This is a genomic window from Novosphingobium aeonii (assembly GCF_052279045.1).
In the GTDB taxonomy this organism is placed as follows: Bacteria; Pseudomonadota; Alphaproteobacteria; order Sphingomonadales; family Sphingomonadaceae; genus Novosphingobium.
The window spans coordinates 54235-166201 of sequence record NZ_CP176832.1; the positions used below are offsets into that span (position 1 = coordinate 54235).

The following is a 111967-nucleotide window of genomic DNA, read 5'->3' on the forward strand; positions in this document are numbered from 1 at the left end:
GGGGTCGAGGTCGCGCAGGCCGGGCAGCGTGTCCATCTCGACACCGGTAACGGCGGCGCCCATGTCCTCCAGTTCGCGGATCACCAGCATCGGCTCGCCGCCATTGGCCAGCGCGCCGCGCGACGGGCCGAAGCGAACCGTCCATCCGGCGGGTTCGGCGGGCTCGGCCGGGGCGAAGTCCTCAAGGTCGACCGCCACCGGCTCGAAGCCGAAGGGATCGAAGTCCTCGATCACCGCGGCAACCGGAGTGAAGCCGAAATCATCCGCCTCCGCGGCGGGAACGGGTGCCGCGACCGGCTCTGCCGCCGCGACCGCACCCTTGCTTTCCAGCACCGCGTCGAGCTGCTCGAGCATCGCGGCGTCCGCCGGCGGCTCGGTGCCGCTCTGCGCGGCGGTAACGTGGTCCGACAGGATATCGAAAGCGCCCAGCATGATCTGGGTCACTTCGGCGCTGGCCGGAATGCGCCCACCGCGCACTTCGTCGAGCACGTTTTCGAACCGGTGCGAGAAGGCGAGCAGCGCGGCATGGCCGAAGGCGCCCGAACCGCCCTTGATGGAGTGGACCGCGCGGAACACGCCGGCGATCGTCTCAGACGAGACATCGCCCTCGGCCATGGCCGAAAGACCCTGCTCGGCCACGGCGAGACCTTCGACACACTCCTCGAAGAAGATGCCCTGGATTTCGTCGAGTTCGTCGCTCACGGGCAGACGCGGCGCACCGCCGCCCCCAGTTTGGCCGCTTCGAACGGCTTGGTGATCCAGCCGGTGGCCCCTGCTTCGCGCGCACGGGTCTTCTTCTCGTCCGAGAATTCGGTGGACAGCACCAGGATCGGGGTGCCCCGGAATTCCGGCACCGCGCGCACCGCCTCGATCAGTTCGAAGCCGTCCATCCTGGGCATGTTGATATCGGTGATGAGCAGGTCCGGCTTCACTTCATGCATGCGCTCGAGGCCGTGCTCGCCGTCATCGGCGACTTCGACCTGGAAGCCCTGCGCAGCCAGCGAGGCCTTTAGAAGCATCCGCATCGAGGCGGAGTCATCGACGGTCAGGATGAGTTTGCTCACGACGGAAATTCCTCTTCAGAAAGGCCGACGGCTTCTGCCAGTCCGCAGGCCTGCACGCGCTCGACGAAGGCCGTGCTGGGATTGACGATCTCGAATTCATGGCCGGCCTCGCGCGCTTCGGCGCGGGCGGCGACAAGCAGTTGAAGCACCGCCTGTCCCACGGTCTCGACCTGGCTCGCATCGATGTGCATCGCGCCATCGAAGTCGCAGGCAAGGACCATGCGGACCCGCAGGTCCTCCGCGGTCACGGTGGACCCATGGACAGGCAGTTGCAGCGAGCGATCCTCGCTGGCCAGCCCGGCTTCGGGGCTGACGGTTTCAGGCAGGCTTGGCATTGAGCTGATCCTTCACTTCGTCGAGCGCGGTCTCGAGCTGCGTGAACGAGGGCGCGTAAGGCGAAGGGGTCATGCGGCGCGCCAGTTCGATGGCGACTTCCGTAGGCTGGCCCTGCGCGTGCCCGACGATGGCGGTCTTGACGATGAGATATGGCTTGAAATCGGAATCGATGATCTGCTGCAGCTTCTGCGCGATCGGGCCGACGAGACAGTAGGCCAGAAGAACGCCCAGGAAGGTGCCGACCAGGGCGCCGCCGATCATCGCGCCGAGGATCTCGGTGGGCTGGTCGATCGAGCTCATGGTCTTGATGACGCCGAGAACGGCGGCCACGATGCCCAGCGCGGGCAGGCCGTCGGCCATCATCTGGAGCGCGTGCTGCGGCGCCATTTCCTCGGCGTGGTGACGTTCGATATCGCCTTCCATCGCTTCGGCAAGCTGGTGCGGGTCCTCGAAGTTGACCGTCATCATGCGCAGGTAGTCGCATGTGAATTCAATGAGGCCCCGGTCGTCCAGCAGACGGGGATAGCGCATGAAGATCGGGCTTTCCTCCGGCGCGTCGAGATGCTTCTCGATCGAGTTCGCGCCTTCCTTGCGGAAGGTGGCAAGCAGCGCGAACAGCAGCGCCAGCAGGTCGCGGAAGTCCACTTCGGTCCAGCGACCGCCCTGGAACACGCGCTTCACGCCGGCCCAGGTCTTCTTCACCGTGGTCATCGAATTGCCCAGGATGAAGGCGCCGACCGCCGCGCCGGCGATCGCCAGCATTTCGTGCGGCAAGGCATGGAAGATGACCATGATATTGCCGCCCGACATCAGGAAGCTGCCGAATACGCACAGCAGGATGACGACGAGGCCGATGGCGTTGAGCATGAAAAAGGTCCGCGAATGGTGGCCGCAAAAGGTTAGGAGGCTCTCGCCTTGCGTTAGTTATAGGATGCTTGCGCCGGGGCCGGTGCCACACCACCGGATTTTCCCGAGGCCATGCGGCTCACCGCAAACCCGCGACCGTTTTGCCCCGCTTCGTCCTATATGGAGAAGGCAGTCGTCCTCGCGGGAGCCAACATGTCACTCAATGCCTATCAGCGCGTGCAGCAGATCGCGGCCACGCCACGCCGGAACGAATACCGGCTGATGAGCCAGATCACCGGCGAGATGATCGCCGCGCGCGATGCCGGCCTTCGCGGCGCGGCGCTCGCGCCGTCCCTGCACCGCAACCGTCAGGCGTGGACCACGTTTTCGACGATGTGTGCAACCGAAGGCAATCAACTTCCCGATGACTTGCGCGCCCGGATCATTTCTATCGGAATGTGGGTAGAGAAGTACACATCGCAGGTCATTACCGGCCGCGATACCATCGACGATCTCATTGTCGTTAATCGCGCGATTATCGAAGGACTTGCAAACGAGAACGGGACCGGCAACTAAGGAATCATACTTATCCGCGGTTAGTAATTTTTTCGAAAAGATTATCAATCGCTTACTGCCTGCCCCGGGGAGATTGGCCGAGGACCGTCTACCCCGTCTATTTACAAACACGTCCAAACCCTTAATGGCCCGAACGTCCTGATACTGGAAAGTCAGGGCGCAATAAGCGGGTCGGAATGCAGGAATTGAATCCTCCGCCACAGCGCATGGGCGGGTCGCTTCCTGTAAGGATGGTTCCGGCCGTTCCCGTCTTCGTCGCCGTGGCGCACCTTGTTTGCGTGATCGTCCTGTCCGGCTGGTATCTCGGGAAACCGGGCCTTGCCGGATTGGGCGGAAGCGACTTCCTGATGCAGCCGCAGACGGCGGTTTCCTGCCTTGTCATCGGCATATCCGTTATTCTCGCCGGCCTGGGCAGGCGCGACGCCAGCCGCTGGGTTCTGGTGCTTCCCCTGCTTATAGGATCGGCGGCCCTCGTACAGGAATTGTCAGGGTACTCCTTCGGGACCGACCCCTTGCTCTTCCCGGAGAGCATCCGCCACCAGCTGCGCCCCTTCCCCGGCCGCCCCGGCATGCTGCCCGCCATCACGATCGTGCTGGTCTGCCTGGCCGCCATGGCAGTGGCCTCCCGCAGCGGCATGTTCCGCCGGATGACCGTCACGTTCGCCTGCGTGGCGATCGCCATCGCCGCTATCGCCGGAAGCCTGGTCCCGCTGGGCATCAGCAACCTCGCGCCCGCCACCCGCCATGCGCTCATGTCGATCCCGACTGCTCTTGCCCTCAGCATGCTGGCCATCGGCATCATCGCGCTGCGGCGCCAGTACGCCTGGCCCCGCAACCCCGCCTGCGGGTTCGGTTCGGGCACGCTCCAGTGGTGCCTGATCCTGTGCGTCTCGGTGCCGGTAATTTCCGCGCTGCTCCGCTTCTTGGGGGAACGCTCGGGCCAGATCGGGCCGGAGCTTGCCCAGATCGTCCAGGTCGTGGCGCAAGTCACGCTGTCCTGCGCGCTGATCGCCTGGGCCTGGATGCGGATCGCGCGCGAAAGCGGAGCGCGCTGGGCCGTCAATCTCGCGCTGGACGAAGCCCCGATCGCGATCACCGATCCTGACGGCAAGATCCTGCGCTGGTCGCGCGGCTGCGAGCGTCTCTACGGCTGGTCGTCCGAACAGGCGCTCGGCCGTTTCGAACACGAGCTGACCGGCGCGCCCCCGCTTTCGCCCGGGGAAGAGGAGAGCCTGCTCGGCGGCCAGCGGCAGGAGTGCGAAATCAACGCCTTCCACGCGGACGGCACATCCCTGCGCATCCTGCTGGGGCGTCAGGCCGTGCAGCCCCGCTCGGACCTGCCGGCAATGGTGGTCCTGTCGATGACCGACATCACCGCCCGCCAGCAGGCCGAGGATGCCATGCTGGCCAGCGATGCCCGCCTTTCTCTGGCGGTGGACCTGCATGAGCTGGGCATCTTCGAATGGTCCAGCAAATCCGATTCCTTCGTCTTCCACGGCCATGCGGAGCGCCTGTTCGGAGTGGAGCCCGGCGCCTTCCAGGGCGGCATGTCGGACTGGATCGGCCACCTCGCCACCACGTTCGACACGACATTCCTGCCGCCCGCCACGCCCGAGCACTGGCAACCGGGACGCCACGCCTTCCGCTTCCGCTCGATCCGGCCGGACATGCCCGACATCGTGGAGGGCACTGTCCACATCCACCGGGGCGAAGCGGCATGGGACGTTTCGATGATCGGCATCGTGATGGATGCCAGCGAGCGAGAGCGGCATGCGGAAATGCTCCGCTCCCGCGAATCCGAGCTGCGCTCGATCCTGGAGACCGTGCCGGAAGCGATGATCACCATCGACGGGAACGGGCAGATCCGCTCCTTCTCGGCCACGGCGGAAACACTTTTCGGCTATGCCGCGCATGAGGTGCTGGGCAAGGATGTGCGGATGCTGCTGCCGCAATATGTCCGTCCTTCGCCCGAACCGGCGCTGCGCAGCCTCACGCCCCCGACGCCGCCCCGGATCACCGCGGGGCTGGACCGCGAAGGCAACGAACTTCCGATCGAGATTGCGGTCGGCGCCGCGAACATCGGCAACGAGCGCATCGCCATCGCCTTCATCCGCAACCTGCGTGAGCAGCTGGCGACACAGGCGCGCCTGAACGAACTGCGCGAACAGTTCCTCCACGCCTCGCGGGTCAGTGCGATGGGCGAGATGGGGGCCGGCCTTGCGCATGAGCTCAACCAGCCGCTGACCGCGACGTCTAACCTGCTGGGCGCCGTGGACCTCCTGATGGAGCGTGACGGCGATCCCCGGCAGCTTCGCTACATGCTCGACCTCGCACGGCAGGAGGTGCTGCGCGCCGGCGCGATCATCCGCCGCATGCGCGCCTTCGTCACGCGGGGAGAACTGGATATCCGCGCCGAACCGCTGGAGGACGTGATAGCCGAGACGCTCCAGCTCGCCCGGGCCCGTAGCCGTGCGCCGGGCGTTCGCCTGCACTACCTTCCTCTCGGCGCGGCACCTTGCATCCTTGCCGATCGCATCCAGATTCAGCAGGTTCTGGTCAACGTCATCAACAATGCCTTCGACGCCCTCGAAGGCCATAACAACGAGTCGCCCGAAATCACCATATCCACCCGCCAACTGCATGATGGCCACATCATGGTCAGTGTAGCCGACAACGGCCCCGGAATGCCCGAGGCCATCATCAGCCGCCCCTTCGAAGCCTTTGCCTCCACCAAGGCCAACGGCATGGGACTGGGGCTTTCGATCTGCCGACGTATCGTGGAAGCGCATGGCGGGCGCTTTTCGGTGCGCAATGTCGCGGGCGGCGGCGCGGCGGTCGACTTCACCCTGCCCACTTATTCAGAGCTGGAGCTGAAGACCGGATGACGTCGCGACGCATCTACATCGTCGACGACGATCTCGCCGTAAGGACCTCGCTCGAATACCTGCTGTCGATGATCGGCAACAGCCGGATCACCAGCTTCGATTCCGGCGACGCCTTTCTGGAGGCGGCGGCCACGCTCGAACCGGGGTGCCTGCTGCTGGACCTGCACATGCCGGGCACCACCGGCATCCAGGTCCTGAGCACCGTGGGCGGGCGCCCCACGCGCTTCGTGCCGATCGTGCTCACCGGGGAAGGCGACGTCTCGGTGGCGGTCCAGGCCATGAAGCTGGGTGCGGTCGACTTCATCGAGAAGCCCTGTGACCATCTCAAGTTGATGGGGGCGGTGGAATCGGCATTCTCCCAGCAGGCGGCCTCCACTGTGGAGGAGCGCCGCAAGGAAAAGGCGATCTCCCTGCTGGAGCAGCTTTCACCGCGCGAACTGGACGTGCTCAAGGGGTTGATCGACGGTCAGTCGAACAAGGTCATCGCCCACGATCTCGACATCAGTCCGCGCACGGTGGAAATCTACCGCGCCAAGCTGATGGAAAAGCTCCAGGTGCGCAGCCTGTCCGAAGTGCTCCGTATCGCTTTCGCGGCCGGGCTCGTACCGATGGACTGAGGCGGCAGCGCCGGCTCAAGAGGAACCGCGGAAGCGCCTGCTCCGCCCGGCTCAGGAGAGTGACGGGCGGAGCAATGCTCGGGGTACGGTTCTATTATAGGTCAAAAATCGAAGTAGAGATCGACGTAGCCATATTTCGTGTCGCCGCTCTTCGGTGCATTGGGCGCCTCCTTCAGGAAACGCCCCTTGGCGAGATAGGCCACACCGGTATCCACACGCAGCACATCGGGGATCAGGGTGCGGCGATAGCGCGCCTCGATCTGATGCCCGCCGAAGCGACCGCTCTCTCCCGCCGCGTCACGCACGCCTGTCGAGGAAAAGCTGTCCGTCTTCGAATCCAGCCAGAGCGCACGATACATGACCATGATATCGGAAACCTTGTCCGGCTTCACTTCGCCGCGCACGCCGCCCGACATCAGGTTGAAGCGGCCGATCGCGCCATAGAGGCTGGTGGGGCCGAAATCGAAGCGACGCGCGCCGAACAGGGTGTCGAAGCGGTTGTAGCTTTTCGATCCCGCCTTGTCGCCGCTGCCCAGGTCAAAGTCCGCCGAAAGGCGCGGCTGCCAGCCGCCGCCGAAGGTGCGCCCGAACTCGGCATGGATCAGGTAGGCGGAAACGTCGAGGTCGGTCACGTCGGCGCCGGAGGTCGTCAGGCGGGTGGAGCCGAACTGGTAGGCGCCTTCCAGGTCGTAGTCGAACTTGCCGGCGGTCGGCTTGCGCCATGCCCGCAGACCGGGCGTGTAGAGATGGCGGTTGCGGGTCGGCCGGTCGGCTCCGTCGCGCTCGTCGAGGCCATAGGCGTAGACTTCAAGAGTACCGCCCAGAACCCCGCCCTTGGTGAAGCTGGCGCCGTAGAACTGGAGGCCGGTGGTCTCCTTGTCCCACTTGACCGAATTTTCGTGGATGCCTTCGCGATCATCGGGCAGGCGCAGTTGCGGCATCGCCCAGAATGCAGTGAACTGATCGCCGCCGTGGCCCTTCCACTGGAAGTTCGCCCCGGTGAAAGCATTTGTGGTGTTGCGGAAGGCCTGCCGCGCAACCAGCCGGCGCGAACCCACGTTCATGGTGAAGCGCCCGGCAGTCAACTGTCCCTTGGTGCCGCCCGCCATATCGAAGTCCAGCCCGACATAGGCCTGAACCAGTTCCATCGCATCGACTTCGTTGGTGCCCGCCGAAGAGTTCGACTTTTCGCCATAGGCGCGCGCATCCCACAGTTCCCCGCCAACACGCCATGGGCCGCCGTCATATTCCACCTGGAGCGTGGTCTTGAGCGCGAGCAGCGCATCGTCCTGCGCCGCGTTGGGGCGGAACTGCCCGTCGATCCCTTCGACGCGGGCGCGCACTTCGCCCTTGACCGTCAGCCCTTCGGGCGCACCGAGCGCCGTTTCCAGCCACCCCTGCGCCAGCGCGGCACCGGCGTTCCCGGCCAGCAGCACACCGCCGCCGACCACCGCCAGCGCAGTGCGGCCGGCCCCGGACAGCAGAAAGGAAACCCGGCCCTTGCGGACCGGGTCGGGGAAACCGAAAATCATGAAAAACCTCCCGATACTTGCGGTCCATTATAGAGAATGGACGATCATCTACCGGGCTGGAAAGCGCAATTTTGTCCCGATCCATGGAAGGTCTGAGTATAGAACCGAAATTCCGGCCTGATCCCAGTTACTTGCATGGAACCAATAGTTTGCAGGCGGCGTAAGCGCCCCGTACAAGGCCGCACTTCTGCGCGGCGGCGAGATCCGGCCTTGCCGGATCTCGCGGGAAATCCATCAGTGCGCGGAAGCCGGTGCCACCATGGACTGGCGGTATTCCGCCATCATCAGGAAGCGCGGATCAGCGCCGGCAAGGTCGCTCATGGTCTTGGCCGCGCGCTTGGCGATCTGGCGGACACGCTCCTTGGCAACGCCGGTCTCGTCCTCGATCATGTCCAGCGTGGCGATGTCGAACAGGCGCCCTTCCACGACCTTGCGGTTGTGCTCCAGACGTTCCTCGAGTTCGGCCAGTTCCACCGGATCGATCGCCGCCTTGCCCGTGCGCCAGACCGAACGCCGGGTGCCAGCTTCTGCCCGCACCGCCTTCTTCGGCTGGGCGCGGCGCTGGATGCGCTCGATGCCGATATTGCGCAGATGCTCGACGTAGCTTTCCGTCAGCGAGGCCATGGCCGAGCGCGCGAGATAGTCCGACGCACCGGCTTCGGTGCGGTTCAGCGCGTCCTCATCCTCGATCGAGGCGACGATCGACTGGCCTTCGCCGTCCTCGCCCACGCTGATCGCGTCGAGAGAAACCGTGGTCGCCTCCACCTTCCGAGCCGAAGGGCGCTGGTCGGTCATCAGGCGGAAGCGCAGGCTCTGGAGTTCGCCCCGGATCTGCCAGTTCACGAAAGTGGTGAATTGCGCCTTTTCCGGTTCATAGGCCTGGATCGCGCGGTGAACGGCGATCGCACAGACCTGTTCGGCATCGTCCCAGTGAGCGACGAGGCCGTACTGGCGGATGAAGTGGCGGATGCGCGGTGCGATCAGCTTGATGATCCGCCCGAAGGCGCGATCGACGACGACCCGCTGGCGCGGTGACTGCGCCTCGCCCTCGGCCGGCATATTGTCCCGGACGGTCGCAACCGCGGCTTCCAGAGCAACAGTGATCTTCGACATGGTGAACCCCCGGTCAGTCGGGAAGCGCCGGGCGCCCATCGCCGCCGCTGCCCCTTCAACGAGACCGTTGTCTCGTGAATTTCTGAACGAGAGGTTAATCCTATATCAGTTTTCCTATATTTCCTATATTTTCTGCCGCAACCGGAGCACGGCGCAGCCGGGAAAGGCGTCAACCGGCAAACTTTTCCGGCCTGATGTTGCGCCCTACATAATCCATTAACCACGAGCGGTGCGCGGCAACCGCGCTTCCGGCCATCTCGATTCGGTGAGTCGCGCTGGTCGTGCCGACCTGGGCATTGAGCAGCTTGCGCGCACGCTCGGGATCGAGGCCGCCCTTGAGGAAACGAACCGCGTCGCCCAGCCCCAGGTGGTGGCCGAGATAGGCCGACTGTGCGAGTTCCACGACGCTGCCGCCGATGCGCACGCCCGAGCCGCGCAGGGCATCCAGGTTGGCCCGCGCATAGTCCGCCGTCGTCTCGATCGCGGCCTGCGGATCGTAACGCAGCGCCAGCAGCGCGCCGCGACTTTCGCCGCGCACATGGCCCCGCTCGTTGAGCCAGCCGTTCTGCTGCGCCATGGCGTGGAGCCAGGTCCCTTCGCGTTCGGCCTGCCCCTCCCAGGTACCATTCAGGAATTGCCCGAGACCGGCCGCGCTGGAGCGGGGATTGCGGGAATAGGGCAACCAGCGCCCGTCCGCGCCCTTGGCCGCTTCGGCGTTGACGATCGTGGCGAGCGCCGCCGCCGGTATGCCGGTGCGCGATGCCGCCGCCCCGAGAATACCGGAATATCGGGCGTTCGGTCCGCCCTGCATCGCCAGCGGGCCGCCGCCGTCGGAACCCGCATCCGCGCCGTCCCCGCCGCCATCGCGGCGCGGGCCGCGCTCCCCGTCCTGCCAGTCTTCGGAAGCGCCGGAACAGGAAGGCTGCCGCTCCGCAGCAGGCACGGCCACAGGCTGCGTCGCCGCTTTCGTGCGTTCGTCCAGCAGGGCCAGAAGCCCGTCGAGACCCAATGGATCGGAGCGCTTGTCGACCAGGCCGGCGGCCTTCTCGTCGTCGCCGCCGCCCAGCGCCGCACGCCAGAGCCGGCCGGACAGTTCGCTGCGGGCCTGGGTATAGATCACTTGCGCCTTCTGCGCGGGCGTAAGCCCCTGAAGCGCCGCGCCCTGAAGCGCCATACCTTCGATCATGCCGGACGCCCGCGCCGCCGGGCCTTGATGAACGAAATCGCGGAGAAATCGTCGATCCCGGCCTGTTCGGCATTGGCGATCACGCGCTCGGCATCCTGACGATAGCCGTCCGCCGCCGTCTCGATGGCGCGGAACGTGCCATAGGCATCCACCGCCATGTCGCGCAATTGTTCGAGCCGGGCCTTCAGTTCGGCCTGCCTGACGGAAAGCTGCCGCCGCTCGCCGCGCATGCGCTGGAGATAGGCGTGCGAACAGACGCCAAGGTCACCCGCCGCCAGATCGGCCTCGCGCCGCATCGACACCGAGACCCGCTCGCGCGCCTGTTCGACTTCGCCGAGCGCGCCGGCCTGGGTGCTGATCGCCCTGCTCATCTCGTCGATCTCGCGCTGCTGCACGCGCAGCGCGGCGTCGTAAGGGGTCTTCATGCGATTTCTTCCTCGGGCGCGTCTTCGGAGGCTTCACCGGGCGGGACCATGAGCGATGCCAGCATCTCGAAGCTCTCCTGCGCGAAGCCCCGCTCTCCCTTGCCCTGCTTGAGCAGTTCCTCGATCATCGGGGCAACCGCGACGGCGCGGTCCACCTCGGCGCTCGATCCGGCGCGGTAAGCGCCCAGCCGGACCATTTCCTCCATGTCGTTGTACGTCGCCATTTCGCGCCGCGCGGCAAGGCGGATGCGATTTTCCTCATCGCCCAGCGCGTGCGGCAAGGTGCGCGAGACCGACTTGAGCACGTCGATCGCCGGATAGCGACCGCGCTCCGCGATCTTGCGGGTAATGACGATATGCCCGTCGAGAATGCCGCGAACGGCATCGGCGACCGGCTCGTTATGATCGTCGCCGTCTACCAGCACAGTGAACAGGCCGGTGATCGCGCCCTGCCCCGGCAGTCCGGGCCCGGCGCGCTCCAGCAGGCGCGGCAGTTCGGCGAAGACGGTAGGCGTATAGCCCTTGGTGGCGGGCGGCTCGCCGCTGGCCAGGCCGATCTCGCGCTGCGCCATGGCGAAGCGGGTGACCGAGTCCATCAGGCACAGCACGTTGAGCCCCTGATCGCGGAAATGCTCGGCCACGGTCAGCGTGGTCCACGCAGCCTGGCGGCGCATCAGCGCAGGCTCGTCCGAAGTGGCGACGACGACGACGCTGCGGGCAAGGCCTTCCTCGCCGAGATCGTCCTGCACGAATTCCTGGACCTCGCGGCCGCGCTCGCCGATCAGGCCGATCACCGCGACATCGCATTCCGTCCAGCGCGCCAGCATCGAGAGCAGCACCGACTTGCCGACGCCGGAACCGGCGAAAAGTCCGAGGCGCTGGCCCCGGCACAGCGGCGCGAACAGATCGAGCGCGCGAACGCCGGTGGAAAGGCGCGAGCCCACGCGCGCGCGCGCGGAGGCGGGGGGCGGCGAGGCCTTGATCTTGCGCAGCATCGCCCCTTGTTCCAGCGGCCCCTTGCCGTCGATCGGCCGGCCGAGCCCGTCCACCATGCGGCCGAGCCACTGGCTGGAGGGACGCAGGGCGAACTGGCTGGCGGAAAGGTCCGCGCGGGAACCGGACGCGATGCCCTGCGGCTCGCTGAAAGGCATGCAATGGGCGATCCCGCGGTCGAGCCCGGTCACTTCCGCCTCGACCGTGCCGGTGGGCGAATTCAGAGTGACGCGCGAACCGATCTGGGCGGCGCCGGAAAGCCCCTCCACCTCGATCAGCGCCCCGCGCACGGCAACCACGCGGCCATAGCGCTGGTCAGGCGTGAGCAGGCGCAAACCGGCGGCGGCGGCGGCAAGACTGGCCATGGGGCGGATCCTGCGCCGGTCAGGCGGCGGAAACGGAAACGGGCTCGGCGGCGGCCTGCGCCGTCGATTCGAGCCGCGCCAGGGCGTCGGTCTCGTAGCCGATCAGCCAACGGCAGTCGGCCAGCGCCGCATAGAACTGCCCGGTCGCCACTTTCTGCGCGAAACGGATGCACACCGCTTTCGCCTCGTGCGACTGCAAGGCGTCCATCAGCGTCTCCAGCCGCTCCAGCAGCGCCTGCTGGTGGCGCGGCAGGTCGGCCTGGTCGATATAGGCCATCATGCAGGCGAAGTAGAGCTGGCGCGCCGGGGTGTCTGCCTCCTCGGGCTTCATCACGTCGCGCCCGCGCAGGATCGTCGCCCCGTTCTCGACCATGAGATCGGTACGGCCAACCGCGCGCAGAACCGCACCGTTGACGATAACCGGCTCGCCATTGCGAAGCGAAATGCGAAGAGTCATGCCGAAAGCCCCCGTGACATCTTTCTCCGTTATAGGATGACCTGCGACAGTACGGCGGCAGTCGGCACAATTTTTCACGCCATCACGCACGGTTGCCCCTCCATTTCTTCCTACAATGGCACTGTTCGGTGGCCGGTCCAATGCGTTGACCTCCCGGCCGACACGCACAGGAGAATGACATGAGCCTTTATTCCGCTCTCTATGCAGGCGTATCGGGCCTCGGCGCGCAGGCGAGCGCGATGGCGACCGTTGCGGACAATATCACCAACGTGAACACCATCGGCTACAAGGGCGTCTCGGCACAGTTCCAGACCCTCGTCACCGACGGCAACATCAAGAGCAGCTATTCGGCGGGCGGCGTCACCGCGGCCCCCAAGGCTCTCATTTCCAAGCAGGGCCTGCTCCAGGCTTCGAGCAGCCTCACCGACATCGGCATCGACGGCGCCGGCTTCTTCGTCGTGCGTTCGAGCGCCGACGCCAGCGGCGCCATCGCCTATACCCGCGCCGGTTCGTTCACGCCGGACTCGGACGGCTACCTGCGCAACACCGCAGGCTACTACCTGATGGGCTGGCCGCTCGATTCCGACGGCAACTACGTCAACAACGGCGGCACCGGCGCGATGGAGGCAATCCGTCCCGGCGCGCTGACCGGCGCGGCGCAGGCCACCACCAAGATCCAGCTGCGCGCCAACCTGCAGTCGACCGCGGAACCGATCACCGGCACCTATGTCGCCGGTTCGATGACCTCGGGCGCGCTTTCGCCGCAGTTCTCGCGCTCGGTCGAAGTCTTCGACGCGCAGGGCACCTCGCACACCCTGACGTTCAACTTCGTCAAGACCGCCGCCAACGAATGGGCCGCCGAAATCTCGGGCGATCCGTCCGAGATCTCCACCATCGGCGGCGCCGCCGTCACTGACGGCCTGCTGGCCAGCGGCACGGTGAAGTTCAACGCCGACGGCAGCCTCGACCTTGCCGGTTCGGACGCCTCGCTGTTCTCCAACCTCGATATCGGCTGGACCAACGGCGCGGGTTCGAGCCCGATCCGCCTCAACCTCGGCTCGGATGACGGGCTTGACGGCCTGACCCAGTTCGGCAGCGATTCCGCCCTGCTCTCGTCCAGCGTGGACGGCGGCATGCTGGGCACGGTGGCCTCGGTGAACATCTCGGACACCGGCATCGTCAGCGCCGTCTTCGATGACGGCACCACGCGCGCGATCTACCAGCTTCCGATCGCCACCTTCCAGAACCCGGACGGCCTGACCCGCGTCAGCGGCAATGCCTACGTCGCCTCGCAGCAGTCGGGCAACGTGGCCATCAACGAGCCCGGCGCATTCGGCGGCGGCAACATCTCCTCGGGCGTGCTCGAAGCTTCCAACGTCGACCTGGCGCAGGAATTCTCGAACATGATCCTGTTCCAGCGCGCCTACAGCGCCTCGTCGAAGATCATCACCACGGTCGACGACATGCTCCAGGAAGTCAGCAACCTGAAGCGCTGACCGGGCGCGCCGGGTTCCGGCGCCCCATAATCCCAGAACGACGACTTGATAGGAAACCGAGCCAGTGTCCCTGAATGAAATCCTCAATTCCGCCATGTCCGGTCTTGCGGCCTCTCAGGCGGGGATGCGCTCGGTTTCGAACAACGTCGCCAACGTCGGCACGGCCGGTTATGCCCGCGAGGCGGTTTCGCTCAGCACCGGCGTGGCCGGCGGCCGTGTCAGCGGCGTCATCATCGGCGAGCCTTCGCGCGTGGCGGACAAGTTCCTGGAGAACGCGGTCTACCAGCGCGCGGGCAATGCCGGTCGCACCGAAGCGGTGTCCGGCTATCTCGACCGCCTGCAGGCGCTGCTCGGCTCCTCCGATTCCTCGTCCGGACTTTCCGCCCGCCTCAGCGCCATCACGTCCTCGGTGAACGAGATCGCCGGCCTCCAGGGCTCGGCGCAATCGGTCGCGCTGTTCACCGGCAATGTCGCCGACACGATCGACACCCTCAACCAGTTGCAGGACGATGTCTCGAACCTGCGCGGCGATGTCGAGACCGAAGTCGGCTACACCGTCGACCGCGTGAACGTGCTGCTCCAGAGCATTCACGACCTCAACAACGAAGTCGCCAGCCTTCAGGGCCTGGGGCGCAGCACCGCGGGTCCGGCGGACCAGCGCATGTCGGCGCTGGAAGAACTCAGCGGGCTGATGAACGTCACCGTGCGCGAGCAGTCGGACGGACGCGTCACCATCGATACCGCATCCGGCCAGGTGCTGCTCGACAAGCGGCTGCGCCAGCTCAGCTATCCGTCCGGCGCAGGCGCGTCGCAGGCGACTTACCCCGCGATCGACATCCGCTTCGCCTCCGACAACGGCACCATGGGCGCCTCCACCGGCGAAAAGATCGATTCCACCGCGATCGGCGGCAAGCTGGGCGGCCTCATCGACATGCGCGACCGCGCGCTTCCCAATTTCTCCGAACAGCTCGGACAGCTGTTCTCCGGCCTCGCCGAAACGCTGAACAAGGCCTCGAACGAAGGCACGACGATGCCGCCGCCGCAGACGCTGACCGGCGAGAAAAACGGCCTGATCGGCAGCGACCGGCTCGGCTTCACCGGCAAGGCGACCTTCGCGGTTGTCGCCAAGGACGGCACGCTCGTTTCCAAGACGACGATCGATTTCGACGCGCTCGGCCCCACTGCCACCGTCGATGACGCGGTTGCCGCCATCAACGCCCAGCTTTCGCCCGATGCCACCGCCAGCTTCGTGAACGGCGTCCTTTCGTTCAGCGCCGCATCGAGCGCCAACGGCGTGGCGGTGGCGCAGGATGCCGACACCCCCAGCGACCGTGCGGGCGTGGGATTCTCCCAGTTCTTCGGGCTCAACAACCTGGTCCGCTCGGACAGCAGCGCACTGGCGCCTTCGGGCTTCACCGAAAGCGATCCCCACGGCTTCGGCACCGGCGAAACCGCGCAGATCGTGCTGCGCGACCCGACCGGCAAGATCCTCGCCAACTATACCATGACCGGATCGGTCGGCTCGACGTTCGGCGACCTCGTCACCGAACTCAATGCCAGCCCGCTCGCGGCATTCGGCAGCTTCGCGCTCGACGACAAGGGCCGCATGGCCTTCACGCCGACCGCCAGCGCTTCGGGCTCGACGATCTCGATCCCCTCGGATTCGACCAACCGCAACGGCACCGGCCTGTCCTTCTCGGCGCTGTCCGGGCTGACCGGCGCGGCCAGCGGCCTCAACAAGGCCGAAGTCAGCCCCGGCGTCCTGTCCGACACCACCAAGCTGCCGCTGGCGCGCCTGCAACTCGATGCGGCCGTTGGCGAAAAGGCGATCGGTTCGGGCGATATCCGCGGCGCCACCGCGTTCGTCGACGCGCTTTCCGGCCTTGTCGATTTCGGCAAGAACGGCACTGCGACGATCGACACTTTCGCCAATCGCCTGCTGGGCAGCGCGGGCTCCGAAGCCTCGCTGGCCAAGACCGCCGCAACCGATGCCTCCGCGCGCCTGAGCGACGCGCTCGACCGCCGCGACAGCTACTCCGGCGTCAACGTCGATGAGGAACTGGCGCAGATGGTCATCCTCCAGAACAGCTATTCTGCTGCGGCGCGCGTGATGACCACCGCCTCGGAAATGTACGATACCCTGATCGGTATGCTGAGATAAGGACCTCCAGATGACCCGCGTTGCGACCATCCCCCTGCAGAGAACGCTTTCGGGCGCGATCCAGCGCTCGCAGGCGAGCCTTGCAAACAGCCAGCTCCAGCTCGCATCGACCAAGAAGGCCACCGACTACGCCGGCCTCGGCCTCGACGCGGTGCGCACGCTCTCGGCGCGCTCGATGCTGGCGCAGCAACAGTCCTACAAGAACATCTCCAGCCGCGTGACCACCACGCTGCAGATGTACGATGCCAACCTCAACCAGATCGACAGCTCGCTTTCCGACCTTCAGGAACAGCTGATGACGGCGATCGGCACCGGCGATTCCCCCGGCATCCAGTCGATGATCGAAGGCGCCTTCAACGACGTGCGCACCGCGCTCAACGCCAAGGAGGCAGGCGTGCCCCTGTTCGCCGGGTCGCAGACCTCGGACGAGCCCTTCGCGCCCAAGACGCTGAACGACACCATCGGCCTCGACGCGGCCGACGCCTTCACCAACGACCAGGTCCGCCAGTCCAGCCGGATGGGTGACGGCGTGGACGTGGAATACGGCATCGTCGCCAGCGACGTAGGCACCGGCCTGATCCCCGCCTTCCGCACGCTCGCCGAAGCAGGGCCTTATGGCGACAAGCTCACCGATGCGCAGAAAGTGGCGATCCAGCAGGCGATCGACCAGCTCGACACCGGGCTTGTCAGCGTGCGCGCGGTGAATGCCGAGAACGGCCGCAAGCAGAACCAGGTGGAAACCCTCAACGACCGCGCCGTCGACCGCGCCAACCTCCTGACCGAAGTGATCGGCTCGGTGGAAGACGCCGACCTCGGCCAGGTGGCGATCGACATCACCCAGCGCCAGACGATCCTGGAAGCGAGCTACTCGGTCTTCGCGCAGCTCTCCAGCATGTCCCTGGCGAAATTCCTGACCTGATCGGGCAGGAACGCGGACAGCAAAAAGGGCGCCGGGATTTCGATCCCGGCGCCCTTTTTCGTTTGCCCGTCCTGCGCGATCAACGTCACGCGGAAAGACCGGCGCGCCCTATCCCTTGGTCGCGCTTCCCGGCGCGCGTTCGAGCAGGTCGGCGAACTCGCCTGCCGGACTGGCCGAAGGCATGGCGGCCATGGCCCGCGCGAGGTTCGGCCCGGTTGCCTCCTCCGGGCGCCCTGTCAGCATCTCGAAGACCGGCGCGGCGGGCAGGCCCCGGAACGCCGCCGCATAGCGTGCATGAAGCCCGGCAAGCCCTTCCTCGCGGCCGAGCATGGCCAGCGAGATCGCATGACGCAGCACCACCGCCTGGCCCACTGTGTCCAGCGCCCGGCCGCTTGGCAGGGAGCCCGCCGAAGCCTCGGCATAACGGGCCCAGTCCCGCTGCTTCCAGAGGATCTCGGCACGCAGGGTATCGGCGGAAGGCACGTCCTGAAGCACCGCCATGGCCTCGTCGATGCGGCCGATCTGGCTGAGCGCCGCAGCCTCCACGCGCTTGCGGGCGGCGATCATGGCATCCGGCAGCGAAGGATCCTCGGACTTGCGCAGGGTATCGAGCGCACGGTCGGGCCGTCCGGCAAGGATGAACAGCGTCGCCACGCGGGCCGAGAGCGGGCCGCGCGCCAGATCGCCGGCACGGACGAAGAGCTGGTAGGACAGCAGGTCCGCCGCGCGCTCGTAAAGCCCTGCCTGCTGGAGCCGCTCGGCCAGGTGGCTGGCCATGAGGTCGCCCTCGGCCCCGCCCGGCGCGATGTCGCGATAGTCCCAGTAAAGCCCGGCCGCCTTGTCGAGCGGGAGCTTGCGCGCAGGGTCCAGCGCGGTCGCCAGCTTGGCGCGCAGGCCGGGAAGGAAGTCCGCGCCCTGCTGCCCTGCATCATGATAGCGGAACAGGGCCGAACCCGCCGCCAGCGCCCCGGTAAGGTCTCCGCGCGCATCGTAGAGCTTGTAGGTGAGCCGCAGCGCCCGCTCCTCGATGGCATCGCCGCGCCAGGCGTAGCGGATCGCATCGAGCCGCTTGAGCGCCGCCTCGGGGCCGACGGTGTGGTGCGCCACTTCGGCTTCCACCTCGCTCAGCCGCGCATCCATGCGCTGCTCCATCGTGCCCGATTTCTCGACACGGGCGAAGCGCAGCCGCGCCTCGTCGGCATGGCCCTGCGCCAGTTCGGCACGGCCACGGTAGAGGTTCGCCGCCGGATCGCGATCCGGCAGCGGGGCGAGCCACTGCATCGCCTTGGCCGGTGCCCCGCCCTCGACAGCGGCACGGGCGGCGGCAAGCACGAAAGCCTTGGGCCGGGGCGTGGTCAGCGCGCCCCGCGCGCAGTCGAGCTGCCCCAGCGCCTGATCGGCCAGCGCGCTCTGCGCCAGCGCCCTCAGGCGCCAGGCGCAGGCTTCGGGATTGGTGCCGAGCCCCGCCGCGCCGAGCGAGGCGAGCGCATCGGGATAACGGCCGAGCAGGGTCAGCGCCGCCCCTTGCGCCAGCCGGTAGGTATCGACCATCTCCAGGTCGGGATCGTCCTGCCGCATGACTTCCAGCACGCCGAACGCCTCTGCCCCGCGCTCCTGCCCGATCAGGCTTCGGGCATAGTTCCAGCGCGCCTGCTGCCGCTCGGGCTGCGGCGCGCGGGAGAGGCGCATCCACGCATCGTCTTGCGAAATCCTGCCCCAGGCGGCGGGACCGACGATGGCGGGCTGCTGCGCGAGGTCGGCGGCGAAGCCCGGCAGACGCGGCGGGCGCGGCAGTGCCGGCCGCGCGGGCTCGGGCACGCGCATGGGTGCGGCCGTGGCGCTGGTAACGGGCGCGTTCACGGTGGGCGCGGCCACGAGCGCCGCGCCCGGGATGAGCGCGGCAGACGCCAGCAGGCGAGTAAGAATCACATCAAGGCTCCGGGAAACATGACCGACATCGTGAACAGGGCCCCGCCCAGCAGGCAGCCGAGCAGGAACAGCAGGGCCGCGCCGGCCGCCCAGAGCAGCCCGCCGCCCTCGCGCGGCCTGGCCGCCGTGCCGCTGTCTACTCCGGCAAGCTGGACATTGTCCGTCCGACGGCGCGCAGGCGAGGCGCCCGGCGCGTTCGCAGCCGCAGGATTGCGCTCCGGAACGCCGGAAGAGAACACCCTGACCTTGGCCGGACGCTGATCGCTGCTCATCTGGACCTGACTCCTGAGGTTTCATCCTATTATAGAAGGACAAACCGCAAGGCGGTCCGCGCGCGCCGGACCCGATCTGGAGTTGCCGAATGCCCCGTCCCGCCTCCTGCCGCAGTGCAACGACCCTCGCGGCACTGCTTGCGGTGACGCTCGGCCTTGCCGCCTCCGCTCATGCAGAGGACAAGAAGGCCGATCCTCTCCCCCCACCGGACCCCTCGTTTCTTCCGATGGACGACATCGACGCCCCGATCATCGACAGCGGCCGCATCGACGGCGTGCTGCACGTCTCGATCGTGGTGAAGACCAAATCGGCGGAAAGCGCCGCCGAACTGGCGAAGCGAATGCCGGAACTGCGTGCGGCCTCGCTGGCGGCGGCGATCGAATTCGCGCGGCTCCATGCCTCGCCGTTCACGCCCGTCAACGTCGCGCGGCTCTCGGCGATGATGTCCCCCCCGATCAAGCGGCTCGACGCGGGGATCGAGAAGGTCCTGATCGTGAAGGTTTCAGCCACCGAATCCTGAAGCCCGCCCCCGGCCGCACCGCCTGACCCACAAACGAAAGCCCCCGCCCGGTCAGACCGGACGGGGGCTTTCGTGTTTCGGAGCGGCTTTCGAAAAAGGGAGGAGCCGTCCTACTGTGCGGCTGGTCCCGCCCCTTGCGGCTTCCCGCCCGAAGCAAGCGCCTGCGGACGCGGCTTTCCGCGCATCGGCGCGGCGGCGGCGGCCGGTGCCTTGATGACCTTGCGCCCCGCCATCGCCATGGAAAGCTCCACGGCCGCGCTGGGGGTCATGTAAGCCATGATCTGCGCGGTGGCGCGTTCGCGCATGCGCTTTGCCACCTGCGTCTGGACCTCGATGTCCAGCTTCTCGAGGATCGGCGCGGCGCGCTGGGGCTTCATCGTCTGGTAGATGCGCGCCAGATTGTCGTAAGGCACATCGGGCTCGGCCGCGCCGTTACGCCCGGCGGGTTGCTGCCCGGCCTGCGCGGCCTGGTTCTGCTGCATCTGGCCGGCAAGGCGCGTCTCGCCCGCCTTGACCGCCTGCTCCCGCATTTCGAGCTTGCGGCGTTCGGCCGCCAGCACGCGGTCGCGCTGCGAGGTCGCGTCCTGAAGCGAGGCGCCGAGACGCCCGGAATCGCCCTTCCCCGCATCGGCCGGCGGCGCGGCAAGGGCGATGGCATTGGCCACCGCCGCCGCCCCGGCGACCGCGAAGATCAGCCGCGATGGCTGGGTGAGCGAGCGAAGAGGCGACAGCGCGCCTCCAAGCCGGGCGGAAAGCGTCATGCAACCGCGCTTTCACGCGAAGCGCGCGCCGTGGCGATGTCGCGGACCACGCCGGTGGTGTCGCCGCGAACCGCATCGTTGGCGGCCGCTGCGACCTTGCGGCGCGAACGCGTGCGGGCCGGAGCGGGCGCCGCGATCTTCTCGGCCTCGAGGATGCCGGCAACGACCTTCTCGGCATCGGTCTTGACGGTGCGACCGGCGGCCTTGGCGCGGCTGGCCGGCTTGGCGGCGGTCTTGGCGGCCGTGCGCGGCTTGGCGGGCGCACGCTTCTTCGGCGCCTTTTCCTCGACCCTGGGGGTCTGCGCGGCGGCATCCATGATACGGTCGGCCACGGCATTGCCGATACCCACCATCAGCGAGAGTTCGTCGCGAATTTCCTCGGCGGCGGCGATGGCGCTGGCCTGGGCCTTGCCGTCGGTCGCCAGCACGCGCTTGAGATCGCCCAGCACGATGCGGGCCTGGTTGGTCGCACGGTCGATCTGGGTCACGCTGTCGGCAAGCTGGGTATCGCGCATGATCCGCAGGCGGCGGCTCATGCGGGCGCTCTGCACCAGCACGGAGACGCAGAGCAGGATCAGCGCGACGTTGATCACGGTGGTGAAGGTCATTTCGGATACCCCTTGGAAATGTCGGTGGCCATGCGGATGGCGATATTGCTCGAACGCTGGCCGATGTGAGCGCGGCCCAGCGGCACGCCGCCGCAATGGACCTGGAGCGCGTCGTTCGGGCTGTGGCTGAGGGCGATCGTCTGCCCCACCTTGAGGTTCATCACGTCGCGCAGGCTCATCAGCTTTTCGCCCAGCACGACATCGACGGTGACTTCGGTATTATAGAGCTCGCTGGCCATATGCGTGGCCCACATGCGATCGCGGCCGAGTTTTTCGCCCATGAAGCGCTGGAGCAGCTTGTTGCGGACCGGCTCGATCGTGGCATAGGGCAGCAGGACCGAGAACTTGCCCCCGCGCCCTTCCATGTCGACACGGAAAGTGGCGACAGCGGCAATGTTGCTGGGTCCGGCGATGGCGGCGAAGCGCGGGCTCGATTCCATGCGCTCGACCACCATGTTCACCTGCTCGATCGCCTCGAACGCCTGCGACAGGTCGTCAAGCGCGAGCTGCACCATCTTCGAGACCAGCATGGTCTCGATGGTGGTGAAGGCGCGGCCTTCCACCCGCATCGGGCGCGTACCCTTGCGCCCGCCCAGCAGGGCATCGACGACCGCGTAGATCAGGCCGGAATCGACCGTGACGACGCCGTAGTTCTCCCACTCCGTCACCTGGAACACGCCGAACATGGCGGGCAGCGGCACGTGGTTCATGAACTCGCCGAAGCGGGTGGAGGTGATTTCCTCCAGGCTGACGTCGATCGCATCCGAGGTGAGGTTGCGCATGCTGGTGGCGAAAGCGCGCACCATGCGTTCGCAGACCACTTCCAGCATCGGCAGCCGTTCATGGCTGATGACGTTGGATTCGATCACCGCCTTCAGCCCGCTCTTGGGCTGGACCGGCGCGTCACCGTCGAACCCGAACAGGGCGTCGATGCCGGCCTGATCGAAAGTATCGTCGTTGATCGCGCCCATCTTGGGCGGATCGGGCAGGATGAAGTCGTCGAAATCGTCCATCATTGCTGAACGAGGTCCTGGATCAGCACGTCCTTGACCATGCCGGCGCCAAGCGCCTGGGTCGAACGCGTCATCATCTCTTCCTTGATGCGGAACACCGCGGCGGAACCGTTGAGATCGTCAGGCCGCAGTTCGCGCAGGAACGGTTGCAGCGCATCGAGCACGACCGGCAGCTTTTCCTTGACCTTGTCGGCCTTGCCCTCGGCGGCGACGATGATGAAGCGCAGCTTGAGGAAGCGCGCCTGGCTGTCTCCGCCGCGCAGGTTCACGATCATCGGCGGCACTTCGATATAGGATGAAGCACCGCCTTCACCCGCCGGCGCCTCTGCGGCGGCCTCATGTTCGGCGCCGTCGTCGCCGCCGCGCATGAACCACCAGGCCCCGCCGCCACCGGCCAGCAGGGCCAGGACCGCGGCTCCGCCGATCACCAGCATTTTCCGCCCGGGCTTCCTGGGCTCCGGCACATCGACCGGCGTCACGTCGATCACGTCGTCGCTGGACACTTTCATCCCCTTGGCTGTCGGGATGCGCCCCCTCACCGAAATGGTGTCCGCGCATCCGCTTTCGCGATTTCGCCTCTATTATAGGAAAGCCGCGCGGCAAAATCTGCCTAGCGCCGAATATCGAGAACTTTTTCGCAAGGTGCTGGAATGGACGTATCCTCCTTCGTTCTGCTGAGCCACGAGCAGGCCTTGCGCCGGCAGCTCGACATCACCGCCAACAACATGGCGAACACCAATACCGTGGGCTACAAGCGTGAGCAGGCGCTGTTCCACGAATATGTCGAGACCGTGAAGGATGCGCCCGTCCAGGATGCGCGCAAGACTTCTTTCGTGCTCGACTTCGGCGCCGTGCACGACACCGCGCAAGGCGCGTTCCAGTCTACCGGCAACCCGCTCGACGTGATGATCGACGGGCCGGGCTACCTCAACGTGGAAACGCCCGAAGGCGGCGTCGCCTATACGCGGGCAGGCTTCGTGAAGATCCTGAGCACCGGTGAACTGGCCAGTTCCGGCGGCCAGCGCCTGCTGGACCAGAACGGCCAGCCGATCACCATCCCGGCCGACCAGATGAACCAGGTGTCGATCACCGAGGACGGTTCGGTCATGGCCGCGGGCGCCCAGGTCGGCCGTCTCGCCGTCACCAGCTTCGCCGACGAGAACATGCTGGAACCGCGCGGCGACGGGATGCTTACCGGCACCGGCGGCCGCTTCCTCGCCGCCGCGCAGACCAAGCTCAAGACCGGCGGGGTCGAGGCATCCAACGTCGAGCCGATCAAGGAGACCACCAACATGGTTGAGATCCTCCGCTCGTACCAGACCAGCCAGCGCCTCTCCGCCGACCTCAACGACATGCGCAAGCGCGCGATCGACCGGCTCAGCCGCGTAAGCTGACCCCCGCACAGTCCCACCTCATTTTCACGAAGGAGCCATCATGCGTTCGCTCTCCATCGCTTCGACCGGCATGCTCGCGCAGCAGACCAACGTCGATGTCATCTCGAACAACATCGCCAACATGAACACCACCGCGTTCAAGCGCCAGCGCGCGGAATTCCAGGACCTGCTCTACCAGCAGGTCTCGCGCCCCGGCGCGGCGACCAGCGCCGACGGCACGCGGGTTCCCTCGGGCATCCAGATCGGCGCCGGCGTGAAGACCGGCGGCGTGTACCGCATCACCGAGCAGGGTGCCCTCACCAACACCGGCAACAGCTACGACCTGGCGATCGACGGCCCGGGCTACTTCCAGGTCATGATGCCCTCGGGCGACCTGTCCTATACCCGCGCCGGCTCGTTCCAGCTTTCGGACCAGGGCGAACTCGTCACCACCGACGGCTACCGCGTCCAGCCCGATATCACGATCCCGCAGGGTGCGCTGGGCGTCACCGTCTCCAAGTCGGGCGAAGTGCAGGTGAAGATCGCCGGGCAGACCGAACTGCAGACCGTGGGCCAGCTCGAACTGGCGACCTTCATCAACGAGGCCGGCCTCGAAGCCATCGGCTCCAACCTCTACCTCGAAACCAGCGCTTCTGGCCAGCCGACCGTCTCGACGCCGGGCCAGCCCGCTTTCGGTACCCTGAGCCAGGGCTTCGTCGAAGCCTCGAACGTCAACCCGGTCTCGGAAATCACCTCGCTGATCACCGCGCAGCGCGCCTACGAGATGAACAGCCGCGTGCTCAAGACCGCCGACGAGATGCTCCAGACCTCCACGCAGATAAGCTGAGACCATGCTCACCGCTCTCCTCCTCGCCCCCGCGCTGGCCAGTGCCCCGGCGCTTCCGGCCGGCGAACCCGCGCCGGTTCTCGCCCGCACCGTAGAGCGCGGCGAAGTGCTCTCGAAGGCGGACTTCGTCACCGCGCCGGTACTGCCGGCGGTGGCCCGCAACGCGCTGAGCCCGGCCGAAGCGGCGGGGCAGGAAGCGGTGCGCCGTCTCAACGCCGGTGCGCCCGTGCGCGCCACCGATCTCACCGCCCCGCACCTCGTGCGGCGCGGCGAGGCGGTGACGATCTCGCTCATTTCCGGCGGCCTCAAGATCACCTCGGCGGGCCGCGCGCTCAGCGACGGCGCCAAGGGCGAACAGGTGCGCGTGCTCAACCTCGCCACCAACCGCACGCTGGATGCCGTGGCCGAAGGCAGCGGCGATGTCCGCATGTCGGTCCAATAAGCGGCGCAGCGGCACCCAACCCCGCGCCCAAGGAGGCAAGCTCATGAAATCGCGTTTCACGCCGTTCGTTTCCGCGCTGCTCGCCGCCAGCCTGCTGTCAGGCTGCGGTTCGATCGGACGGCTCAAGAACGTCGGCAAGGCGCCGAAGATGTCGGAAGCGGAAAGCCCGGTCGCCCCGCGCCTCCAGCCCTCGCTCGGCAATCACTCCGTCGATGACCGGGCGCTGGCGGGCGGCGATGCCCCGCAGGCGGACGCGGCGCGCGGCGCCTCGTTGTTCCGCACCGGTGGCGGCGCCTTCTTCCGCGACCAGCGCGCCTCCCGCGTGGGTGACATCGTGACGATCCGCATCAACATCGCGGACAACGCCCAGGTCGCCAATTCGACCACCCGCACCCGCAACGGCAGCGAGACCGGCGGGATTGCCGCGCTGCTGGGGCTCGAAAGCCAGATTCCCAAGATCCTGCCCGGCAGCCCCGATCCGGGGAACCTCGTCAGCACGGACTCGAAGTCCAGCGCCACCGGCATCGGCAACACCACCCGGAGCGAACAGATCAACATGACGGTCGCCGCCACCGTCGTCGGCGTGCTGCCCAACGGCAATCTCCAGATTCGCGGCAAGCAGGAAGTGCGCGTCAATTACGAACTGCGCGAACTCGTCGTCACCGGCGTGATCCGGCCCGAGGACATCGCGCGCGACAATTCGATCAAGCACTCCCAGATCGCCGAGGCCCGCATCAGCTACGGCGGACGCGGCCAGCTTACCGATGCACAGCAGGCACGCTGGGGCCAACAGATCTACGACGCGCTCTTCCCGTTCTGAGCGCAGTCCATTGCGAAAATACATGGCCTCTCCGGCGTTGGCCGGAGGGGTTTTCGCACATCTGCAATAACGCTTTCAAACCGACCCTATATTCACTGTAAACTCCGAAAATATTTTCGGCACATCGTCCGCAGTTGTTTTCGAACTTCCTAGAATGAAATCGCAGCCGGAAGATTTCCTGCTGCACGCATGGCAGCGTGATCTGCCGTCTGGCCGCAGAACCGGCCTGTAATTCTAGAAGGAAATGATACAATGGCGTTTTCGGTTAACACCAATGCTGGCGCAATGGCGGCTCTGCAGAGCCTCAACTCGACCAACCGCGGCATGGAAACCACGCAGAGCCGCATCAACACCGGCCTGAACGTTGCTTCGACCAAGGATGACTCGGCGAAGTACACCGTGGCCCAGACCCTTCGCGGCGACCTCGGCAAGCTGAGCGCGGTTACCTCCTCGCTCAACAACGCCAAGAGCGTCACGGACGTTGCGGTTGCCGGTGCAGAGCAGATCTCCGACCTGCTCAACGAGATGAAGTCGAAGACCCTCGAGGCTTCGGACACTGGTCTCGACGTCGAAAGCCGTACCGCGATCTCGAAGGACCTGGTTTCGCTGAAGAACCAGATCGGCACGATCATCGACGGTTCGGACTTCAACGGCACCAACCTGCTGAAGGGCACTGCCGCAGCCACCGACGGCAACGTCAGCGCTCTCCAGTCGATCGCTTCGGGTGCAGCTACCCTGACGGTTGCGAACCAGGGCTTCACCACCAAGGCCGACACGGCCTTCGGTGCGTCCGGTACCGACACCGACATCACTGCCCTGAACGATGCCGACTCGGCAACCGGCGCTGCCGCAGCCACCGCCCTTTCGACCAAGCTCGACACTTTCTTCGACGAAGTTAAGGACAGCCTGAGCGATCTGGGTGCAGCTTCGCGCCAGCTCGAAGGTCAGCAGACCTTCAACAGCAAGCTGACCGACGTGGTCACGACCGGCGTGGGCAACCTCGTCGACGCCGACCTCGCCAAGGAATCGGCGACCCTTCAGGCCCTTCAGGTCCAGCAGCAGCTGGGCGTGCAGGCTCTGTCGATCGCCAACCAGGCGCCGCAGACGATCCTGTCGCTCTTCCGTTAATCGGAGGATCGATGGTCTCCCGGTTCGCCGGGAGGCCAATCGTCAGGAAGGCCGGGATGGTTCACCATCCCGGCCTTCTGTCGTTTCGGGGAGCATGAACCGGGGTGAGGTCGAAAGCGCAGGAGCCAGAATTCCTGAGATCGGCAAACACCATGGACAGGCAGCCAGGCGGACCCTGGAGATAGCCCGGAACCCGCAGTTTTCCGGGAATCCGGGACCAGCGATTCACCCGCCGAACTATAATGATAATGGCGCGCCCATGGCGGGACCGACCCCCCAAGCAGGAACTGGAATACAAATGCTTGATTTTCTGAACAATTGGCGGTTGCCCAAGAAGTTGTGGGCGGCCTTTTCGATCATCAACATCATCATTGCCGTGGTCGGCATCAACGGGTTCTTCGCAACCCGTGAACTCAATTCCATCGCGCAGCAGCATGTCGAGCGCGGTCTTGCAGGCATGTCCCGCCTCGCCGATCTCATCAGCGACGTGAAGGAACTGCGGATCGTCGTCTACAGCTACTACAACGCCAATTCCGCCGAGGACGCCGCCAAGCTGCGCGACCGCCTCAAGGAAGGCGAGGACAAGCTGATCGGCTCGGTGAACGCTTATGCCGAAGTGGCCGGAGACGATTTCAAGGCCGACGTCGACCAGATGCGCGAACGCGCCGTGGCGCTCAACAAGATCAACGACCATATCTTCGAAACGCGCACCAAGGGTGATTTCGACGGTGCGATGGGCCTCATCAAGAACGAGGGCAAAGTCGCCTCGCACGACATGATCGCCCAGACCGAAGGCCTGATCGAGAAGTCGCGCCAGCGGTCCAAGATTGCCGCCGAGGCAGGCGCGCACACCGCGGACGTGGCGATCTACCTTTCGGCCACTCTTGCCATTGTCGGCATGGGCCTGATCGTGTTCATCTGGCTGCTCATCAACCGCACCGTCGCCGCGCCGATGAGCCGTATCGCGGATGTCACCACGACGCTGGCGGAAGGCGGGCGCGCCGATGTTCCCTATCGCGAGCGCCATGACGAGATCGGCGAGATCGCCGGCGCCGTCGAGCAGTTCCGCGCCGCCGCCGAGGCCCGCGCCGAGATCGACGCCAAGGCCGCCCGCGAACAGGAAGTCGTCACCTCCACCCTGCGCGGCAGCCTCCAGGCGATCAGCGAGGGCGACCTCACCCAGACCATCTCCGCCGAGTTCCCCCCCGCTTACGGCGAACTCAAGAGCAACTTCAACTCCGCCCTCGGTGCCCTGCGCGACCTCATCGGCGCCGTCGCCGAAAGCGCCGTCGCCATCCGCACCGGCTCGAGCGAGATCGCCCAGGCATCCGAAGATCTCGCCCGCCGCACCGAGAGCAACGCCGCCAGCCTCGAAGAGACTTCGGCCGCGATCACCCAGATGGACGAGCGCCTGCGCGCCACCGCCGCCGCCGCCGGACGCACCGTGCAGCGCGCCGACGGGGCGATGACCGTGGTCGGTTCCGGCCGCGACATCGCCGACGAGGCGGTGCAGGCCATGGGCCGCGTCAGCGAAAGCGCCAAGGGCATCGATTCGGTAATCGAGGGGCTCGACAAGATCGCCTTCCAGACCCGCGTCCTTGCCATGAACGCCGCTGTAGAAGCGGGCCGCGCAGGCGATGCCGGTCGCGGTTTCGCGGTCGTGGCCGATCTCGTCTCGGCGCTCGCCATGCGCTCGGAAGAGGAAGCCAAGCGCGCCCGCGAACAGCTCACCGCGACCCAGACCGACATCGGCACCGCCGTGGAAGCGGTCCAGCGCGTGGACGGTGCCCTGCAGAACATCTCGGGCGATGTCACCGAAGTGCACTCGCTGCTGAGCAACATCGCCAGCGACAACCAGGCCCAGTCCTCGACGATCACCCAGATCAGCGCCACGATCGGCACGATGGACCAGGCCACCCAGCAGAACGCCGCGATGGTCGAGGAGACCTCCGCGGCGGCGCGCAACCTCAACAGCGAGGTCACCTCGCTGTCGGACCGCGCCGCGATGTTCCGCATCGGCAACGAACCGCAGGGCCTGCGCCCGGCGCTCCGCCCCGTGCCTGTCAGCAGCTCGGCCAACATCCCGGCCAGCGCGCCGATCCAGACGATGGCCTCGCGAAAGCCGCTGAAAGCGCTCGCCACCGCCGATGACTGGATGGACTTCTAAAAAGCCTGCCTGAAAACCGGAAAGCCGCCCCCGAAAGGGGCGGCTTTTTCCTTGCCGGCTACTTCAGCACCAGCGGCAGCCCCGCCGCGACCAGGACGGCATGATCCACGGTTGCCGCGACCTGCTGGTTGAGCCGCCCCGCCTCGTCACGAAAACGCCGGCCCAGCGAGGTCTCGGGGACGATCCCCATCCCGACCTCGTTCGCCACCAGCACCAGCGGCTTGGGACAGTCGGCGATAGCCCGGCACAGCGCATCGAACCGCGGCTGCAATGCCGCTTCCGCCAGCATGAGGTTCGACAACCAGAGCGTCAGGCAATCGACCAGCACGGCGTCGGCTTCCCCTGCCGCCTTCCCGATCGCCTCGACAAGTTCCATCGGCGCCTCCAGCGTCGACCAGCGCGGACCGCGATCCTCGCGGTGCCGGGCGATCCGCGCCTCCATCTCGTCATCGAGCGCCTGCCCGGTGGCGATGTAGACCAGGCGGCCGGGAACCCCCTCGACCAGGGCCTGCCCGTGCCGGCTCTTGCCCGACCGCGCGCCCCCGAGAACGAATGTACTGGTCATGCGCGATACTCCGTAAGGGCCAGCAGGCCGTCGATATCGAGATGGCGCTCCATCCCGGCTGCCAGTTCGTCGAGCGCGGCATCGACACCGGCTCCATGATCGCGCCGGTCGCTTTTCGCGCCGAGGCGCGCAAGCAGTTCGGCGCGCAGATCGGTGGAGGCGAGCAGGCCGTGGCAGTACGTTCCCATCACCATTCCGCTTGCATCGACAGCGCCGTCGGCCCGGTTGCCGCCCAGCATGGCGAAAGGTTCGGCCCGGTGTCGTTCAGTCACCCCCAGGTGCATTTCAAACCCGGTCAGCGGCTTGCCCAGCGCGGTGCCGGAAACCTCGCGCAGGGCCTTGCGATCCCCGAGCACGGTCGTCACGTCGAGCAGGCCCAGACCGGCGATCTCGCCCGCCGCGCCCTCGATACCGAGCGGATCGGCGATGCTGCGCCCCAACATCTGGTAGCCCCCGCAGATCCCCAGGACCATGCCCCCGCGCCGGTGATGGGCAAGCACGTCGATGTCCCAGCCCTCGGCCCGCAGGAATGCCATGTCCGCCATCGTCGCCTTGGAGCCCGGAATCACGATGAGCGCCGCTTCGGCCGGAATCGGCGTGCCGGGCGGGATCATCGCCACGTCCACGCCGGACTCCTGCCGAAGCGGGTCGAGGTCATCGAAATTGGCGATACGCGGCAGGATCGGGCAGGCGACGAGCAGCTTGCCCCCAGCGCCGCCGAGCCCGCGTTCGAGCACTACGGCGTCCTCGCTCGGCAACCGGCCGACCGCGCCGGCCCAGGGCATGACTCCGTAGCCGCGCCAGCCGGAAAGACGCTCGATAGCGGCGTAACCATCTGCGAACAGCGCCGGATCGCCGCGAAACTTGTTGATGAGGAAGCCCCGGATCTGTGCGGCATCGTCAGGCTCGATCACCGCCCGCGTGCCTGCCACGGCCGCGATCACCCCGCCCCGGTCGATATCGCCGACCAGCACCACCGGCACCCCGGCCTCACGCGCGAAGCCCATGTTGGCGATGTCCCCGGCGCGCAGGTTGATCTCCGCCGGAGAGCCCGCGCCTTCCACCACCACGAGATCGCAGCGCGCCTCAAGCCGGCGATAGCTTGCCATGACTTCGGGCAGCAGGGTCCGCCGCGCCTCCCGGAAATTGGCGCTGCCAAGCGTGCCGCGCACCTCGCCGTGGACGACCAGCTGCGAGGTTCGGTCCGCCTGCGGCTTCAGCAGGACCGGGTTCATGTCGACATGGAGCGGCGCCCGCGCGGCCAGGGCCTGAAGCGCCTGCGCCCGCCCGATCTCCCCGCCTTCCGGCGTGACGGCGGCATTGTTGGACATGTTCTGCGGCTTGAACGGCAGGACCCTGAGCCCGCGGTTGGCCAGCGCCCGGCACAGCCCCGCCACCATGACCGACTTGCCCACGTCCGAGCCGGTTCCCTGCAACATCAAGCCAGCCATGCCACTCCCAACGCGATAATTCCCAGCAAGGCGCAGGCCCTGCGATAAATGCCCAGCGCCCGGCGCAGATCGCGCGCGCCCGCTTCCCGGCCCTCCTCCCCGATCCAGGGCTTGGCCGCAAGCACACCGTCGTAGATGATCGGCCCGGCGAGCCGCACACCCAGCACGCCCGCCATCGCCGCCTCCGGCCACCCGGCATTGGGCGAGGCATGGCGTCCGTGATCGCGCGCCATGCCTCGCCACCCGCCGCCACCGGCGAGACAGATCAGCACCCCCGCCAGCCGCGCCGGAATCAGGTTCGCCGCATCGTCGATCCGGGCCGCCGCCCAGCCATAGGCACGCAGCGGCGGCTCGGGATGGCCGATCAGGCTGTCCGCCGTGTTGATCGCCTTGTAAGCCCAGCCCCCCGGCACACCGCCCAGCAGCAGCCAGAACAGCGGCGCGGCCACACCGTCGCAGAAACTCTCGGCAAGGCTCTCGATCGCGGCGCGAACCACGCCCGCCTCGTCGAGCCCTGCGGTATCACGGCCGACGATCATGCCGACCGCATGGCGGGCCTCGGCCAGATCCCCTGCCTCCAGCGCGGAGAGAACCGGGCGAACGTGATCGTCGAGACTGCGCGCCGCGAGTGCCGGCCATGCGAGGATAGCCAGCAGCAGCCAGGCCCAGTCCCCCGCCATGCCGCGCACGATCCAGACGATGAACGCGGTGCCCGCCCATACCATGCCGATCAGGCCGAGCATCGCCGCAAGCCCTGCGATCCGGCGCGCCATGTCGGACCAGTCCGCCCGGTTCAGCTTCCGCTCGCAGCCGGTGATGACCCTTGCGAAAAGGCCCACGGGATGGCCGATCAGGCCGTAGAGCCGCCCCGGCCAGCCCAGCCCGCCTTCCAGCACCATGGCCGCAAAGCCCACCGGCTCGATCACGCCAGCGCCTCCCCGAGCCGGTCAAGCGCGGCGGGATCGGCGGGCACGCCCAGCCGCACCCAGTCGGGATGTTCCGCGAAAGGCCGCACGAGAATGCGCGCACGGGCAAGCCGCTCGAACAGCGCCTTGCCCTCGCATCCCGTCACCAGCCGGAATAGCGGGCAGTCACCCTCGGGCGAAAGGCCGTGACGGCGCAGCACCGTATCGAGCGCCGCGGCGCGGACCGGAAGCTGGCGCCGCGTCTCGGCGATCCACGCACTGTCGCCATAGGCCGCCTCGCCCAGCGCCAGCGCGGCCGAATGCACCGGCCAGCTACCCAGCATCTGGCGCAGCAGCATCATGAGCGCGGGCGGGCCGAGCACGAAGCCGAGCCGCAATCCCGCAAGCCCGAAGAACTTCCCGAACGAGCGCAGCACGATCATCCTGAAGCCGGGTGCCACCGCGCCGGCTACGCTGGCCTCGGGCTGACAATCCGCGAAAGCCTCGTCCACGATCAGGAATCCGCCCGCCTCGTGGATGTGCCTCGCCCATTCGATGACCGCTTCGGGCGCGCGCAGCACGCCGTCAGGGTTGTTCGGATTGGCCATGACGAAGACCTCCTGCCCCCGTGGCACTTCGCCGAAGTGTGCCGGACGCGACGGGAAGAACGCCTCCTTGTGCGTGCGATAGGCCGGAACGAGCGCCCGGCCCGGCAGCGCCAGCGCCTTTCCGAGCAGGCGCAGCGCGGTTTCGCTGCCCGGCACCGCACAGCACAGGCCGGGCTCCACGCCGAAATGGCGGGCGGCGGCAGCTTCGAGGCGGGCCAGCGCATCGGGATCGGGCAAGGCGGTCCAGTCTACCGGCGCCTGCGCGGGCCAGGGCGATGGATTGAGGCCCGTGGAAAGGTCCAGCCAGTCCTCCGGCGCGCCGCCGTAGAGTCTGGCGGCCTCGCTCACCCGGCCGCCGTGGAACATGAAGGCGCCGCTCATCGCACCACCACCAGTGCGAGGAGCAAGGCGGTTTCCACCACTTCGATCCCGGCCCCGTGCCCGTCCCCGGAAATGCCGCCGATCCGGCGTTTCAGCCACCAGCCCCACGCCGGAACCGCAAGGAACACCGCCAGCAGTGCGGGCGCGACCAGCAGCCCGGCGGCCAATGCCGCCACGCTCCAGCCGATGACATGGCCCCAGCCGACGGCGCTGCGAAACCGGCTGCCGAGCCCTTCGTGCAGCGGCGGCAGCGTGAGCGTCCACACCAGCGGTGCGATACGCGCAAGCGGCGGGACAAGCACCAGCGCCCACACCGCTCCGCCCACCTGCCCCGTCATCTGCCCCGCCATGTGCCCTGCCGCCAGCGCGTGAAGCAGGACCAGCTTGGCAAGCAGCTGGAGCACCACCGCGACCACCGCGAAGCTGCCGACATGAGGGTCCGCCATCACGGCGGAAATGCGCGCCCGGTCCTTGTGCGCTGCGCCCGCGCCGTCGGCAACGTCACCAAGGCCGTCGAGATGGAGCGCGCCGGTTATCGCGGCCCAGCCGGCCAGGCCGAACAGCGCCGCCAGCCAGGTGTCGCCGGTGTACATGCCCAGCCGCCACGCCGCCGCCACCGCCGCGCCGACCGCCAGCCCCGCCACCGGGAACCAGCGCATGGACCGCGCGAAATCACCGGCATCGGCCTGGACCGCCGGAAGCGGCAGCCGGGTCAGGAACTGGAGCGCGAGGACCAGCCCCCTCATGCCGGCTTGCCGCTGTCGAGCGTGATGATCTGCGCGGCGGGCAGGTTCTCCCCCGGCCAGATGCGCAGGCTGACGAGCGCGCCATAGGGCAGTTCGAATGCCCAGACCTGCCGATGGTCGAACCCGAAAAGCACCGAAAGAGCCGCCCGCATGGCGCCGCCATGCGTGAGGATCAGGCTGGCGCCGTCGATCCCGGTCAGCGCCTCGCCGACGCGGGCACAAAGCTGCGACCAGCGCTCGCCGCCGGGCGGGGCATGGGCTTCCGGATCGTCCCAGAACCGTGCCTGCACCGCCGGATCGAGCTGCTGGGGGGCAAGGCCGTCCCATTCACCGAAATCGATCTCGCGCCAGCGCGGATCGCGTTCGTGCGGCAGGCGGCGGCTGACCGCGATCTGCGCGGCAGGAATGCTGGACCGGCGCAAGTCCGAAGAGATCACCCGATCGAACGCCAGCCCGCCCGAACGCGTGACGCAGCGCGCCACGCCCGCCGGGGTCGGCGCATCGTCGCGGTGGCCGAGCAGCAGGCCCGGCTCCTGCGGCGCCCCATGCCGCATCAGGTGGACGAGGATCCCGCTCACGCCTGCGCCGTTTCCGCGTCCCTGCCCGCATTTTTGCCCGCAACCGCCGCTTCGGCGAAAGTTGCCATGCCATTGTGCGCGGCGAGCGCCGAACGCACGATCTGCGCCGCCACCGCCGCGCCCGAGCCTTCGCCCAGCCTCATGCCCAGTTGAAGCAAAGGATCGAGGCCGAAACGATCGAGCAGGCGGGCATGGCCCGCTTCGGCCGAACAGTGCGCGGCAAGGCAGTGCGCCAGAAACGCGTCATTGTCGGCGAGCAGCGGCGCCATCGCCGCGCAAGTGATGAACCCGTCGAGCAGGACCGGCACCCGCAAGTGCCGCGCCGCCAGCACCGCGCCCGCCATGGCGGCGATCTCCCGTCCGCCGAGACGGCGCAAGGTCTCGAAGGCGGTGCCGCAATGCCGGCCGTGCAGCGAAAGCGCGGCCGCCACCGCCGCGGCCTTGCGCGCCAGCCCGTCATCGTCGAGCCCGGTGCCTCGCCCGATCCAGTCCGCCGCCTCGCCCCCGAAGACCTGCGCGGCGAGCGCGGCGGCAGGCGTGGTGTTGCCGATGCCCATCTCTCCCACGAACAGCAGTTCGGTATCCGCCGCTACCGCAGCCGCACCGGCGTTGAGCGCGGCCAGGCAATCCGCCTCGCTCATGGCGGGCAGGCAGGTGATGTCGCCGGTCGGTCGGTCAAGATCGAGCGGAACCACAGCAAGTTCGGCCCCGCAGGCCGCGGTCAGCGCATTGATCGCCGCGCCTCCGGCTCGGAAGTTGGCGACCATCTGCACCGTCACTTCGGGCGGATAGGCGCTCACCCCGCGTGCGGCGACGCCGTGGTTGCCTGCGAAGATCACGGCGCGGATCAGATCGGCGCGCGGACGTTCGCGGCCCTGCCAGCCGGCCATGAACACCGCGATCTCCTCCAGCCGGCCGAGCGAGCCCAGCGGCTTGGTCAGTTCCGACTGGCGCGCGCGGGCGGCCTCGGTAGCCGCCGCATCGGGCGCGGGAAGCCGGGCGAGTGACGCCGCGAAGGCGGCAGGATCGGCGAAACGGATCATGAGCAGATGAAACCTTCAGGCGGAGTGCGGGTGATGAAGTGGCCCTTCACGCCCTGCGGCCACTCCCGATAAGGCACCTGGCCTTCCTCGCTGGCGGCATGGCGTACGGCATATTCGAGGATCGCACGGGCAGCCTGCTCGTCCGGCGCGAAGTCACCCAGCACATAGCCGAGCTTGCCCGGCGCCCGGATCGCCACGGTGCAATGGCGCTGGCAGGCGAAGAGGCAGGGCATCTCGTGGACGGCAACGCCCTGCAGGTCGGGCTCCGCCGCCTGCACGTCGCGCATGGCCTCGGCCAGCAGCGCACCGCCGCGCTGGCCGTTTTCGTCATCGCGTGTCTCGGCGGAGTGGCGGCATGTGCTGCACACCAGCACGGCGGGACCGGGTTCGACGGGGCGCAGCATCAGAACCGGCTCCTCAGCCCGAGGTACAAGGTGCGGCCGAGCGTGCCGTAGCCGCTCACGGTCTCATAATTCTCGTTGCCCACGTTTTCGATACGTCCTTGAAGAATCAGGCCTTCCCTGACCTGCCACTGCGCGCGCAGGTCCACCAGCCAGTAGTCGCCGAGCATGGCGGTGCCGGTGGCGGCGTTGTAGCTCTCGCCCGAATAGCGCGCGGCCACGCTGGCGCGCAGGCCCTGCGGCAGGTCCACGCCGGCCTCGGCATTGGCGAGGTGCCGGGGCACGCGCTGGAGCTGGCGGCCGTAAGTGCTGCTGCCCGCTGTACGGTCCTCCGCCTCTATCAAGCTGTAGTTGCCCTGGGCGAAGAGGATTCCCCATCTGGCCGAAGCCGCCAGTTCCAGCCCGCGCGCGTGGCTCGCCTTGACGTTGGCGTAATAGCCGAAGCGCGATGTCGTGGTGCCGGGAACGTAGCACACGTCCGGCAGGGCGCCGCTGGTCGGGCAATAGGCGAAATCGATCAGGTTGTCGGTGTCCCGCTCGAACCAAGTCGCGGAAAGGCGCAGCACTTCGCCGAAACCCTGTTCCGCGCCCACTTCCCAGCCCCTGGCCTTCTCGGGCCTGAGATCCGCCGCGCCATAGAGGCTGAACAGCTGATAGAGCGAGGGCGCCTTGAAACCCTCGTCATAGCTGGCGCGCAGCACCGTGGCGCCGGCGTTGGGCGTATAGACCGCGCCCGCGCTGAACACCGTGCTGCCGCCGAAGCGCGACTGGTGATCGTAGCGCGCGCCCCCGTTGAGCGTCAGCCCGGCCAGCGGTGTCAGGCGCAGTTCGCCGTAGACGCTGTCCGTATCCGCCGTGGTGGGGGTGAGAACATAGGCCGCCGTGCTGTTGGAGGGCGAGGCGGTGGTCATCCGCTGCTCCTCGCGCTCGGCGCCGAACACGACCTGCACCTCGTCCGCGAACGCGTAAGTGCCCTGGTACTCGAAGCGGCGCACGCGGCCATGGGCGTCGAAGGTGATGGGGCGGATCGTCCGCGCGGGGTCGTAGTTCTCGCGGTCGGTCTCGGTCTGGAGCACGGCGACGCGGTTGGCCAGCCTGCCGCCCGCCAGTTCGAAATTGAGCCCGGCATAGCCCGACCATTCCCCGGTCCGGCCATAGGCCCGTGAATCGCCCGAGGTGCCGTCGAAATCGTTCTTCGAATCCGACCAGTAGCCGCGCAGGTCCAGCGAGACGCCCGGCGCAAGGCGGAAGGTCATGGTGCCGCTTGCGGAACTGCGCCGGTAGCCATCGTCCTCGGTGCCGTTGGAGCGGGCCGAGATGCCGTCGGTGGTGAAGCGGGAGGCCGAAATCCGCCAGTCGATCGCCTCGGAGGTGCCTCCCATCCCGGCGCGGGCCGAAACGGTATCGTGGGTTCCGGCCTCCAGCGCGAAGCTGCCTTCCAGCGGCTCGGTGGGACGGCGAGTGCTGACATTGACGACCCCGCCGATGGCATCGCTGCCCCACAGGATGGACTGCGGGCCGCGCAATATCTCGATGCGGTCGATATCGTCGACGAACAGGTTGGCGAAACCGTATCCCCCCGCCGTCGAGGAGGCATCGGACAGGCGCATCCCGTCGATCACCATGACGGTCTGCCCGGCATCGGCGCCGCGAATGCGCAGCGAGGTGGTGGTGCCGTAGCCACCGTTGCGCGACAGGCTGATGCCGGGCGTGCGCAGCAGCGCGTCGGTCAGCGCGATGGGCTGGGCGGCGACGATCTGCGCCTCGTCCAGCACGGTGACAGTATCGGCCACGCGGTCGGCCGCAACCGGCGTGCGCAGCGCGGTAACGACGATGCGCTCGCCGGAGGACGCGGCATCGGCCTCCTCGGCCAGCGCCGCGAGAGGGTGACAGGCCAGCGCAAGAGCAAGGGTGCTGGCGGCGGGTATTCGGCAGTTCACGGCATGTCCTTCAAGCGAGCGTCGAACCCGGCCGGGTCGGCACTCACGCGAAAGGCGGCAGTCGTTCGGCAGGCGACGACAGGCCCTTTCGCGCCGGGAGCCGGCACGGCAGTGGCTGTCGTTGCGCGAGGATAGCCCCGTTCGCCCGGCTCACCCTGTCCGGTCGAAGAACGACTGCGGCAGGCAGGTCTCCTGGCTCACGGGTCAATGCCGTTTCGGCCGCCTTCTCAGGGATTTGCACCCCCAATGGCGAAATGGCCGCACGGCTCTCCGCTTACAGTTGCAGGGGCAGCCCGGGTCTTGAACCCGCGTTCCCTTTTGATCCCCTCGCGGGGAACCTGTCGCAGCGGCGGCCCTATCGGGTGGCGGTCTGGCGTGCAAGAGCGCGCTGCTTGCGCAGCCTTGCGAAGTGCCATAGGTCCGGCCGCCGGAAGGGGGGAACCGAACCATCATGCACCACTGCCGAGCCTTTCCGTCCGGGCGATATCCGTGCCTCCGCGCGGTGGCTGCCCGATGACCGCCTGCCCCGCCCTGCTCGTCGCCGCGCCGTCCTCGGGACAGGGCAAGACGCTGGTGACCGCCGCCCTCGCCCGCCGCCATGTCCGTGCCGGGCGCCGGGTGCGGGTGTTCAAGTGCGGGCCGGACTTCCTCGACCCGATGGTCCACGAGATCGCCAGCGGCGCGCCCGTCCACCAGCTGGACCTGTTCATGTGCGGCGAAGACCAGTGCCGCGCGCTGCTGCACGAAGCGGCGCTGGAGGCCGACCTGATCCTTGTCGAAGGGGTGATGGGCCTGTTCGACGGCACCCCGTCCTCCGCCGACCTCGCCCGGCATTTCGGCCTTCCGGTGATGGCGGTGATGGATGGTTCCTCCATGGCGCAGACTTTCGGCGCGCTCGTCCACGGTCTGGCGACTTACCGCGAGGATGTGACCCTCGCCGCCGTGCTCGCCAACCGCGTGGGCAGCGAACGCCATGCCGAACTGCTGGAACGCGGCCTGAAGGAAGGCGTGCAATGGCTCGGCGCGATGCGACGCGACGAGGGTGCCGGCCTGCCCGAACGTCATCTCGGACTGGTACAGGCCGGTGAAGTCCCCGATATCGAAGCGCGGATAGACCGCGCCGCCGATCTCCTGCCCGAAAGCGCCCTGTGGCTGCCGGAACCGGTGTCCTTTCCGGCCGCGCCCCGCTGCGCCGCTCCGCCGCCCTCGCTGGCGGGCCGGCGCATCGCCGTGGCCCGGGACGAGGCGTTCGGGTTCATCTACCCGGCCAACCTCGCCTTTCTCGAAAGCGCGGGCGCCCGGCTGTCATTCTTCTCGCCCCTGCGCGACACGGCGCTGCCGGAATGCGACGCGCTCTGGCTGCCCGGCGGCTATCCCGAACTTCACCTCTGTGCGCTCACCGCGAACCGGACGATGATCGGGGCCATACGGGAGCATTTCCTGGCCGAACGCCCGATCCTCGCCGAGTGCGGCGGCATGCTCTACGCCTGCGAACGGCTGGAGGACGCATCAGGCACGAGTGCGCCGATGCTGGGCCTGCTGCCTGCGCAGGCCAGGATGCAGCCCCGGCTTGCCGCACTGGGCATGCAGGAAGCCGAACTCGGCGGCCACGCAGTCCGCGGCCACACGTTCCATTACTCCATGCTGGAAACCGGCCTTGAACCCGCAGCGCTCGCCCGCACGCCGGACGGGCGCAAGGGCGAGCGGATATTCCGGCAGGGCTCGCTCACCGCGAGCTACATGCACTTCTATTTCCCGTCGGCGCCGGAACTGATCGCGGCACTTTTCGGCTAGGCAATCGCCGGCAGCTTCGCGAGATGCTTGTCCAGCGTGATCGGATAGTCGCGAATGCGGACGCCCGTCGCGTTGTAGACCGCGTTGGCCACTGCCGCCCCCACGCCGCAAAGCCCGAGTTCGCCCACGCCCTTGGCCTTCATCGGCGAGACCTTGTCGTCCGCCTCGTCCAGGAACACCACTTCCTGATGCGGAATGTCGGCGTGGACCGGCACTTCGTATCCGGCAAGGTCGTGGTTGACGAAGAAGCCGAAACGCTTGTCCACCGCCAGTTCCTCCATCAACGCGCCGCCCACGCCCATGGTCATCGCGCCGATCACCTGGCTGCGCGCGGTCTTGGGGTTGAGGATGCGCCCGGCCGCGCAGACCGCCAGCATTCGCCGCACGCGGACTTCGCCGGTATAGGAATCCACTGCCGCTTCCACGAAGTGCGCGCCGAAGGTCGATTGCTGGAACTTCTTGGCGAGATCCCCCCACTGCATCGTCTCTTCGGCAACGAGTTCGCCCGATTTCGCGGCATCGGCCAGCCGTGCCGAACGGTTGCCCGCGCGAATCTCGCCATCGGCGAATTCGGCCGCCTGCGGGTCCATGCCGAGTTGCTGCGCCGCCATCTCGCGCAGCTTCGCGCAGGCCGCGTAGACCCCCGAAGTCGCGCTGTTGGCGCCCCATTGCCCGCCCGAGCCCGCCGAGGCCGGGAACGAGGAATCGCCCAGCTTCACGCGCACTTTCTCCACCGGCAGCCCCATCATCTCCGCCGCGGTCTGGGCGATGATGGTGTAGGAGCCGGTGCCGATGTCGGTCATGTCGGTCTCCACCGTGACCATGCCGTCACCCGACAGGCGCACGCGTGCCGCCGAAGTCATGTTGATGTTGTTGCGGAACGCCGCCGCCACGCCGAGCCCGACGAGCCAGCGCCCGTCACGCACTTGCGCCGGTCTGGCGCTGCGCCGGTCCCAGCCGAAACGCCGCGCGCCGTCCTCGAGGCAGCGCACCAGGTTGCGCTGCGAGAACGGCCGCTCGGGATGCTCGGGATCGACCTGCGTATCGTTGAGCACGCGGAACTTCACCGGGTCCATGCCCAGTTTCTCGGCCATCTCGTCCACCGCGATCTCCAGCGCCATGAGCCCCGGCGCCTCGCCCGGCGCGCGCATGGCGTTGCCTTCGGGCAGGTCGAGTTCGGCCAGCCGCAGGGCGGTGAGGCGGTTCGCACCGGCGTAGAGCAGCTTGGTCTGCTGCGTCGCCCCTTCCGGCCCGCCGCCGGGCAGATCGCCGGACCAGCTTTCGTGGCCGATGGCGGTCAGCTTGCCGTCCTTCGTCGCGCCGAGGCGGATACGCTGGATCGTCGCCGGACGGTGCGTGGCATTGTTGACCATGAACGGGCGCGGCAAGGCGATCTTAACCGGCCTTCCGCAAGCCTTGGCGCCCAGCGCGGCCATCACCGCATCGGCGCGCAGGAACAGCTTTCCGCCAAAGCCGCCGCCGACATAGGGAGACATCACGCGCACCTTCTCCGGCGGCATCTTGAACGTCGCCGCCAGTTCCCGCTTGTTCCAGGCGATCATCTGGTTCGAGGTCCAGAGCGTGAGCGCATCGCCTTCCCACCAGGCGATCGTGGCAAACGGCTCCATCATCGCGTGGTTGTGATCGGGCGTGGTGTAGGTCTGGTCGATCTGCACGGGAGCCGCGGCGAAAGCACCCGCGAAGTCTCCGGTGTGGGTATCGGCATCGTTGCCGGTCAGCGGCTGGGCGCCCGGCTTCTCCTTGGCGAGATCGAAGCGTCCCGCCGCGCGCTCATACGTGATCCGCACCGCATTGGCGGCAGAGCGCGCCTGTTCGAAGCTTTCCGCCACCACCACGGCAAGGGCCTGGTGGTAATGATCGATATTGGGCCCGCCCAGCAGCTTGGCGGTGTTCATGCTGCCCTTGCCCAGCGGCTGCGCGTTCTCCGCCGACACGATGGCCAGAACGCCCGGCATCCGCCGCGCATCGTCCGCGTTGAACGTGGCGATCCGGCCCTTGGCGATCCCGGCACCGATCACGAAGCCATAGGCGGGCTTGCCCGGCACCTCCCGGTGCTCATAGGCATAGGGCGCCTGTCCGGTGGTCTTGAGCCTGCCGTCCACGCGGTCGACGGCCTTGCCGATCACCTTCATCGCATCGATGGGATTGGTGCCTGCGGGCGTTTCGAACTTCATGCCCTGTTCTCCGCGATGAGAGCCGCCAGCGTGCGCTCGGCCAGCGTGATCTTGAAAGCGTTCTCGTGCGTGGGGCGAGCGCCTGCGAAAGCCGCGCGTGCCGCCGCGCCGGCACCGGCAGGCAATTGCGCATCGGCAGCCTCCACCCGCCACGGCTTCGGCGCAACGCCGCCGAAGGCGACCCGGCCGCTGCCGTCCGCTTTCAGCACCGCCGCTACCGAGACGAGCGCGAAGGCATAGGAAGCACGGTCGCGAACCTTGTGGTAGAAGTGGCTGCCGCCGATCGGGGCGGGCAGGGTCACGGCGGTAATCAGCTCGCCGGGCTGGAGCGCGTTCTCCACATGCGGGGTATCGCCGGGCAGGCGGTGGAATTCCGCCACCGGAATGCTGCGCGTCTTGCCGCCCGCATCGACGGTTTCCACCGAGGCATCGAGCACGCGCAGGGCCACGGCCATGTCGCTGGGATGCGTGGCGATGCAGGCGTCGCTCGTGCCGATCACACCGAGCTGGCGGTTGACGCCGCCGATCGCGGCACAGCCCGAGCCGGGCCGGCGCTTGTTGCAGGCCTGGTTGGTATCGTAGAAATAGGGGCAGCGCGTGCGCTGGAGCAGGTTGCCGCCGGTGGTCGCCTTGTTGCGAAGCTGGCCCGATGCCCCCGCGACGATGGCCCGCGTCAGCACGCCGTAGTCCTTGCGCACCCTGCGGTCCGATGCCAGCGCGGTATTGCTGACCAGCGTGCCGATGCGCAGGCCGCCGTCCTTCGTCTCCTCGATTCGGTCCAGCCCGAGGTCCTGCACGTCGACCAGATGGGTCGGCGTCTCGATCTCCAGCTTCATCAGGTCGAGCAGGTTGGTGCCGCCCGCGATGAACTTCGCGCCCTTGTTCGCGGCGACGGCAGCGGCGGCAGCGGCGGGCGTCCGCGCCCGCTCATAAGTGAAGGCCCTCATGCTTCGACCTCCGCGCCGTGGGTTTCGGCGATCCGCACGCCCGCCACTTCGGCCATGGCCTCGGCGATGTTGGAATAGGCGCCGCAGCGGCAGATATTGCCGCTCATGCGTTCGCGCATTTCAAGCGCGGTAATCTCCGGCGCGCTGCCGACATCGGCCTGCACATGGCTGGGAACCCCCGCCCTGATCTCGTCCAGCACCGCCACCGCAGAGCAGATCTGTCCCGGCGTGCAATAACCGCACTGGAAACCGTCGTGCTTGACGAAGGCCGCCTGCATCGGATGCAGGCCATCCGGCGTGCCGAGCCCTTCGATCGTGGTGACTTCGTCGCCTTCGTGCATGACCGCCAGGCTCAGGCAGGAATTGATGCGCGTGCCGCCCACCAGCACCGTGCAGGCACCGCACTGTCCGTGGTCGCAGCCCTTCTTGGTGCCCATCAGGCCGATATGGTCGCGAAGCGCATCGAGCAGCGTGGTGCGCGTATCGAGCATGAGCGCCTGCGGCTTGCCGTTGACCTTGAACGTGACTGCCATCGACGGGGGCTGCTGTGCCATGGGTGCCGCTCCTTCCGCGACGGAAGGAATGGCGGAAATTCCGACGCTTGCCGCGCCGCCCGCCAGAACCGCCCGTCTGGATACCTCGAAATGCGCCGTTTCGCTCATTGCCCGTCCTTTTCGCACCATGGGGACGCATGACCGTCCATCTGGCACGATAACGCACAGGCGCGCCAAACGGCACTGCGCTAAATCGCATGCCGTCATGAACGGGGCTCATGATCAACTGTTCCCGAGGGGCGTCCCGGGGGGCGAGGTGCCTAGGCCGCGCGGCCGCGCAGGAGCGAGGCCAGCAGGCCCGCTCCGCCCGCCAGCAGCAGGACATCGATCAGCAGCGATCCGCCGCCGGGCAAGGCCGCCGCGCCGTGGATCAGGGCCAGCATCGCCAGCAACCCCGCCAAGGCCCAGCGCCAGCCCCGTGCGAGCCGGGGTCCGGAAACCGACCTTGCCAGCGCCGAGGCCACTATCGACAGGACGGTGAGCCCCAGCCATGCCTGCGGAAGTGGCGCTTCGGGCGCGAATCTCGCCAGCAGCGCGGTCATGGCGAGGATCGCGGGCTGCCCCCAGCAGACGGCGGCCCAGATCCGCTCCCACTGCGGCGCGGGACGGCCCCGGTCGCGGCGACGGGCGAGCCAGATCGTCACCCCGCTCGACGTCACCACGCAAAGCGCCGCGCCCAGCAAGGCATAGGCGATCCGCACCGGCAGTCCGCCGTACCAGCCGAAGTGCAACTGGCCGATACCGCCAAGGATGCGGGTTCCGGTGGCGATGTCTTCGGGATGCTCCTGCGCGATGGCCTTGCCGGCGGCATCGAAGCGGGTCTCGTCCTGCTGGACCAGAAGCCGGTCCCGTCCGCCGTGAACCGCAATGCGCATGTCGGCGCGGCCGGGCCGTTCAACCACGACGCTCTGCGGCCGGGCCTCGGGCGAATGCGCGCGCGCCTCGGCCATGAGGGCAGCGATATCCGGCAGCGGAACGGCGCGCGTATCGACGGGGGGCGGCGCATCGAGGAACAGTTCGTAGACCTTCTTCATCCCGCCTTGCGGGTAGAGCAGCAGGGCCAGCACCGCGACGATGATGGTGCTGAGGCCCAGCAGCGCCCCGGTCAGTGCCAGGGTGAAGTGGAAGGGCAGCGCCCAGATCCCGAGCCGGTTGTGCAGATCCGCCTCCTGCAGCCGCCGCGAACCGCCGAGGCGCAAGTGGAAGGCATCGCGCAGGACGCGCGGATGGGCGAGAATCCCCGAAACCAGCGAGGACAGCAGCGCCACGCCGGTCAGCCCGACGATGAACTCGCCCCAGCTTCGCGGCAGGTGCAGGTTGACGTGAAGGTGGATCAGGAACTCGGTCCAGACCGCTTCGAGCCGCGAAAGCGAACCGTCCTGCGCCACCGCCCACTTGCGCTCGAACGTCGGGCTATAGGCGACCAGCGTGCCCCCCTCGCTGGCGGCGCTCGGCAGGGTCAGGTACAACGCGGCGTCGGCGGGCGTCTCCTTCGCGCCCTCGGCGATGGCGCGTGCGGCAGCCCGATCGCTCAGGCTCCGCGCCACCGGCGTGGCGGGAACTTCCCAGCGTTCGAGATCCGGCGCAAGGACGGCCACGGTCCCGGTCACGCAGACGAGATAGATCACCGCCGCAAAGGCGAGGCCGAGGATCGAATGGCTGCTGAGCACCGAACGCACCGTCTCGGGCGAGATCGGCCAGCGCCACTGTTTCTTGCGGGTATTGCTCATCACGAGGCTCCCAGATGGGCAAGGCCGAAGCCGATCACGCTGGTGCCCACCAGCACCGCCGCGGCGCGCAGGATGCGGCGGTCCGCGAGGGTCCAGGTCATGGCAAGGCCCCAGAGCACCGGCATCAGCAGCCCGCCCAGAACGATCCGGGTCCGCGGGTCACCCGGCAGGTAGACGGTCACGCAGAAGGCCACCGCCATCGCCGCGGTCATGCCGAGCGGCCCGGCCAGCAGCGTGCGCAGGGCGCCGCGCCAGAAGCGGCCCGGTTCCTCCAGCGGTTCGGGCGCGGTGTCCGCCTCGCGCAGGCGCGCGGCCTTGCGCCGGACCCGGCCCAGCCAGATCACGACGAGCGCCCCGATGCCTTCCATGACGAGCGCCAGCGCGGTTCCCTTCACCGGGCCGATCGCGAATGCCGCCGCCAGCAGGAAGCCGAGCAGGACGAACCAGCCCCCGGCCACCAGGCCGAGCGCCGAACCGTCACGCCGCAGCCACGAGCGCCGCAGCAGGAAGGCGCCGGACGCGCCCCCCGCCATCAGCAGGAGGCTTGCCGGCCAGATCACCAGTGGACCCCGGCGCCCAGGCCGAAGGTCTGCGGCTCACCCAGGATCGCCTGGTGGATCGCCGCATATTCGTACTGCTTGTACTTCTCGTTGAAGATGTTGCGGGCGAAGACGAAGAGCGACCAGTTCCCGGTCTCGTAGCCGAGCTTGCCGTTCACCACGGTACGGGCCGAAACCTTGTACTGCGCCTGGTCCTGCCCGACCCCGGTATAGACCGAGGTGCGGTAATTGGCGTTGACGTTCGCGGTGAACCCGCCGCCGAACTGCGCGTTCGCGCCGCCCGAAAGCGTCCATCGCGGGGCATAGGGGAACTGCGTGCCCTGGAGATCGACCGTGCTGGTGGCGCCCGTCGGCAGGGTGAAATCGTCGAACCGGGTGCGAACGTGCCCGACCGAGGCATAGAGATCGATACCCGTCGCCACGGCGGCGTTCGCCTCCACCTCGAACCCGTAGAGGTGCGATCCCGCTGCGTTGACGGTGTTGTAGTCATAGGCGTTCAGCCCGAAGTAGGCGGTGACCTGCTGGTCCTTCCACTCCATGTAGAAGAGGTTGGCGTTGAGCGTCAGGCGGCCGCCCAGCCACTTGGAGCGCAGCGAGCCTTCGTAGTTCCAGCTGAATTCGGGATCGTAGGGCACCAGTTCGGCGCGCGCCGGGTTCTGGCTCGACCCGCCCGAGCGGTAGGCCCGCTGCACTGTGAATGCGGTGGTGAGGTCGGGCGTCCAGTCCATGCTGATCCCGGCCTTGGGCAGGAAAGCGTTGAACGTGCGGCTGTTGGAGGCCAGCGGCGAGGAAGCATCGGAAACGAGGCCGAGCACGCCCTGGTTGATGACCGAGATGACCGGCGCATAGGCCGTGCCCATGAAGTTCACGTCCGGCAGGGTGCCGTTGAAGGCGGCCACGGTCTCCGCCGCGTAACGGTTGCGCTCGTGATCGAAGCGGAAGCCTCCGATCAGCGTCAGCCGGTCGGTCAGCTTGAAGCGGGCATCGCCGAACAGGGCCATCGTCTCGACCTTCTCGGGCTGCTCGGCGCTATAGGCAACCGGGATGACCGGAAGCTGGGCCGCATAAGCCGTAGCGATGGACTGCGCGGTTGCCGCGTTGAAACCGTTGGCTTGAAGCAGCCCCGCGATCGTCGCGGTCGGCGTGGCGATGTTGACGCGGCTGTTCTGGTCGATCGCGCCGGTGCGGCGATAGTACCACGCGCCCAGCAGCCCGCTCAGCCGTTCGTCCTCGTAATTGAGGCGCAGTTCCTGCGTCAGCGTCCTGTAAAGGTAGCGGTTGTCGATCGCCTGGATATCTTCCGGCGTACCGTCGGTGTCGATCACCGAGTGGACCTTGGAACGGTTCCACGAAGTCACGCTCGACAGCTTGAGCCCGCCTGCCAGCGGATAGCTGAGGTTCAGCACCGCCAGATCGCTGTCGATCTTGCCGCGGCTGGGCTGATCGCCGGTCGAGATGCGGTGATCGAAGTAGTCCGGCACGTCGGTCCGCGAATATTCGTAGAGATAGCCGCCGTCGCGCCGCACGCGGTTATAGCTGGCCACCGCTTCGAGACCGGGAATCGCGCTCGGCGTCCACATGACCTTGCCGCGCAGGTTCAGCGATTTCAGCGCGTCGTCATAACCGCCGCGCGTGACGTTGCGCACCAGCCCGCGATCCGCCCGCCGCTCGGCCGAAAGGCGCACGCCCAGTTCGTCCCTGATGATCGGACCGCCGATCGCGGCGGAGAAAGTGCGATCGTCATGCTCGGTCCAGAGCACGCGCGCATCGCCGCTCCAACGGTCGAGAGCAGGGTTCTTGCTGGTGATGACGATACCGCCCGCCAGCGCATTGAGCCCCTGGATGGTGGACTGCGGCCCCCGCAGGACTTCGACCTGCTGCACGTCCCACATGTCGGTCGGGCCACCATAGAGCGCCCACTTGGGGATCGGCGCGCCATCGACGTAGACGCTCGCCGCATCGGCCTGACCGCCGGCGCCCACGCCGGTATTGCTGACGCCGCGAATGGTGAAGCCCGACGAGCCATAGGTCTCGGAAAGGTTCGCGGTGCGGTTGTAGACGTCCTGAATGGTGATCAGGTTTTCCCGCTCGATCTTCTCGGATGTGGTGACGGCGATGCTGGTCGGCGTCTCCTGAAGCGTGCGGGCGCTCTTCTCGCCGGTGACGATGATGTCGTCAGGCCCGGAAACCTCGTCGACCGGAGCGCCCTGCGCGTGGGCGGGAACGGCGAGCGCAGCCATGGCGACGCTCGAAAGCAATGCGGAAAACCTGAACATGAAACCCCCTGTTCCTTCGCGCGGGGGCATAGATTTCATCGATATTGCGAGTCAATCGCATTCTCATTTTACCACGCCGCATTTTCCGCGACATGTCCGGCCCGGGTCTCGCCGCGCCGCGCGGAGACCACGAGGCCGGGCGAGCGCACGAATGCCCCGGCGATGAATTTGTCGACGCGGCGGCGCTATCGATGCGATTGCGCAAATTTAACAAGCAGATTCCGTGATATATTGTTGAATAAGCGGCGTGTTTACCCCGTCGTAACCCTACCCGTTATCGTTTGTTAGTACGCAGGCGGTACTCTTTCATCCCGTCACAGGGGGCGCGGGCCATGGTGCCGATTGAAAGTATACTTTCGCCGAACAGAAAACTGACCAGCGCTCGCCGCGCCTCGGTTCATCTCGTTCAGGCGGCAAGCGCGGCCGGTGCCGTGGCCAGCATCTTCACCGAGCGCGCGGTGTCGCATGGCTTCGCCGCCGTTGCGGCGATCGGCGCGATTGCCACTCTTGCCGTCGGCATCCGCTACGGACGCCGCGCGGTGGCCGAACTCGATTCCCACCTCAAGCTGATCGACGAAGCCGGAGAGGCCCGGCGCCAGCTTGAGGAACTCTTCGCGATGACCGACATGCTACAGGCGGCGGAAAACCACGAAGATGCCGGCGCCGTCCTGCGGGCAAGCGCGGAACGCCTGCTGCCGGGCTTCAGCGGCGCGCTTTACGTCTTCAACAATTCCCGAGACCGGCTGGACCTGGCCAAGTCATGGAGCCGGAGCGAGGATTTCGAGCCGCCCTGCACGCTGTTCCCTGACAATTGCTGGGCACTCAAGCGTGGCAAGCCCCATATCAACGACGCGCGCAGCGGCACGCTGTGCTGCCTCCATCCGATCGGCGGCAGTTCCACCATCGAAGTGCCGATGATGGCGCGGGGGCAGGTATTCGGGCTGCTGGTGTTCGCCAGCGAGGCGCCGGACGCGCTCGAACGGCTGACGGACCTGCTCCGCGTGGCACGCGCGCTGGCGGATTCGATGTCGCTCGCGCTGTCCAACATCACCTTGCGCGAAAAGCTGCGCACGCAGTCCCTGCGCGATCCGCTGACGGGGCTCTACAACCGCCGCTACATGGAAGACGCGCTCGAACGCTACATCAGCCTTGCCCAGCGCACCGGCACGGCAACCTCGGTGCTGATGATCGACCTCGACAACTTCAAGCGCCTGAACGACGATTACGGCCACGCCAAGGGCGATGCGGTTCTGCGCGACGTTGCCGGACAACTGGTGGGAACGCTGCGGCCGTCCGACGTGGTGGCCCGCTACGGCGGCGAGGAACTGCTGGTGATCATGCCCAAGTGCAGCATCGACAATGCCGCCGCCAAGGCCGAAATCCTGCGCAAGCGGATCGAGGGCCTTTCCGAGATCCATGCCGCGCAGATCAGCGCCTCTTTCGGTGTGGCCGCCGTGCCCGAAACGGCAACCGGCGCCGCCGACCTCGTACCCATGGCCGACAATGCGCTCTACGCCGCCAAGCAGGCCGGCAAGAACCGCGTCGTCATCGCCTCCCGCCGCGGCAAGGCCGAGGACAAGAGCGCCCTGCGCCTGACCGCCTCGGCCTGATCGCCGCCATCTACCTGATAGCCACCACCTGAAAGCCGCCGCCCGGTCCTGTCCTGTCCCGGACACGAAAAAGGGGCCGCATCGCTGCGGCCCCTTCGTCTTTTCGGGTCCTGAAAGGCCGATCGCGCCGCGATCAGTCCTCCTTGAGGAACGCCGGCAGGTGGTCGGGATCGCCGCCGCCGTTGCCGCCATCACGCGGACCACGGGGACCGCGATCGCCGCGCGGGCCACGATCGTTGCCGCCACGGCCGCCGTCACGGCGCGGACCACGACGGTCACCGCCGCGATCGTCGCGGGGACCACGATCGCCGCGCGGTTCGCGCGGTTCGCGGGCCGGACGGGTGTCTTCCAGCTCGGCACCGGTTTCCTGGTCGACGACGCGCATCGACAGGCGAACCTTGCCGCGCGGATCGATCTCGAGGACCTTGACCTTGACTTCCTGGCCTTCCTTCACGACGTCGGTCGGCTTTTCGACACGCTCGTTCTTCATTTCGGAGACGTGGACGAGACCGTCCTTGCCACCCATGAAGTTCACGAAAGCGCCGAAGTCGACGATGTTGACGACCTTGCCGTTGTAGATCTTGCCGACTTCCGCTTCCTCGACGATGCCGAGAATCCACTTCTTGGCGGCTTCGATCTGGGCGATGTCGGACGACGAGATCTTGATCACGCCTTCATCGTCGATGTCGACCTTGGCGCCGGTTTCGGCGACGATCTCGCGGATGACCTTGCCGCCGGTGCCGATGACGTCACGGATCTTCGACTTGTCGATCTGGATCGTCTCGATGCGCGGGGCGTGAGCCGACAGTTCGGTACGCGAGGAACCGAGGGCCTTGGTCATTTCACCCAGGATGTGCGCGCGGCCGGCCTTCGCCTGCTCGAGCGCCTTGCCCATGATTTCCTTGGTGATGCCGGCGATCTTGATGTCCATCTGCATCGTGGTGATGCCGAGTTCGGTGCCAGCCACCTTGAAGTCCATGTCGCCGAGGTGATCCTCGTCGCCCAGGATGTCCGAGAGGACGGCGAAGTCTTCGCCTTCCAGGATCAGGCCCATGGCGATGCCCGAAACCGGACGGATCACGGGAACGCCCGCGTCCATCATGGAAAGGCAGCCGCCGCAGATCGTCGCCATCGAGGACGAGCCGTTCGACTCGGTGATGTCCGACAGGATGCGGATCGTGTAGGGGAAGTCTTCCTTGGCGGGCAGCACCGGGTGCAGCGCGCGCCATGCCAGCTTGCCGTGGCCGATTTCGCGGCGGCCCGGAGCGCCGAAGCGACCCACTTCGCCGACCGAGTAGGGCGGGAAGTTGTAGTGCAGCATGAACGACGAGTACGACAGGCCTTCGAGGCCGTCGATCATCTGCTCGGCGTCCTTGGTGCCCAGCGTGGTGGTGCAGATCGCCTGCGTTTCACCGCGGGTGAACAGCGCCGAACCGTGGGTGCGCGGCAGGAAGCCGACCATCGATTCGATGGGGCGGACCTGGTCGAGCTTGCGGCCGTCGATACGCTTGCCGTCCTTGAGGATGGCGCCGCGAACGATTTCCGCTTCCAGCTTCTTCATGGTCTTGATGGCGACCATCTGCGTCTGCGGCGTTTCGTCCGAGAAGGCTTCCTTGGCCTTGGCACGGGCGGCGTTCAGCGCATTGGCGCGGGCCGACTTGTCGGTCAGCTTGTAGGCGGCGGTAACGTCCTTGCCGACGGCCTTCTTGAGCTTCGCCTTGATGTCGGCGGTATTGTCCGACAGGTCGATTTCCCAGGGGTCCTTGGCGGCCTGCTCGGCGAGGTCGATGACAAGGTTCACGACCTTGCGGCATTCGTCATGCGCGAACATGACGGCGCCGAGCATCTCTTCCTCGGTCAGTTCCTTGGCTTCCGATTCCACCATCATCACGGCGTTGCCGGTAGCGGCGACGACGAGATCGAGGCGGCCATCGGCCAGCGCGGCGGTCTGCTTCGGGTTCAGCGTGTATTCGCCGTCGACGAAGCCGACGCGGCAGGCGCCGATCGGGCCCATGAAGGGCACGCCCGAGATGGTGAGAGCGGCCGAAGCGGCGATCATCGCAACGATGTCGGCCTCGGTTTCGCCGTCATAGCTCAGGACCTGGCAGATGACGTTGATTTCGTTGTAGAAACCTTCGGGGAACAGCGGACGGACCGGACGGTCGATCAGGCGGCTGGTCAGCGTTTCCTTTTCGGTGGCGCCGCGTTCGCGCTTGAAGAAGCCACCCGGGATGCGTCCTGCGGACGAAAACTTTTCCTGGTAGTGCACGGTCAGCGGGAAGAAGTCCTGGCCTTCCTTCACCGACTTGGCGGCGGTAACCGCGCAGAGCACGACCGTTTCGCCATAGGTGGCGAGGACCGCGCCGTCAGCCTGACGGGCAACGCGGCCGGTTTCCAGAGTGAGCGTCTTGCCGCCCCACTCCATGCTTACGGTTTTGACGTCGAACATAAGAGGTTTTCCTCAGCCCACCGGCCCTATTGCACGGCGGGGTTTACTGCCGGGTATGCCGTCCCGGTCCGGTATGGAGCCGCTGTGGGGCCCCTGGGTCTGCCGCCGAATTGCGGACCGACCCCTGATGCAAGAAGCGGCCCGCTAGGGGCCGCCTCCCGTTAGTCTTACTTACGCAGACCCAGCTTCTGGATCAGGGCGTTGTACCGCGCGACGTCCTTCTTCTTCAGGTAGTCGAGCAGCGAGCGGCGCTTGTTGACCATGGCCAGCAGACCGCGACGCGAGTGGTTGTCCTTGTGGTGAGCCTTGAAGTGCTCGGTCAGGTTGCGGATGCGCTCGGTGAGGATCGCGACCTGAACTTCCGGGCTGCCCGTGTCGCCAGCGACGCGTGCGTTGTCCGAAATGATGTCCTGCTTCTTTTCAGCGGTAACCGACATAAACTTTACTCCGCGACATCCGATAGGTTGAACCCCCTGACAACGCGGGCTTCGCCGCCCGAAAGCTCCATGAGCGCGACGGGAATGATCCCTTCTCGCGCCCAGCAGAGCCCGTCATCATGGGGCAGTCCGGTCAGAACGCGGCCCTGTCGGACCGCCCTTGCCTGCTCCGGACCGAGGTCGATGGCCGGGATGTCGTCCAGCCCCACCTCAAGTGGCAAGAGTATCTGTTCAAGCGGTGCGCCCTTGCCGATTTCGTTCAATTTGTCCAGAGAAATCGCGTGAGACAGGTCGAACGGGCCGGCCTTCACGCGGCGCAGCATGGTCACTGTTCCGCGCGTTCCAAGAGCTTGCGCGACGTCCCGGGCCAGGGATCGGATATAGGTTCCCTTGGAGACGTGGGCGAGCAATGTCGCCCCCTCTTCCGGATCGAATCGTTCGAGGCGCAAATCGAGGATAGTGACCGCGCGGGTCTTCAGCTCGACCTCCTGCCCGGCACGCGCAAGGTCGTAAGCCCGCTCGCCATCGACCTTCAGGGCGGAATAGATCGGCGGCACCTGTTCGATCGGGCCGGTGAAGCGCGGCAGCACCGCCTCCACCTGCTCAAGCGCCGGGCGCACGTCGCTTGTGGCGATCACTTTGCCTTCGAGGTCGAGCGTGTCGGTTTCCGAACCGAAGCGCACGGTGAAAAGGTAGCTCTTGCTGGCATCGAGCATGCGCCCGGCCAGCTTGGTCGCCTCGCCCAGCGCAACCGGCAGCACGCCGGTAGCCAGCGGATCGAGTGTGCCGCCGTGGCCGACCTTCACCTTCTTGCCATAGCCCGCCTCGCGCAAGTTGCGCTTCACGGCGGCGACGGCCTGCGTCGAGCCTAGCCCCAGCGGCTTGTCGAGGATGATCCAGCCATGCGGAGCCGGGCGAGTCTGGGCGGGTGCATTCATCCCTCTCCCCAAGTCGCGCCGGGCCGGTTTGTCAACGATCGTCCGCCGAAACGGCGGCTCAGTATCCTGCCACGAACTGCGCGAGGGCGTAGTAGTGCCCCGTCGCCCACATGACCGGCGGCACCACAAGGCGGCCGACCAGCCCCCACTGCGGGAAGAAGTAGGGAACGACGAGCAGGAGCACGATCAACAGCGGGAAACCATAGGGGCGAAGCCGTGCATAGGGCTCCGCCAGCCCGCGCGGCAGCAGTCCCTCGACGATGTGCGATCCGTCGAACGGCGGGATCGGCAGGAGGTTGAACAGCGCGAGGAAGACGTTGATCATGATGAAGTTGTTGAGGTTCTGCCCGGCGAACTGAAGCACATCGCTCTCGGACGACCCCGCCAGCCTCACCAGCAGTCCCAGCAGCACCGCGCCGATCGCCGCCAGCACGAGATTGGAAACCGGCCCCGCCGCCGCGACCACCATCATCCCCCGCTTCGGATCGCGCAGGCGCCAGCGGTTGACCGGCACCGGCTTGGCCCATCCGAAGATCGGCGCGCCCCCCAGCGCCAGCGCGCCGGGGAGGATGACCGTGCCCACAGGATCGACGTGGCGCAGCGGATTGAGCGACAGCCGCCGCTGCTCCCGCGCGGTGGGGTCGCCCAGCGCGAGCGCGGTCCAGCCATGCGCCACTTCGTGGAAGACGATGGCAAGGATCAGGGGAATGACGAGCGCCGCGGCCTGCAGCAGGGTCTGGTTCATGCCCGTGATCTAGGTGCGCAGGCGCTCGCCCGCAATGGGCCCGTCACCGCCCGAGCGCTTCGCCGAAATGCTTGCGGCACAGCGCCACATAGCGATCGTTGCCGCCGATCTCGGTCTGCGCGCCTTCGTGGACGGCGCCGCCCGCGGCATCGACCCGCAAGTTCATCGTCGCCTTGCGGCCGCAGTGGCACACGGCTTTCAGTTCGATCAGGGCATCGGAGATACCCAGCAATACCGCCGAACCGGGGAACAGTTCGCCCCGGAAATCGGTGCGCAGCCCGTAGCACAGCACCGGGATGTTCAGCCGGTCGGCGATATGGGCGCATTGCCAGGCCTGCCCGGGCGTCAGGAACTGCGCCTCGTCGACCAGCACGCAGGACAGCGGCTCCACCGCGTGGACCGCCTTCACGTGTGCCACCAGGTCGGTGTCCGTCAGGAAACGGCGCGCTTCGGCATGGAGGCCGATGCGGCTTTCGATCGCGTGATCCTCGCCCCGCGCCTCGCTGCGGTCGTCCAGCCCCGCGGTCCAGAGCATCGTGCGCATGCCGCGTTCGTGGTAATTGAAATTCGCCTGAAGCAAAGTCGCCGACTTCCCGGCATTCATGCTGGCATAGTAGAAATAGAGCTTGGCCATCGCGACTGGGGATAACATGCGTATTCCCGGCCTGCACGGCACACGCGGCGATTGTCCCCGCTTGAATGAATTGTTCCGCCGCTATCTAATCCCGCTCGAACGACAACCGTGGTTGGAGTTGGGCATGAAGAGATGGATCGCCGTCATCGTGATCTTCGCGCTGGCCGGGCTGACCACCGGGTATCTGGCGCTCGCTCCGCGTGCCGCCCATGCCACCGGCTCGCTGCGGCAATTGCTGGACCCGCTGGACCAGCGCGCCGCCGATCTCGTTTCGCTCCTTGGCCATACCGGCGCGCTGATCGCACCGCTCGCGCTGGCTCTCGTGCTGTCGCTGGCCGTTCTCCTCGCCGCCCGCTTCGCGCGCCGCAAGCCCGCGCCCGGTCCGGTCTGGCGGCCCGAACCGCTGACCGACGAACAGCGCATCGCCGGGCCGCACGGCCGGTTCGCGCCCTCGCCGCCAACCACCGGCGAACTCGCAGACTTCGCTCCTCCGCCGCGCCCCGTCGTCCTTGTCCGCAAGCCGCGCGAGCGCGGGCGCGACTGGTTCGGCGATGGAAGCTGGCTCGGCGGCCTGCCCCGGCTCGGCAAGACCCCGTGGCCGAGAGACGAGAACGGCGTGCCGCTGCCCTTCGCCGCGCAGATCGATCTGGCGGAACTCGCCGCGGCATGCCCGGAAAGCCCGCTGCCGCATCAGGGTTCGCTTGCCTTCTTCGCCGGTCCGGGCGCGGTCATCCCGGTGCCGCCGGGCAGCGGCGATTTCTCCGCCCCGCCTGCCCAGCTGCCTCCTGCCGATGACGAAGGCGGCCATGCGCTTCCCACTGATGCCGCCCGTCTCGGCCACAGCTTCTTTCCATACTGGCCGGTGGAGCCGGTCGCCATCACCCTGCCTGACGAACTGAACGATTACCGCGAGATCGGAAACGACGAGGCGATCGAACAGGCCATGCTGGATCGCCTGCGCGCCCGCTATCCCCTGCGGACCGGGCCATTCACGGTGGAAGAGCCGGTTACCTGGATATGGTGGCACGGCGCGATCCATCTGGCCACGGAGTTCCGCGCCGCGATGGACCGCGCCCCGCGCCTGATCGCATTGCGAGAGGACCGCACCGCGGCCGCCCGCGCCGATCTCGACATGCTGGAAGACGATCCCTCGACCACCCCGCTCCAGCTCGAAGCGGCGCGGCGCGCGCTGGATCGGGAAGATGCGCGGCTTCGGTCCATCCGGGCGCAGTACGAAGCCCTCCCGCAGGTCATCGCCGCGATGGACGGCTTCGTCGACGGCCGCGATCCCTGGGCGCCGCTGGGCGCGGAGGAACTGGCGGTGGTGCGGGACGTGCTCTCTCACGTCCACCGGGACTGCGGGGAACTGGTCCGGCAACACGCGCCCCGCAGCCCTGCGGAACTGGCGGCGCTTTCACTGCGGGCGATGGTTTCGGGACCGCCGGAAGCGCTGCCGCAGATCCCGGATGCGGAACTGGCGCGGATCAACGCGGGCTTCCGCCTCGCCAACCTGCACCAGCACCAGGTCTTCGGCCCCGGCAGCCGCCACCACGCCGCGCGCGACGATCATCGCGGCGACGTGCTGCTGCTGCAGCTCGGCCATGACGACATGATGGAATGGAACTGGGGCGAGCTTGGGCTCTACCAGTTCTGGATCGCCCCGCATGACCTTGCCGAAGGCCGGTGGGACAAGGTCGCACTCACTTTCGAGGCGGGCTGAGGCGATCACGGATACCCGCGCTCAGGCGGGCCAGGTCATTCCTCGCCAGCGCTGTCCTGCAGATCGCGCTTCACGCGCGGGTCGTTCAGCAACGAATCGATACGGCTGGCCTCGTCGAAGGTCTCGTCGGCGCGGAACCGGATCTTCGCCGCGTAGCGCAGCTTGAGCCGCTGGGCGACCTCGCGCTGGAAGAACGCGGTGTGCGTGCGCAGCGCCTTGAGCACCGCTTCCTCGTCCTCGCCCAGCAGGGGCTTCACGAAAACGTTCGCATGTCGCAGATCGGGCGTCATGCGCACTTCGGTAACGGACACCGCATGCGTGCTGAGCGTCTGGTCGTGCACCTGCTGGCGGGTGAGAATCTCTGAAAGGACGTGACGCACCTGTTCGCCCACCTTCAGGAGGCGGACGGCGTGCTGCTCGGGAGTTACTTGCTGGCGTACCATGGCTTTGTCCCATGTGGGCTGACGACGACAATTTGCAACAATTGATTACGGCTCGAAAGCCGCTTTGTGTGGTTTAGCTCCTGCAAGTCATACTTCGAGGAGCTACCGAATGAGGAATTTCACCGCTGCCCTGCTCGCCGCCGCCCTGCTCGCGCCGACCGTGGCGGCGCCGGCCATGGCCGCCCCCGGCAGCCACGAGCCTGACCGTTCGCAGGCCCATTCGCAGCAGTCGAGCCACGCGCCGGCCAGGAAGGCCCCGCAGCAGAACAAGGGTCCGCACCAGTTCCGCAAGGGCGAGAAGTTCGACCTCAACCGCGCCTCGAACTACCAGGTCGTCGACTATCGCAAGTACCGCAACGTGAAGGCGCCGCCGCGCGGCTACCACTATGTGCGCTCGGGCAATGACCTGCTGCTGGTCGGCATCACCAGCGGCATCGTCGCCGCCGTGACCAGCGGCATGTTCCGCTGATCGCGTAACGGATCGCGAATGACGGGGCGCCGTGCCGGACCAGGCACGGCGCCCCTTTTCACATCTTGGTCACGATCCGCGCCAGCGTGCGCACGTTGCGCGCCGCGCCCCGGCAGCCGAGCCGCTTCTCGATGAATTCCATCGTCAGCGGGCTCTCCCCCATCGGCCCGCCGAAATCCACGAACAGGCAGCGATCGCCGAGCGCAAGCCGCTCCGCGCCGATACTGCCGTGATCCCCGACCAGGCGGCCGAACTGCTGCTTGGTCGGCTGCCGCTCCAGCAGCACGGTATGGACGAAGGCGTCGTCACTTCCCACGAAGGGATTTTCCTCCACCGCCGCGCGAATTTCGTCGCGATTGCGGACGGCCGTGTAGGCCGACATGTCAAAGCGGTCACGCATCACGTAGGAGAGCAGATCCTCCAGCCCCTCGGTCGGGCGTTCCTCGTATTCGAACAGGACATTGCCGCTGGAGATCACCGTTTCGGCATTCTCCAGTTCCTCGCGCTCGAAGGCATAGCGCAGATCCGCCATCGACAGGCGATCCCCGCCGACGATCAGCGAGGCAAAAAAGGCGCAGTAGCGGGTCATCGGTTCACCATCATGGCCAGGGAATGCGGGCAGCAGGCCGAAGAGCGGCCCCGGTATCCACCCACATCCCGACGTTTCAAACAGCTCGGCAAGGGAAGCATCGGCATTTCCGCCCTGCGCCTTGCGGCGGCCCGGCTCCCCAAAGACCGACGGCCACCGCCGGGCTTCATGCCCGACGGTGGCCGTCCGATACTCAGGAGCCGAAGCCCTGCAAGCCTGGTCCTGCGGACCTTAGCCGACAGTACGCTCGCGGTGGCTGACTTCGAAGACTTCGAGGTGGTCGCCCGCCTTGATGTCGTTCGTATCGGCCAGCACGACACCGCATTCCAGACCGGCGCGCACTTCGTCCACGTCGTCCTTGAAGCGGCGCAGCGAGGAGATCGTGGTCGCCGAAACGATGACATCGTTGCGGGTAAGACGCGCGCTGAGACCCTTGCGGATGAAGCCGTCGACAACGAGCAGACCTGCTGCCTTGTCGCGCTTGCCGGCCGGGAAGACCTGCTTGACCTCAGCGCGGCCGACGACGGTTTCGATGCGTTCCGGACCCCAGATGCCGGCCATCTGCTTGGCGACTTCGGCGGTCAGTTCATAGATGATGTCGTAGTACATCATCGGCGTCTTGGTCTTCTCGATCTGCTCGCGCGCCTTGGCGTTCGGGCGGACGTTGAAGCCCACGATCGGCGCACCCGAGGCCGAAGCCAGGGCCACGTCGGTTTCGGTGATGGCACCGACGCCCGAATGCAGGATGCGAACCTTGATCTCGTCGTTCGAAAGGGCATGGAGCGCGGCGTTGATCGCCTCGACTGAGCCCTGCACGTCCGCCTTGACCACCACCGGATACTCGATGACGCTCTGCTTGGCGGCAAGCGCCGAGAACATCGTGTCGATGCTGGCGGGAGCCGTGGCGGTGCGCTTGGCGGTCGCCTGTTCCTGACGGTAGGCCGAAACCTCGCGGGCACGCTGCTCGCTGTCGACGACGGTCAGCTTGTCACCGGCCATCGGCACACCGCCGATACCCAGCACTTCGACCGGCATCGACGGCGGCGCCGCCTTCACCTGACGGCCCTTGTCGTCGAGCATGGCGCGCACGCGGCCGCTCTCGGTGCCGACGACGAGGATGTCGCCGACCTTCAGGGTGCCGCGGTTGACCAGCACGGTCGCCAGCGGGCCCTTGCCCTTGTCGAGCTTGGCTTCGATCACGGTCGCCTCGGCCTCGCGGTCGGGGTTGGCCTTGAGCTCCATCAGTTCAGCCTGGAGCAGGATCTTCTCGATCAGCTCGTCCAGACCGGCGCCCGTCTTGGCCGAAACCTCGACGTCCTGCACGTCGCCCGACATCGCCTCGACGACGATCTCGTGCTCCAGCAGACGCTCGCGGACACGCTGCGCATTGGCTTCGTGCTTGTCGATCTTGTTGATCGCCACGATCATCGGCACGCCGGCGGCCTTGGTGTGATTGATGGCCTCGATCGTCTGCGGCATGATGCCGTCGTCGGCGGCGACCACCAGGATGACGATGTCGGTGACGTTCGCACCGCGCATGCGCATCTGGGTGAAGGCAGCGTGGCCGGGCGTGTCCAGGAAGGTGACGAGATCGCCGCCCTTGGTCTTGATCTGGTAGGCGCCCATGTGCTGGGTGATGCCGCCCGCTTCGCCGCGAACCACGTCCGTACCGCGCAGCGCATCGAGCAGCGAGGTCTTGCCGTGGTCGACGTGGCCCATGATCGCCACGACCGGGGGACGCGACTTCAGGGTCTCGACCGCATCGACGTCGGCCGAAGTGTCGATGTCGACATCGCTTTCGGACACGCGCTGGATGTTATGGCCGAATTCGGTGACGAGCAGTTCGGCGGTATCCTGGTCGATCGTCTGGTTGACGGTGACCATCATGCCCATCTTGAACATCGCCTTCACCAGGTCGGCGCCCTTTTCGGCCATGCGGTTCGCCAGTTCCTGCACGGTGATCGCCTCGGGGACGACCACGTCGCGGACCTGCTTTTCACGCTGCTGCGTGTAGCCGCCGAAGTGTGCACGGCGTTCCTTCTCGCGGGCGCGCTTGAGCGCGGCGAGCGAGCGGGCGCGGGCGCCTTCGTCCTCGTTGAGCGCACGGTTGACCGTGAGCTTGCCCGACTGGCGGCGATCGCCACCCTTGCGGTCGCGGTCGCCGGGGCGCGGAGCGGGAGCCGGAGCGCCCTTCTTGGCTGCGGCCGGGCCCTTCGCGGCGGTGTTGCCGCCCGAGGTGTTGCCCGAAGAGGTGTTGCCCGAGGCGGCACCCGCCGAACCAGCGTTTGCGGCAGGCGCATTGCCCGAACCGGCGTTGCCGGCATTGGCATTGCCCGAAGCGGCACTGGCAGCGGCCGGAGCCACGGGTTCCGGCTTGCGGATGGGTTCGGGGCGCTTCACCGGGGTGAAACGACGCGGCGCCGGGGCCGGGGCCACGGGCGCTGCGACCGGCGCCGGGGCCGGGGCCGGAGCAGCGGCAGCCTTGGCTTCCGGTGCCTTCACTTCGGCAGGCGCGCTTTCGGCAGCCTTGGCGACCGGAGCGGCAACAGCCGGTTCCACCGGAGCAGCAGCTGCGGCCGGGGCTTCCGGCGCCGGGGCAGCGGCAGGCTCAGGAGCAACAGGCTCGGGCGCAGCGGACTGGGCCGCCTGTTCCTCTGCCTGGCGAACCTTGGCTTCTTCTTCGGCACGGCGATTGTCTTCGGCGCGGCGCTTCTCTTCCTCGTGAGCACGAACCTTTTCTTCGTGTTCACGGCGGTTCGCTTCCTCGAGCGCGGCGAGTCGGGCTTCCTCGGCCTCGCGCTGAAGACGGGCGACTCGCTCCTGCGGAGTCTCGTTCGAGGGAATCGGCTTGCGCGGCGGCGGCGGCGGAGCCGCGCGCTGCGGGGCAGGCTGAGGCGCGGCGGCCTGCGGAGCAGGTGCGGCCTGAGGTGCGGGTGCGGCCTGGGGCGCGGCTTCGACGGCGCCTTCGGAGCCCGGCTTGCCGAGCACCTTGCGGCGCTTTACCTCGACCACGACCTTGTTGGTCCGGCCATGGCTGAAGGTCTGCTTGACCTCACCGGCTTCCACGGAACGCTTAAGCCCCAATGGCTTGCGGCCCAGGGTCGGTTTGTTGTCGGTCTCGCTCATATCTCTCGTCGTGCCCTTCAGTCTCAATTCGTCGCCTCGGGCGCGGCGCTGCGTGCCGGCCCGTTGCCACCATCCATACCGTCCCCGTCCGTCTCGGTGCGGGGCTGCCCCTGGAAATGCAGAAGGCGCTGCAGCAGCGATGCGACTCGTTGAGCCGCTCCGCGATCGTTCAGCGCCAGGTGAACGACGTTGTCGCGGCCCAATGCCACAGACAGCGTCTCCCGGTCCAGAGGCAAGCGTATGCCCTTTAGACCGCTTCCTTCCGCCTCGCTCCCGACTCTCCAGGCCTGGTCGAGCTTGCGCGAGCCGTCTTCGCTCGCATCGGCGGCGTGGGCAAGCCAAGCGACCCGGCCCTCACGCGCGTTCTGCGCGATGCGGTCCGAGCCCATGAGCAGCCTGCCCGATTTCAGTTCGAGGCCCAGCCGATCGGCCAGTGCGCGGACAAGCGCCTGTTCGATCCGATCGGCAAGGTCTTCGGGGATGGCCAGCGGCGCGCCTTTGTAGGCACGCGCCATCGCCCCTTTCAATTTGCCCTTCTCGAGCGATTTTTCAAGGTCCGAACGAGAAACGCCAATCCACGCGCCGCGCCCGGGGGCACGCGCGTGGATGTCGGGAAGGACCAATCCGTCCGGCGAGATCGCCAGACGGATGAAGTCCTCACGCGCACCGATCTCACCGGAGAGAATGCATTTCCTCTCCGGGCCGGCGCCGTCAATGTCGGAGCTTACGCGCTCATTGCGAGGATTCCGCATCGGCGGCCTCCTCGGTCTGCGGTTCGGACTCTTCCGAGTCCTCGAACCAGTGGGCGCGAGCTGCCATGATGATTTCGTTACCCTGTTCTTCGTTCAGGCCGTACTCGCCGAGTACGCCGCCCTTGTCTTCGTCACGCGCGCGGCGGTTCACCGAACCGTCGCGGCGGCGCTGCTCGGAGCGCTTCTTGGCGATGAGCTCGTCCGTGGCGAGATCGGCCAGGTCGTCCAGCGTCTTGATGCCCGCCTTGCCCAGAACCACCAGCATGGCCTCGGTGAGGTGCGGCAGTTCGGCCAGTGCGTCCTCGACGCCGAGCGCGCGGCGTTCCTCGCGGCTCGCTTCCTCGCGGCGCTCGAGCGCTTCGAGGGCGCGGCTCTGCAGTTCCTCGGCGAGTTCCTCGTCGAAGCCCTCGATCGCGGCCAGTTCGTTCAGCTCGATGTAGCCCACTTCCTCCAGCTCGCTGAAGCCTTCGGCCACCAGCAGCTGCGAGAGGGTTTCGTCGACGTCGAGCTCTTCCTCGAACATCTTGGAGCGCTCGGTGAATTCCTTCTGGCGCTTTTCCGAAGCCTCGGCCTCGGTCATGATGTCGATCTGCGAAGCGGTCAGCTGCGAGGCCAGACGCACGTTCTGGCCGCGGCGGCCGATTGCCAGCGAAAGCTGGTCATCGGGCACGACGACTTCGATGCGGCTTTCTTCCTCGTCGATGACGACGCGGCTGACGGTCGCGGGCTGGAGCGCGTTGACGACGAAAGTCGCGGTATCCTCGCTCCAGGGGATGATGTCGATCTTCTCGCCCTGCAGTTCCTGCACGACGGCCTGCACGCGGCTGCCCTTCATGCCGACGCAGGCGCCGACCGGGTCGATCGAGTGATCGTTGCTGATCACGCCGATCTTGGCGCGCGAGCCCGGATCGCGGGCAGCGGCCTTGATCTCGATGATGCCGTCGTAGATTTCGGGCACTTCCTGCGCGAAGAGCTTCTTCATGAAGTCCGGGTGCGCGCGGGAAAGGAAGATCTGCGGACCGCGGTTCTGGCGCTCGACGCGCATGACCAGCGCGCGGACGCGCTCGCCGACGCGGGCGGCTTCGCGGGGGATCTGCTGGTCGCGGCGGATGACGCCCTCGGCGCGGCCGAGATTGACGATCACGTGGCCGAATTCGACCGACTTGATGACGCCGGTGATGACTTCACCCGCGCGATCCTTGAATTCCTCGTACTGGCGATCACGCTCGGCGTCGCGGACCTTCTGGAAGATCACCTGCTTGGCCGACTGGGCGTCGATGCGGCCGAGATCGACCGGGGGCAGCGGATCGACGATGAAGTCGCCGAGCTGCGCGCCCTTCTGGAGCTTGTCGGCCTGCTTGAGATCGACCTGCTTGAAGTAGTCCTCGACGTTCTCGACCACTTCGACGACGCGCCAGAGACGCAGGTCACCGGTGCGCGGATCGAGCTTCGCGCGAATGTCGTTTTCCGCACCGTAGCGGTTGCGGGCCGACTTCTGGATGGCTTCTTCCATCGCCTCGATGACGATCGACTTGTCGATCATCTTTTCCGAAGCGACGGAGTTCGCGATCGCGAGCAGCTCGGCGCGGTTGGCGGAAATCGCACTGGCCATGGCTTAGTCTTCCTGTTCCTCGACAATCTCGTCGGCCCCGCTGTCGTCCAGCGGGCGGGTTGCTGCGATCAGCCTGTCGGTGAGGACAAGCCTTGCGGAATGAATATCACTGAGCGGAAAGGTCACGCGGCCCGACTTGCGATCGTCCAGCGTCACCACTTCGCCTTCGAGGCCCACCAGATCGCCCTGGAGCGTCTTGCGATTGCCTTCCACCGGCGCCGTCAGCGTGACCTTGGCTTCGTGCCCGGCCCAGTTCACATAGTCCTGCGGACGGGTGAGCGGACGGTCGATGCCCGGCGAGCTGACTTCGAGGCGGTAGGCTTCGCTGATCAGGACTTCACCGGCTTCCTCGAGCGCGTCCATGCGGTCCGAGACGCGGTGCGAGAGCTTCACGCAGTCATCGATCACGAGCTGGCCCGTCGCCGGGTTCTCGGCCATGATCTGGAGCGCGATCTCGTCATCGCCCACTTCGCTCTTGCCGAAGATTCGCACGCGCACGAGATCGAATCCGAGGGCCTTTACCTCCGGCTCGATGACTTCGGTAATGCGTGCAATGTCGGCCAAGCCCAGTTCTCCGGTAAGATTCGCGATGATCGAAGCGACATCAGGTGCCACGCAGTTTCGCGCCGGCCCCTTCCGGCGCCAGCCCGAACCTTGTTTCACCAATGTCGGGATGAGGCGCAGATAAGCCCATCGCCGGAAAAATGCAAGAGAGAGTCTTGGCCCTGCGCGCGCCCCCGGCGGCGGCGGAAAAATCCGCCTCTTGCGGGATTTCGCGGACGCGGCCCAGCCGCCATGGCCCCTCACCCGGGGAGCGGGACGGCAAGTACATGAAAGTGCAGGCCGGGCGAGTTTCGGGTGGGGGGGGACCCGCCCGGCCTGCGTCCGGCGGGGGGAGGGCCGCCCGCCGGAAACGCCTATGTCATGCCACCTCGCGGTTCATCAGGTCCGCCCGCCGCATCGAGAGCGCGCGGCGCCCGCCGATCACGAGATGGTCGTAGAATTCGATTCGCGCGCTCCGGCACAACATCGACAGCCCCCGCGTCGCGATCACGTCCGCCCGGCTCGGGCGGGGATCGCCGGAAGGATGGTTGTGGACCAGCAGCAGCCCCGTCGCCCCGCAGGCCTGCGTTCGCCGCAGCAGCGGGCGGCAGGCGGCGCGGATCGCGGCCACGCCGCCGGCGGTGCAGACCACCTGCCCGATCAGCCGACCGTCTTCCCCGAACGGCAGTTCCAGCATCACTTCGCTGCGCAGGCAGCCCAGATGAGTCACCAGGGTTTCGAGTAACCGCCGCGATAACGGACGGACCCGGCTGCAACCCGGGACCAGTCCTGCCACGAGGGATCGCTGCCATTCCGCCGCTTGCGAGAGGCATGGAGGATCGTACCGACCGCCATCGCCAGCAAGACCAGGAACGTCGGAGTCCCGCGCATGACGGCGTAGACCGTGGGAGGAACCCCGATATCCGCCCACCGCGCGAAATGCGCGCTCAGGCTCAGAAGCTGCAACGACGCTGCCCATATCGGCCAGACTCTCCGCGCCTGAAGGGCAAGGGCGCCGAAGCCGGCCGCCCCCACCGCATCCGTCAGAAACGAAAGCGGGTCCACACTGGTGAAACCACTGGGCAACAGGCTTTCCCCGCCCAGTTGCAACAGCACCATCGCCAGGATTACTCCGGCGCCCCAGCGCTCCGGCCCGCCGCCCCTCCACAACGAGAAGGAAACCGCCAGGACGAGCACCAGGAAGAATGCCTGCTGTTCCGTATTCTCCAAATGCACCCCCGCCAGCGATCAGGCCGCCGCCATCGCAGCGGTCCGGGCCGATTCATCCGTGTCGACCATATTCTTTTCAGGGCAGCGGATGGGGATGTCCATGGTCTCGGCAAGTTTCGAGAGGTCGCCGTGCGCCCGCACCAGTTCGGAGCGCGCCTCGATCAGGCTGCGCTGCATGTTGGCGACGCGCGCCATCGGGCGCTGGCCGAGATGCGCCACGTTATCGGTGGCCGCGCGGGCACGGGCGATTTCGGCGAGAAGTTCACCCGCCTTGGCGAGCAGTTCGTCCATGTCGTCCTCAACCGACCGGATGCTGCGCGCGATCCGCAGGCTGGCAATTTCGGGTGTCATCGATCAAGCTCCTCGGGCCTCGGGGCCCACTGTCGGAAAACGGCTGTCGGAAAAACGAAGGCTTTCCCGAAAGCCGGTCAGCCGGAGCGTGTCAGAGCAGTTTTCCCAGAGCCTGGGCGATCGCCAGCGTAGCCGCCAGGGTCACCGCCATCATCAAGGCCAGTACGAAAACCGCCGCTACGCGCCCCACCCTTCCGAATTTCGCATCGAAAGCCTCCAGTCCCACCGGCTCTGGCATCCGGGTGTCGAACCGGTCCGGGTGACGGGCCATGGGCCTGGCATCGGAAAGGACGAAAACCGGATCGATCGGCAGATCCTGTTCATCGTCATCCCCCTCGCCGCCTCCTGCGTCGATACGGGAAAAGTCATATGTGGATTTGCCACATAGCTCCACGAGCCGGGCATAGAGGCGGGCGGTATCCTTGCGGTTGACGGTGCCCCACTTGTCACGCACCGCGGCGATGCGCTGGTCCACGGTATTGGGGGCGATGCGCAGTTCCCTCGCGATTTCCTTGGTCGTGCGGTGCATCGCCAGCAGATCGAGCACCTCGACCTGCTTGGCCGTCAAGTTTTCCAACAACCCTGTCGCTTCGGAAGCGTCGGCTACGTCGTGCACGTTTGCCCTCAATTTGCGCATTCGGCGCACTATACTGAACTTATCTATAGGTAAAATTACATTAGCCGTGAAGTTGGGAATTATCCGACTTAATATCAACTGGCAGATTCACCTTCGCCGCCGCACGAGGACTGGTGCGATTCGGTCCCGGGCGAGATCAGTCCTGCGTCCTGGCGGGCTCGGCAAGCCGATGCTTCTTCATGCAATGGCGCAACTGGTCGTAAGTCAGCCCGATCGCACTCGCCGCGCGCCGCTGGTTCCAGCGATGACGCTCCAGCGCCTCGACAAGCAGCCCGCGCTCGTACGCCTCGACACTGGCCCGCAACCCCGCCCCCGAAGGCACGGATGAGGGCGAGGGCGAAAGCGAAGACGAAGGCGGGGACGAAAACGAAGGCGTGGGCGGAAGCACGGGTTTGCCAACATCCCCATCCGCCACCGGAGCGGCGGACGGCCGCGCTTCGGCCGAAGGCAGACGCCACGGGTTCTCGAAGGGGTCGAACACGATCCGGGCGATCGGTTCATGCTCATTGCCCCAGCGATAGACCGCACGCTCCACGACATTGCGCAGTTCGCGCACGTTTCCCGGCCAGGCATGGGCTTCCAGAACGGCGACGGCGCCGGGCGTGAAACCAGGCCACGCCTCCCACTCCAGCTCGCTTGCCATGCGCCGCCCGTAATAGTCGGCAAGTTCGTAGACATCCCCTTCCCGCGCCCGGAGCGGCGGCAGGTTGATGACCTCGAAGCTGAGCCGGTCCAGCAGGTCGGCACGGAACCTGCCCTCTTCGGCCATCCGCGGGAGATCGGCATTGGTGGCCGCCACCACTCGCACATCGACCTGCACCGGCCGCGAGGCGCCGATCCGCGCGATCTCGCCATATTCGACCGCGCGCAGCAGCCGCTCCTGCGCGGCCATCGAAAGCGTGCCCAGCTCATCGAGGAACAGCGTGCCCCGGTCGGCCTCCTCGAACCGTCCGGCCCGCGCGCGGACAGCCCCGGTGAAAGCCCCGGCCTCGTGCCCGAACAATTCCGCCTCGATCAGGGTTTCCGGCAAGGCCGCGCAGTTCATGGTGATGAGCGGCTCTCCCCAGCGGGGGGACAAGTGGTGGAGGCGCTGGGCGATCAGTTCCTTGCCGGTGCCGCGCTCGCCGATGACGAGCACCGGCCGCCGCACCGCGGCCGCACGGCTGGCGCGCTCCACCGCATCGAGAAAGGCCGTGGACTGGCCGATGAACTGAACGTCGCGCTCCATTCCCGAATATTAGCGAAATTTCCCATTCATTGGCAATTCATCTTTTGCAGGCGCGCACCGCAAGTCCCTGAAATCGCGGAAATCCGCCCTCTGCGCAATTTGGCACGCCCCTTGCGATGTGAAGGACAAATTCAACGCGACCCGAAGCAAGGACTTGAAAACATGCCTTTCCACGAAGCCAGCATCGCCGACCGCAAGCAGGCCAGCTTCCAGCAGGCCGGTTCCGGGACACGCAGCAAGCTTGACTGGGCGGTCATCGCCGCCGTGCTCGCCATGGGCACGCTGAACCTCGCCGTCATGAGCGACCAGTTCGCCACCAAGGCTCACGCCGCGGCGCCGATCTGCGGAGTTCCGCTGCAGTGAGCAGGCTCGACGCGGAAATCGAAATCCTGCAGAACCCGGCACCGGACGCACCGGCATTCGGCGCCGGACGCGCTTACCGGTTCGATCAGGGCTCCTCGGGCCCGGGTTACAGGGCCGCCAGTTTCAATCGTGCATTCAATGCCGCCTCGATCAAAGGAACCGCCAGGATGGGCATCTTCTCCCGCACTCGCGACATCATCGCCGCCAACTTCAACGACATGCTCGACAAGGCGGAAGACCCGGGCAAGATGATCCGCCTCATCATCCTGGAGATGGAGGAAACCCTCGTCGAGGTCCGCACCAGCAGCGCGCGCACCATCGCCGACCAGAAGGAACTGCGCCGCCACGTCGGCAAGCTCGACAAGCTCCAGGCCGACTGGGGCGACAAGGCCCAGCTCGCGCTGAGCAAGGACCGCGAGGACCTTGCCCGCGCCGCCCTGCTCGAACGCAAGAAGGCCGCCGAGATGGCCGAACAGCTCCGAACCGAGATCGCCGTGCTCGACGATGCCCTGCGCGCTTACGAGGAGGACATCGAGAAGCTCCAGAACCGCCTGCGCGAGGCCCGCAGCCGCCAGTCCTCGATCGCCGCCCGCTTGCAGAGCGCCGAGAATCGCGTCAAGCTGCGCACCCTGCTGTCCAGCGAGCGCGTGGACGAGGCGCTGGTCCGCTTCGAACAGCTCGAACGCCGCGTCGACTATGCCGAAGGCCGAGCCGAGGCGATGAGCCTGTCCGACAAGCGCCAGCCCTCGCTCGCCGATGAAATCGCCGCGCTCGAGGATGGCGACAGGATCGATGCCGAACTCGCCGAGATGAAGCGCGCCATGGGCGCCGGCAAGGCGACATCGGAATAACAGCGGCGCACCTGGCATCCCGGCAGGTGCATGCCGCCCGCGAAGGGCCATGACCGGGAAAACGGGGACAGCCGGACCTGAAGGGACGGCAGGCCTCACCAGCGTCATCGGCGGCGGCCCGGCCAGGTCCGGGGTCAGCCGCAAGGGGAAAGGGAAAACCAGTGTCACGCGGACAATTCTATCTCGACAAGTCGAACGCCAAGCTCGCCGGCGTCTGCTCCGGTATCGCCGACTATACCGGGGTCGACACGCTCTGGATCCGCATCGCGGCCGTGATGCTCACCTTCTTCGTCTCCTTCGTGACGATCCCGATCTACATCGCGGTCGCCGTGCTGGCGGACAAGCGGCCGATGAGCCTCTACAGCGAGGACGAGGAAGAGCGCCTGCTGCGCCGCATGGAACGCCGCCGCAACCGGCAGGGCTTCGGCCATAACCTGATGCGCGGCACCTCCGGCCGTTCCGCCCTCAACCGTTCGGGCCACTTGCGCAGCGAACTCTCTGACATCGACCGCCGCGTCGCCGAGATGGAAGCGCACTACACCAGCAGCAACTCGCGCCTCGCCGCCGAAATCGACAGCCTGCGCTGACAGGCGCACGGGCAACAGGGACACCATTATGGAAGACTCGATCTGGGCGCTCATCCCGCTGGCACCGTTCATCATCGGCGGCTTTGCGATCTGGACGCGCCACCAGCGCAAGATGGCCGAACTGCAGGTCCAGGCAACCGCCGAGAAGGCCGCGCAATACGCCTCGCACTCGAAGGAACTGGAAGAGCGCGTGCGCGTGCTCGAACGGATCATCACCGACGGCAGCTACGACACCGCGCTCCAGATCGAGGCGCTGCGCGACATTCGCGAAGTGGAAAAGCGCGATGTGGAGAAGACCGCCGGGGAAAAGGCGACCCGCCAGTGAGCTTCGGGGACTTCATGGGGCTTGCCGCCGTCATGGCCAGCATGATCGCGATCTCCGCGATCCTTGCCGGGGCCTACAAGCGGCGGCTCGCCTTCCTCGAACGCAAGCTGGAGATCGCGGCGGGGCAGTCCGCCCGGATCGCCGCCGAACAGGCCGCCCGCCACGCCACGCATAATGCCGGGATCGAGCAGCGCCTGCGCGCGCTCGAAACCATCATCACCGACGGCGCATGGGACACCGCGCGCCAGATCGAATCCCTGCGCACCGCCGACGGCGAGCCGCGCGCGAACTGAACAAGGGAACCTGACGGACATGGCTCTCGACTATGCAACCCTGGAAGTGCTCTCCCCGGTGATCGTTGCCGCCACCGCGCTGGGCGTGGGCGGATGGATCTTCAACAACTGGCTGCGCATGCGCCACGGCTATCCGCTGGAAAACTCCTGGGGCAAGGCGATCTATCCCAAGAACGACGGCGAGGCGCAGGCGCGGGTGCAGCTCCTCACCCAGGAAAACGCCCAGCTTCGTGCCGAGATCGGCTCGATAAAGGACCGCCTCGCCAGCGTCGAACGGATTGTCACGGATCAGGGTTATGATGTAGCGCGCCAGATCGAAGGCCTGCGGGAAGCCCGCAACGGGATCGGCCACGAGGTGACGCAATGAGTTTCTGGACTGCCGTAGTCGTCATTTTCGCGATAGCCTCGGTCACGTGGCTGCGCGCGCAGAAGCTGAGGGGCGAAAAGCCGGGCTTCCGACTGGACGACCACAGCGAACGCGAACACGAACTGGAGAGCGAGGTCGAGAACCTGCGCAAGCGCATCGCCGTGCTCGAACGTATCGCCACGGACGACCGCCGCGAAAGGGATCTCGCGCGCGAGATCGACGCGCTCCGGGATTGACGCCGCCGGGCGATCCGGGGCCGATCTTGACAAATTTAACCAAATAGGTTATAACCCCGGCCCATCCGTTCGGCCCGAAGCGCAAGGGCCAGCGGTGTATCGGGTCGGCGCAGGGAAGCCGGAAGGCGCGGGCATCCGCCTCGGCCAGGCACCCCTCCGTCCGACCGGACCGGTTCATCCGCGTGCCCGGCCCGCCGCTCCCAAGCCGGAGCGGTTTCCCGGACCACCCTGGGTCGAGGCCGACGCGAGCCCCGCGCCGTCGCACCCGAACCGTTCCGACAGGGCCGAGCCGGACTGGCATTGCCGCTATCCGGCCATTCGCAAGAGCAGGCAGAACTCCCGCCCGGTCTTCCACAGACGGGCATCCCTCGCCGGCCCGATGTTCATCAGGCTTTACGGGGCTTCCCCCTTCCGGCGTTACCCCGCATTCGCCAGCGGGTGCATTGCCATGTCTTCGGTCCGGGCCTGCCGGGCTCAGGGAACCCGCGCGTCCAGTTCCGCCAGCCACACCGCCGCGCTGGCATCGGACGGCGCGCGCCAGTCTCCGCGTGGGGACAGCGCGCCGCCGGAGGAGACTTTCGGCCCGTTCGGCACGGCAGAGCGCTTGAACTGGCTGAAGGCGAAGAAGCGCCGCAGGAACTTCTCCAGCCAGGACCGGATCGTGGCGAGGTCGTATTCGTTCCGGCGATCCTCCGCGAAGCCGGCTGGCCACGTCCCCGCCGCCGCATCGCGCCATGCATGGAGCGCGAGGAAGGCGACTTTCGAGGGCTTCTGTCCGAAGCGCACGATGTGGTGCAGGAAAAAGTCGTTCAGTTCATAAGGCCCGATCTTCGCCTCGGTGCTCTGGATCGCGCCGTCCGCCCCTGCCGGCACCAGTTCCGGCGAGATCTCGGTGCCGAGGATGGCGAGCAGCACCTCCTCGGTCTCCGCGCCGAACTGGTCCGTCGTCGCGCACCAGCGGATCAGGTACTGGATCAGCGTCTTGGGCACGCCCGCGTTGACCGTGTAGTGGCTCATCTGGTCACCAACGCCGTAAGTGCACCAGCCGAGCGCCAGTTCGGACAAGTCTCCGGTGCCGATCACGAAACCGTCGTGCTGGTTGGCGAGGCGGAACAGGTAATCGGTGCGCAGGCCCGCCTGCACGTTCTCGAAGGTCACGTCGTAGACGGGCTCGCCGTTCGAGAAAGCGTGGCCGATGTCCTGCAGCATCGTCGTCGCCGCGGGGCGGATATCGATCTCCTCGGCAGTGATGCCAACGGCGTTCATCAGCTTCCAGGCGTTGGACTTGGTGCCGTCGCTGGTGGCGAAACCGGGCATCGTGTAGCCGCGAATGAAGGTGCGCGGCAGGCCCAGCCGGTCGCAGGCGCGGGCGGCGACGATCAGCGCATGGGTCGAATCGAGCCCGCCCGAGATGCCGATCACCATGGACTTGGCGCCCGTAGCCTCGATCCGGCGCATCAGGCCGTCGACCTGGATGTTGAACGCCTCGTAGCAGTCGGCATCCAGCTTGTCGGCGCGCGAGGGCACGAAGGGGAAGCGCGAGACCGGGCGGATCAACCCGATGTCGCCGCCCGCCGGAGCATGGCGGAAAGGCACGGTGCGGAAAGTCTCGTCGGGATTGCCCGCCACTTCGGCCGCGTCGTTGAAGGTGGGCACGCGCATCCGGTCCATGACGATGCGGTCCACATCGACGTCGGCGATGCACAGTTCCGCCTCCAGCGAGAAGCGCTCGCTCTCGGCCAGAAGGTCGCCCAGTTCGTAGATGATGCCCTGCCCGTCCCAGGCAAGATCGGTCGTGCTCTCGCCATGCCCGGCGGCGGAGTAGATATAGGCCGCCGTCGCGCGGGCGGACTGCGAGCGGCAGAGCAAGTGCCGTTCGTCCGACTTGCCGATGACGATGTTGGAAGCCGAGAGGTTGCACAGGATCGTCGCCCCGGCGAGCGCGCCGTGCGAACTGGGCGGGGTGGCGGCCCAGATATCCTCGCAGATCTCGATGAAGAAGCGGAAGTTGGGCAGCACTTCGGACGCGAAGACCAGATCGACGCCGAAGGGCACGTCCTGCCCGTTCACGCGGATGGTCTGGCCCTTCAGCGTCTTGCCGCTGGCGAACCAGCGCTTTTCATAGAACTCGCGGTAGTTGGGCAGATAGGACTTGGGCACCACGCCCAGCAGCCGCCCATGCGCGATGGCAAGCGCGCAGTTGTAGAGCCGCCCCTTGTGCGGCAGCGCCGCGCCGACCAGCAGCACGGGCGAGAGATCGGCGCTGGCGTGGACGATTTCCGCCACGGCCGCTTCCACCGCCTCGATCATCGCCGCCTGCAAGTGCAAGTCGTCGATGGCGTAGGAAGAGAGGCACAGTTCGGGGAAGACCAAGAGGTCCACATGCGCGTCATGCGCGCGCTGCGCCTCTGCCAGCACGGCGTCGCGATTGAAGGCGACATCGGCGGTGCGGACCTTGGGCGTGGAAGTGGCGACGCGCACGAAGCCGTGTTCGTGCGCCGAGAAGAATGAATGGGAGAAAAAGGGATGTGCACTCATGGGCAAATCCCTGACAGGATCGGAAGCGAGAGGCAACTTCCCCTTGCCCTCCCCCGCGCCGCGCTTAAATGGCAGGGCATGCGCAGCCTCGACGACATCCGCGAAGAATACGAGTTTTCCGAAGGCGATGAACGCTATCGCCTGCTGATCGGCCTCGGCGCCGAACTCGATCCCATGCCCGATGCGCTGAAGACGGACGCCACCAAAGTGCGCGGCTGCTCGGCCAGCGTCTGGGTCTATCCGATGGCGCAGGACGACGGCACGCTGCACTTCCTGGCAGACAGCAATGCCGCGATCACCAAGGGCATCGTCTCGCTGGTGATCTCCGCCGTGCAGGACAAGCCCGCCGCCGAAGTGGCGGAAACCGACATCGCCGCCGCGCTGGAATCGTTCGACCTCAAGAACCAGCTCTCGTCCAACCGCACCCAGGGCGTGCCGAACATGATCGCGCTGATCCGCGAAACCGCCGCGCGCTACGCGACCCAGCAGTCTTGAAGCGGCTCGGCCGCCCTCTGTGGATGGCGGCGGGCCTGTTCTTCGTGGCGCTCGGCACGATCGGCATCTTCCTGCCGGTGATGCCCACGGTGGTGTTCTACCTGCTGGCGGCGGCATGCTTCGGCAAGAGCCATCCTGAATGGGCCGAGCGGCTCTACAACCACCCGCATTACGGCCACAACTTGCGCGAATGGCGAGACCGCCGGGCGATCAGCCGCAAGGGCAAGGTCTCCGCGATCCTGGCGATGAGCGCCTCGATCCCGTTTACCTGGTTCACCGTGGGCTGGCCCTGGGTCCTGATCCCGGCGGCGGTGCTGGCAACGATCGGCCCGTGGATCTGGACGCGCGCCGAATAGGATCGCGGCGCTAGCGCCGGTCCCTGCCATAGACGTCAGTCAGCAGCGCCACGCCGGACCGGGTCGCCGTGGCCGTAAGATAGGTGAGGTAGACCGGCACCGGCGCCGGCATCACCACTGGCTGTTCCGGCCCCTTGCCGTGCCGGTCGAAGGCCTTGCCCATCATCCAGCGGCCGAGCTTCTCCGCATCGTCGAGGCGGATGCAGCCGTTGCTGAGGTGGCGGTCCTCCTTGACCAGCAGGTCGCGGTTCGGCGTATCGTGAAGGTAGATGCCCTCGTCGTTGGGGAACAGGTACTTCACCTTGCCCATCGAATTGGCAGGACCGGGCAGTTCGCGAATGCGCAGGTCCACCTTGCCGTCCTGCACGGCCCGCCAGTCGATCGTCGCCGGATCGACGACTTGCGGATTGGCGCTCCAGTCCGACAGGACTTCCATGTTCATGGACTTGAGCGTGCGGCCGGAGAGTATCTTGCGGGCGACGTTGTCACGCGTGAGGTAATCCGGGATATTCCAGTAGGGGTTGAAGATCGCCCAGTTGATGTAGCCTGCCAGCATCGGCGTCTGCGTCTTTTCGGCGCCCACCACGACCCGCATGGTGCCGACCATCTTGCCGTTCTGGTAATACCACAGCCGCGCGGTCGCCGCGTCCACCACGATATGCCGGACCGCCGCCGAGGGCAGCACGCGGGCGCGCTCCAGATTGAGCCGCACGACCTCGATCGTGCGCTCGTCGGCACCTTTGTTTTCGACGGCGCGCAGCAGGTCGCGCATGCGCAGGTAGTGCGGGCTCATCCAGCCCATGCCGCCGACATAGGCGCCGAAATCGTTCAGCGCCGCAACCCGCAGGATCGCATCGTCGGCCAGCTTCGCCGGGGCGAGCCCCTTGCCGACATAAGTCATGCCCACGTTCCCGGCCTTGCGCATGTCGCGCACATAGCGCGCAAAGGCGCTGGACAGCGCAACTTCCGCAGTGGCCACGTCCTCGGGCCCGCCGCGATTGGCCTGCGAGATCGCCTCGCGCAGCTTGTCCGGGCCGTAGCGCGAGGGCTTCAGGCCATCCAGTTCCGCCTCGTCGAGATAACGCAGGAACGCCTGTGCATCCGCGCCGATGCGGCCCTTGCTAACCCAGACCGGCTGGAAACCGCGGCCCTGGTAGAACTTCGCGATCTTTCCGCCAGCTTCATGCCGGATCGCCAGCGCCGTTGCCATGGCCCCGGCGCCGGTGGCTCCGGCACCGGGGGCAGTGGCTCTGACCGACGCGGGCTTCGCCGCGCCTGCCTTTACGCCTGTTCTGGCCGGAGCAGCCAGAGCCGTCGATATCAAGCCCGGACCGATGGTCAGGATGGCCAGGCCGAACAGCGCGGCCCCGGTCTGGCCGCAGGGAAACTGGCGGAAATTCATCGTGTGCTTGCTTCGCCCTCAGCCGCGTTCACCGGTGCGGGTCGGAGCGGGCGGCGGCGAAGGCGGCGGCGGCGTGTAGTTCGGGTGATAGATGCCGTCGGATGTGTAGTAACCGTCGATGATGCCGTCGCCGTCGCGGTCGGCCGCGACGGATCCGGGAACGGCGCCGGGCGGCGGCGGCGGGGGAAGCGATTCCTTCTTGCTCGCGCATCCGGCCAGGGCGATGCCCCCCGCTGCGGCGAGAATGATGAGTGCTTTTTTCATGCGATGTCCTCCCGGTTCGTGTCCGTGTCGGAGCTTGGGAGAGGCGGGACTGTCGCAGCTCCCGTTGACACCCTGTCACGCTTATCGGGACTGCGAATCAGGGAAATAGCGCTGCCACCAGCGCAGAGACGAATGGTGGCACTTTCGCGCCGGATTGCGCGAGCCCCTGAAAAACGCCGATTTCGATAGTGTACGCCAGATTAACAGGGTGCCCGGCGGCATGGCACGCGGACAGAAGCCCCACCCTTCAGCGTTCTTCCACGGCCTCGCGAAGCACGGCGATGCCGCGCTGGCGCTGCTCGCGCAGTTCGCGCTTCAGCACGGCCGGGTCCCGCGCGATCACGAAACCGAAACTGACCCCGCCTTCCTTGCCCACCGTGGCGTGATGAAGCTTGTGCGCCTGAACAAGCCGCTTGGCATAGCCGCGCTTGGGCACCCACCGGAAATAGCGCTGATGCACGAGCCCGTCATGGATCAGCGTGTAGATCACGCCGTAGATCAGCACGCCAAGGCCGATCCAGGTTCCCGGCTCCCAAGCCCCCTCGCCCATCACCAGCGGCGATCCGAGCGCGAACATGCCGATGGAGATCGCCGCGCCGAACAGCGCGAAAAGGTCGTTCTTTTCCAGAAAGCCGTCGTGCGGCTCGTGGTGGTCGCGGTGCCAGGCCCAGCCGAAGCCGTGCATCACATACTTGTGACTCGCCCAGGCGACGAATTCCATCGCGGCGGCGGCGGCAAGCACGACAAGGCAGGCGGCAAGAATGGACATGGACCGGCTTCTAGCCTGTCCTCGCGCGCTTGTCAGGTCCGGCGTCGGGCCCGGGGGTCAGGTCCGGCGACAGGCGGCCTGTTCGGAATGCAGATGCAACCGCGAGAGCGCGGGGCCATCGCGGCTGCCCTGCATTCCTTCTTGTCTTTCAGGCTACCCTCTCCCTTCGGGTCGCCCGGCTCGCTTACCGGAGCAGAGCCGCGACACTTAGTTACAAATGCCGACAGGACTGTGACGTGTCAGTCTTCTCCCGTTCATGTTCGCCGCACTAAATCTGAATGCACGGAACAAGACCCGGAAAGAGAAGGAAAGTCCCATGCGCAAGATCGCCCGTTTCATCGCTCCCGCCCTCGTCGCCGCGCTGGGTATCTCGGCCATCGCACCCGGCATCGCCGAAGCCGCGCCGCGCCACGAAGCTGCCCGTTACACGCCGAATCGCGAAGCGAAGATCCGCTCGGACATCGCCGGCCTGCGCAGCCAGATCGACCGCGCCGCCGCGCGCCGCACGATCAGCCAGCGCGAAGCGACCGGCCTGCGCCGGGATGCCGCCGAAATCCAGCGCCTGCACGCCAGCTACGCGCGCGGCGGACTGAACCCCCGCGAGATGCAGACGCTCGAAAGCAAGATCAATCGCGTACACGCCGCGCTCCACGCGGAACGGAACGATCGCAACGGCCATCGCCGCTGAGCAAATAGCTCCAGTTGATCGCCCAGCGAATAATGTTGCGCGAAAAGGCGCGCCGGTTCCCCTTGAATTGCGGGTCCGGCGCGCCTAATCGCGCTTTCACCATGACAACGAAACCGCGCACCCTCTACCAGAAGATCTGGGACGCCCACGTCGTCGACACGCGCGACGACGGTACCAACCTCATCTATATCGACCGGCACCTCGTCCACGAAGTGACGAGCCCGCAGGCTTTCGAGAGCCTTCGCGTGGCCGGACGCCCGGTGCGTCGTCCCGATCTTACCCTTGCGGTTCCCGACCATAACCTGCCGACCACGGCCCGCAAGGACGCGGCAGGGCATGTGCTGCCCATCGCCGATCCCGAAAGCGCGCAGCAGCTTGCCGCGCTGAAGAAGAACGCGCCCGCCTTCGGCATTCGCTATATCGACGCCACAGATGCCGAGCAGGGCATCGTCCACGTCGTCGGCCCCGAGCAGGGCTTCTCGCTGCCCGGCGCCACGATCGTCTGCGGCGACAGCCACACCGCCTGCCACGGCGGCATCGGCGCGTTGGCCTTCGGCATCGGCACCAGCGAGGTCGAGCATGTGCTCGCCACGCAGACCCTGCTGCTCAAGCAGTCGAAGAGCTTCGAAGTCCGCGTGGACGGCAAGCTGGGCGCCGGGATCACCCCCAAGGACGTGGTGCTCCACATCATCGGCGTGATCGGCACGGCGGGCGGCACCGGCTACGTCATCGAATTCCGCGGCAACGTCTTCGAGGAAATGTCCGTCGAAGGCCGCCTGACCGTCTGCAACATGGCGATCGAAGGCGGCGCCCGCGCCGGCCTGATCGCACCGGACGAGACCACTTTCGCCTATGTCCAGGGCCGTCCTTACGCGCCCGAGGGCGAGGACTGGGACAAGGCCCTGGCCTGGTGGAAGAGCCTCGCGACCGACGAAGGCGCAACTTTCGACAAGACCGTCTCGATCCGTGCCGAGGATATCCAGCCGACCGTCACCTGGGGCACCAGCCCCGAGGACACGTCGGCGATCGGCGGCTTCGTGCCCGCACCGGAAGACTTCGCCGATGCCTCCAAGCGCGACGCGGTCAAGGTCAGCCTCGAATACATGGGCCTGACACCCGGCACCCGGCTCACGGACGTGGAAGTGCAGAACGTCTTCATCGGCTCGTGCACCAACAGCCGCATCGAGGACATTCGCGCCGCTGCCGAAGTGCTCAAGGGCCGCCACAAGGCCGACAACGTGAAGTGGGCGATCGTCGTCCCCGGCTCCGGCCTCGTGAAGGCGCAGGCCGAGGCCGAGGGGCTGGACAAGATCATCATCGACGCGGGCCTCGAATGGCGCGAACCGGGCTGCTCGGCCTGCCTCGCCATGAATCCCGACAAGGTTCCGGCAGGCGAGCGCTGCGCCTCGACCAGCAACCGCAACTTCACCGGCCGTCAGGGCCCCGGCAGCCGTACCCACCTGATGAGCCCCGCCATGGCCGCCGCCGCCGCCGTGACGGGCAAGCTCACCGATGTGCGCGAACTGGTAGGATAAGCACGACATGTCCAACGATCCCGAAAACAACCTCGCCAGCAAGGCCGCTCTCGCCGCCGGTGCCGCTATCGGCTCGGCCGCGATCGCCGCTGCCCTGCTCTTCGTGAAGCGCCGCAAGGCCCGCGCGAACGAAAAGCCGCTGCATCCCGAACAGGCCCCCGAGACCGATTGATGCAGGCGATCTCCCACGTCGCCGGGCGGGCCATCCCGTTCGGCCGCAAGAACGTCGACACCGACGTCATCATCCCGGCGCACTGGCTCAAGACCATCACCCGCGAAGGGCTGGGCAAGGGCGCGTTCGAGGCGGTGAAGAAGGAACCGGGCAACATCTTTGCGGACCCCGAGTTCGCGGGCGCGCCGATCCTGATCGCGGGCGACAACTTCGGCTGCGGCTCCAGCCGCGAGCACGCCGCCTGGGCTCTGCTCGACATGGGCGTGACCTGCGTGATCGCGCCGAGCTTCTCGGACATCTTCTCGGGCAATGCCTTCAAGAACGGCATCCTCACCGTGGCACTGCCGCAGGAGGCGATCGACCGTCTGATGGAAGTGGCGCAAACCGATCCGATCGACATCGACCTTGAAACGCAGACCGTCACCACGCGCTTCCAGGACCGCTACAGCTTCGAGATCGATCCGTTCCGCAAGCACTGCCTCCTTGGCGGCCTCGACGAAGTGGGCCTGACCATGGCGCAGGGCGATGCCATTTCGGCGCACGAGGCCAAGGCGCGCAACGAGCTGCCGTTCCTGGCGAAAACTCCCGCAACCGTGTGACGCGGCCGTCGTCCCGGACCCGGTCCGGGACGCGGTAACGCAAATCGGCATTGCCCCCGTCCGCTTCGCACCCTATCGGCAGGATAAAGCCCTAACCGAGGTTGTCCGAATGACGAGTTTCCAGGATCGCGAGCGCGCCGAAGAGGCTAAGTTCGTGCATGATGCCGACACCCAGTTCCGCATCCAGGCGCGCCGCAACCGCCTGCTGGGCGAATGGGCGGCCGTCCGGATGGACCTCTCCACCGCCGAGACCGAGGCTTACGCCAAAGCCGTGGTCCAGGCCGACTTCGAGGAAGCCGGCGACGAGGACGTGATCCGCAAGCTGCTGGGCGACCTTATCGCCGCGGGCGTCGATGCTTCGGAAGGGGAAATCCGCGCCGCGCTCGAAGCCAAGCAGGTCGAGGCCCGCCGCGCCTTCCTCGGCGAAGCGTAAGTCGAACGAAAAGGAACCCCGCCATGGCGATGTCCGCCAGCGAAATCGAAGCCATGATCCGCGCCGCCCTGCCCGATGCTTCGGTCGAGATCACCGATCTTGCCGGAGACGGCGACCATTATGCCGCGCGCGTGACCAGCGCCGCCTTCGCGGGCAAGCCCCGCGTCGCCCAGCACAAGATGGTCTACGAAGCCCTGGGCGGCCGCATGGGCGGCGTGCTTCACGCCTTGCAACTCACCACCGCCGTTCCCAACTGACTTGTTGGCACAGTTTGAAGGTACTCTGAAATGTCCGACGTCAACGCCCGCATCGGCGAGATTGTAAAGAACAACGACATCGTCCTCTTCATGAAGGGCACGCCGCTGTTTCCGCAGTGCGGCTTTTCCAGCCGGGCGATCGCCATCCTCGAACAGCTCGGCGCCCCTTACGAGAGCGTCGATGTTCTGCAGGACATGGAAATCCGCCAGGGCATCAAGGCCTATTCCGATTGGCCGACGATCCCGCAGCTCTACGTGAAGGGCGAATTCGTCGGCGGCAGCGACATCATGATGGAGATGTACGAGGCTGGCGAACTGCACCAGCTCTTCATCGACACCGGGCTCGCGACCCAGGGCTGATCGCCGGGCGCCTCCAGCGCTTCCAGCGCTTCCGCGAAACAGGCATTCCGAACGCCCGGGGGAAACCCCGGGCGTTTTGCCGTTCATGGCGCGCGTCCGGCGCCTTGTCCGGCCCGTTGCAGGCCTTCGCCCTGGCGATGTTGGGAACCGAATGCTCGGGGAGGCGGGGCCGGGAGACATTTCGGCCCCGCCTCGGTCGAAACTACTCGAGGTACCTTTTAAACAAAGCATGACCCGTGCCAGTTCCCGATTTCCTTGAAATTCCGGGATTTCCCTGCACGGCCGGCCATCCTCCAGCAGCATGACTGTAAAATTGAGCGACACATCCTGCCGCCCGGCCGGCAGGACAATTCCGCTTGCCTCCCATGGCCCCCCGCGCGAATGCCATGGGATGACGGTCTACACTCCCAGCAACGAACCGATGCCGGCGGACGGCCCCAGCGTGGTGCCAGCAGCCACACTCGTGATCTTCCGCCGGCCCGCAGGGGAAGCAGCCGGACAACCGCCTGAACTGCTGATGGTCCAGCGCGCCCGCGAAATGCGCTTCGCCGGCGGCGCCGCCGTCTTTCCGGGCGGACGGGTCGATCCGGCCGACCGCGATCTGGCGGCAAACCTCATGCCGGACGCGCCCATCGAACTGGCCGCCGCGCGCATCGCCGCAATCCGCGAGACGCTGGAGGAGACCGGCCTGATGGTCGCGGTCCGGCAACCGGTAAGCGCACCGGCTGCGGCGAAAGCACGGCACATGCTGCTGAAGGACGGCCGCCTCGCCCCGGTCCTTGCCCAATTCGGCTGGGAGCTGGAGCCTGAGCGGCTCACGCTCTATGCACACTGGTGCCCGCCGTGGGACAAGGGTTTCGATACGCGCTTCTTCGTCACCGATCTCGGGACCGGCGCGGTGGACGTTACCGTGGATGCCACGGAGAACACCCGCCTGTTCTGGACCAGCGCCTCCCACGCCATCGACATGGCGGATCGCGGGGAAATCTCGGTCATATTCCCCACGCGCCGCAATCTGGAGCGCCTGGCCCGCTTTGCGAACCACGACGATGCGCTGGCGGACATCGCCCGGCATCCGGTCGAACGCATCCATCCCCGGATAGAGCTGGTGGACGGCGAGGAATGGCTGATGATCCCGGACGGCCACGGCTATCCGGTGCGGGGCCAGGTCAAGGCCAGCGCCGATCGCGGTTGACCTGCAGGGTGCGCAGGGAAGGCTCGAGGTTCCCCGCGCACCTCGCCGGTCCGGTTCGCCCCGTCAGGCCGGCTCGGGCGCGGCCGAGGCGTTCGGCCCCTCGATCTTGCGGCCACTTGCCCCGTAAAGCCCCAGAGCGATAGCCAGGACGAACAGGGCCACCATCGCCTTGATCGCCAGATCGTAGCTGCCGGTCAGCGTGAAAGCCTTTGCCGATCCGATCACCGCAAAGGCAACGAAGGGCAGACTGATCAGGGAGTTGAGGCCGAACCCGCGGCTGTAGCTCGCCTGTCCGAACGCGTCGGAAAGCCCCCTCCCCAGTGTCGGGATCGCGCCGACGCCATGCATTCCGATCAGCGCCACCGCAACGGCGGTGAAGGCGAAAGGCGGGTGCAGCAACAGGAGCGCCCAGAGCAGCGCGCAATCGAAGCCGATCAGCGCCAGCGAACGCCCGCCGCCGATCTTGTCCGCAAGCCAGCCGAACAGCACCGACCCCGCGATCCCGGCCAGCGACATGATCGACTGGAGCTGCGCCGATTCGGCACGGGAGAAGCCCCAGGATTCGCCCATCGGCACCAGAAGCGATCCCAGCAGCACCGAACTTGTCATGCTCGCCACCGCCGCGATGCACAGCGCCCAGAAGCGCGGCCGGGCCAGCAGCTGCGCGACGCTGAACGAACCGTCCGACGTGCGACGGTCAGGCGAGACGGGCGCAGCGGTTTCGAGGCCGGGGGGATGGTCGATCGTCAACAGGCAAAGCGGGATCATCACGGCCCCCGCAACGAGGCCGATGGCAAGATAGAGCGTGCCAGGCGCGAAACTGTCGAGCGCCTCATGCAGCAGCCAGGGCATGATCGCGATGGCGACCGGCAGATGCACCACGCCCAGCGCCAGTCCGCGATTGCGGTGGAACCAGCGCGTGACGAGCGTGGCCGGCCCGACTGAGCCCGCCAGACTGAGCGCCGGACCGAAGAACAGGCCGTAGGCAACGAGGTAGAGAGCATAGCTTTGCGTGAAGGCCAGCATCATGTAGCCGCCCACCGTCAGCAGCGCGCCCGCCAGAAGAAGCAACCGCAACGACACCCGGGCCATCAGCACGCCAACGAAGGGCGCCAGCAGGCAGGACCCGACCAGCACCAGCGGAATGCCGGCCGCCGCCGCTTCCGCGCTCACACCGAGCCGTTGCTCCACCGAAGCGAGCATGATCCCGAAGGAGCCCATCACGGTGCCGATCACCAGATTGTGCGAAACGCCCGCGATCACGCCCATGCGGACGGCAAGCGGATGATTTGGAATATCCGGCGATTGACCGGGTGCATGTGCCATGGCTCTCTCCCAAGAGACGAAGGTGCCGGCTTTGCGCCGGACATTATGTCCCGGGGAGGATACGTGGCCCTGTGATGCTGACGAGGAGATTGGCCGAGGCCCGGCAAGATACCGCCGGGGCGAACCAGGCACCGCTCAGCCGATGGCGCGGCGCTCCGGCACGAACGTGGGGTGGAGCCGAACCAGATGCTCGATCACGGAGCCGAAGAGCGGGCGATCGAACTCGATCCCGGCGAAGTCGCCGCTGAGCCAGCGCACGATGCCGGTCATGCCTGCCAAACCCTGGGGCCGGATGACGACACGGCTGCCCACACACAGGAAAGGCGCCGCGATTCGCACGCAGCATCCCTCGGTCGAAAGGTCGGAAATCTCGCCCTCGTCGTGCAAGCCCCCCCCGTCGTGCAGCCCCCCATCGTGCAAACCATTGTTCGCTCGGCATTGTGCCGCCAGCGATATCGGCTGTCGTTCGGCGCGGCGCTGGAGGAAGGGGCGGTTCATGGTCTGCTTATGGCGCAAACCGGTTGACCAACCCTTAAGTGGCAAGGCCTGATCACGCCGGAGAAAGCGCCCCGTCGCCCTTCCGCTCTTCGGCCTTGGCGGCGAGCCTTCGGGCGAGAACGGCGCAGACCATGAGCTGGATCTGGTGGAAGAACATCAGCGGCAGGATGATCGCGCCCACCTGCGCGGCGGGAAACAGCACGCCTGCCAGCGGCACGCCGGTCGCCAGGCTCTTTTTCGAGCCGCAGAACAGGATGACGATGCGGTCTTCGTGATTGAAGCCCAGCAGCCTGCCCAGCACATTTCCCAGCACCATCACGAGCGCCAGAATCCCAAGCGAAAGCGCCGCGATGAGCGCCAGTTCGGAAAGCGTCACCTTCTGCCACAGTCCCTCGAGCACGGCGGCCCCGAACGCGGTATAGACCACCAGCAGGATCGAACCGCGATCCGTATAGCCCAGCAGCTTCTTGTGCCGTTGGACGAAGCCCCCGATCCACGGCCGCAGCAGGTGCCCCGCCACGAACGGCAGCAGCAGCTGGAGCGAAATCGTGACGATCGGATCGGTCGAGAAGCCCTGCGCCTTGCCGGTGATGAGCAGCGCGGTGAGCACCGGGGTCAGGAAAATGCCCGCAAGGTTCGAGAACGAGGCGCTGCACACCGCCGCCGCCACATTGCCGCCCGCAATCGCGGTGAAGGCGATCGAACTCTGCACCGTCGAGGGCAGCAGGGTCAGGAACAGCACCCCGGTTGCCAGCGAGGGTTCGAGGCCCGGAATGGCACTCACGCCAAGGCCGATCAGCGGGAACAGCACGAAAGTCAGGCAGGCCACCGTCAGATGCAGCTTCCACGCCCGCGCCCCGTCGAGGATAGCCTCGCGAGAGAGCTTGGCGCCGTGCAGGAAGAACAGCAGCGCGATCCCCGCATCGGCCACCCCGCCCGCCACATCCGCCCAGACCCCGCGCGCCGGAAGCACCGAGGCCAGCCCCACCGTCGAGACCAGCAGGAGAAGATAAGGGTCGATGTTCAGGCGCGAAAGCAGGCGATTCATCCCGCTTCTCTAAAGCCTTGCCGCGCCCGGCAAAAGCCCCCGAAGCGCCTCCTTGCGAGGAACAAGTCGCGCGGCGACGGGTTGATCTCCTCAACAACTCGGGAAAGGATCTACCATGCGTTCCGGACTTTTGTGGCTGATAGGCGTGCCCATTCCAATCATTCTGCTGCTGGCCTATTGCACCGGCCATCTCTGACTACGGATCGCCGGCCCAGCAGCGCGCCTCACGCGGCGCCGAATGACTATTTTCGCGAGAATTGGCGCGCCCGGCAGGGTTCGAACCTGCGACCCCAAGCTTAGAAGGCTCGTGCTCTATCCAGCTGAGCTACGGGCGCGCGCCGGCTCCCCATAGCGCGGTTCGCCGCCAGCGCAAACCGCATGGACGGCGCAAGTTGTGCTTTGCGACGTTGCAGTGGCAGGTTACGCACAGCCGATGAGCGAAGCAGACCCTTCAAGCCCCGGCATTTCGGGCTCAGGCCTTTCCCGTATCGACGGCATGGCCGGCGCCCGGCGCCACTTCCGATATTTCGACTATATGCTGGTCGCCTTCGTGGTGATCCTGCTGCTCTCCAACCTGATCGGCGCCGCCAAGCAGGCCGAAGTTTCGTTCCCCTTCATCGGGCCGGTCACATTCGGCGCCGGTGTGCTGTTCTTCCCGGTTTCCTACATCATCGGCGATGTGCTCACCGAGGTTTACGGCTATGCCAACGCCCGCCGCTGCATCTGGGTGGGCTTCTTCGCACTGCTGTTCATGGTACTGATGAGCGTGGTCGTGGTCGAAATACCCGCCAACCCCGAATGGGCGCTCGCCTCGGCGACCTATACGGTCGCCGGCAAGGAGGTGACCGCGCCCAATCAGGCGGCCTACTATTCGATCTTCGGCCAGACCCCGCGTATCGTCTTCGCCTCGGTCTGCGCATTCTGGGCGGGGGAATTCGTCAACTCCTTCGTGCTGGCGCGCATGAAGGTCATGACCCAGGGCAAGCACTTGTGGACCCGCACCATCGGATCGACGGTGTTCGGCGAAGGCGTGGACAGCGCGCTGTTCTATCCGCTCGCCTTCCTTGGCGTGGCCGGATTCACCCCTCATTCCATCGCTCTGCTGGCGCTGACCCAGTGGCTCATCAAGACGGGCTGGGAAGTCGTGCTGACCCCCGTGACCTACGTGGTCGTCGGCTGGCTCAAAAAGCGTGAAGGCGTGGACGTGTTCGACAGCAACGTGGACTTCTCGCCTTTCGCCAAGACCCGCAAGACCGTGGCAACCCCCGAATAAAGCGCGCCTTCCGCTTGGCATGACCGGCCCGCCCCGGTAGGTCCGGCGCGACCATGCTCGACCGCATCCTCCTGTCCCGTTTCCGCAACCACCGCGAGACCGCGGTGGAAGGCACGGCTCAGTTCAACCTCCTCGTGGGAGAAAACGGCGCGGGCAAGACCAACGTGCTGGAGGCCATCTCCCTGCTCTCGCCCGGACGCGGACTCCGGCGGGCGAGCCTGGCGGACATGCCCGGGCAGGGCTTCGACGGCGGCTTCGCGGTAAGCGCCGCTCTGGCAACGCCCGGGGCGGGGGCCGAGGAGGAACCCGTGCAACTGGGAACCGGCATCATGGCCGAACGTCCCGGCCGCAGGGTCGTGCAGATTAACGGCGCCGAGGCTCCGGCGGTGCGCCTTGCCGAATGGCTGTCGATCGGCTGGCTGACCCCCGCGATGGACCGCATCTTCGTGGAAGGGGCCGGCGCGCGCAGGCGCTTCCTCGACCGTCTGGTCCTGGCGGTCCGGCCGGATCACGCCGGCCATGCCACTCGGCTGGACAATGCCCTGCGCGAACGCAATCGCCTGCTCTCGGACGACCTCGCGCCCGACCCGCGCTGGCTCGATGCAATCGAGACGCAACTGGCCGAAGCCGGTGCAATGGTTGCCGCAGCGCGCGCGGAACTGGTGCAAAGGCTTGAGGAAACCCTCACATCCCTACCGGAATCGCCGTTCGCGCGGCCTTCCCTCGCCTATCAGCCCGGCGGGCCGATCGACGCCGAAGCCCTTGCCCGCGCCTTGCGCGATGGGCGCCCCCGCGAACGCGCGGCCCAGCGCACCTTGACCGGCCCTCACCGCGACGAAATGCTCGTAACCATGGCAGGAAAAGGCCAGCCTGCCGCCGAATGCTCCACCGGCGAGCAGAAAGCCATGCTGATCGCGATCACGCTGGCTCATTCGCAGCTACTGGAAAGCGGTGTGGAGCAACGCCCTCGCCTGCTCCTGCTCGATGAAGTTGCCGCCCATCTCGACCCGCTTCGCCGCGAAGCTCTGTTCGACCGTCTCCGCGCCGGATCGGCCCAAGTCTGGCTGACGGGCACGGAACTCGCCCCCTTCGATGCCATCGCCCGGGAGGCCGCCGTGTGGGAAGTCAGTTCGGGTTCGGTGCACCGGCTGGACTAGGTCGTAAACTCATAAACGACACCATCGAGGCTTGAGGCAAAATGGCTCAGCGCCAGAAGGGAAGGCGCTGGAATATGTCGATATTTCAATCCTTCCTGACGCGGCGCTGGGCCATTTTGGTCAAACGTAGTTCACCGCAAGGTAAATCCCGAAGGGACGCCCAAATGGCTTCCATCTCGGGCCGAAGCCGTTCGCCATTTGGGCGCCTCGATGGTTCCGTTTATGAGTTTACGACCTAGGGTCGGCACTTGCCTCCGCAGTCTTCGGAAGCGCGTCCGCCACGTCGTCCACCGTGGCGGTGACGATGGCATCGATGCCGATCGCGGTCGGGTGGACATGGTCCTTCTGCATGAGGTCCGGCTTGTCGATCACCGGCTGAAGGAAGAACGGCACCAGAACCGCGCCATACTTCTGTGCGAGTTGCGGATAGATCGGATTGAAGTTCGCCGCATAGTCCTTGCCCAGGTTCGGTGCGGCCATCATCCCGAGCAGAACGATGCGGATGCCGTCCCCCTTCAACCGCTTGAGGATTTCTTCGAGGTTCCTGCGCGTCTCTGCCGGAGGAAGCGAACGCAGCATGTCGTTGCCGCCAAGGCTGACGATCGCGAGTTCCGGTTTGGGAGACTGGCTCTTCAGCGTGAAATCGAGCCGTTCCAGCCCGGCCGCCGTCGTGTCTCCCGAAACCCCCGCATTGGCGATCTTCGCGTTCACGCCCCGTGCGCGAAGGGCCTGTTCGAGCCGGTCCGGGTAGCTTTCGCCGTCATCCAGGCCATAACCCGCCAGCAGCGAATCCCCGAAGGCGAGGATCGGTCGCTCCGGTCCCATCACGGGAATCGAGGGCGACGTATCGACCGCGCTCCGTGTCTGCTCGGGCACGGGAGGCGCCGCCTTGTCGCAGGCGCTGAGCAGGAACGGCAGCAGAAGCGACGGGACGAGCAGGACTTTCGCGTGAGCGCGCAAGGCTTTCTCCTTGAACTACGGGGCTTTGCCCACCCATATGGTGCAGGTGAGCGATCCTTCCCAGCCCCCCGCCCCTTCAATTCGTGCGCAGGACCTGCGCCTCACCCTCGGCAGCGGCGAAAGCGCGGTCGAAATCCTCAAGGGCATCGACCTCGTCGTCCCGCAAGGACAGACACTGGCGCTGCTCGGGCCTTCAGGTTCCGGCAAGTCTTCGCTGATGGCGGTGCTGTCCGGTCTGGAGCGGGCGAGTTCCGGTTCGCTGAGCATCGCCGGACAGGATTTCGCGGCGATGGACGAGGACGCGCTGGCCCGCGCCAGGCGGGGGCGGATCGGCGTCGTGCTCCAGGCCTTCCACCTTCTCCCCACCATGACCGCGCTCGAAAACGTGGCGACTCCCCTCGAACTTGCCGGGCTGGACCATCCGCGCGAGCGAGCCGAGGCAGAACTCGTCGCGGTCGGCCTCGGCCACCGTCTTTCGCACTACCCGGCCCAGCTTTCCGGTGGCGAGCAACAGCGTGTCGCCATTGCCCGCGCCCTGGCGCCCCGCCCTTCGCTGGTCTTCGCGGACGAACCGACCGGCAATCTCGACGCGGCGACCGGCGCCACGATCATCGACCTGCTCTTCGCCCGCCGCGCCGAGACGGGAGCGACCCTGCTCATCATCACGCATGACGAAGGCCTTGCCGGACATTGCGAACGGGTGGTGGCACTGGCTGACGGCAGGATCGCGAGAGACACGCTTGCAGCCCGCGGCACGGATTCCGTCCTTGCCTGACCGCGCGCTGCCGTGGCGAACGGCATGGACACTCGCCCGTCGCGATCTTTCCGCCCGCTTCAGGGGCCTGCGGCTTCTGCTGGTCTGCCTGTTCCTGGGCGTCGGCGCGATCGCCGCCATCGGCACCCTGACCGGCTCCATCGACCGCGAATTGACGACGCGGGGCAGGGAAGTTCTCGGCGGCGACATCGAACTCAGGACCTGGCAGCGCAGTCTGTCCCAGGAGGAGATCAAGGCACTTGCCCGCTACGGCAAGGTTTCGCCGGGGCTGCGCCTGCAGGCCATCGCCCGCAAGGGCGAATTGACGGCACCTGTCGCGCTCAAGGCCGTGGACACCAACTGGCCGCTCTATGGCCGGCTGGAGCTTCAGGACGGCCGCAAGGTCGGCGCGCCGCCCCGCGGCAGCGTCTGGCTTTCCGAAGGAACCGCCGCAAGGCTCGGCGCGCGGACCGGCGACAGGATATCGCTCGGCGGGGTAGACCAGCGGATCGGCGGCATCATCGCCAGCGACCCCGAAAAGCTGTCCGAAGGCTTCGCACTGGGCGATTCGGCGATCTCCGCGCTCGATCTTCCCGAACGCGCGGGGCTGACCACGGCAGGCGCGATGTACCGCAGCGCCACGCGCGTCCGCTTCGCCGATCCGCAGCGGGACCCGGAAATCGTGATCGATGCGCTGGCAAAGCAGTTCGGAGACGATGCCTTCGAAACCCGCACCCGTAACGCCGCATCGCCATCCACCCAGCGCTTCGTCAGCCGGATGGGCCAGTTCCTCGCGCTCGTCGGCCTCGCAGCGCTGGCGATCGCGGGAATCGGGATCGGCGGCGGTGTATCCTCCTATCTCGAAGCCCGTCGCACCTCGATCGCGACGCTCAAGGTGCTGGGCGCGACCAGCGGCGACATCGCAAGAATCTACGTGCTTCAGGTCGGCGCGGCCGCGCTGGCCGGGAGCCTTGCCGGGCTGCTCGCGGGCGTTCTGGTAACGCCGCTGCTGGCACAGGCATTGGGCGCATTGCTGCCCGTCGATACCGGCTTCACCATATCGCCCGCAGCATTGCTGACGGCAATGGCCTATGGCCTGCTGGTGGCGCTGGTATTCGCTGCCCCGCCGCTTGCGCGGGCACGCAGCTTTCCGGCGATGGCGCTCATGCGGGCGCGGGTCTCTCCACTTGCAGGCAATTCCAAGGCGTGGCTGCTGCCGGTATGCCTCGGCCTTTGCGCCATCGTCGCGCTGGCGCTGCTCAATGCCGCGCAGCCGCTGGTAACGCTCGGGTTCCTTGCCGGAGCAGCCGCCCTGCTCGGACTGCTGGCACTGATCGGCACCGGCATCCGCACTCTTGCGGCCCGCATGCCCCGGCCTCGCAACCCGATGCTGCGCGCAGGGCTCGCCAATCTTCACCGCCCGGGAGCCCAGACCGGCGCCCTCGTCACCGCGCTGGGCTTCGGTCTCTCCGCTTTCGTGCTGATCGCTGCCGTCCAAACCAGCCTCGACGCAAATATCCGCAGGACCGTCCCCGCCCGGGCGCCGGACTTCTTCGTGCTTGACGTTCCGAAGGACAAGGCCGGGGCATTTCGCGACACGGTCAAGGCCGAGGTCCCCGGAGCGGTTGTCCGCATGGTTCCAAACCTGCGCGGCCGCATCCTCGCCTATGGCCCCAGGGATCACATGACCCGCGTGGCCGACCTGAAGGAAATTCCCGAAGATGCCTGGGCACTGAAGGGCGAGCGCGGCCTGACATATTCGGTCGGCGTGCCCGAAGGCAGCACCGTCACGTCCGGCAAGTGGTGGCCCGAGATCCACCGCGGCGAGCCGCTGGTTTCCGTCGATGAAAAATTCGCCCAGACCGTGGGCCTCAAAGTCGGCGACTATGTGACCGTCGGCCTGCTCGGCGTGGAGCGCACTGCCCGGATCGCCGCACTGCGCCGGATCGACTGGGATACGCTGGGCTTCAACTTCGTCCTCGTGTTTTCGCCCAATGCCATCGCCGATGCGCCGCACAACCTTGCCGCCACCATCGAGCTTCCGCGCGGCAAGGCCACGGCAGGCCTGTTGCCCATGCTCGTCCGCGCATTCCCCTCCAGTTCGGTGATCGAGACCGGAACCCTGCTGCGCGATGCCCGCGACCTGCTCGACCAGATGACGCTGGCCATTCTCGCCGCCGCTTCGGTTGCCGTGCTGGCGGGATTGGCCGTGCTGCTTGGCGCCATCGCCGCCGCCCGCGCCAGCCGGACTTACGACAACGTGATCCTGCGCGTACTGGGCGCGAGCCGGGGGCAGCTCCTGCTCCTGCAAATCACCGAATACGGACTGATCGCCGGGGTGCTGGCAGTCATCGCGCTGGCCACGGGAAGCGCCATGGCCTGGGCGGTCATCGTCAAGCTCTTCGAATTCGAGTGGCTGCCGGACTGGCCGCGCATCCTGGCCGTGCTCGGCGCCGGACTGGTGCTGATCGTGAGCTTTGCCCTGGCCGGTTCGCTGCCGCTGCTGCGGGCGAAACCCGCAAGGGCTCTACGGGAGTTGTAGAGCCCTCCCCAGCGGCAGATTGAGCGTTCAGGCGAAAACGCTGTTTTCGATCTGGCGGACTTCGTGCGGATCGCGGGTCCGATAGACGAGCGTGCTTGCCAGCACGTCGTGCAGACCCTGCTTGCGCTCGGTGAAGGCCACCATGATAAAGCCGATCGCCAAGAGCAGCCCCGACAGGATCTTGCCGAAATAGCGCCCCGTCGCGCGCAGGAAGCTGATGCGGTTTCCGTGCATGTCGGTAACGATCACACCCACCGCCAGCTTGCCGACAGTCGCCTGCCAGGGCGAGCTTTCGAGAACCGCGAAGTAAAGCCAGGAACAGACGAGCCCGAGGCCGGCCCCCAGCAGCATGGAAAGCCCCGCTGCCATGTCGGCGTTCGCGCCCCCGCTCATGATCGAACCGATCCCGAAGCCGGTAAACATGCCGAGAATCCCGATGCCTATGTTCACGATGAAATAATCGATGAAGTAGGCGAGAACCCGCCACCAGAATCCACCGTATGGCACCATCTTCGCTATCCCCTTGCTCGAAGCACGATGTTTGCCGACCGCAAGACACGGCCGCCCTGAAACAGCGTAGCCATCGAAACCGCGATGACGAAGCCAAAATTGCAAATGTTATGACACGTTTACCTGCCGAAAAGACCGCTTCAGCCGATCCGGGCAGATGCCACAGGAAAAGGGGCGCTCAGGCAAAGCCCGGCGCCCCTGGCTGAGTTTGCGATCCCTTGCGTCTCCTCCCTGCCGCTCAGGTCCGCGCTTTCGCGTTCCGAGCTTTAGCCGGCAACGCGCCGCCGCGCCCAGAAGGCACGACTGGATTCTTGTTCAACCAGGTCTGGCGAAACGCCCTGTGTGGGGGAGCCTCGGCATTCCTCTCTCCATGCGGCGGCACTTTTTTTGTTAGCGCCGTCTCGCCTTGATTACAGGGAGGACATTAGGCGATTTGTGCGGCCTGAACAATCACTCAAAAGGGTTCCGGCAGGTCTTCCGGGCAGCTGTGGCAGACAGGCAACGGTTGCGCGCATCGGCTCAGCGCTTGCCGCAAACGCGCATATCAGGTAAGGGCGCGCCAATTTTGCGGCGCAGCATGCGCTGCTGGCCAACTCCTCGAACCGATAGGCACTGCATGTCAGCCCCGCTTCCCTTGCGCAATATTGCGATCATTGCGCACGTCGACCATGGCAAGACCACCCTCGTCGACCAGCTTTTCCGCCAGTCCGGCACCTTCCGTGACAACCAGCGCATCGAAGAACGTGCGATGGACTCGAACGACCTCGAAAAGGAACGCGGGATCACCATCCTTGCGAAGCCGACTTCGATCGAGTGGAACGGCTACCGCATCAACATCGTCGACACCCCCGGCCACGCCGACTTCGGCGCCGAAGTGGAACGCATCCTCTCGATGGTCGACGGCGTCGTCCTGCTGGTGGACTCGTCGGAAGGCGCGATGCCGCAGACGAAGTTCGTCACCGGCAAGGCGCTCGGCCTCGGCCTGAAGCCGATCGTCGTCGTCAACAAGATCGACCGTCCCGACGGCCGTCACGCCGAAGTGCTGGACGAAGTGTTCGACCTCTTCGTCAGCCTCGACGCCAACGACGAACAGCTCGACTTCCCGACCCTCTACGCTTCGGGCCGCAACGGCTACGCCAGCTACGATCCGGATGCCCGCGAAGGCAACCTGACCCCGCTGTTCGAAAAGATCGTCGAGCACGTTCCGGCCCCTGACCTCGATCAGGACGCGCCGTTCTCGTTCCTAGCCACCCTGCTTGATCGCGACAACTTCATGGGCCGCGTCCTCACCGGCCGCGTCCAGTCGGGCACGCTGAAGGTCAACGATCCGATCCGCGCCATCGACATGGACGGCAAGGTCATCGAAGTCGGCCGCGCCACCAAGGTGCTGTCGTTCCGTGGCCTTGACCGCGTTCCCGTGGAAGAAGCCCGCGCCGGTGACATCATCGCGCTGGCCGGCCTCGAAAAGGCCACCGTGTCGAACACCATCGCCGATCCTTCGGTTTCCACCGCGATCCAGGCGCAGCCGATCGATCCGCCGACCCTGGCGATGCGCTTTGCCGTCAACGACTCGCCGCTCGCGGGCCGTGAAGGCGACAAGGTCACCAGCCGCATGATCCGCGACCGCCTGATGCGCGAAGCGGAAACCAACGTCGCCATCCGCGTCACCGAATCGGCCGACCGCGACAGCTTCGAAGTGGCCGGTCGCGGCGAACTTCAGCTGGGCGTCGTGATCGAAACGATGCGCCGCGAAGGCTTCGAGCTGGGCATCAGCCGTCCGCGCGTGCTGTTCGGCAAGGACGAGAAGGGTGGCCGCACCGAACCGTACGAAACCGTCGTGATCGACGTGGACGACGAATTCTCGGGCACGGTCGTCGAGAAGATGCAGCGCCGCAAGGCCGAGCTTACCGACATGCGCCCTTCGGGCGCCGGCAAGACCCGCATCACCTTCTCGGCTCCTTCGCGCGGCCTGATCGGCTACCACGGCGAGTTCCTCTCGGACACCCGCGGCACCGGCATCATGAACCGCCTGTTCGAGAAGTACGACAGCCACAAGGGTCCGATCGAAGGCCGCCAGAACGGCGTGCTGATCTCGAACGGCACCGGTGAGGCCGTGGGCTACGCGCTGAACAGCCTCGAAGATCGCGGCATCCTGTTCGTGAAGCCGCAGGAAAAGATCTACGAAGGCATGATCATCGGCGAAAACGCCAAGCCCGACGATCTCGAAGTGAACCCGATGAAGTCGAAGCAGCTGACGAACTTCCGTTCGACCGGCAAGGACGACGCCATCCGCCTCACCCCGCCCCGCGTCATGACGCTGGAGCAGGCGATCGCTTACATCGACGACGATGAAATGGTCGAAGTGACCCCACAGTCGATCCGTCTGCGCAAGGCCTACCTCGACCCGAACGAGCGCAAGAAGCAGAGCCGCAAGAAGGACGCCTGATCTCTCGGCGCCCTGGCGCCGGGATCGGACAGGATCTGAAAGCCGGATCCGGAAACATGACGGGCGACAACCGCAAGGTTGCCGCCCGTTGCCGTTTTCGGCTCTCTCCCAATCTTGTCAGATGGTCAGAACTGGAAACCCAGGGTCGCGCGGAGCGAGTGATAGTCGAAGTTCTTGTCCGAACCCTTGATCCGGGTCGAGCCCGAATCGATCAGGAATGGATTGGTTGCCGGGGCAGTGCCCGGACCCACTTCGACATTGTACTTGTTGTCGTTGTAGCGATTGTAGAGATATTCGAGGCCGAGGCTGACATTGCGGGCGACCATGATCTCGCCGCCACCGCCGGCCTGCCAACCCCAGACCATCTTGTTGTTGCGCTGCGGATCGAACGAATTCACTTCATTGGTGGTCTGGAACTGATGGTCGATCTTGGCCATCCCGCCGCCGCCGGTCACATAGAACAGCGCCCCGCCGCCGGGCGTATAGCCTGCCCGCAGACGACCGGAGACACCGTAGTCGAGCTTGCGCTGGATCGAGTAGCTCGCCGGCGTCGTGCTGAAGCCGGAGGTCGCGTCCTTTGCTTCGCTCTTGACGCCCTCGACCAGGCCGCCGAGCACGAAGTTGCCCATGCGCTTGTCATATCCGAAACGGACGCCGTACTCCGCACCGTCCTTGTCACTGCGGCACCCATCCGCCGGAGTGGCGCCGCGCGCACGGCCATTGCAGAAGCCCGGACTGAACGCATTGGCGCCGCCCGCCGTATTCACGGTGTTGTCGTAGCGGCCATCGCCATCGGTATCGAAACGCAGACTGTCGCCGCGATCGTTTCCACGAGCGGAAAGACCGCCGAAGGCCTGGATGTAAGGACCGTCGAAATGGCTGTTGCGTGCGGGCGTGTCAGTCGCCATCGGCGCGGCGGCATCCTCTTGCGCCATGGCGGGCAGAGCCGCGGCGGCAGCGGCGAGGCTCACCGCCGACGTGAGAAAGCGTAGCGTTTTCATGATAATATCCCTGTCACTATTCGTGTCTTGCCTTCCCCGAAGACTGGAGCGCCGCTTTAGTTGCCGGTCTTGCGCCGAGCCGAGGAGCAGGATGGGGCAGGCCGAAAACGCCGACCGGAAAAGGTGTGCCAGGTTCATACAAACTCGTACAAACCTGAACGAATTCTGCTGAACCTGCTTCGATCCGGTTCAGAAGCGGGGGCGTAGAAGAAACTCAACAAGGGATGAGACCCCGGCCCCTCCGGAGCACCTTCCCCGCAAGGAGTTTCGACCAATGACCTTCTTCCGTAACGCGACCATTACCGCCGCTCTTGCCGCCACCGCGCTTGCCGGCGCCACTCCGGCGATGGCCCGCGACTATCATCGCGGCAACGACAATACCGCAGCCGTCGCCATCGGCGCGGGCGTGATCGGTCTGGCTCTCGGCGCGATCATCGCCTCGAACAGCAACGATCATGACCGCGATCGCGATCGCTATTACGACAGCAGCTATGCCTATACCCCCAGCTACGGCAGCGGCTGGGAATATCGCGACGGCTGGTACTGGGACCGCGATGGCGGGCGCCACAGCCGTGACGATTACTATCGCAACCAGCGCGGCGATTATCGCCGGGGCTACGACCATGACCGTGGCGACTACCGCCGCGGCTACTGATCCCACGAGCCACCGAGGCAGGCGGACAATACCCCTCGCCGCCTGCCAGAGACGCCCGGCCATTCCTCCTGGCCGGGCGTCTTTCGTTTGCATCCCGGCGAAAGCGCGTCTCGCCTCGTCCTGTACTGAACGGAAAGTTCACCCCTAGTTCAGTGCCCCCAGGCGATCCTGACAATCCAACGTGCCCGCTGATTCCGCCGTAACTTGGTTGGCCCGGAAAGGAGTGCGATATCATGAAACTGACTTGGAAGACCCTGGGTCTGGCCACCGCCCTTGCGGCATCGGCCCTGACCGCATCGGCGCCCGCGATGGCGCGCGATTACTACGATCGGGGCGGCAACGATGCTGCCGTGGCCATCGGCGCCGGAATCATCGGCCTGGCTCTCGGGGCGGCGCTCGCCGACCGGGATGATGGTCGCTATTACGATCGCGGCTATTACGATTCCCGTCGCTACGTTACCGTGCGCGATCGGCCGGGCTATTACTATTATTATGAGGGCGCGCCCAACCGCTACTACCGCGATCGCTACTACGACCGGTACTATGCCCCCTACTACCGCGACCGTTGGGCCGGCCGGGACCGCTGGCGGGACGACCGTCGCGGCTGGCGGGACGATCGTCGTGGCTGGGGCCACGATCGCCGCTGGGATCGCGGCCGGGATGGCTGGCGGGACGATCGCCGGCGGGACTGGCGCAGGGATGACCGGCGCCGGGACGATCGCCGCAGGGATTGGCGCCGCTAGGCGACCGTCCCCAAGGCAATGAACGCAGTCGGCGGTTTTCCGCAGGTTCCCACACGCATCCGTGAAGTCCACTCGCCAATTGCAGCGAGGGAGGCTATGGGGCTGCCCACCATGGAAACCGCCGACCTGCGAATTGCCCTTTTTTCGGGCAACTACAACTATGTCCGTGACGGAGCGAACCAGGCGCTGAATCGCCTCGTCGGCTACCTTCTGCGCCAGGGCGCGCAAGTTCGCGTCTACGCGCCCGTCGTCGACAATCCCGCATTCGAACCGACCGGAGATCTCGTCGGCATCCGCGCGATGCCTATCCCAACGCGTTCGGAATACCGGATGCCCTTGTCGATAGCCGGCAAGGCGCGGCGCGATCTCAAGGAATTCGCGCCGAACATAGTCCATGTCTCGTCGCCCGATCCGGTTGGCCATCAGGCCGTGACCTGGGCCCGCAACCGCAAGCTGCCCGTACTCGCATCGGTGCACACGCGTTTCGAGACCTATCTTCGCTATTACAACATGGCCTGGGGCGAGCCGCTGATCGAGGCGATCCTGCGCCGCTTCTACCGCCGCTGCGACGCCCTGGTGGCGCCTTCGGAATCGATGGCGCAGCTCCTGCGCGAGCAGCGCATGAACTACGACGTGTCGATCTGGTCACGCGGGGTCGATCGCGAGATCTTCAACCCCGACCGGCGGGACATGGCGTGGCGTCGCAGCCACGGCATTGCCGATCATGAGGTCGTGGTCGGCTTCCTCGGCCGGCTTGTCATGGAAAAGGGTCTCGACGTGTTTTCCGACACGCTTGACGACCTGCGCCGCCGCAACGTCGCGCACCGGGTTCTCGTGGTCGGCGAAGGCCCTGCCCGCGAATGGTTCGAGGCACGCCTTCCGCAGGCTGCCTTCGTCGGTTTCCAGCAAGGCACGGACCTCGCCCGCGCGGTCGCCGGCATGGACATGCTGTTCAACCCCTCGGTCACCGAAACCTTCGGCAATGTCACGCTGGAAGCCATGGCCTGCCGCCTGCCGGTCGTGGCCGCCGCCGCAACCGGCAGCCAGAGCCTGGTCAGCGATCACGCTTCCGGCAGGTTGATCCCGCCCGGCGCGATCCACCAGTTCGCCGAAGCGCTCAAGGCCTATATCGAAAGCCCTGCCCTGCGCGAAAGCCACGGCCTGGCCGGCGAAGCCCGCGCTCTCGAATTCAGCTGGGACCGCATCAACCAGGCCGTCGCCGATACGTATGTCCGCCTGATCCGGCAGCGTACGAAGCGCTGACCGGCCCCCGCGCGCCCGTCAGGCCAGTACCCGGCGCGTCCGCATCCTGACGGCATACCAGAGCAGGAACACCGCCACGGCCCAGATGGTCGCCGTCAGCGCAATGCTGCCGGCGCCCTTCATCATGTCGGGCACGTCGGATAGGAAGGGATAGAGCTGGTTCACCGCAAGCCCGAGCAGCGAGATCGTGAAGGCCGCGACGGCCCAGCGCGAACGCAGCAGCAGGAGCAGCGATCCCGCCAGCCCACCCCAGACACCGAGCGCCCAGGTCACCACGGTCCAGGTCGGCGCGGCGTCCAGCCAGTCGATCATCTCCGGCGATAGAGGCGCCATCCACTGCGGGTTGCGCGTCACGGTCATGGCGAAATCGGTACAGCCGAAGGCATTCCACAGCAGCGAGACGAGGCCTACCACCCACAACTGCCAAGGCGCCCTGACGCGCGTGGATCCGATCATCTCCCGTCCCTTTCGTCCCGTTTTATGGACAGGCAGGCTACTCCTGCCGCCGAACCGATGCAATTGCGCGCCATAATCGCTAGATAGCTCCCATGGCCGACCTTTTCGCCGACGATCTTCCGCCCTCCCCCGCGCCTGACGCCCCGCGCGAGGATGCCCCGCTCGCCGACCGCCTGCGGCCGCGCACGCTTGCCGACGTCGTGGGACAGGAACACCTGACCGGGCCGGAAGGACCGATCGGCCGCATGGTCGCGGCGGGCCGCCTGTCCTCGATGATCCTCTGGGGTCCGCCCGGCACCGGGAAGACCAGCATCGCACGCCTGCTCGCCGATGCGGTGGGCATGCGCTTCACCGCCGTCTCCGCGGTATTTTCGGGCGTGGCAGACCTCAAGAAGGCATTCGCCGAAGCGGATCTCGCCGCGCGGGCCGGCCAGCGCACGCTGCTGTTCGTGGACGAGATCCACCGCTTCAACCGCGCCCAGCAGGACGGCTTTCTTCCGTTCGTCGAGCGCGGGACCGTCACTCTTGTCGGCGCCACGACGGAGAACCCCAGCTTCGCACTCAACGCCGCGCTGCTCAGCCGCGCGCAAGTGCTGATCCTGCACCGGCTCGGCCCCGAGGCGCTCGGTGCATTGCTCGACAAAGGCGAAGCGCTCGAAGGCGCGCTTCCGCTCGATGGCGATGCGCGTGCCGCGCTGGTGGCATCGGCCGACGGGGACGGACGCTTCCTGCTCAACCAGGCCGAGACGCTCTATTCCGCGAAAATCCCCGAGCCGCTCGATCCGGCCGGACTGGGCCAGTTCCTGCAACGCCGCGTGGCGGTTTACGACAAGGACCGGGACGGGCACTACAACCTCATCTCCGCGCTTCACAAGTCGCTGCGCGGCTCCGATCCGCAAGCCGCGCTCTACTACATGGCGCGAATGCTGACGGCGGGCGAAGAGCCTCTTTACGTGCTGCGCCGCCTCGTGCGCTTCGCCAGCGAGGACGTGGGACTGGCCGATCCGCAGGCGCTGGTCCAATGCCTTGCGGCCAAGGATGCCTACGAATTCCTCGGCTCTCCCGAAGGCGAACTGGCGATCGTGCAGGCCTGCCTCTACCTCGCCACGGCGCCGAAATCGAACGCGGCCTACACCGCGTTCAAATCCTCGTTCAAGAGCGCCCGCGAAACCGGCTCCCTCGCCCCGCCCGCCAATATCCTCAACGCGCCGACCAAGCTGATGAAGGACATCGGCTACGGCAAGGACTATGCCTACGACCATGACGCGCCTGACGGTTTTTCGGGCGACGACTACTGGCCCGAAGACATGGCACCGCAGACCTATTACCAGCCGGTGGAACGCGGGTTCGAACGGGAAATCCTCAAGCGCCTGGAATGGTGGGACCGAAAGCGCGCCGAACGCCGCGCGGAATAGGGCAAACTCATGCCGCGCTTCCGGCATTTCATGGGAATCGACTGGTCCGGTGCACTGGGACCGCGGCAAAAGGGCATCGCGGTGGCTCTTTGCGGACTGGAAGGCCCGCCCGTCCTGCTGCGTCCGCAAGGTCATGTCCACTGGTCCCGCGAGGATGCGCTTGACCTCCTGCAACGGGGCCTGCCGGAAAACACGCTCATCGGCCTGGACCTTGGCATCTCACTTCCCTTCGCCGATGCAGGCGCGTTCTTTCCCGGCTGGCCGGCAAGCCCTCCCGATGCCCGCGCGCTATGGGCGCTGGTCGATGCCATCTGCGCGACTGACGGCCATTTCGCGGCGACCAGTTTCGTCGATCACCCGGAACTCAGCGCATTCTTCCGCCGTCACGGCGGCCGGGAAGGCGTGCACTTCCATCTGCCGGATGCGCCGGATCGAAGAGGGCGCATGCGCGTGACCGAACGGGCGCAGGCACGCGCCGGCTGCCGGCCCTACTCCAACTTCAACCTGGTCGGAGCCGCGCAAGTCGGCAAGTCCAGCCTCACCGGCATGCGGCTGCTGCACCGCCTTGGCAGATCCCTGCCGGTATGGCCGGTCGATCCGCTCCCGAAGGCGGGATCGGTGGTCACCGAAATTTACACGACCCTCGCTGCCGTCGCCGCAGGACGCCCAGCGGGCCGGGCCAAGATGACCGACCATGATGCGCTGAACGGCGCCCTTGCGGGACTTGGCTCTCCGCCGGTCGAGGGCCATGGCCCGATAGACGATCACAGCGCCGATGCACTCCTCACCGCCGCCTGGCTACGCATCGCCGCCCCGCGCGCGGACTTGTGGAAACCCACTGATCTTACGGAGGAACTGGCCCGTACCGAGGGCTGGACCTTCGGCGCGCCTTAGCTCACAACCTGCGCCATCGGGGCCCGGCGAGATTTCGAACGCCATGGCCCCCAACATGACTGACAGGGACTGCCCCGCTATGAAGAACACGCTGCTGGCAGGCATTGCCTGCCTTGCCCTCGGCCTCGGCGCGCAAATGCCTTCCGCCTTCGCCGCACCCGCAGCCACATCGGCGGCCGCCGAACTCGGCAAGCCGGCAACGCCGTGGAAAGCCTTCGTCAACCGCACCATCGAGGCCTGGATGGCCCAGGACCCTTCTTTCGCGGTCTATCAGGGCGCTCACCAGTTCGACGGCAGGCTTCCTGACTGGAGCCCCGCGGGCCTCAAGGCTAGAGGGGATTTCCTTCGCAAGGTGATCGCGCAGGCCGGCGCTTTCAACGCCCTTTCCGCCGAAGACCGGTTCGAGCGCGATTATCTGGTGCAGGTGGCCAAGGGGCAGTTGTTCTGGCTGGAAGACGCCGACAAGCCCCATACCAATCCCGGTTACTACATCGAGAACGGCCTCGACCCGAACGTCTACGTGAGCCGCGGCTATGCCGACAAGCCTACCCGCATGAAAGCCATGATCGCCTTCTTCAAGGCCGTACCCAAGGCTGCTGCCCAGATTCGCGGCAACCTGAAGACGCAGATGCCCGCCAGCTTCATCAAGCTCGGGGTCGCAGGCTTCGGCGGTTTTGCGGAGTATTATCGCGGCGATGCCCGAACCGCCTTCGCCGACGTGAAGGACGCAAGGCTGCAGGCGGAATTCAGGACCAGTTCCGAAGCGGCCGCGAAATCCATGCAGGATCTGGCAGATTGGCTCGGCAAGGCAAAGCCGACGCAGGACTTCGCATTGGGCGCGGCCCGCTTTTCCCGGATGGTGGCCGCCACCGAGGCGGTGGACGCGTCACTGGATGAACTGGAGGCGGTGGGGCGCGCCGATCTCAAACGCAACCAGGATCTCCTCAAGGCCGCCTGCGCGGAATATGCGCCGGGCAAGGACATCCAGGGCTGCTTCGACAAGATGCGCGCCGACAAGCCGGAAGGTGGCCCCGTTGCCGCAGCGCGCCTGCAGATTCCTGAACTGACCGCCTTCGTGCGGCAGCACGACATCGCCACTATACCCGGCACCGAACAGGCCCTCGTCGAGGAAAGCCCGCCCTACAACCGCCAGAACTCCGCCTATATCGATCCGGCCGGTCCGCTGGAAAAGGGCATCCCCTCCGTCTATTATATCTCGCCGCCCGACCCATCGTGGTCCCAGCAGATGCAGCAGGACTATATCCCCGGTAAGGACGACCTGCTGTTCACCTCGGTCCACGAGGTGATGCCCGGCCATTTCCTGCAATTCCTGCATTCGAACCGCTCGCCTTCCTGGGTAGGGCGCCTGTGGGTCGGCTACGCCTTCGCGGAGGGCTGGGCGCACTATGCCGAGGAAATGATGTGGGACGCCGGGCTCGGAAACGGAGACGCGGGGGTCCACGTCGGCCAGCTTTCCAATGCCCTGCTGCGCAACTGCCGCTATCTGTCGGCCATCGGCCTGCATGCGCGGGGCATGACACAGGAACAATCCAAGCGCATGTTCATGGACGAATGCTATCAGGACGAAGGCACGGCCGAACAGCAGGCCGCGCGCGGCACATACGACCCGGCCTACCTCAACTACACGCTCGGCAAGCTGATGATTCGCAAGTTGCGCGAAGACTGGACAGCCACGCGTGGCGGCCGCACTGCGTGGAAGCCGTTCCATGACGAATTCCTGAGCTACGGCGGCCCACCGGTCCCGCTCGTCCGTCAGGCAATGATGAAGGAAGCCGCGCCGCACGCGGTATTCTGAGCCTGAACGCAGATAGATACAAAAGCACTGGACCGGCGCCCCTCCCTCGCGGTAAGGGCGCCGGACTTGTTTCGCGCATCGCACATCGCCGACGCGCCGGGCCGGCTTAGCTCAGTTGGTAGAGCACCTGATTTGTAATCAGGGGGCCACGGGTTCGAATCCTGTAGCCGGCACCACTCACTATTCCCAACCTTGCCCCAAGTGGCCCCTAGATGACCGGCGCCATCGCCTGCGCGACCGTGCTGGCGAAGCGCCAGGGCGCGTGTTGATGTGGCGCGCTACGCCGACGATCAGCCTTCTCATGCCGGATGAGCCAGTGTGGAAGCGAGCGGTCAATCGCTTCCGGGGTTAGGCGGCGTGGACAAGTTCGGTGTAGCCACGGCCGCAGCCAAGAGCCGTCAATTCAAGAAGGCGAGGCGACGGAATATGTCGATATTTCCAACCGAGCCGCCGCCGAAGGGATGGCTTTGGCTACGGCCCCGAAGGGGTTGGTCTGTCGAACTTGTCCACGCCGCCTAGGCTGACCTTCAGCTTGATAAGCACCGCATTGGTCATGCAGGCACTTGCCGCACCGAACAGCTACTGGTTGCCGGCTTCGAGATATTCCTTGACGATGTTCGACATGTCGAACGAGGCACCGCCCTGGACGGGCGGATAGGCGGAAAGTGTTTTCAGGTGCTCTTGCATGAGCGCGCTCATCGGCTGGATCAGCCAACTGACTTTCTGCAGGAGATGTCCGTAGCTGTCCGAGTTGTCATAACTCTCGAAGGGGTCCATGCGGATGTTGAAGAAGAGCGGCACGGTGCGCGGAATGACGTTGGCGTAGTAGTCCTCTTTCGTAGAGAAATGCATTTTCCACACCCCCATACGCACCGCTGTGAGCTTGCTTTCGTAGTAATGGAAGATGTGGCTGCGCGCCGATTTCTTGGTTTGTCCGGTCCAGTACGGGAGGTTGTTGACTCCGTCGATGTACTGCTTCTTCTGGCTCAGCATTCTGCTTGCGACATCGGGCACCCCGGCGACCGCTGAAAGGGTGGTGAACATGTCCTGGTGCCCCTGGATGCCGTTGAGTTCGACACCCTGCGGGAGGCCTTGCGGCCAGCGCACCATCGAGATTACACGCACACCTCCTTCATAGGTGGTCATTTTCTCGCCACGGAAGGGCGTGGTACCGCCATAGGGCCAAGAGGAATGTTCCGGGCCGTTGTCGGTCGAATACCAGACCAGCGTGTTGTCGAGCATACCCTGCTGTTCAAGCCATTGCAGTACGAGGCCGATGTCTTGGTCGTGCTGCTTCATGCCCGAGCCGTGAAAGTCGGCTTCGCTGGTGTCCTCTTCGGCGGCGTAGCGCCATTCGTCGTTGAGGCGCGTGTACAGGTGCATGCGGCTGGTATTGAGCCAGACAAAGAACGGCTCGTTATCCGCCTTTGCAGCGCCCATGAATGCCAACGCCTTGGGGATTACCTCTCCCGCATCGAAGTTCTTCATGCGTTCCTGCGTGAGCGGGCCGGTGTCTTCAATGGTCTGCTTGCCCACCTTTCCGAAGCGCGGATCGACTGCGGCATCGTCCTTGGCTGTGGCACGGCAGTGGAGGACGCCTCGTGTGCCGAAGCGCTTTTCATATGTTTCCAGATCGCCCGAGAAATCCTTGCCGAAACGCTCATAATCGCGCTGCTCGGACTCCTCCTGGGTGTTAAGATGGTAGAGGTTGCCAAAGAACTCGTCGAAGCCGTGAACGGTAGGCAGGTGCTCGTTACGGTCGCCGAGATGGTTCTTGCCAAACTGGCCAGTGCGGTATCCCGCCGACTTCATGACCTCGGCAAGGCAGGGCGAAGCCGCCTGGAGGCCGAGCGCGGCACCCGGCTGGCCCACTGTCGTCATGCCTGAGCGGATCGGATACTGACCGGTAATGAAGGCCGCGCGTCCTGCAGTGCAGGAAGGTTGCGCGTAGTGGTCAGTAAACTTGATCCCTTCCTTGCCGATCCGATCGATATTGGGGGTGCGGTAACCCATGATGCCCATGCCGTAGGCCGAAACGTTCTGCCACCCGATGTCATCGCCCCATATAACGAGGATGTTCGGGCGCCTGCCGGAAACCGTCTGTGCCTGGGCCGGGTTCGAACCGATCAACGAGGATAGTGCCGGAGTCGCGGCCAGCATGCTCGATCCCAGCAGCAGCTTGCGGCGTGAGAGGCGGCTGTCGGCACCAGCCTCCATCCCATTATCGACCCTGTTCAATCCATCCTAGTCTTCGTGATTCATGAATATCCCCTTGCCTCAATGGATGCACAGGCGCGGCTGCCCACCGCTCCATTCACACTGCCAGAATTTCCGGATCCAGGGTTTGTCCCACTGCGGGAAACCCTGAATCCGGATCAAATGGAAAGATGCAGGCGCGGATGATGTCGCCCGTGGTGGAGTCGTCAGTCGTGGCCCTTGCTCATGAACTGTTCGACCACGTTGGACATGTCGAAGCTCTTGCCGCCCTGTACCGGCGGGTACTTGGCGAGCGTCATGAGGTGGTCCTTCATCATTTCGCCCATAGGCCCGGTCTGCCAGGAGACCTTCTGGATGAGGTGCCCGTAGCTGTCCGAGTTGTCGTAGCTCTCGAAGGGGTCCATGCGGATGTTGAAGACCAGCGGCTTCGAGCGGCCGACCATGTTCCCGTAGTAGTCCTCGTTGGTCGAGAAGTGCCACTTCCACGGGCCCATGCGCATCGAGGTGAGCTTGGATTCATTGTAGTGGAACACGTGGTTGCGCGCCGAGTCCTCAGCCTCGCCCTTCCAGTAGGGTAGGTTGTTCACGCCGTCGATGTACTGTTGCTTCTCTTCCATGACCTTCTCGGCCACGTCCTCTACCCCGGCTGCGGCGGCGAGTGTGGTGAACATGTCCTGGTGGCACTGGATGCCGTTCTTGAGCTGCAGCGGCTCGATCACGCCGGGCCACTTGAGCATCGAGATGACGCGCACGCCGCCTTCGTAAGTGGTCATCTTCTCGCCGCGCCAGGGCGTCGTCGCGCCGTGCGGCCATGAGGAATGCTCGGGGCCGTTGTCTGTCGAGTACCAAACGATGGTATCTTCATCGAGCCCGTTTTCCTTCAGCCAATCAAGCACGATGCCCACGTCATGGTCGTGCTGCAGCATGCCCGAGCCATGGAGGTCGGCTTCCGAGGTGTATTTCTCGGCCGCATAGCGCCACTTGTCGTTGAGGCGCGTGTAGAGGTGCATGCGGCTGGTGTTGAGCCAGACGAAGAACGGCTCATCGCTGTCCTTCGCCTTCTTCATGAATTCGAGCGCGGGAGGAATGAACTCCTTCTCGTCGATCTCGTGCATGCGCTCCTGGTGAAGCGGCCCGGTGTCGACGATCTTCTGTTTGCCCACCTTGCCGAAGCGGGGGTCTTCGGTGGGATCGTCTTCCTCGGTCGCCCACGAGTGGATTACGCCGCGCGCGCCGAACTTCTTCTCGTATTCCTCGAGGCTACCCGCGTAAGCCTTGGCGAAGGCCTGATAGTCGCGCTGCTCGTCTTCTTCCGACACGTTGAGGTGGTAGAGTTGCCGAAGAATTCCTCGAAGCCGTGATTGGTCGGCAGATGCTCGTTGCGATCGCCGAGATGGGATTTGCCGAAGTGGCCGGTGCGGTAACCCGCGGCCTTGAGCACTTCGGCAAGGCACGGCGAGGTTTTCTGCAGGCCGAGCGGGTCTCCCGGTTGCCCCACCGTCACCATGCCCGAGCGGATCGGGTACTGGCCGGTGATGAAGGCCGCACGGCCCGCCGTGCAGGACTGCTGGGCATAGTGGTCGGTAAAACGGATACCGCCATAGCCGATGCTGTCGATGTTGGGCGTGGTGTATCCCATTGTTCCCAGGCCGTAAGCGCTGACATTTTGCCAGCCAATGTCGTCACCCCAGATGACAAGGATATTGGGACGCTTTGCCATAATTTCCAACTCCACGCGTGGTGTGAAAAACGGGCTTCCCATGAGAATAGAATCGGTCTCGTGAAATGCCGAACATCAGGCCCCATGTGCTAAGGCATCACCTGGGGGCGAGGGATCGGGGTTATCCCTGAGATATCAGCGGGGTTGTCCGCGCATCGGTAATGCAGCTCTACTTTGCCGCAAGGATGGCCAATCGCGCGCGACCATCTCAAATATAGTAGAATTCAGATATCGCCGGCCTCATGTCCAAAGCGGACACCACCGTTTCTTGCGGATGTTATGAATGGGCAAATCCCCGAGCGCGGCGTCGATCTGCCCGATACTAGGTCGAAAGCGCTCTCGGAATATCCAACCGCAGCCGACGATTTCGGGCGCGGCAATGGCTTTTTCCCATGCCCTCTGCAGAGCGCATCACTGCCGGCGCTGCAGGCTTCTTCCGTCGCTGAAATATCCGCCGAACTTGCCAGGCACATGCGCACCGGACATCTTCCGGCTCGCATGCCTTGCGCAGCCTACGCTATCGACCGCGAAAGCCGGCCGCGCCAGTTTGTCAGCGCGGCCTTGATTGCGGCGCAAACCGGCGGCTCCCAGTAGTTCGCAATGACCCAGGCCACGAAGATCGCGACGCCGGAGCCAATCAGGAACGCCCACGTCGCGTTGAAGCCGATCAACCCGAGGCCGTACATGGCCGCACCCACGACCGTAGTATGGCTGAGATAGAGCGGATAGGTCAGCTTACCGAGCCCGGTCATCCATCCGGAACGCGCGGTGGATGCGTTTGCCAGCGAATCTGCCATGACCCAAACCGCAGCGCCCCAAAGGCACAGCGGAGCAACGCTGTTGTAGCTCACAACGGTCAAGGTCTTGCTGTTGAGGACGATCTCGATGGCGCCCAGCGATACCGCGAGCGGCATGAAAATCCGAGTTGCCAGCGTCGCGCGCTGTTCCGAGCGCAACCACATGAAAATGCCAAGGGCGAAGAACGAACCGAAGCGCAGAAGCAGCGCCCGTTCCACGGGAACGTAGAATTCCACGCCGCCAAGCGCCAGTATGGTCCAGATCGTGGACCACAGCGTCAGCCCCACCGCCACTTGCTCAAGGGAAACGCGCTTCTGCATCGTCCAGAGCGCGACCAGGCCATAAAACACGATCTCTACGCCCAGGGTCCAGAAGACCGGGTCGATCCACTGACCTTTCGGCAGCAGCACCATCGATTTGATGACCATCAATGGCCAACCCGCCGGTAATGCCCCGGTCAGATAGAGAAGGACCGCGGCAAGCGGCGCACACAGGATAGCCGCAGGATAAAGGCGCGAGGCGCGCCCGATCACGAACTTCGCAGGCCCACGTCCGAATGCAGAATTGGCGATCACGATGCCGGATATGACGAAGAAGATTTCCACGCCGACCCAGCCCGGCCCGCCATATTGAGTGAAAAAGGAAACGGGGCCGGACATATGCGCAATTTTGGCCGGAAACTCCTCGGGCCGAAACCAGGCCTTCGTCGCCATGTGGTGGATCAGAACCAGGCAGGCCGCAACGAACCGGATCAAATCTATGGCGTTGTAATACTTGCGCATTCTGCTCAGGCACCCCTGCGAGAAAAAAAGGGGTCAGGCAGATATCGCCAGTCGCTCCCCTTTCCCGCGGTATCGCCAAGCTACCAACCCATTGCAACAATTTAACTACAATTTGCGCCAGATTGAAGGTTTTCTGCGAAGTTTGACCAAAATAAGAGCCGAATTGATCTTTTCCGTGAAGGGCCCTCTGGCCGCGGCTTTCGAAGCGGACAACCAGTGTCCCGCCTGGTAATTCGGCTCCGCGCTCTGCACCGCCACAGCGATATCGTTTTTCAGTATGTCCGATTATATAACATATAGAAAATCGGGGCTGGGAAGTGTGAAAAGTGAACATATAGTCCGGCCGCCATCCATTGGGGGGTGGAGGGGGGCTTTCATGATTTCTCGCATTAAGCGAATTTTCTGCATTTTCGACCGGCACAGCCGAGGCAACAAGACCCGATGGACGGGAATCGAGTATGAAAGCGAGTGCCTTCACTGCGGCACCGGCATTCGGCGGATCAAGCGCGGAACCTGGAGAAGCCGGGCCTGAACCCGCCTGAACGGGATCGATCCCGGCGGCAGTGTGGTGGTCTGACGGGTCTGGTGGCGAAGCTTGCCCGGAAGGAGGAGAACAGGCAGCCACTTCCTTCAGACGGGCCTAGGTTGAAGTCGCTAGGCGTTCGAAACCCTGCGCTAGCATCGGTTGCGGAAGATCGTGCCCATGGAAAGCCACGAACTCCCGCAGGATGAACCGCCGCCATGCAATCTGACCGCTTATGGGCGGCGCCGGCAGAGCCGCCTTCATGTACGACTCCCCGCAAGGCTCGTCACGCTCGGGAGTACACATCAGGCGGTGCTGCTCGACCTGTCGGCCTCAGGCGCCAGACTGCACGTCCAGGCTCAACTCAGGACCGGATGCGAAGTGGTCGTCGAATGGGCAAAGCGTCATATCCTCGGCCATGACGCGCCGGGCCATGAAGGATTCGGGGAAGTGATCTGGTGTCGCTCAAACCATTGCGGCATCGCGTTCTTTGAACCGCTGCCCTTGCAGATCGTGCTCGCCACACGCCTCGTCGATGACTGCGAGCACCTTCCGCCGGCCACGCATGCCCCGCGCAAGATGGCCGTTTGAAGCGCCGGTTCAGACCGGGACCGGCTGGGTCAGCGCGATTTCTCCGAAGTAGCGGGCAAGCCGGTCAACCGCCTGGTCCGTCAGTTCGATGAACGCTCGTCTGCGATCGTTCTCGTCACAAACACGCTGGAACAGGCCCGCCTCCACCAGTTGGCCGATCCAGCGCAGCGCTGTAGTGGGCGGGACGGCCGAAGCGATACAGAGCGAGGTGACCGACACCTGTTTGCCTTCGGCCCGCGCGGCGGCAAGATCCAGCAGCATATCCCAGGCAGGGTCTGCGAACAGGTCTCCCTCGATGAAGCGAGCGCGCAACTGGCGCTGCCGGATGATCCTGCGCAGCATGCGCGCGTCGGACAAGAAGGAAGGGTCCTTCGCCGCGTAAGGAGGGCCATTGCCCGCGAAATCCGGGGCCTCGGCAGAAGCGCCCGATCGCCCTGCCCGCGCCGGTCCTGCAGGCGCCAGCCTGTCCATATGGCCGGCGATCTGCCCGACCTGCTCGCTCAGACGAAGCAGCATCAAGCGATCGTCTTCAGACAATTCACGCAGCCGGGCAGCGGGGAAACCGGCCATGACCTGCCCCAATGCGATCACCCGCTCCGCGCGGTTGGGATCGACCAGCAGCACCGGCATCGACATGTCCATGCAGGCGAATACCTCATCCAGCATCTCGACGCTGGTGGATACGATCAACCGCGTGTCACCGCCCGCTGCACGCAGGTCCAACCGTGCGAGCGCCGCCAGGGTTGCAGCATCGATGACGGGGCAATCGAGCATGACGACATCGCCGAGCGAGCGCCCCTCCGCGGCCGGTAGATCGCCGAGTGATCCAGCGAAAGCGACGTGGAGGCCGGCACCCGCGGCATCTTCCTGCATGGTCGAGCGCAAGTGTGCCCGATCCGCAAAGATTGATAGTGAAACCGATCTTCCTCCGGACACGTCTTGCGACGTTCCATAGGAAAAATCGGTGGCATCGGTGTTCCACATGACCGTTCGCCCCATTCCAACAATCAGGAACAGGAGTAGAACGAAGCCATCGATAGTCAAGAAACGCGGCTATTAAATCCTTGTCACCAACCGGAAAGTTCCCGATTAACAAGCGCTTGCAGCATCTCCATGCCCGACGCACCATCATTCAGGCAGGACAGTACGGCCATCTCGCGGCCTCCGGCCTCCTCGAAGACCTCCCTGCCCCGAATCGCCAGTTCCTCCAGCGTTTCCACGCAGTCTGCCGAGAAGCCCGGCGCCGCTACGGCGATGCGGGTCGTGCCCGCTTTCGCCTCTGCCGCCAGCACGTCTTCGGTGGACGGCTCCAGCCACTTTGCCCTGCCGAAGCGCGACTGGAAGCTCGTTTCAATCCGTAATCCCGGAACGCGCAGATTCAGGCGTTCGGTCAACAGGCGCGAGGTCTCGCGGCAGTGCCAGTGGTAGGGATCGCCGAGATCCGCGGTTCGCTGGGGCATTCCGTGGTAGGACAGCAGAAGCACTTCCGGCACGAAGTCCAGCCCCCCGATCTGACGGACCAGATCATCCTCCAGCGCGCCGATATAGGCGGCATCGCCGAAATAGGGCGGCAGGGTGCGGATCGCGGGCTGCCAACGCATCGCGCGCAGCGCCTCGCCCAGCCTGTCCATCACCGAGGCCGTCGTCGCCCCCGAGTATTGGGGATAGAGCGGCGCGACGAGTATCCGGTCGCAGCCTGCATCCTTCATCGCCTGCAGACGCGCGGGAATGGCAGGATTGCCGTAGCGCATCGCCCAGTCGACCTTCGCGCGAGTCCCCAGCAAGGCCTGAAGCCCGGCCGCCTGCGCGGCGGTGATCGCAGCGAGCGGCGAGCCCTTGTCGGTCCAGACCTGGCGATAGGCCTGAGCGGACTTGGCAGGCCGGGTCCGCAGGATCGCCCCGTGCAGGATCGGCTTCCAGGCGATGGCCGGAATCTCCACGACGCGCGGATCGGAGAGGAACTCCGCGAGATAGCGACGGACTGCGGCAGGGGTGGCAGCGTCGGGCGTGCCGAGGTTGACCAGCAGCACGCCGATCTCGCCCGGGGCGGCGGAATTTCTGTCTTGGGGGGGCATCACATGTCCTCGGCAAAAAGCGGAAGGCGGCGGAATCGCAATCCCGTAGCCGAATAGAGTGCGTTGGCGACAGCCGGGGCGACCACGGCTACGCCCAGTTCCCCCGGATCGGCAGGATCGTCGGTGCTTTCGATGAAGTCCACCTCTATGGCAGGGCAGTCAGCCAGCGTCGGCAGGGAAAGGTCGGCCAGCCGTTCGCTGTCAGGCCTGCCTCCCGTATAGTTGGGACTGCATCCCAGCGCGAGGCCGAGACCGAAGACCAGCCCGCCCTCGATCTGTTGCCGGGCAATATCGAGGTTCACGATGCGGCCGATGTCGGCAACGGCGCTGAGCTTGTCCACCCGCACCCCGTTCTCGTCACGCCGGGCCGAGGCGACCACGGCGATGCGCCCCTCCCCGATCAGGTGGCACGCGATGCCTTGCCCGCTGTTGTCCCCGCCGCCGCCCCATTGCGCAAGCCCCGCCGCGCGCTGAAGGCATTCGGCAAGGCGCGGATCGTGCCCCAGCATGGCCATGCGATAGGCCAGGGGCTCGCGTCCGGCGCGGTGCGCCAGTTCATCCACGAAGCTCTCGTTGAAGAAGGCGGTATAGCCATGGGCATTACCGCGCATCCGCCCGGACGGAAGACCGATATTGGCGGGCACATGGTCGACAGCCAGGCTGGGCACTGCATAGGCCGGGACCGCACCTTCCAGCGCCATCGGATCGGCGACATCGGCCACCGCGTCGAGTGCACCGAACGAGGCTTCGCCGGAGAAGAACCGACGCCCGAACTCCCGCGCGGTAGCGGGCACGGCGATGCGGGCGCGCCAGCCTGCCACGCCCCCTTCCGCGTCGGTTCGCGCCGCCATGACCGCCACGGCCGGCGTGCGCGGATAAGCCGCGAAATGGTCCTGCCGCCGCGAGAGTGTGAGTTGCACCGGGCGGCCGGCCTCCTTCGCCAGCAGCGCGACTTGTGCGGCGTGGGCGCATTCCAGCCGCCGGTCGAAGCTGCCACCGATCGGCATCGGATAAAGGACGACATCCGCCGCACGCAGTCCCAGCGCGGTAGCGGCGGCTTCGCGCGCCGCCTCGGGCGCCTGGGTGCCGATCCAGAGTTCGAGGCGGCCATTCTCGAAGCGCGCCGTGGCGCTCCCGGTCTCGATCGCAGCATGGACGGCCGGGGCGACCTCGTAGCGGATCTGCACCGGCAAGCCCCCCTCGATCGCCGCCATGTCGCCCTCTGCGTGAAGGCGGGTGGGCGTGCCCATGCGCATGGCCTCGTCCAGCGCATTGTCGGCCTCGCTGCTGTCACTTCCGCGGGCGACGCGAAAGCGCGGCCTGGCGCGGTCAAGCGCGGTTTCGGCAGTCCACCAGTCGCCCGCCAGCGCGGCGATCCAG

At 66.2% G+C, this 111967-nt stretch carries 111 protein-coding genes, 2 tRNA genes and 1 riboswitch (2 of these 114 running past the window's edge); of the genes, 47 read left to right on the forward strand and 66 right to left on the reverse strand.

The window, feature by feature from the left end; genetic code table 11:
• The 4 genes in view from ACLIMP_RS00310 to motA are tightly spaced (each overlapping or abutting the next) and all read right to left on the reverse strand, a layout consistent with a single transcriptional unit that may run on beyond the window.
• Positions 1–702, reverse strand: the 5' end (the start) of a protein-coding gene (locus ACLIMP_RS00310; RefSeq protein ID WP_324696778.1) for a chemotaxis protein CheA. Its footprint begins 1518 nt before the window's first position; 702 of the gene's 2220 nt are visible here — the first part of the coding sequence; it begins with the start codon at positions 700–702; its stop codon lies beyond the left edge, outside the window.
• The gene (locus ACLIMP_RS00315; protein WP_324696780.1) at positions 699–1064 is read right to left on the reverse strand and encodes a response regulator; all 366 of its coding nucleotides are present in this window, start codon (positions 1062–1064) and stop codon (positions 699–701) included. The genes ACLIMP_RS00310 and ACLIMP_RS00315 overlap by 4 nt, the downstream gene beginning before the upstream one ends.
• Complete coding sequence (locus ACLIMP_RS00320; protein ID WP_185998687.1) at positions 1061–1399, reverse strand: STAS domain-containing protein; 339 nt, start codon at positions 1397–1399, stop codon at positions 1061–1063. Before ACLIMP_RS00320 ends, ACLIMP_RS00315 begins: the two co-directional genes overlap by 4 nt.
• Entirely contained in the window at positions 1383–2267 is an 885-nt protein-coding gene (motA, locus tag ACLIMP_RS00325) for a flagellar motor stator protein MotA (protein WP_054437902.1), read from the reverse strand. Before motA ends, ACLIMP_RS00320 begins: the two co-directional genes overlap by 17 nt.
• A gap of 192 nt (positions 2268–2459) precedes the next feature.
• On the opposite strand from motA, the gene flaF reads away from it, so the two are divergent.
• The 3 genes from flaF to ACLIMP_RS00340 all read left to right on the forward strand — a co-directional run bounded on the left by flaF (position 2460) and on the right by ACLIMP_RS00340 (position 6324).
• The gene (flaF, locus tag ACLIMP_RS00330; protein ID WP_132469174.1) at positions 2460–2822 is read left to right on the forward strand and encodes a flagellar biosynthesis regulator FlaF; all 363 of its coding nucleotides are present in this window, start codon (positions 2460–2462) and stop codon (positions 2820–2822) included.
• 185 nt (positions 2823–3007) lie between these two features.
• On the forward strand, positions 3008–5707 hold the full coding sequence (locus ACLIMP_RS00335) for a PAS domain S-box protein (RefSeq protein ID WP_443477983.1): 2700 nt from the start codon (positions 3008–3010) through the stop codon (positions 5705–5707).
• Positions 5704–6324: a response regulator transcription factor gene (locus tag ACLIMP_RS00340; protein ID WP_054437906.1), complete on the forward strand. Its 621-nt coding sequence runs from the start codon at positions 5704–5706 to the stop codon at positions 6322–6324. Before ACLIMP_RS00335 ends, ACLIMP_RS00340 begins: the two co-directional genes overlap by 4 nt.
• 101 nt (positions 6325–6425) lie before the next feature.
• Here ACLIMP_RS00340 and ACLIMP_RS00345 read toward each other — a convergent pair whose 3' ends face one another.
• The 6 genes from ACLIMP_RS00345 to ACLIMP_RS00370 form a co-directional block, all read right to left on the reverse strand.
• Positions 6426–7856 (reverse strand): alginate export family protein, encoded by a 1431-nt coding sequence (locus ACLIMP_RS00345; protein WP_324696786.1) that lies wholly within the window; start codon positions 7854–7856, stop codon positions 6426–6428.
• A gap of 234 nt (positions 7857–8090) precedes the next feature.
• Positions 8091–8969 (reverse strand): sigma-70 family RNA polymerase sigma factor, encoded by an 879-nt coding sequence (locus tag ACLIMP_RS00350; protein WP_054437908.1) that lies wholly within the window; start codon positions 8967–8969, stop codon positions 8091–8093.
• 169 nt (positions 8970–9138) lie between these two features.
• Positions 9139–10155: a peptidoglycan-binding protein gene (locus ACLIMP_RS00355; RefSeq protein WP_324696789.1), complete on the reverse strand. Its 1017-nt coding sequence runs from the start codon at positions 10153–10155 to the stop codon at positions 9139–9141.
• Complete coding sequence (locus ACLIMP_RS00360) at positions 10152–10580, reverse strand: hypothetical protein (RefSeq protein ID WP_054437911.1); 429 nt, start codon at positions 10578–10580, stop codon at positions 10152–10154. Before ACLIMP_RS00360 ends, ACLIMP_RS00355 begins: the two co-directional genes overlap by 4 nt.
• A complete protein-coding gene (gene fliI, locus ACLIMP_RS00365) occupies positions 10577–11938 on the reverse strand; it encodes a flagellar protein export ATPase FliI (protein WP_324696791.1) in 1362 nt (453 codons plus the stop codon). Before fliI ends, ACLIMP_RS00360 begins: the two co-directional genes overlap by 4 nt.
• Positions 11939–11957: 19 nt before the next feature.
• Positions 11958–12395 carry a flagellar biosynthesis repressor FlbT gene (locus tag ACLIMP_RS00370; protein WP_132469134.1) on the reverse strand — a complete coding sequence of 146 codons (438 nt, stop codon included), beginning with the start codon at positions 12393–12395 and terminating at the stop codon, positions 11958–11960.
• Positions 12396–12574: 179 nt separating this feature from the next.
• On the opposite strand from ACLIMP_RS00370, the gene flgE reads away from it, so the two are divergent.
• From flgE to ACLIMP_RS00385, 3 genes are all read left to right on the forward strand, one after another.
• A complete protein-coding gene (gene flgE / locus ACLIMP_RS00375; protein ID WP_132469135.1) occupies positions 12575–13891 on the forward strand; it encodes a flagellar hook protein FlgE in 1317 nt (438 codons plus the stop codon).
• Positions 13892–13955: 64 nt separating this feature from the next.
• The gene (flgK, locus tag ACLIMP_RS00380) at positions 13956–16052 is read left to right on the forward strand and encodes a flagellar hook-associated protein FlgK (RefSeq protein ID WP_054437915.1); all 2097 of its coding nucleotides are present in this window, start codon (positions 13956–13958) and stop codon (positions 16050–16052) included.
• Between the two features lie 10 nt (positions 16053–16062).
• The gene (locus tag ACLIMP_RS00385; RefSeq protein WP_185998681.1) at positions 16063–16971 is read left to right on the forward strand and encodes a flagellin family protein; all 909 of its coding nucleotides are present in this window, start codon (positions 16063–16065) and stop codon (positions 16969–16971) included.
• A 108-nt stretch (positions 16972–17079) separates the two neighbouring features.
• On the opposite strand, the gene ACLIMP_RS00390 is transcribed toward ACLIMP_RS00385, so the two are convergent.
• Entirely contained in the window at positions 17080–18900 is a 1821-nt protein-coding gene (locus ACLIMP_RS00390; RefSeq protein WP_324696797.1) for a hypothetical protein, read from the reverse strand.
• Complete coding sequence (locus ACLIMP_RS00395; RefSeq protein WP_054437921.1) at positions 18897–19172, reverse strand: hypothetical protein; 276 nt, start codon at positions 19170–19172, stop codon at positions 18897–18899. Before ACLIMP_RS00395 ends, ACLIMP_RS00390 begins: the two co-directional genes overlap by 4 nt.
• 89 nt (positions 19173–19261) lie before the next feature.
• Here ACLIMP_RS00395 and ACLIMP_RS00400 point away from each other — a divergent pair, with 89 nt between their 5' ends.
• On the forward strand, positions 19262–19693 hold the full coding sequence (locus ACLIMP_RS00400) for a flagellar basal body-associated FliL family protein (RefSeq protein ID WP_324696799.1): 432 nt from the start codon (positions 19262–19264) through the stop codon (positions 19691–19693).
• Between the two features lie 110 nt (positions 19694–19803).
• On the opposite strand, the gene ACLIMP_RS00405 is transcribed toward ACLIMP_RS00400, so the two are convergent.
• Genes ACLIMP_RS00405 through ACLIMP_RS00420 form a run of 4 tightly spaced genes read right to left on the reverse strand, consistent with a single transcriptional unit; the run spans position 19804 to position 22578 of the window.
• Positions 19804–20454 (reverse strand): MotE family protein, encoded by a 651-nt coding sequence (locus ACLIMP_RS00405; RefSeq protein WP_292637052.1) that lies wholly within the window; start codon positions 20452–20454, stop codon positions 19804–19806.
• A complete protein-coding gene (locus tag ACLIMP_RS00410; RefSeq protein ID WP_054437923.1) occupies positions 20451–21062 on the reverse strand; it encodes a DUF6468 domain-containing protein in 612 nt (203 codons plus the stop codon). Before ACLIMP_RS00410 ends, ACLIMP_RS00405 begins: the two co-directional genes overlap by 4 nt.
• The gene (gene fliM / locus ACLIMP_RS00415; RefSeq protein ID WP_054437926.1) at positions 21059–22078 is read right to left on the reverse strand and encodes a flagellar motor switch protein FliM; all 1020 of its coding nucleotides are present in this window, start codon (positions 22076–22078) and stop codon (positions 21059–21061) included. The genes ACLIMP_RS00410 and fliM overlap by 4 nt, the downstream gene beginning before the upstream one ends.
• Entirely contained in the window at positions 22075–22578 is a 504-nt protein-coding gene (locus tag ACLIMP_RS00420) for a flagellar basal body-associated FliL family protein (protein WP_054438003.1), read from the reverse strand. The genes fliM and ACLIMP_RS00420 overlap by 4 nt, the downstream gene beginning before the upstream one ends.
• Positions 22579–22725: 147 nt before the next feature.
• Here ACLIMP_RS00420 and ACLIMP_RS00425 point away from each other — a divergent pair, with 147 nt between their 5' ends.
• From ACLIMP_RS00425 to ACLIMP_RS00450, 6 genes are all read left to right on the forward strand, one after another.
• The gene (locus tag ACLIMP_RS00425; RefSeq protein WP_054437928.1) at positions 22726–23469 is read left to right on the forward strand and encodes a flagellar hook-basal body complex protein; all 744 of its coding nucleotides are present in this window, start codon (positions 22726–22728) and stop codon (positions 23467–23469) included.
• 40 nt (positions 23470–23509) lie between these two features.
• Positions 23510–24295 (forward strand): flagellar basal-body rod protein FlgG, encoded by a 786-nt coding sequence (gene flgG / locus ACLIMP_RS00430; RefSeq protein ID WP_054437930.1) that lies wholly within the window; start codon positions 23510–23512, stop codon positions 24293–24295.
• A 4-nt stretch (positions 24296–24299) separates the two neighbouring features.
• Positions 24300–24737, forward strand: a complete 438-nt coding sequence (flgA, locus tag ACLIMP_RS00435) for a flagellar basal body P-ring formation chaperone FlgA (protein ID WP_054437932.1) — start codon at positions 24300–24302, stop codon at positions 24735–24737.
• A 43-nt stretch (positions 24738–24780) separates the two neighbouring features.
• A complete protein-coding gene (gene flgH / locus ACLIMP_RS00440; protein ID WP_054437934.1) occupies positions 24781–25557 on the forward strand; it encodes a flagellar basal body L-ring protein FlgH in 777 nt (258 codons plus the stop codon).
• A 252-nt stretch (positions 25558–25809) separates the two neighbouring features.
• Entirely contained in the window at positions 25810–26685 is an 876-nt protein-coding gene (locus ACLIMP_RS00445; RefSeq protein ID WP_054437935.1) for a flagellin, read from the forward strand.
• Between the two features lie 298 nt (positions 26686–26983).
• Positions 26984–28852, forward strand: coding sequence for a methyl-accepting chemotaxis protein (locus tag ACLIMP_RS00450; RefSeq protein ID WP_324696805.1), 1869 nt, complete (start codon positions 26984–26986; stop codon positions 28850–28852).
• A gap of 58 nt (positions 28853–28910) precedes the next feature.
• Here the strand turns inward: ACLIMP_RS00450 and cobU are convergent, their stop codons facing one another.
• Genes cobU through ACLIMP_RS00495 form a run of 9 tightly spaced genes read right to left on the reverse strand, consistent with a single transcriptional unit; the run spans position 28911 to position 37470 of the window.
• Entirely contained in the window at positions 28911–29417 is a 507-nt protein-coding gene (gene cobU, locus ACLIMP_RS00455) for a bifunctional adenosylcobinamide kinase/adenosylcobinamide-phosphate guanylyltransferase (RefSeq protein ID WP_324696808.1), read from the reverse strand.
• Positions 29414–30868: a cobyric acid synthase gene (locus tag ACLIMP_RS00460; protein ID WP_324696810.1), complete on the reverse strand. Its 1455-nt coding sequence runs from the start codon at positions 30866–30868 to the stop codon at positions 29414–29416. The genes cobU and ACLIMP_RS00460 overlap by 4 nt, the downstream gene beginning before the upstream one ends.
• Positions 30856–31794 carry an adenosylcobinamide-phosphate synthase CbiB gene (gene cbiB / locus ACLIMP_RS00465; protein WP_324696812.1) on the reverse strand — a complete coding sequence of 313 codons (939 nt, stop codon included), beginning with the start codon at positions 31792–31794 and terminating at the stop codon, positions 30856–30858. Before cbiB ends, ACLIMP_RS00460 begins: the two co-directional genes overlap by 13 nt.
• A complete protein-coding gene (locus ACLIMP_RS00470) occupies positions 31791–32762 on the reverse strand; it encodes a threonine-phosphate decarboxylase (RefSeq protein ID WP_324696814.1) in 972 nt (323 codons plus the stop codon). The genes cbiB and ACLIMP_RS00470 overlap by 4 nt, the downstream gene beginning before the upstream one ends.
• Positions 32759–33508, reverse strand: a complete 750-nt coding sequence (locus ACLIMP_RS00475) for an adenosylcobinamide-GDP ribazoletransferase (RefSeq protein WP_324696816.1) — start codon at positions 33506–33508, stop codon at positions 32759–32761. The genes ACLIMP_RS00470 and ACLIMP_RS00475 overlap by 4 nt, the downstream gene beginning before the upstream one ends.
• The gene (locus tag ACLIMP_RS00480) at positions 33505–34086 is read right to left on the reverse strand and encodes a histidine phosphatase family protein (protein WP_324696818.1); all 582 of its coding nucleotides are present in this window, start codon (positions 34084–34086) and stop codon (positions 33505–33507) included. Before ACLIMP_RS00480 ends, ACLIMP_RS00475 begins: the two co-directional genes overlap by 4 nt.
• Positions 34083–35129, reverse strand: a complete 1047-nt coding sequence (gene cobT, locus ACLIMP_RS00485; protein WP_324696820.1) for a nicotinate-nucleotide--dimethylbenzimidazole phosphoribosyltransferase — start codon at positions 35127–35129, stop codon at positions 34083–34085. The genes ACLIMP_RS00480 and cobT overlap by 4 nt, the downstream gene beginning before the upstream one ends.
• Positions 35126–35533, reverse strand: coding sequence for a DUF1636 domain-containing protein (locus ACLIMP_RS00490; RefSeq protein ID WP_324696823.1), 408 nt, complete (start codon positions 35531–35533; stop codon positions 35126–35128). Before ACLIMP_RS00490 ends, cobT begins: the two co-directional genes overlap by 4 nt.
• The gene (locus ACLIMP_RS00495) at positions 35533–37470 is read right to left on the reverse strand and encodes a TonB-dependent receptor plug domain-containing protein (RefSeq protein ID WP_324696825.1); all 1938 of its coding nucleotides are present in this window, start codon (positions 37468–37470) and stop codon (positions 35533–35535) included. Before ACLIMP_RS00495 ends, ACLIMP_RS00490 begins: the two co-directional genes overlap by 1 nt.
• Before the next feature lie 165 nt (positions 37471–37635).
• Positions 37636–37827: riboswitch (cobalamin riboswitch) on the reverse strand.
• A gap of 132 nt (positions 37828–37959) precedes the next feature.
• Between ACLIMP_RS00495 and ACLIMP_RS00500 the strand changes: the two genes are divergently transcribed.
• Positions 37960–39264, forward strand: a complete 1305-nt coding sequence (locus ACLIMP_RS00500; RefSeq protein WP_443477984.1) for a cobyrinic acid a,c-diamide synthase CobB — start codon at positions 37960–37962, stop codon at positions 39262–39264.
• On the opposite strand, the gene paoC is transcribed toward ACLIMP_RS00500, so the two are convergent.
• The 6 genes from paoC to ACLIMP_RS00530 form a co-directional block, all read right to left on the reverse strand.
• Entirely contained in the window at positions 39261–41459 is a 2199-nt protein-coding gene (gene paoC / locus ACLIMP_RS00505; RefSeq protein WP_324696829.1) for an aldehyde oxidoreductase molybdenum-binding subunit PaoC, read from the reverse strand. The genes ACLIMP_RS00500 and paoC overlap by 4 nt on opposite strands.
• On the reverse strand, positions 41456–42406 hold the full coding sequence (locus tag ACLIMP_RS00510; RefSeq protein WP_324696831.1) for an FAD binding domain-containing protein: 951 nt from the start codon (positions 42404–42406) through the stop codon (positions 41456–41458). Before ACLIMP_RS00510 ends, paoC begins: the two co-directional genes overlap by 4 nt.
• A complete protein-coding gene (gene paoA / locus ACLIMP_RS00515) occupies positions 42403–43068 on the reverse strand; it encodes an aldehyde dehydrogenase iron-sulfur subunit PaoA (protein WP_324696833.1) in 666 nt (221 codons plus the stop codon). Before paoA ends, ACLIMP_RS00510 begins: the two co-directional genes overlap by 4 nt.
• A 152-nt stretch (positions 43069–43220) precedes the next feature.
• A complete protein-coding gene (locus ACLIMP_RS00520; RefSeq protein WP_324696835.1) occupies positions 43221–44690 on the reverse strand; it encodes a PepSY-associated TM helix domain-containing protein in 1470 nt (489 codons plus the stop codon).
• Complete coding sequence (locus ACLIMP_RS00525) at positions 44690–45250, reverse strand: hypothetical protein (RefSeq protein ID WP_420719847.1); 561 nt, start codon at positions 45248–45250, stop codon at positions 44690–44692. Before ACLIMP_RS00525 ends, ACLIMP_RS00520 begins: the two co-directional genes overlap by 1 nt.
• Entirely contained in the window at positions 45247–47526 is a 2280-nt protein-coding gene (locus tag ACLIMP_RS00530; RefSeq protein WP_324696837.1) for a TonB-dependent receptor, read from the reverse strand. Before ACLIMP_RS00530 ends, ACLIMP_RS00525 begins: the two co-directional genes overlap by 4 nt.
• A 332-nt stretch (positions 47527–47858) precedes the next feature.
• Here ACLIMP_RS00530 and ACLIMP_RS00535 point away from each other — a divergent pair, with 332 nt between their 5' ends.
• Complete coding sequence (locus tag ACLIMP_RS00535) at positions 47859–49136, forward strand: sensor domain-containing diguanylate cyclase (RefSeq protein WP_324696839.1); 1278 nt, start codon at positions 47859–47861, stop codon at positions 49134–49136.
• Between the two features lie 133 nt (positions 49137–49269).
• Here ACLIMP_RS00535 and pnp read toward each other — a convergent pair whose 3' ends face one another.
• From pnp to ACLIMP_RS00560, 5 genes are all read right to left on the reverse strand, one after another.
• On the reverse strand, positions 49270–51585 hold the full coding sequence (pnp, locus tag ACLIMP_RS00540; RefSeq protein ID WP_054437972.1) for a polyribonucleotide nucleotidyltransferase: 2316 nt from the start codon (positions 51583–51585) through the stop codon (positions 49270–49272).
• Positions 51586–51752: 167 nt separating this feature from the next.
• Entirely contained in the window at positions 51753–52022 is a 270-nt protein-coding gene (rpsO, locus tag ACLIMP_RS00545; protein WP_021232261.1) for a 30S ribosomal protein S15, read from the reverse strand.
• A 5-nt stretch (positions 52023–52027) separates the two neighbouring features.
• Positions 52028–52960, reverse strand: coding sequence for a tRNA pseudouridine(55) synthase TruB (truB, locus tag ACLIMP_RS00550; RefSeq protein ID WP_324696843.1), 933 nt, complete (start codon positions 52958–52960; stop codon positions 52028–52030).
• A 58-nt stretch (positions 52961–53018) separates the two neighbouring features.
• Entirely contained in the window at positions 53019–53705 is a 687-nt protein-coding gene (locus ACLIMP_RS00555) for a site-2 protease family protein (protein WP_185998664.1), read from the reverse strand.
• A gap of 43 nt (positions 53706–53748) precedes the next feature.
• Entirely contained in the window at positions 53749–54339 is a 591-nt protein-coding gene (locus tag ACLIMP_RS00560) for a thymidine kinase (protein WP_054437978.1), read from the reverse strand.
• Positions 54340–54463: 124 nt separating this feature from the next.
• Here ACLIMP_RS00560 and ACLIMP_RS00565 point away from each other — a divergent pair, with 124 nt between their 5' ends.
• A complete protein-coding gene (locus ACLIMP_RS00565; protein ID WP_443477985.1) occupies positions 54464–56059 on the forward strand; it encodes a DUF1963 domain-containing protein in 1596 nt (531 codons plus the stop codon).
• A 35-nt stretch (positions 56060–56094) separates the two neighbouring features.
• On the opposite strand, the gene rbfA is transcribed toward ACLIMP_RS00565, so the two are convergent.
• Positions 56095–56502, reverse strand: a complete 408-nt coding sequence (rbfA, locus tag ACLIMP_RS00570; RefSeq protein WP_054437981.1) for a 30S ribosome-binding factor RbfA — start codon at positions 56500–56502, stop codon at positions 56095–56097.
• A 109-nt stretch (positions 56503–56611) separates the two neighbouring features.
• On the opposite strand from rbfA, the gene ACLIMP_RS00575 reads away from it, so the two are divergent.
• Positions 56612–56971, forward strand: a complete 360-nt coding sequence (locus ACLIMP_RS00575) for an RcnB family protein (RefSeq protein ID WP_324696850.1) — start codon at positions 56612–56614, stop codon at positions 56969–56971.
• 58 nt (positions 56972–57029) lie between these two features.
• Here ACLIMP_RS00575 and ACLIMP_RS00580 read toward each other — a convergent pair whose 3' ends face one another.
• From ACLIMP_RS00580 to pspF, 10 genes are all read right to left on the reverse strand, one after another.
• Positions 57030–57560, reverse strand: coding sequence for a DUF1697 domain-containing protein (locus tag ACLIMP_RS00580; protein WP_324696852.1), 531 nt, complete (start codon positions 57558–57560; stop codon positions 57030–57032).
• Positions 57561–57791: 231 nt separating this feature from the next.
• On the reverse strand, positions 57792–60686 hold the full coding sequence (infB, locus tag ACLIMP_RS00585; RefSeq protein ID WP_443477986.1) for a translation initiation factor IF-2: 2895 nt from the start codon (positions 60684–60686) through the stop codon (positions 57792–57794).
• A 23-nt stretch (positions 60687–60709) separates the two neighbouring features.
• Positions 60710–61438 (reverse strand): DUF448 domain-containing protein, encoded by a 729-nt coding sequence (locus ACLIMP_RS00590; protein ID WP_132469145.1) that lies wholly within the window; start codon positions 61436–61438, stop codon positions 60710–60712.
• On the reverse strand, positions 61419–63050 hold the full coding sequence (nusA, locus tag ACLIMP_RS00595) for a transcription termination factor NusA (RefSeq protein WP_132469146.1): 1632 nt from the start codon (positions 63048–63050) through the stop codon (positions 61419–61421). Before nusA ends, ACLIMP_RS00590 begins: the two co-directional genes overlap by 20 nt.
• A 3-nt stretch (positions 63051–63053) precedes the next feature.
• Positions 63054–63614 carry a ribosome maturation protein RimP gene (rimP, locus tag ACLIMP_RS00600; RefSeq protein WP_054438005.1) on the reverse strand — a complete coding sequence of 187 codons (561 nt, stop codon included), beginning with the start codon at positions 63612–63614 and terminating at the stop codon, positions 63054–63056.
• 358 nt (positions 63615–63972) lie between these two features.
• Complete coding sequence (locus ACLIMP_RS00605) at positions 63973–64323, reverse strand: JAB domain-containing protein (RefSeq protein ID WP_243692637.1); 351 nt, start codon at positions 64321–64323, stop codon at positions 63973–63975.
• The gene (locus ACLIMP_RS00610; RefSeq protein ID WP_132469148.1) at positions 64320–64823 is read right to left on the reverse strand and encodes a hypothetical protein; all 504 of its coding nucleotides are present in this window, start codon (positions 64821–64823) and stop codon (positions 64320–64322) included. Before ACLIMP_RS00610 ends, ACLIMP_RS00605 begins: the two co-directional genes overlap by 4 nt.
• 18 nt (positions 64824–64841) lie before the next feature.
• A complete protein-coding gene (locus ACLIMP_RS00615; protein ID WP_443477987.1) occupies positions 64842–65174 on the reverse strand; it encodes a hypothetical protein in 333 nt (110 codons plus the stop codon).
• A gap of 91 nt (positions 65175–65265) precedes the next feature.
• Complete coding sequence (locus ACLIMP_RS00620) at positions 65266–65742, reverse strand: LuxR C-terminal-related transcriptional regulator (RefSeq protein WP_443477988.1); 477 nt, start codon at positions 65740–65742, stop codon at positions 65266–65268.
• 205 nt (positions 65743–65947) lie between these two features.
• Entirely contained in the window at positions 65948–67039 is a 1092-nt protein-coding gene (gene pspF, locus ACLIMP_RS00625) for a phage shock protein operon transcriptional activator (RefSeq protein WP_443477989.1), read from the reverse strand.
• 162 nt (positions 67040–67201) lie between these two features.
• Between pspF and ACLIMP_RS00630 the strand changes: the two genes are divergently transcribed.
• The 7 genes from ACLIMP_RS00630 (at position 67202) to ACLIMP_RS00660 (ending at position 70061) form a co-directional block, all read left to right on the forward strand.
• Entirely contained in the window at positions 67202–67402 is a 201-nt protein-coding gene (locus ACLIMP_RS00630) for a hypothetical protein (RefSeq protein ID WP_054434766.1), read from the forward strand.
• The gene (pspA, locus tag ACLIMP_RS00635) at positions 67399–68253 is read left to right on the forward strand and encodes a phage shock protein PspA (protein WP_054434764.1); all 855 of its coding nucleotides are present in this window, start codon (positions 67399–67401) and stop codon (positions 68251–68253) included. The genes ACLIMP_RS00630 and pspA overlap by 4 nt, the downstream gene beginning before the upstream one ends.
• A gap of 161 nt (positions 68254–68414) precedes the next feature.
• A complete protein-coding gene (locus ACLIMP_RS00640) occupies positions 68415–68840 on the forward strand; it encodes a PspC domain-containing protein (RefSeq protein ID WP_054434762.1) in 426 nt (141 codons plus the stop codon).
• 28 nt (positions 68841–68868) lie between these two features.
• Complete coding sequence (locus tag ACLIMP_RS00645; RefSeq protein ID WP_054434760.1) at positions 68869–69165, forward strand: hypothetical protein; 297 nt, start codon at positions 68869–68871, stop codon at positions 69163–69165.
• A complete protein-coding gene (locus ACLIMP_RS00650; protein ID WP_324696866.1) occupies positions 69162–69458 on the forward strand; it encodes a hypothetical protein in 297 nt (98 codons plus the stop codon). Before ACLIMP_RS00645 ends, ACLIMP_RS00650 begins: the two co-directional genes overlap by 4 nt.
• 19 nt (positions 69459–69477) lie before the next feature.
• A complete protein-coding gene (locus tag ACLIMP_RS00655) occupies positions 69478–69825 on the forward strand; it encodes a hypothetical protein (protein ID WP_054434782.1) in 348 nt (115 codons plus the stop codon).
• A complete protein-coding gene (locus tag ACLIMP_RS00660) occupies positions 69822–70061 on the forward strand; it encodes a hypothetical protein (RefSeq protein WP_185998657.1) in 240 nt (79 codons plus the stop codon). Before ACLIMP_RS00655 ends, ACLIMP_RS00660 begins: the two co-directional genes overlap by 4 nt.
• 474 nt (positions 70062–70535) lie before the next feature.
• Here the strand turns inward: ACLIMP_RS00660 and ACLIMP_RS00665 are convergent, their stop codons facing one another.
• Positions 70536–72599 (reverse strand): NAD(+) synthase, encoded by a 2064-nt coding sequence (locus ACLIMP_RS00665; protein WP_324696871.1) that lies wholly within the window; start codon positions 72597–72599, stop codon positions 70536–70538.
• Positions 72600–72677: 78 nt separating this feature from the next.
• Here ACLIMP_RS00665 and ACLIMP_RS00670 point away from each other — a divergent pair, with 78 nt between their 5' ends.
• Together ACLIMP_RS00670 and ACLIMP_RS00675 are read left to right on the forward strand one after the other, a co-directional pair.
• Positions 72678–73094, forward strand: coding sequence for a SufE family protein (locus ACLIMP_RS00670; protein WP_324696873.1), 417 nt, complete (start codon positions 72678–72680; stop codon positions 73092–73094).
• Positions 73091–73450: a YbaN family protein gene (locus ACLIMP_RS00675; protein ID WP_054434752.1), complete on the forward strand. Its 360-nt coding sequence runs from the start codon at positions 73091–73093 to the stop codon at positions 73448–73450. Before ACLIMP_RS00670 ends, ACLIMP_RS00675 begins: the two co-directional genes overlap by 4 nt.
• 10 nt (positions 73451–73460) lie before the next feature.
• Here ACLIMP_RS00675 and ACLIMP_RS00680 read toward each other — a convergent pair whose 3' ends face one another.
• The 3 genes from ACLIMP_RS00680 to ACLIMP_RS00690 form a co-directional block, all read right to left on the reverse strand.
• Positions 73461–74852 (reverse strand): L,D-transpeptidase family protein, encoded by a 1392-nt coding sequence (locus ACLIMP_RS00680; RefSeq protein ID WP_443477990.1) that lies wholly within the window; start codon positions 74850–74852, stop codon positions 73461–73463.
• Positions 74853–74870: 18 nt separating this feature from the next.
• Positions 74871–75116 (reverse strand): hypothetical protein, encoded by a 246-nt coding sequence (locus ACLIMP_RS00685; RefSeq protein WP_324696879.1) that lies wholly within the window; start codon positions 75114–75116, stop codon positions 74871–74873.
• Positions 75117–75363: 247 nt separating this feature from the next.
• Positions 75364–75885, reverse strand: coding sequence for a sterol desaturase family protein (locus ACLIMP_RS00690; protein WP_324696881.1), 522 nt, complete (start codon positions 75883–75885; stop codon positions 75364–75366).
• 316 nt (positions 75886–76201) lie between these two features.
• Between ACLIMP_RS00690 and ACLIMP_RS00695 the strand changes: the two genes are divergently transcribed.
• The 8 genes from ACLIMP_RS00695 to ACLIMP_RS00730 all read left to right on the forward strand — a co-directional run bounded on the left by ACLIMP_RS00695 (position 76202) and on the right by ACLIMP_RS00730 (position 81124).
• Positions 76202–76573 (forward strand): hypothetical protein, encoded by a 372-nt coding sequence (locus tag ACLIMP_RS00695; RefSeq protein ID WP_054434780.1) that lies wholly within the window; start codon positions 76202–76204, stop codon positions 76571–76573.
• A gap of 101 nt (positions 76574–76674) precedes the next feature.
• Complete coding sequence (gene leuC, locus ACLIMP_RS00700; RefSeq protein WP_054434744.1) at positions 76675–78108, forward strand: 3-isopropylmalate dehydratase large subunit; 1434 nt, start codon at positions 76675–76677, stop codon at positions 78106–78108.
• 7 nt (positions 78109–78115) lie between these two features.
• Positions 78116–78280, forward strand: coding sequence for a hypothetical protein (locus tag ACLIMP_RS00705; RefSeq protein WP_165913233.1), 165 nt, complete (start codon positions 78116–78118; stop codon positions 78278–78280).
• Positions 78280–78879, forward strand: coding sequence for a 3-isopropylmalate dehydratase small subunit (leuD, locus tag ACLIMP_RS00710; protein WP_132469150.1), 600 nt, complete (start codon positions 78280–78282; stop codon positions 78877–78879). The genes ACLIMP_RS00705 and leuD overlap by 1 nt, the downstream gene beginning before the upstream one ends.
• A gap of 109 nt (positions 78880–78988) precedes the next feature.
• Complete coding sequence (locus tag ACLIMP_RS00715; protein WP_185998654.1) at positions 78989–79312, forward strand: DUF1476 domain-containing protein; 324 nt, start codon at positions 78989–78991, stop codon at positions 79310–79312.
• Between the two features lie 23 nt (positions 79313–79335).
• Entirely contained in the window at positions 79336–79569 is a 234-nt protein-coding gene (locus tag ACLIMP_RS00720) for a BolA/IbaG family iron-sulfur metabolism protein (RefSeq protein WP_054434740.1), read from the forward strand.
• Between the two features lie 30 nt (positions 79570–79599).
• On the forward strand, positions 79600–79929 hold the full coding sequence (gene grxD / locus ACLIMP_RS00725; protein ID WP_054434738.1) for a Grx4 family monothiol glutaredoxin: 330 nt from the start codon (positions 79600–79602) through the stop codon (positions 79927–79929).
• Positions 79930–80320: 391 nt separating this feature from the next.
• Entirely contained in the window at positions 80321–81124 is an 804-nt protein-coding gene (locus ACLIMP_RS00730) for an NUDIX hydrolase (protein WP_132469151.1), read from the forward strand.
• A gap of 63 nt (positions 81125–81187) precedes the next feature.
• On the opposite strand, the gene ACLIMP_RS00735 is transcribed toward ACLIMP_RS00730, so the two are convergent.
• From ACLIMP_RS00735 to ACLIMP_RS00750, 4 genes are all read right to left on the reverse strand, one after another.
• Positions 81188–82450, reverse strand: a complete 1263-nt coding sequence (locus ACLIMP_RS00735; protein WP_324696890.1) for an MFS transporter — start codon at positions 82448–82450, stop codon at positions 81188–81190.
• A gap of 135 nt (positions 82451–82585) precedes the next feature.
• On the reverse strand, positions 82586–82720 hold the full coding sequence (locus tag ACLIMP_RS00740) for a hypothetical protein (RefSeq protein ID WP_255351599.1): 135 nt from the start codon (positions 82718–82720) through the stop codon (positions 82586–82588).
• Positions 82721–83000: 280 nt separating this feature from the next.
• A complete protein-coding gene (locus ACLIMP_RS00745) occupies positions 83001–83996 on the reverse strand; it encodes a bile acid:sodium symporter family protein (RefSeq protein ID WP_185998294.1) in 996 nt (331 codons plus the stop codon).
• 258 nt (positions 83997–84254) lie between these two features.
• Positions 84255–84331 (reverse strand) — tRNA-Arg (locus tag ACLIMP_RS00750).
• Between the two features lie 98 nt (positions 84332–84429).
• Between ACLIMP_RS00750 and ACLIMP_RS00755 the strand changes: the two genes are divergently transcribed.
• Both ACLIMP_RS00755 and recF read left to right on the forward strand, forming a co-directional pair.
• Positions 84430–85269 carry a queuosine precursor transporter gene (locus ACLIMP_RS00755; RefSeq protein ID WP_324696895.1) on the forward strand — a complete coding sequence of 280 codons (840 nt, stop codon included), beginning with the start codon at positions 84430–84432 and terminating at the stop codon, positions 85267–85269.
• A 53-nt stretch (positions 85270–85322) separates the two neighbouring features.
• A complete protein-coding gene (gene recF, locus ACLIMP_RS00760) occupies positions 85323–86426 on the forward strand; it encodes a DNA replication/repair protein RecF (protein ID WP_324696897.1) in 1104 nt (367 codons plus the stop codon).
• A 228-nt stretch (positions 86427–86654) separates the two neighbouring features.
• Here the strand turns inward: recF and ACLIMP_RS00765 are convergent, their stop codons facing one another.
• Positions 86655–87386: an arylesterase gene (locus ACLIMP_RS00765; protein ID WP_420719848.1), complete on the reverse strand. Its 732-nt coding sequence runs from the start codon at positions 87384–87386 to the stop codon at positions 86655–86657.
• Between the two features lie 37 nt (positions 87387–87423).
• On the opposite strand from ACLIMP_RS00765, the gene ACLIMP_RS00770 reads away from it, so the two are divergent.
• Positions 87424–88161: an ABC transporter ATP-binding protein gene (locus tag ACLIMP_RS00770; protein WP_324699078.1), complete on the forward strand. Its 738-nt coding sequence runs from the start codon at positions 87424–87426 to the stop codon at positions 88159–88161.
• Positions 88154–90682: an ABC transporter permease gene (locus tag ACLIMP_RS00775; RefSeq protein WP_324696899.1), complete on the forward strand. Its 2529-nt coding sequence runs from the start codon at positions 88154–88156 to the stop codon at positions 90680–90682. Before ACLIMP_RS00770 ends, ACLIMP_RS00775 begins: the two co-directional genes overlap by 8 nt.
• A 27-nt stretch (positions 90683–90709) precedes the next feature.
• Here ACLIMP_RS00775 and ACLIMP_RS00780 read toward each other — a convergent pair whose 3' ends face one another.
• Positions 90710–91192 (reverse strand): RDD family protein, encoded by a 483-nt coding sequence (locus ACLIMP_RS00780; protein ID WP_054439564.1) that lies wholly within the window; start codon positions 91190–91192, stop codon positions 90710–90712.
• 616 nt (positions 91193–91808) lie between these two features.
• Here ACLIMP_RS00780 and typA point away from each other — a divergent pair.
• The gene (typA, locus tag ACLIMP_RS00785) at positions 91809–93638 is read left to right on the forward strand and encodes a translational GTPase TypA (RefSeq protein WP_054439562.1); all 1830 of its coding nucleotides are present in this window, start codon (positions 91809–91811) and stop codon (positions 93636–93638) included.
• A gap of 125 nt (positions 93639–93763) precedes the next feature.
• On the opposite strand, the gene ACLIMP_RS00790 is transcribed toward typA, so the two are convergent.
• Positions 93764–94639, reverse strand: a complete 876-nt coding sequence (locus ACLIMP_RS00790; protein ID WP_054439561.1) for an outer membrane protein — start codon at positions 94637–94639, stop codon at positions 93764–93766.
• A gap of 274 nt (positions 94640–94913) precedes the next feature.
• Here ACLIMP_RS00790 and ACLIMP_RS00795 point away from each other — a divergent pair, with 274 nt between their 5' ends.
• The 3 genes from ACLIMP_RS00795 (at position 94914) to ACLIMP_RS00805 (ending at position 97300) form a co-directional block, all read left to right on the forward strand.
• A complete protein-coding gene (locus ACLIMP_RS00795; protein ID WP_324696904.1) occupies positions 94914–95294 on the forward strand; it encodes a hypothetical protein in 381 nt (126 codons plus the stop codon).
• 233 nt (positions 95295–95527) lie between these two features.
• Complete coding sequence (locus ACLIMP_RS00800) at positions 95528–96037, forward strand: hypothetical protein (RefSeq protein WP_054439558.1); 510 nt, start codon at positions 95528–95530, stop codon at positions 96035–96037.
• Positions 96038–96148: 111 nt separating this feature from the next.
• Positions 96149–97300: a glycosyltransferase family 4 protein gene (locus ACLIMP_RS00805; RefSeq protein ID WP_185998940.1), complete on the forward strand. Its 1152-nt coding sequence runs from the start codon at positions 96149–96151 to the stop codon at positions 97298–97300.
• Positions 97301–97318: 18 nt separating this feature from the next.
• Here ACLIMP_RS00805 and ACLIMP_RS00810 read toward each other — a convergent pair whose 3' ends face one another.
• Positions 97319–97756: a hypothetical protein gene (locus ACLIMP_RS00810; protein WP_054439557.1), complete on the reverse strand. Its 438-nt coding sequence runs from the start codon at positions 97754–97756 to the stop codon at positions 97319–97321.
• Between the two features lie 92 nt (positions 97757–97848).
• Between ACLIMP_RS00810 and ACLIMP_RS00815 the strand changes: the two genes are divergently transcribed.
• From ACLIMP_RS00815 to ACLIMP_RS00830, 4 genes are all read left to right on the forward strand, one after another.
• On the forward strand, positions 97849–99171 hold the full coding sequence (locus ACLIMP_RS00815; protein WP_054439556.1) for a replication-associated recombination protein A: 1323 nt from the start codon (positions 97849–97851) through the stop codon (positions 99169–99171).
• 9 nt (positions 99172–99180) lie between these two features.
• Entirely contained in the window at positions 99181–100065 is an 885-nt protein-coding gene (locus tag ACLIMP_RS00820) for a hypothetical protein (protein WP_443477991.1), read from the forward strand.
• A gap of 79 nt (positions 100066–100144) precedes the next feature.
• Complete coding sequence (locus ACLIMP_RS00825) at positions 100145–101881, forward strand: DUF885 domain-containing protein (protein ID WP_420719890.1); 1737 nt, start codon at positions 100145–100147, stop codon at positions 101879–101881.
• 100 nt (positions 101882–101981) lie between these two features.
• A tRNA-Thr gene (locus tag ACLIMP_RS00830) sits at positions 101982–102057 on the forward strand.
• 403 nt (positions 102058–102460) lie between these two features.
• Here the strand turns inward: ACLIMP_RS00830 and ACLIMP_RS00835 are convergent.
• The 4 genes from ACLIMP_RS00835 to ACLIMP_RS00850 all read right to left on the reverse strand — a co-directional run bounded on the left by ACLIMP_RS00835 (position 102461) and on the right by ACLIMP_RS00850 (position 107398).
• On the reverse strand, positions 102461–104098 hold the full coding sequence (locus tag ACLIMP_RS00835; protein WP_443477992.1) for an arylsulfatase: 1638 nt from the start codon (positions 104096–104098) through the stop codon (positions 102461–102463).
• Positions 104099–104304: 206 nt separating this feature from the next.
• A complete protein-coding gene (locus tag ACLIMP_RS00840) occupies positions 104305–105417 on the reverse strand; it encodes a sulfatase-like hydrolase/transferase (protein WP_443477993.1) in 1113 nt (370 codons plus the stop codon).
• On the reverse strand, positions 105318–105818 hold the full coding sequence (locus ACLIMP_RS00845) for a sulfatase-like hydrolase/transferase (RefSeq protein ID WP_443477994.1): 501 nt from the start codon (positions 105816–105818) through the stop codon (positions 105318–105320). The genes ACLIMP_RS00840 and ACLIMP_RS00845 overlap by 100 nt, the downstream gene beginning before the upstream one ends.
• Positions 105819–106330: 512 nt before the next feature.
• Complete coding sequence (locus tag ACLIMP_RS00850) at positions 106331–107398, reverse strand: acyltransferase family protein (RefSeq protein WP_185998640.1); 1068 nt, start codon at positions 107396–107398, stop codon at positions 106331–106333.
• Between the two features lie 703 nt (positions 107399–108101).
• On the opposite strand from ACLIMP_RS00850, the gene ACLIMP_RS00855 reads away from it, so the two are divergent.
• Positions 108102–108512, forward strand: a complete 411-nt coding sequence (locus ACLIMP_RS00855; RefSeq protein WP_185998639.1) for a PilZ domain-containing protein — start codon at positions 108102–108104, stop codon at positions 108510–108512.
• Between the two features lie 9 nt (positions 108513–108521).
• Here the strand turns inward: ACLIMP_RS00855 and ACLIMP_RS00860 are convergent, their stop codons facing one another.
• The 3 genes from ACLIMP_RS00860 to ACLIMP_RS00870 form a co-directional block, all read right to left on the reverse strand.
• Positions 108522–109397 carry a winged helix DNA-binding protein gene (locus ACLIMP_RS00860; protein WP_369818313.1) on the reverse strand — a complete coding sequence of 292 codons (876 nt, stop codon included), beginning with the start codon at positions 109395–109397 and terminating at the stop codon, positions 108522–108524.
• Positions 109398–109579: 182 nt separating this feature from the next.
• Positions 109580–110587: a ferrochelatase gene (hemH, locus tag ACLIMP_RS00865; protein ID WP_443477995.1), complete on the reverse strand. Its 1008-nt coding sequence runs from the start codon at positions 110585–110587 to the stop codon at positions 109580–109582.
• Positions 110587–111967 carry the 3' portion of a molybdopterin cofactor-binding domain-containing protein gene (locus tag ACLIMP_RS00870; RefSeq protein ID WP_324696920.1) on the reverse strand. It continues 875 nt past the right edge of the window, so only the last 1381 of its 2256 coding nucleotides appear in the window; its start codon lies beyond the right edge, outside the window — the gene reads right to left on this strand; it ends in the stop codon at positions 110587–110589. The genes hemH and ACLIMP_RS00870 overlap by 1 nt, the downstream gene beginning before the upstream one ends.

Bases quoted from the DNA above. Each gene is read 5' to 3' on its own strand.
- ACLIMP_RS00425 (WP_054437928.1), top strand. From the start codon at position 22,726: ATGGACGTATCCTCCTTCGTTCTGCTGAGCCACGAGCAGGCCTTGCGC.
- ACLIMP_RS00845 (WP_443477994.1), bottom strand. From the start codon at position 105,818: ATGGCAAAGCGTCCCAATATCCTTGTCATCTGGGGTGACGACATTGGC.
- ACLIMP_RS00565 (WP_443477985.1), top strand. From the start codon at position 54,464: ATGAAGAGATGGATCGCCGTCATCGTGATCTTCGCGCTGGCCGGGCTG.
- ACLIMP_RS00475 (WP_324696816.1), bottom strand. From the start codon at position 33,508: ATGAGGGGGCTGGTCCTCGCGCTCCAGTTCCTGACCCGGCTGCCGCTT.
- ACLIMP_RS00535 (WP_324696839.1), top strand. From the start codon at position 47,859: ATGGTGCCGATTGAAAGTATACTTTCGCCGAACAGAAAACTGACCAGC.
- ACLIMP_RS00695 (WP_054434780.1), top strand. From the start codon at position 76,202: ATGCGCAAGATCGCCCGTTTCATCGCTCCCGCCCTCGTCGCCGCGCTG.
- flgE (WP_132469135.1), top strand. From the start codon at position 12,575: ATGAGCCTTTATTCCGCTCTCTATGCAGGCGTATCGGGCCTCGGCGCG.
- ACLIMP_RS00580 (WP_324696852.1), bottom strand. From the start codon at position 57,560: ATGACCCGCTACTGCGCCTTTTTTGCCTCGCTGATCGTCGGCGGGGAT.
- ACLIMP_RS00735 (WP_324696890.1), bottom strand. From the start codon at position 82,450: ATGGCACATGCACCCGGTCAATCGCCGGATATTCCAAATCATCCGCTT.
- ACLIMP_RS00555 (WP_185998664.1), bottom strand. From the start codon at position 53,705: ATGAACCAGACCCTGCTGCAGGCCGCGGCGCTCGTCATTCCCCTGATC.
- grxD (WP_054434738.1), top strand. From the start codon at position 79,600: ATGTCCGACGTCAACGCCCGCATCGGCGAGATTGTAAAGAACAACGAC.
- paoC (WP_324696829.1), bottom strand. From the start codon at position 41,459: ATGAAGTTCGAAACGCCCGCAGGCACCAATCCCATCGATGCGATGAAG.
- ACLIMP_RS00575 (WP_324696850.1), top strand. From the start codon at position 56,612: ATGAGGAATTTCACCGCTGCCCTGCTCGCCGCCGCCCTGCTCGCGCCG.
- ACLIMP_RS00655 (WP_054434782.1), top strand. From the start codon at position 69,478: ATGGCTCTCGACTATGCAACCCTGGAAGTGCTCTCCCCGGTGATCGTT.
- ACLIMP_RS00690 (WP_324696881.1), bottom strand. From the start codon at position 75,885: ATGTCCATTCTTGCCGCCTGCCTTGTCGTGCTTGCCGCCGCCGCCGCG.
- ACLIMP_RS00815 (WP_054439556.1), top strand. From the start codon at position 97,849: ATGGCCGACCTTTTCGCCGACGATCTTCCGCCCTCCCCCGCGCCTGAC.
- ACLIMP_RS00400 (WP_324696799.1), top strand. From the start codon at position 19,262: ATGCCCCGTCCCGCCTCCTGCCGCAGTGCAACGACCCTCGCGGCACTG.
- hemH (WP_443477995.1), bottom strand. From the start codon at position 110,587: ATGCCCCCCCAAGACAGAAATTCCGCCGCCCCGGGCGAGATCGGCGTG.
- ACLIMP_RS00345 (WP_324696786.1), bottom strand. From the start codon at position 7,856: ATGATTTTCGGTTTCCCCGACCCGGTCCGCAAGGGCCGGGTTTCCTTT.
- ACLIMP_RS00450 (WP_324696805.1), top strand. From the start codon at position 26,984: ATGCTTGATTTTCTGAACAATTGGCGGTTGCCCAAGAAGTTGTGGGCG.
- nusA (WP_132469146.1), bottom strand. From the start codon at position 63,050: ATGGCCAGTGCGATTTCCGCCAACCGCGCCGAGCTGCTCGCGATCGCG.
- fliI (WP_324696791.1), bottom strand. From the start codon at position 11,938: ATGGCCAGTCTTGCCGCCGCCGCCGCCGGTTTGCGCCTGCTCACGCCT.
- ACLIMP_RS00705 (WP_165913233.1), top strand. From the start codon at position 78,116: ATGTCCAACGATCCCGAAAACAACCTCGCCAGCAAGGCCGCTCTCGCC.
- ACLIMP_RS00645 (WP_054434760.1), top strand. From the start codon at position 68,869: ATGGAAGACTCGATCTGGGCGCTCATCCCGCTGGCACCGTTCATCATC.
- ACLIMP_RS00715 (WP_185998654.1), top strand. From the start codon at position 78,989: ATGACGAGTTTCCAGGATCGCGAGCGCGCCGAAGAGGCTAAGTTCGTG.
- ACLIMP_RS00795 (WP_324696904.1), top strand. From the start codon at position 94,914: ATGACCTTCTTCCGTAACGCGACCATTACCGCCGCTCTTGCCGCCACC.
- ACLIMP_RS00360 (WP_054437911.1), bottom strand. From the start codon at position 10,580: ATGAAGACCCCTTACGACGCCGCGCTGCGCGTGCAGCAGCGCGAGATC.
- ACLIMP_RS00805 (WP_185998940.1), top strand. From the start codon at position 96,149: ATGGAAACCGCCGACCTGCGAATTGCCCTTTTTTCGGGCAACTACAAC.
- ACLIMP_RS00660 (WP_185998657.1), top strand. From the start codon at position 69,822: ATGAGTTTCTGGACTGCCGTAGTCGTCATTTTCGCGATAGCCTCGGTC.
- recF (WP_324696897.1), top strand. From the start codon at position 85,323: ATGCTCGACCGCATCCTCCTGTCCCGTTTCCGCAACCACCGCGAGACC.
- ACLIMP_RS00800 (WP_054439558.1), top strand. From the start codon at position 95,528: ATGAAACTGACTTGGAAGACCCTGGGTCTGGCCACCGCCCTTGCGGCA.
- flaF (WP_132469174.1), top strand. From the start codon at position 2,460: ATGTCACTCAATGCCTATCAGCGCGTGCAGCAGATCGCGGCCACGCCA.
- ACLIMP_RS00855 (WP_185998639.1), top strand. From the start codon at position 108,102: ATGGAAAGCCACGAACTCCCGCAGGATGAACCGCCGCCATGCAATCTG.
- pspF (WP_443477989.1), bottom strand. From the start codon at position 67,039: ATGGAGCGCGACGTTCAGTTCATCGGCCAGTCCACGGCCTTTCTCGAT.
- ACLIMP_RS00410 (WP_054437923.1), bottom strand. From the start codon at position 21,062: ATGACCTTCACCACCGTGATCAACGTCGCGCTGATCCTGCTCTGCGTC.
- motA (WP_054437902.1), bottom strand. From the start codon at position 2,267: ATGCTCAACGCCATCGGCCTCGTCGTCATCCTGCTGTGCGTATTCGGC.
- flgA (WP_054437932.1), top strand. From the start codon at position 24,300: ATGCTCACCGCTCTCCTCCTCGCCCCCGCGCTGGCCAGTGCCCCGGCG.
- ACLIMP_RS00835 (WP_443477992.1), bottom strand. From the start codon at position 104,098: ATGGAGGCTGGTGCCGACAGCCGCCTCTCACGCCGCAAGCTGCTGCTG.
- leuC (WP_054434744.1), top strand. From the start codon at position 76,675: ATGACAACGAAACCGCGCACCCTCTACCAGAAGATCTGGGACGCCCAC.
- ACLIMP_RS00460 (WP_324696810.1), bottom strand. From the start codon at position 30,868: ATGGCTGGCTTGATGTTGCAGGGAACCGGCTCGGACGTGGGCAAGTCG.
- ACLIMP_RS00780 (WP_054439564.1), bottom strand. From the start codon at position 91,192: ATGGTGCCATACGGTGGATTCTGGTGGCGGGTTCTCGCCTACTTCATC.
- ACLIMP_RS00665 (WP_324696871.1), bottom strand. From the start codon at position 72,599: ATGAGTGCACATCCCTTTTTCTCCCATTCATTCTTCTCGGCGCACGAA.
- cobT (WP_324696820.1), bottom strand. From the start codon at position 35,129: ATGATCCGTTTCGCCGATCCTGCCGCCTTCGCGGCGTCACTCGCCCGG.
- ACLIMP_RS00395 (WP_054437921.1), bottom strand. From the start codon at position 19,172: ATGAGCAGCGATCAGCGTCCGGCCAAGGTCAGGGTGTTCTCTTCCGGC.
- ACLIMP_RS00340 (WP_054437906.1), top strand. From the start codon at position 5,704: ATGACGTCGCGACGCATCTACATCGTCGACGACGATCTCGCCGTAAGG.
- ACLIMP_RS00510 (WP_324696831.1), bottom strand. From the start codon at position 42,406: ATGAGGGCCTTCACTTATGAGCGGGCGCGGACGCCCGCCGCTGCCGCC.
- ACLIMP_RS00355 (WP_324696789.1), bottom strand. From the start codon at position 10,155: ATGATCGAAGGTATGGCGCTTCAGGGCGCGGCGCTTCAGGGGCTTACG.
- ACLIMP_RS00755 (WP_324696895.1), top strand. From the start codon at position 84,430: ATGAGCGAAGCAGACCCTTCAAGCCCCGGCATTTCGGGCTCAGGCCTT.
- truB (WP_324696843.1), bottom strand. From the start codon at position 52,960: ATGAATGCACCCGCCCAGACTCGCCCGGCTCCGCATGGCTGGATCATC.
- ACLIMP_RS00825 (WP_420719890.1), top strand. From the start codon at position 100,145: ATGAAGAACACGCTGCTGGCAGGCATTGCCTGCCTTGCCCTCGGCCTC.
- typA (WP_054439562.1), top strand. From the start codon at position 91,809: ATGTCAGCCCCGCTTCCCTTGCGCAATATTGCGATCATTGCGCACGTC.
- rbfA (WP_054437981.1), bottom strand. From the start codon at position 56,502: ATGGTACGCCAGCAAGTAACTCCCGAGCAGCACGCCGTCCGCCTCCTG.
- rpsO (WP_021232261.1), bottom strand. From the start codon at position 52,022: ATGTCGGTTACCGCTGAAAAGAAGCAGGACATCATTTCGGACAACGCA.
- ACLIMP_RS00445 (WP_054437935.1), top strand. From the start codon at position 25,810: ATGGCGTTTTCGGTTAACACCAATGCTGGCGCAATGGCGGCTCTGCAG.
- ACLIMP_RS00385 (WP_185998681.1), top strand. From the start codon at position 16,063: ATGACCCGCGTTGCGACCATCCCCCTGCAGAGAACGCTTTCGGGCGCG.
- ACLIMP_RS00745 (WP_185998294.1), bottom strand. From the start codon at position 83,996: ATGAATCGCCTGCTTTCGCGCCTGAACATCGACCCTTATCTTCTCCTG.
- leuD (WP_132469150.1), top strand. From the start codon at position 78,280: ATGCAGGCGATCTCCCACGTCGCCGGGCGGGCCATCCCGTTCGGCCGC.
- ACLIMP_RS00630 (WP_054434766.1), top strand. From the start codon at position 67,202: ATGCCTTTCCACGAAGCCAGCATCGCCGACCGCAAGCAGGCCAGCTTC.
- ACLIMP_RS00850 (WP_185998640.1), bottom strand. From the start codon at position 107,398: ATGCGCAAGTATTACAACGCCATAGATTTGATCCGGTTCGTTGCGGCC.
- ACLIMP_RS00405 (WP_292637052.1), bottom strand. From the start codon at position 20,454: ATGACGCTTTCCGCCCGGCTTGGAGGCGCGCTGTCGCCTCTTCGCTCG.
- pnp (WP_054437972.1), bottom strand. From the start codon at position 51,585: ATGTTCGACGTCAAAACCGTAAGCATGGAGTGGGGCGGCAAGACGCTC.
- ACLIMP_RS00590 (WP_132469145.1), bottom strand. From the start codon at position 61,438: ATGCGGAATCCTCGCAATGAGCGCGTAAGCTCCGACATTGACGGCGCC.
- ACLIMP_RS00490 (WP_324696823.1), bottom strand. From the start codon at position 35,533: ATGCTGCGCCCCGTCGAACCCGGTCCCGCCGTGCTGGTGTGCAGCACA.
- ACLIMP_RS00770 (WP_324699078.1), top strand. From the start codon at position 87,424: ATGGTGCAGGTGAGCGATCCTTCCCAGCCCCCCGCCCCTTCAATTCGT.
- ACLIMP_RS00350 (WP_054437908.1), bottom strand. From the start codon at position 8,969: ATGTCGAAGATCACTGTTGCTCTGGAAGCCGCGGTTGCGACCGTCCGG.
- paoA (WP_324696833.1), bottom strand. From the start codon at position 43,068: ATGAGCGAAACGGCGCATTTCGAGGTATCCAGACGGGCGGTTCTGGCG.
- ACLIMP_RS00730 (WP_132469151.1), top strand. From the start codon at position 80,321: ATGACGGTCTACACTCCCAGCAACGAACCGATGCCGGCGGACGGCCCC.
- flgG (WP_054437930.1), top strand. From the start codon at position 23,510: ATGCGTTCGCTCTCCATCGCTTCGACCGGCATGCTCGCGCAGCAGACC.
- ACLIMP_RS00320 (WP_185998687.1), bottom strand. From the start codon at position 1,399: ATGCCAAGCCTGCCTGAAACCGTCAGCCCCGAAGCCGGGCTGGCCAGC.
- ACLIMP_RS00560 (WP_054437978.1), bottom strand. From the start codon at position 54,339: ATGGCCAAGCTCTATTTCTACTATGCCAGCATGAATGCCGGGAAGTCG.
- ACLIMP_RS00720 (WP_054434740.1), top strand. From the start codon at position 79,336: ATGGCGATGTCCGCCAGCGAAATCGAAGCCATGATCCGCGCCGCCCTG.
- ACLIMP_RS00810 (WP_054439557.1), bottom strand. From the start codon at position 97,756: ATGATCGGATCCACGCGCGTCAGGGCGCCTTGGCAGTTGTGGGTGGTA.
- ACLIMP_RS00470 (WP_324696814.1), bottom strand. From the start codon at position 32,762: ATGAGCGGCGCCTTCATGTTCCACGGCGGCCGGGTGAGCGAGGCCGCC.
- ACLIMP_RS00680 (WP_443477990.1), bottom strand. From the start codon at position 74,852: ATGAATTTCCGCCAGTTTCCCTGCGGCCAGACCGGGGCCGCGCTGTTC.
- cobU (WP_324696808.1), bottom strand. From the start codon at position 29,417: ATGACCAGTACATTCGTTCTCGGGGGCGCGCGGTCGGGCAAGAGCCGG.
- ACLIMP_RS00820 (WP_443477991.1), top strand. From the start codon at position 99,181: ATGCCGCGCTTCCGGCATTTCATGGGAATCGACTGGTCCGGTGCACTG.
- ACLIMP_RS00670 (WP_324696873.1), top strand. From the start codon at position 72,678: ATGCGCAGCCTCGACGACATCCGCGAAGAATACGAGTTTTCCGAAGGC.
- flgH (WP_054437934.1), top strand. From the start codon at position 24,781: ATGAAATCGCGTTTCACGCCGTTCGTTTCCGCGCTGCTCGCCGCCAGC.
- ACLIMP_RS00615 (WP_443477987.1), bottom strand. From the start codon at position 65,174: ATGACACCCGAAATTGCCAGCCTGCGGATCGCGCGCAGCATCCGGTCG.
- ACLIMP_RS00790 (WP_054439561.1), bottom strand. From the start codon at position 94,639: ATGAAAACGCTACGCTTTCTCACGTCGGCGGTGAGCCTCGCCGCTGCC.
- ACLIMP_RS00370 (WP_132469134.1), bottom strand. From the start codon at position 12,395: ATGACTCTTCGCATTTCGCTTCGCAATGGCGAGCCGGTTATCGTCAAC.
- ACLIMP_RS00685 (WP_324696879.1), bottom strand. From the start codon at position 75,116: ATGAAAAAAGCACTCATCATTCTCGCCGCAGCGGGGGGCATCGCCCTG.
- fliM (WP_054437926.1), bottom strand. From the start codon at position 22,078: ATGATGGACGATTTCGACGACTTCATCCTGCCCGATCCGCCCAAGATG.
- infB (WP_443477986.1), bottom strand. From the start codon at position 60,686: ATGAGCGAGACCGACAACAAACCGACCCTGGGCCGCAAGCCATTGGGG.
- ACLIMP_RS00530 (WP_324696837.1), bottom strand. From the start codon at position 47,526: ATGTTCAGGTTTTCCGCATTGCTTTCGAGCGTCGCCATGGCTGCGCTC.
- ACLIMP_RS00520 (WP_324696835.1), bottom strand. From the start codon at position 44,690: ATGAGCAATACCCGCAAGAAACAGTGGCGCTGGCCGATCTCGCCCGAG.
- ACLIMP_RS00740 (WP_255351599.1), bottom strand. From the start codon at position 82,720: ATGACCGGCATCGTGCGCTGGCTCAGCGGCGACTTCGCCGGGATCGAG.